97 protein-coding genes and 1 pseudogene (2 of these 98 running past the window's edge) are annotated in these 115,343 nt (G+C 56.7%); 52 read left to right on the top strand and 46 right to left on the bottom strand.

Translation table 11 applies throughout. The annotated features are described in order from the left end of the window. The 7 genes from CQ018_RS05310 to CQ018_RS05280 all read right to left on the bottom strand — a co-directional run. Positions 1–440 carry the start of a cytochrome P450 gene (locus CQ018_RS05310; RefSeq protein ID WP_105548943.1) on the bottom strand. Its footprint begins 781 nt before the window's first position, so 440 of the gene's 1,221 nt are visible here — the first part of the coding sequence; its start codon is at positions 438–440; the stop codon falls past the left edge of the window. Positions 441–454: 14 nt separating this feature from the next. Further along, on the bottom strand, positions 455–1,471 hold the full coding sequence (locus CQ018_RS05305; RefSeq protein WP_105548942.1) for a PDR/VanB family oxidoreductase: 1,017 nt from the start codon (positions 1,469–1,471) through the stop codon (positions 455–457). A 328-nt stretch (positions 1,472–1,799) separates the two neighbouring features. Next, the gene (locus tag CQ018_RS05300; RefSeq protein WP_105548941.1) at positions 1,800–2,846 is read right to left on the bottom strand and encodes an NAD(P)-dependent alcohol dehydrogenase; all 1,047 of its coding nucleotides are present in this window, start codon (positions 2,844–2,846) and stop codon (positions 1,800–1,802) included. Between the two features lie 209 nt (positions 2,847–3,055). Further along, the gene (locus CQ018_RS05295; protein WP_105548940.1) at positions 3,056–3,805 is read right to left on the bottom strand and encodes an SDR family NAD(P)-dependent oxidoreductase; all 750 of its coding nucleotides are present in this window, start codon (positions 3,803–3,805) and stop codon (positions 3,056–3,058) included. 75 nt (positions 3,806–3,880) lie between these two features. Next, entirely contained in the window at positions 3,881–5,191 is a 1,311-nt protein-coding gene (locus CQ018_RS05290; RefSeq protein ID WP_181149745.1) for an MFS transporter, read from the bottom strand. Between the two features lie 102 nt (positions 5,192–5,293). Beyond that, a complete protein-coding gene (locus CQ018_RS05285; protein WP_105548938.1) occupies positions 5,294–6,901 on the bottom strand; it encodes an NAD(P)/FAD-dependent oxidoreductase in 1,608 nt (535 codons plus the stop codon). Positions 6,902–6,903: 2 nt separating this feature from the next. Then, on the bottom strand, positions 6,904–7,851 hold the full coding sequence (locus CQ018_RS05280; protein ID WP_181149744.1) for an alpha/beta hydrolase: 948 nt from the start codon (positions 7,849–7,851) through the stop codon (positions 6,904–6,906). Between the two features lie 201 nt (positions 7,852–8,052). Here CQ018_RS05280 and CQ018_RS05275 point away from each other — a divergent pair, with 201 nt between their 5' ends. The 3 genes from CQ018_RS05275 to CQ018_RS05265 all read left to right on the top strand — a co-directional run bounded on the left by CQ018_RS05275 (position 8,053) and on the right by CQ018_RS05265 (position 11,354). Then, the gene (locus tag CQ018_RS05275) at positions 8,053–8,727 is read left to right on the top strand and encodes a GntR family transcriptional regulator (protein WP_105548936.1); all 675 of its coding nucleotides are present in this window, start codon (positions 8,053–8,055) and stop codon (positions 8,725–8,727) included. Between the two features lie 121 nt (positions 8,728–8,848). Next, on the top strand, positions 8,849–9,913 hold the full coding sequence (locus tag CQ018_RS05270) for an alcohol dehydrogenase (RefSeq protein WP_258142408.1): 1,065 nt from the start codon (positions 8,849–8,851) through the stop codon (positions 9,911–9,913). Between the two features lie 73 nt (positions 9,914–9,986). Continuing rightward, positions 9,987–11,354: an NAD-dependent succinate-semialdehyde dehydrogenase gene (locus tag CQ018_RS05265; protein WP_105548935.1), complete on the top strand. Its 1,368-nt coding sequence runs from the start codon at positions 9,987–9,989 to the stop codon at positions 11,352–11,354. Between the two features lie 318 nt (positions 11,355–11,672). Here CQ018_RS05265 and CQ018_RS05260 read toward each other — a convergent pair whose 3' ends face one another. The 12 genes from CQ018_RS05260 to CQ018_RS05205 all read right to left on the bottom strand — a co-directional run bounded on the left by CQ018_RS05260 (position 11,673) and on the right by CQ018_RS05205 (position 25,817). Then, complete coding sequence (locus tag CQ018_RS05260) at positions 11,673–12,929, bottom strand: acyl-CoA dehydrogenase family protein (RefSeq protein WP_105548934.1); 1,257 nt, start codon at positions 12,927–12,929, stop codon at positions 11,673–11,675. Continuing rightward, positions 12,930–14,003, bottom strand: a complete 1,074-nt coding sequence (locus tag CQ018_RS05255; RefSeq protein WP_105548933.1) for a phosphotransferase family protein — start codon at positions 14,001–14,003, stop codon at positions 12,930–12,932. Between the two features lie 15 nt (positions 14,004–14,018). Then, the gene (locus CQ018_RS05250; protein ID WP_105548932.1) at positions 14,019–15,131 is read right to left on the bottom strand and encodes an ABC transporter substrate-binding protein; all 1,113 of its coding nucleotides are present in this window, start codon (positions 15,129–15,131) and stop codon (positions 14,019–14,021) included. A gap of 155 nt (positions 15,132–15,286) precedes the next feature. Next, positions 15,287–16,321 (bottom strand): NADPH:quinone oxidoreductase family protein, encoded by a 1,035-nt coding sequence (locus tag CQ018_RS05245; protein ID WP_105548931.1) that lies wholly within the window; start codon positions 16,319–16,321, stop codon positions 15,287–15,289. A gap of 7 nt (positions 16,322–16,328) precedes the next feature. Beyond that, positions 16,329–16,550, bottom strand: a complete 222-nt coding sequence (locus tag CQ018_RS05240) for a biotin/lipoyl-binding carrier protein (RefSeq protein WP_105548930.1) — start codon at positions 16,548–16,550, stop codon at positions 16,329–16,331. Between the two features lie 3 nt (positions 16,551–16,553). After that, positions 16,554–17,939: an acetyl/propionyl/methylcrotonyl-CoA carboxylase subunit alpha gene (locus tag CQ018_RS05235; protein ID WP_105548929.1), complete on the bottom strand. Its 1,386-nt coding sequence runs from the start codon at positions 17,937–17,939 to the stop codon at positions 16,554–16,556. A gap of 10 nt (positions 17,940–17,949) precedes the next feature. After that, a complete protein-coding gene (locus CQ018_RS05230; RefSeq protein WP_105548928.1) occupies positions 17,950–19,515 on the bottom strand; it encodes an acyl-CoA carboxylase subunit beta in 1,566 nt (521 codons plus the stop codon). 4 nt (positions 19,516–19,519) lie between these two features. Further along, the gene (locus CQ018_RS05225; RefSeq protein ID WP_105548927.1) at positions 19,520–21,730 is read right to left on the bottom strand and encodes an acetate--CoA ligase family protein; all 2,211 of its coding nucleotides are present in this window, start codon (positions 21,728–21,730) and stop codon (positions 19,520–19,522) included. Positions 21,731–22,053: 323 nt separating this feature from the next. Next, positions 22,054–22,971, bottom strand: coding sequence for a LysR family transcriptional regulator (locus tag CQ018_RS05220; RefSeq protein WP_105548926.1), 918 nt, complete (start codon positions 22,969–22,971; stop codon positions 22,054–22,056). Between the two features lie 135 nt (positions 22,972–23,106). Beyond that, complete coding sequence (locus CQ018_RS05215; protein ID WP_105548925.1) at positions 23,107–23,967, bottom strand: SDR family NAD(P)-dependent oxidoreductase; 861 nt, start codon at positions 23,965–23,967, stop codon at positions 23,107–23,109. A 119-nt stretch (positions 23,968–24,086) separates the two neighbouring features. Next, positions 24,087–24,938, bottom strand: coding sequence for an ABC transporter permease (locus CQ018_RS05210; RefSeq protein ID WP_105548924.1), 852 nt, complete (start codon positions 24,936–24,938; stop codon positions 24,087–24,089). A gap of 42 nt (positions 24,939–24,980) precedes the next feature. Next, positions 24,981–25,817: an SDR family NAD(P)-dependent oxidoreductase gene (locus CQ018_RS05205; RefSeq protein WP_105548923.1), complete on the bottom strand. Its 837-nt coding sequence runs from the start codon at positions 25,815–25,817 to the stop codon at positions 24,981–24,983. A 386-nt stretch (positions 25,818–26,203) separates the two neighbouring features. Between CQ018_RS05205 and CQ018_RS05200 the strand changes: the two genes are divergently transcribed. The 5 genes from CQ018_RS05200 to CQ018_RS05180 are packed head-to-tail and all read left to right on the top strand — an operon-like array spanning position 26,204 to position 31,510. Further along, positions 26,204–27,052: an ABC transporter ATP-binding protein gene (locus CQ018_RS05200; protein WP_181149743.1), complete on the top strand. Its 849-nt coding sequence runs from the start codon at positions 26,204–26,206 to the stop codon at positions 27,050–27,052. A gap of 43 nt (positions 27,053–27,095) precedes the next feature. Beyond that, the gene (locus CQ018_RS05195) at positions 27,096–27,911 is read left to right on the top strand and encodes an alpha/beta fold hydrolase (protein ID WP_105548921.1); all 816 of its coding nucleotides are present in this window, start codon (positions 27,096–27,098) and stop codon (positions 27,909–27,911) included. A 57-nt stretch (positions 27,912–27,968) separates the two neighbouring features. Continuing rightward, entirely contained in the window at positions 27,969–29,885 is a 1,917-nt protein-coding gene (locus tag CQ018_RS05190) for an NAD(P)/FAD-dependent oxidoreductase (RefSeq protein WP_105548920.1), read from the top strand. A 51-nt stretch (positions 29,886–29,936) separates the two neighbouring features. Then, positions 29,937–30,815 (top strand): alpha/beta fold hydrolase, encoded by an 879-nt coding sequence (locus CQ018_RS05185; RefSeq protein ID WP_105548919.1) that lies wholly within the window; start codon positions 29,937–29,939, stop codon positions 30,813–30,815. Beyond that, positions 30,812–31,510: an SDR family NAD(P)-dependent oxidoreductase gene (locus CQ018_RS05180; RefSeq protein WP_105548918.1), complete on the top strand. Its 699-nt coding sequence runs from the start codon at positions 30,812–30,814 to the stop codon at positions 31,508–31,510. Before CQ018_RS05185 ends, CQ018_RS05180 begins: the two co-directional genes overlap by 4 nt. Before the next feature lie 91 nt (positions 31,511–31,601). Here the strand turns inward: CQ018_RS05180 and CQ018_RS05175 are convergent, their stop codons facing one another. The 3 genes from CQ018_RS05175 to CQ018_RS05165 all read right to left on the bottom strand — a co-directional run bounded on the left by CQ018_RS05175 (position 31,602) and on the right by CQ018_RS05165 (position 33,746). Beyond that, positions 31,602–32,447: a Fic family protein gene (locus CQ018_RS05175; RefSeq protein WP_258142435.1), complete on the bottom strand. Its 846-nt coding sequence runs from the start codon at positions 32,445–32,447 to the stop codon at positions 31,602–31,604. Positions 32,448–32,449: 2 nt separating this feature from the next. Further along, complete coding sequence (locus CQ018_RS05170; protein WP_105548917.1) at positions 32,450–33,187, bottom strand: helix-turn-helix transcriptional regulator; 738 nt, start codon at positions 33,185–33,187, stop codon at positions 32,450–32,452. 178 nt (positions 33,188–33,365) lie between these two features. Beyond that, complete coding sequence (locus CQ018_RS05165; protein WP_105548916.1) at positions 33,366–33,746, bottom strand: SgcJ/EcaC family oxidoreductase; 381 nt, start codon at positions 33,744–33,746, stop codon at positions 33,366–33,368. 889 nt (positions 33,747–34,635) lie between these two features. Here CQ018_RS05165 and CQ018_RS05160 point away from each other — a divergent pair. Both CQ018_RS05160 and betC read left to right on the top strand, forming a co-directional pair. After that, entirely contained in the window at positions 34,636–36,648 is a 2,013-nt protein-coding gene (locus CQ018_RS05160) for a BCCT family transporter (protein WP_105548915.1), read from the top strand. A gap of 239 nt (positions 36,649–36,887) precedes the next feature. After that, positions 36,888–38,423, top strand: a complete 1,536-nt coding sequence (betC, locus tag CQ018_RS05155; RefSeq protein ID WP_105548914.1) for a choline-sulfatase — start codon at positions 36,888–36,890, stop codon at positions 38,421–38,423. A gap of 577 nt (positions 38,424–39,000) precedes the next feature. Here betC and CQ018_RS05150 read toward each other — a convergent pair. Next, entirely contained in the window at positions 39,001–40,074 is a 1,074-nt protein-coding gene (locus CQ018_RS05150; protein WP_105548913.1) for a YeiH family protein, read from the bottom strand. 71 nt (positions 40,075–40,145) lie between these two features. On the opposite strand from CQ018_RS05150, the gene CQ018_RS05145 reads away from it, so the two are divergent. From CQ018_RS05145 to CQ018_RS05110, 8 genes are all read left to right on the top strand, one after another. Further along, positions 40,146–41,069, top strand: coding sequence for a LysR family transcriptional regulator (locus CQ018_RS05145; protein WP_105548912.1), 924 nt, complete (start codon positions 40,146–40,148; stop codon positions 41,067–41,069). A 988-nt stretch (positions 41,070–42,057) separates the two neighbouring features. Next, positions 42,058–45,072 (top strand): hypothetical protein, encoded by a 3,015-nt coding sequence (locus CQ018_RS05140; RefSeq protein WP_105548911.1) that lies wholly within the window; start codon positions 42,058–42,060, stop codon positions 45,070–45,072. Between the two features lie 89 nt (positions 45,073–45,161). Further along, positions 45,162–46,721 (top strand): SpaH/EbpB family LPXTG-anchored major pilin, encoded by a 1,560-nt coding sequence (locus CQ018_RS05135; protein ID WP_105548910.1) that lies wholly within the window; start codon positions 45,162–45,164, stop codon positions 46,719–46,721. A gap of 150 nt (positions 46,722–46,871) precedes the next feature. Next, a complete protein-coding gene (locus tag CQ018_RS05130; protein ID WP_258142407.1) occupies positions 46,872–47,822 on the top strand; it encodes a class C sortase in 951 nt (316 codons plus the stop codon). 315 nt (positions 47,823–48,137) lie between these two features. Continuing rightward, positions 48,138–48,833, top strand: a complete 696-nt coding sequence (locus tag CQ018_RS05125) for a fasciclin domain-containing protein (protein ID WP_105548909.1) — start codon at positions 48,138–48,140, stop codon at positions 48,831–48,833. A gap of 197 nt (positions 48,834–49,030) precedes the next feature. Further along, the gene (gene sigK / locus CQ018_RS05120; protein WP_105548908.1) at positions 49,031–49,612 is read left to right on the top strand and encodes an ECF RNA polymerase sigma factor SigK; all 582 of its coding nucleotides are present in this window, start codon (positions 49,031–49,033) and stop codon (positions 49,610–49,612) included. Next, positions 49,609–50,430, top strand: a complete 822-nt coding sequence (locus CQ018_RS05115) for an anti-sigma factor (RefSeq protein ID WP_258142406.1) — start codon at positions 49,609–49,611, stop codon at positions 50,428–50,430. Before sigK ends, CQ018_RS05115 begins: the two co-directional genes overlap by 4 nt. 119 nt (positions 50,431–50,549) lie before the next feature. Further along, complete coding sequence (locus tag CQ018_RS05110; RefSeq protein WP_105548907.1) at positions 50,550–52,121, top strand: molybdopterin-dependent oxidoreductase; 1,572 nt, start codon at positions 50,550–50,552, stop codon at positions 52,119–52,121. Positions 52,122–52,180: 59 nt separating this feature from the next. Here the strand turns inward: CQ018_RS05110 and CQ018_RS05105 are convergent, their stop codons facing one another. Next, positions 52,181–52,969, bottom strand: coding sequence for an IclR family transcriptional regulator (locus CQ018_RS05105; protein ID WP_105549327.1), 789 nt, complete (start codon positions 52,967–52,969; stop codon positions 52,181–52,183). 151 nt (positions 52,970–53,120) lie between these two features. Between CQ018_RS05105 and CQ018_RS05100 the strand changes: the two genes are divergently transcribed. The 6 genes from CQ018_RS05100 to CQ018_RS05070 all read left to right on the top strand — a co-directional run bounded on the left by CQ018_RS05100 (position 53,121) and on the right by CQ018_RS05070 (position 60,432). Then, on the top strand, positions 53,121–53,825 hold the full coding sequence (locus tag CQ018_RS05100) for a CoA transferase subunit A (RefSeq protein ID WP_105548906.1): 705 nt from the start codon (positions 53,121–53,123) through the stop codon (positions 53,823–53,825). 2 nt (positions 53,826–53,827) lie between these two features. Then, on the top strand, positions 53,828–54,472 hold the full coding sequence (locus CQ018_RS05095) for a CoA transferase subunit B (RefSeq protein WP_105548905.1): 645 nt from the start codon (positions 53,828–53,830) through the stop codon (positions 54,470–54,472). Between the two features lie 5 nt (positions 54,473–54,477). After that, positions 54,478–55,647, top strand: a complete 1,170-nt coding sequence (locus tag CQ018_RS05090) for an acetyl-CoA C-acyltransferase (protein ID WP_105548904.1) — start codon at positions 54,478–54,480, stop codon at positions 55,645–55,647. A 1,042-nt stretch (positions 55,648–56,689) separates the two neighbouring features. Beyond that, on the top strand, positions 56,690–57,808 hold the full coding sequence (locus CQ018_RS05080) for an ABC transporter substrate-binding protein (RefSeq protein ID WP_105548902.1): 1,119 nt from the start codon (positions 56,690–56,692) through the stop codon (positions 57,806–57,808). A gap of 48 nt (positions 57,809–57,856) precedes the next feature. Continuing rightward, positions 57,857–59,365 carry a sugar ABC transporter ATP-binding protein gene (locus tag CQ018_RS05075; protein ID WP_105548901.1) on the top strand — a complete coding sequence of 503 codons (1,509 nt, stop codon included), beginning with the start codon at positions 57,857–57,859 and terminating at the stop codon, positions 59,363–59,365. A gap of 56 nt (positions 59,366–59,421) precedes the next feature. Beyond that, positions 59,422–60,432 carry an ABC transporter permease gene (locus CQ018_RS05070; RefSeq protein ID WP_146111819.1) on the top strand — a complete coding sequence of 337 codons (1,011 nt, stop codon included), beginning with the start codon at positions 59,422–59,424 and terminating at the stop codon, positions 60,430–60,432. On the opposite strand, the gene CQ018_RS05065 is transcribed toward CQ018_RS05070, so the two are convergent. Next, positions 60,429–61,229, bottom strand: coding sequence for a helix-turn-helix domain-containing protein (locus tag CQ018_RS05065; RefSeq protein ID WP_105548899.1), 801 nt, complete (start codon positions 61,227–61,229; stop codon positions 60,429–60,431). The two genes, CQ018_RS05070 and CQ018_RS05065, sit on opposite strands and share 4 nt — an antisense overlap. Positions 61,230–61,380: 151 nt before the next feature. Here CQ018_RS05065 and CQ018_RS05060 point away from each other — a divergent pair, with 151 nt between their 5' ends. The 5 genes and pseudogenes from CQ018_RS05060 to CQ018_RS05040 all read left to right on the top strand — a co-directional run. Continuing rightward, complete coding sequence (locus CQ018_RS05060; RefSeq protein WP_105548898.1) at positions 61,381–62,601, top strand: Gfo/Idh/MocA family protein; 1,221 nt, start codon at positions 61,381–61,383, stop codon at positions 62,599–62,601. Beyond that, positions 62,594–63,454, top strand: coding sequence for a sugar phosphate isomerase/epimerase (locus CQ018_RS05055; protein ID WP_105549326.1), 861 nt, complete (start codon positions 62,594–62,596; stop codon positions 63,452–63,454). Before CQ018_RS05060 ends, CQ018_RS05055 begins: the two co-directional genes overlap by 8 nt. Beyond that, positions 63,451–64,449, top strand: a complete 999-nt coding sequence (locus tag CQ018_RS05050; RefSeq protein WP_181149739.1) for an ABC transporter permease — start codon at positions 63,451–63,453, stop codon at positions 64,447–64,449. Before CQ018_RS05055 ends, CQ018_RS05050 begins: the two co-directional genes overlap by 4 nt. Positions 64,450–64,651: 202 nt before the next feature. Then, positions 64,652–64,924, top strand: coding sequence for a hypothetical protein (locus CQ018_RS20005; protein WP_181149779.1), 273 nt, complete (start codon positions 64,652–64,654; stop codon positions 64,922–64,924). A gap of 59 nt (positions 64,925–64,983) precedes the next feature. Then, positions 64,984–65,277, top strand: a pseudogene (locus CQ018_RS05040) (transposase); the annotation flags it as partial. Between the two features lie 592 nt (positions 65,278–65,869). On the opposite strand, the gene CQ018_RS05035 reads toward CQ018_RS05040, so the two are convergent. After that, entirely contained in the window at positions 65,870–68,095 is a 2,226-nt protein-coding gene (locus tag CQ018_RS05035; protein WP_181149738.1) for an arylsulfatase, read from the bottom strand. Between the two features lie 220 nt (positions 68,096–68,315). Further along, complete coding sequence (locus CQ018_RS05030) at positions 68,316–69,350, bottom strand: LacI family DNA-binding transcriptional regulator (protein WP_105548894.1); 1,035 nt, start codon at positions 69,348–69,350, stop codon at positions 68,316–68,318. A gap of 288 nt (positions 69,351–69,638) precedes the next feature. Here CQ018_RS05030 and hisD point away from each other — a divergent pair, with 288 nt between their 5' ends. The 4 genes from hisD to CQ018_RS05010 all read left to right on the top strand — a co-directional run bounded on the left by hisD (position 69,639) and on the right by CQ018_RS05010 (position 75,005). After that, positions 69,639–70,970, top strand: a complete 1,332-nt coding sequence (gene hisD, locus CQ018_RS05025) for a histidinol dehydrogenase (protein ID WP_105548893.1) — start codon at positions 69,639–69,641, stop codon at positions 70,968–70,970. Positions 70,971–71,360: 390 nt separating this feature from the next. After that, positions 71,361–71,714 (top strand): antibiotic biosynthesis monooxygenase family protein, encoded by a 354-nt coding sequence (locus CQ018_RS20770; protein WP_181149736.1) that lies wholly within the window; start codon positions 71,361–71,363, stop codon positions 71,712–71,714. Positions 71,715–71,843: 129 nt separating this feature from the next. Then, positions 71,844–73,283: an SLC13 family permease gene (locus tag CQ018_RS05015; protein ID WP_105548891.1), complete on the top strand. Its 1,440-nt coding sequence runs from the start codon at positions 71,844–71,846 to the stop codon at positions 73,281–73,283. A 786-nt stretch (positions 73,284–74,069) separates the two neighbouring features. Then, entirely contained in the window at positions 74,070–75,005 is a 936-nt protein-coding gene (locus tag CQ018_RS05010) for a formylglycine-generating enzyme family protein (protein ID WP_105548890.1), read from the top strand. A gap of 291 nt (positions 75,006–75,296) precedes the next feature. Here the strand turns inward: CQ018_RS05010 and CQ018_RS20230 are convergent, their stop codons facing one another. Then, positions 75,297–75,455: a hypothetical protein gene (locus tag CQ018_RS20230; protein WP_219843996.1), complete on the bottom strand. Its 159-nt coding sequence runs from the start codon at positions 75,453–75,455 to the stop codon at positions 75,297–75,299. A 745-nt stretch (positions 75,456–76,200) separates the two neighbouring features. On the opposite strand from CQ018_RS20230, the gene CQ018_RS05005 reads away from it, so the two are divergent. From CQ018_RS05005 to CQ018_RS04960, 9 genes are all read left to right on the top strand, one after another. Beyond that, complete coding sequence (locus CQ018_RS05005) at positions 76,201–76,854, top strand: TetR/AcrR family transcriptional regulator (protein WP_105548889.1); 654 nt, start codon at positions 76,201–76,203, stop codon at positions 76,852–76,854. A gap of 60 nt (positions 76,855–76,914) precedes the next feature. Beyond that, positions 76,915–78,525, top strand: a complete 1,611-nt coding sequence (locus CQ018_RS05000; RefSeq protein ID WP_105548888.1) for a carboxyl transferase domain-containing protein — start codon at positions 76,915–76,917, stop codon at positions 78,523–78,525. Between the two features lie 55 nt (positions 78,526–78,580). Then, positions 78,581–80,608, top strand: a complete 2,028-nt coding sequence (locus tag CQ018_RS04995; protein ID WP_105548887.1) for a biotin carboxylase N-terminal domain-containing protein — start codon at positions 78,581–78,583, stop codon at positions 80,606–80,608. Positions 80,609–80,610: 2 nt separating this feature from the next. Then, entirely contained in the window at positions 80,611–81,429 is an 819-nt protein-coding gene (locus CQ018_RS04990) for a CoA ester lyase (protein ID WP_105548886.1), read from the top strand. Positions 81,430–81,953: 524 nt separating this feature from the next. After that, positions 81,954–83,093 carry a type III polyketide synthase gene (locus CQ018_RS04980; protein ID WP_105548885.1) on the top strand — a complete coding sequence of 380 codons (1,140 nt, stop codon included), beginning with the start codon at positions 81,954–81,956 and terminating at the stop codon, positions 83,091–83,093. A gap of 8 nt (positions 83,094–83,101) precedes the next feature. Continuing rightward, a complete protein-coding gene (locus CQ018_RS04975; RefSeq protein ID WP_105548884.1) occupies positions 83,102–83,812 on the top strand; it encodes a methyltransferase domain-containing protein in 711 nt (236 codons plus the stop codon). Further along, positions 83,718–84,950, top strand: coding sequence for an NAD(P)/FAD-dependent oxidoreductase (locus CQ018_RS04970; RefSeq protein ID WP_105548883.1), 1,233 nt, complete (start codon positions 83,718–83,720; stop codon positions 84,948–84,950). Before CQ018_RS04975 ends, CQ018_RS04970 begins: the two co-directional genes overlap by 95 nt. Before the next feature lie 409 nt (positions 84,951–85,359). Next, on the top strand, positions 85,360–87,138 hold the full coding sequence (locus CQ018_RS04965; protein WP_105548882.1) for an RNA-binding domain-containing protein: 1,779 nt from the start codon (positions 85,360–85,362) through the stop codon (positions 87,136–87,138). 429 nt (positions 87,139–87,567) lie between these two features. Further along, a complete protein-coding gene (locus tag CQ018_RS04960) occupies positions 87,568–88,923 on the top strand; it encodes a D-serine ammonia-lyase (RefSeq protein ID WP_105548881.1) in 1,356 nt (451 codons plus the stop codon). A 117-nt stretch (positions 88,924–89,040) separates the two neighbouring features. On the opposite strand, the gene CQ018_RS04955 is transcribed toward CQ018_RS04960, so the two are convergent. From CQ018_RS04955 to CQ018_RS04940, 4 genes are all read right to left on the bottom strand, one after another. Continuing rightward, positions 89,041–89,646, bottom strand: coding sequence for an IclR family transcriptional regulator (locus CQ018_RS04955; protein WP_105548880.1), 606 nt, complete (start codon positions 89,644–89,646; stop codon positions 89,041–89,043). A gap of 637 nt (positions 89,647–90,283) precedes the next feature. After that, positions 90,284–90,961, bottom strand: coding sequence for a GAP family protein (locus tag CQ018_RS04950; RefSeq protein ID WP_105548879.1), 678 nt, complete (start codon positions 90,959–90,961; stop codon positions 90,284–90,286). A gap of 199 nt (positions 90,962–91,160) precedes the next feature. Next, positions 91,161–91,931, bottom strand: a complete 771-nt coding sequence (locus CQ018_RS04945) for an enoyl-CoA hydratase/isomerase family protein (protein WP_105549325.1) — start codon at positions 91,929–91,931, stop codon at positions 91,161–91,163. Positions 91,932–92,010: 79 nt separating this feature from the next. Further along, positions 92,011–93,093 (bottom strand): nitronate monooxygenase family protein, encoded by a 1,083-nt coding sequence (locus tag CQ018_RS04940; protein WP_258142434.1) that lies wholly within the window; start codon positions 93,091–93,093, stop codon positions 92,011–92,013. A gap of 150 nt (positions 93,094–93,243) precedes the next feature. Between CQ018_RS04940 and CQ018_RS04935 the strand changes: the two genes are divergently transcribed. Beyond that, positions 93,244–94,425: an FAD-dependent oxidoreductase gene (locus CQ018_RS04935; protein WP_105548877.1), complete on the top strand. Its 1,182-nt coding sequence runs from the start codon at positions 93,244–93,246 to the stop codon at positions 94,423–94,425. Between the two features lie 121 nt (positions 94,426–94,546). On the opposite strand, the gene CQ018_RS04930 is transcribed toward CQ018_RS04935, so the two are convergent. The 6 genes from CQ018_RS04930 to CQ018_RS04905 form a co-directional block, all read right to left on the bottom strand. Further along, complete coding sequence (locus CQ018_RS04930; protein WP_105549324.1) at positions 94,547–94,963, bottom strand: DoxX family protein; 417 nt, start codon at positions 94,961–94,963, stop codon at positions 94,547–94,549. A gap of 362 nt (positions 94,964–95,325) precedes the next feature. After that, complete coding sequence (locus CQ018_RS04925) at positions 95,326–96,123, bottom strand: IclR family transcriptional regulator C-terminal domain-containing protein (protein ID WP_105548876.1); 798 nt, start codon at positions 96,121–96,123, stop codon at positions 95,326–95,328. Positions 96,124–96,218: 95 nt separating this feature from the next. After that, positions 96,219–96,875 carry a CoA-transferase gene (locus tag CQ018_RS04920; protein WP_105548875.1) on the bottom strand — a complete coding sequence of 219 codons (657 nt, stop codon included), beginning with the start codon at positions 96,873–96,875 and terminating at the stop codon, positions 96,219–96,221. Continuing rightward, positions 96,872–97,546 carry a 3-oxoacid CoA-transferase subunit A gene (locus CQ018_RS04915; protein ID WP_105548874.1) on the bottom strand — a complete coding sequence of 225 codons (675 nt, stop codon included), beginning with the start codon at positions 97,544–97,546 and terminating at the stop codon, positions 96,872–96,874. Before CQ018_RS04915 ends, CQ018_RS04920 begins: the two co-directional genes overlap by 4 nt. A 75-nt stretch (positions 97,547–97,621) precedes the next feature. Further along, the gene (locus CQ018_RS04910; protein ID WP_105548873.1) at positions 97,622–98,833 is read right to left on the bottom strand and encodes a thiolase family protein; all 1,212 of its coding nucleotides are present in this window, start codon (positions 98,831–98,833) and stop codon (positions 97,622–97,624) included. 140 nt (positions 98,834–98,973) lie between these two features. Further along, complete coding sequence (locus CQ018_RS04905) at positions 98,974–99,183, bottom strand: hypothetical protein (protein WP_105548872.1); 210 nt, start codon at positions 99,181–99,183, stop codon at positions 98,974–98,976. A gap of 26 nt (positions 99,184–99,209) precedes the next feature. On the opposite strand from CQ018_RS04905, the gene CQ018_RS04900 reads away from it, so the two are divergent. Together CQ018_RS04900 and CQ018_RS04895 are read left to right on the top strand one after the other, a co-directional pair. Beyond that, positions 99,210–99,749: a CGNR zinc finger domain-containing protein gene (locus CQ018_RS04900; protein WP_105548871.1), complete on the top strand. Its 540-nt coding sequence runs from the start codon at positions 99,210–99,212 to the stop codon at positions 99,747–99,749. 4 nt (positions 99,750–99,753) lie between these two features. Further along, the gene (locus CQ018_RS04895; RefSeq protein ID WP_105548870.1) at positions 99,754–100,491 is read left to right on the top strand and encodes an IclR family transcriptional regulator; all 738 of its coding nucleotides are present in this window, start codon (positions 99,754–99,756) and stop codon (positions 100,489–100,491) included. A gap of 16 nt (positions 100,492–100,507) precedes the next feature. Here the strand turns inward: CQ018_RS04895 and CQ018_RS04890 are convergent, their stop codons facing one another. From CQ018_RS04890 to CQ018_RS04870, 5 genes are all read right to left on the bottom strand, one after another. Beyond that, positions 100,508–102,028, bottom strand: coding sequence for a long-chain fatty acid--CoA ligase (locus CQ018_RS04890; RefSeq protein ID WP_105548869.1), 1,521 nt, complete (start codon positions 102,026–102,028; stop codon positions 100,508–100,510). A gap of 261 nt (positions 102,029–102,289) precedes the next feature. Continuing rightward, entirely contained in the window at positions 102,290–102,745 is a 456-nt protein-coding gene (locus tag CQ018_RS04885; RefSeq protein WP_105548868.1) for a MaoC family dehydratase, read from the bottom strand. Between the two features lie 73 nt (positions 102,746–102,818). Next, positions 102,819–104,000 (bottom strand): acyl-CoA dehydrogenase family protein, encoded by a 1,182-nt coding sequence (locus CQ018_RS04880; protein ID WP_105548867.1) that lies wholly within the window; start codon positions 103,998–104,000, stop codon positions 102,819–102,821. Then, positions 103,997–104,890: an amidohydrolase family protein gene (locus CQ018_RS04875; RefSeq protein ID WP_105548866.1), complete on the bottom strand. Its 894-nt coding sequence runs from the start codon at positions 104,888–104,890 to the stop codon at positions 103,997–103,999. Before CQ018_RS04875 ends, CQ018_RS04880 begins: the two co-directional genes overlap by 4 nt. 38 nt (positions 104,891–104,928) lie before the next feature. Next, positions 104,929–105,861: an SDR family NAD(P)-dependent oxidoreductase gene (locus tag CQ018_RS04870; protein WP_105548865.1), complete on the bottom strand. Its 933-nt coding sequence runs from the start codon at positions 105,859–105,861 to the stop codon at positions 104,929–104,931. Positions 105,862–105,990: 129 nt separating this feature from the next. On the opposite strand from CQ018_RS04870, the gene CQ018_RS04865 reads away from it, so the two are divergent. Then, entirely contained in the window at positions 105,991–106,461 is a 471-nt protein-coding gene (locus CQ018_RS04865) for a MarR family winged helix-turn-helix transcriptional regulator (protein ID WP_105548864.1), read from the top strand. Between the two features lie 57 nt (positions 106,462–106,518). On the opposite strand, the gene CQ018_RS04860 is transcribed toward CQ018_RS04865, so the two are convergent. After that, a complete protein-coding gene (locus CQ018_RS04860; protein WP_181149735.1) occupies positions 106,519–107,007 on the bottom strand; it encodes a DUF3237 domain-containing protein in 489 nt (162 codons plus the stop codon). Between the two features lie 450 nt (positions 107,008–107,457). On the opposite strand from CQ018_RS04860, the gene CQ018_RS04855 reads away from it, so the two are divergent. The 6 genes from CQ018_RS04855 to pcaC all read left to right on the top strand — a co-directional run bounded on the left by CQ018_RS04855 (position 107,458) and on the right by pcaC (position 112,948). Beyond that, complete coding sequence (locus CQ018_RS04855) at positions 107,458–108,654, top strand: 4-hydroxybenzoate 3-monooxygenase (protein ID WP_105548862.1); 1,197 nt, start codon at positions 107,458–107,460, stop codon at positions 108,652–108,654. Between the two features lie 54 nt (positions 108,655–108,708). Further along, positions 108,709–109,527, top strand: a complete 819-nt coding sequence (gene pcaH / locus CQ018_RS04850; RefSeq protein WP_105548861.1) for a protocatechuate 3,4-dioxygenase subunit beta — start codon at positions 108,709–108,711, stop codon at positions 109,525–109,527. Beyond that, positions 109,527–110,120 carry a protocatechuate 3,4-dioxygenase subunit alpha gene (gene pcaG, locus CQ018_RS04845; RefSeq protein ID WP_105548860.1) on the top strand — a complete coding sequence of 198 codons (594 nt, stop codon included), beginning with the start codon at positions 109,527–109,529 and terminating at the stop codon, positions 110,118–110,120. The genes pcaH and pcaG overlap by 1 nt, the downstream gene beginning before the upstream one ends. A 166-nt stretch (positions 110,121–110,286) precedes the next feature. Beyond that, on the top strand, positions 110,287–111,705 hold the full coding sequence (locus CQ018_RS04840; RefSeq protein ID WP_105548859.1) for a lyase family protein: 1,419 nt from the start codon (positions 110,287–110,289) through the stop codon (positions 111,703–111,705). Positions 111,706–111,710: 5 nt separating this feature from the next. Beyond that, positions 111,711–112,505: an alpha/beta fold hydrolase gene (locus tag CQ018_RS04835; RefSeq protein ID WP_105548858.1), complete on the top strand. Its 795-nt coding sequence runs from the start codon at positions 111,711–111,713 to the stop codon at positions 112,503–112,505. 38 nt (positions 112,506–112,543) lie between these two features. Continuing rightward, entirely contained in the window at positions 112,544–112,948 is a 405-nt protein-coding gene (gene pcaC / locus CQ018_RS04830; protein ID WP_105548857.1) for a 4-carboxymuconolactone decarboxylase, read from the top strand. Positions 112,949–113,030: 82 nt separating this feature from the next. Here pcaC and CQ018_RS04825 read toward each other — a convergent pair whose 3' ends face one another. Both CQ018_RS04825 and CQ018_RS04820 read right to left on the bottom strand, forming a co-directional pair. Further along, on the bottom strand, positions 113,031–114,674 hold the full coding sequence (locus CQ018_RS04825) for a chitobiase/beta-hexosaminidase C-terminal domain-containing protein (protein ID WP_105548856.1): 1,644 nt from the start codon (positions 114,672–114,674) through the stop codon (positions 113,031–113,033). A 336-nt stretch (positions 114,675–115,010) separates the two neighbouring features. Further along, positions 115,011–115,343 carry the final stretch of a sodium/glutamate symporter gene (locus tag CQ018_RS04820; RefSeq protein WP_105548855.1) on the bottom strand. Its footprint extends 945 nt past the window's final position, so only the last 333 of its 1,278 coding nucleotides appear in the window; its start codon lies beyond the right edge, outside the window — the gene reads right to left on this strand; the stop codon is at positions 115,011–115,013.

Genomic DNA, 115,343 nt, shown 5'->3' with positions numbered 1-115,343 from the left:
ATCTGTTTGTGAGCATCAACTTCAACCTGCCCACCGGGTTCGGTTCCTTCAAGGAGTTCATCAATCAGGGTGCGTGCACGGTCCACGCAGTTATCCTTCATGGAACGCAGCACACGGGCCGAGAGAATTTCTTGGAGTACTTCGCGTGGGGCATCGTGTTCCGGAGGATCCATCTGCAGCAGGCCACGGGCACGCCATGGTTCGTTCAGGCCAACACCTGAACCCGAGGAAAGTCCCTGCCAGTCGCTGACGGCGGCAGACATCTCGTCGTAGCCGCCAATGGCGTAGGCATTGTATTTGGACAGGTAAGCTACCGGCCCTGCTTCACGCAGACGAGTCTGGAAGGGAATCGGGTCTTCGAGGACTTCCGGGGCGAATGGATCATCATCCAACACGGGGATCGTGCCGTGGTTTATCGGGCACTTGGAGGTGGCAGTCATAAGGGGTATATCTCCTAAAGATCCAGGACGAGTTTGTCGGTGATAGAACGAGAAACACAGACAAACATCCGGTCGTTCTTTTCGCGTTCGCCGTCGTTGAGCAACGAGTCACGGTGTTCCGGGGTGCCGCGGAGGACAGATACTTCACAGGTGCCGCAAATGCCTTCCATACAGGAGGCAAGCACCGGAACTCCGGCATTGCTCAGGGCCGAAAGTACGGTTTCGTCGGTACCTACGGTGACCGATTTGTTAGAACGCGTCAGTTCTAATTCGAAGGGTTCGGTGCGTACCGGTGGCGGCTGGGTTGCTGGCACGAAGCGTTCAAAGCGCACTGCCCACTTGGGCCAGGCCTCGGCGGCACCGGCAACGGCGTTTAGCAGTGGTTCGGGGCCGCAGCAGTACACGCGGCCGCCTTCAACCGGTTCATTGAGGTAGGTAAGGTTCAGGTGGCCCTTTTCATCCTGCGGCCAAATGACGACCTTATCCCCATACTGAGCAAGTTCATCCAAGAATGCCATGGAGTCGCGGCTACGCCCACCGTAGTGCAGACGCCAGTCAACGCCCAGCTGCTCGGCAGCTGCAATCATTGTCATGATCGGTGTGATGCCGATGCCACCGGCAATGAATTCAATGCGCTTGGCCTGGGTGAGGTGGAAGTTGTTACGTGGGGTGCCAATGGTGATCATGTCACCAACGGCAAGCTCGTCGTGAACGAAGTGTGATCCGCCGCGTGAGTTTGGTTCGCGCAATACTGCTACTTCGTAGGCGTGGGCATCCCAGCGGTCCCCACACAGCGAGTAGTGACGCGAGAGCACGCCGTGTTCCTTGGTGGGAAGTACTAGTTCAATATGTGAACCAGGGGTCCAGTCCGGGACACGGGCGTTGTGTGGTTCCTCGAGCCGCAGACGAATAACCCCTTCGGCAAGAACATCCTTCCGTGCCACCCGGAGGGACTGAATTCCTGGGCGGCCAACAGCGGGTTTGGAGGCCGAGGATTCATCGACCGTGAGTGAGGTGGCATGTGTAGGCATACATCGATCATCCGCGCTCGACCCTTAAGTAATCAATCTCACATGACTTATCGAGGTGATAGCCGCGTAGTGATCAGTGATTACTTGACAACAGTTTGCAACGATTTCCGGGCAGAACTATGTCTCCCTTGGTATTTCTGTCTCGAGTGACAGAAACACCAAGGGAGACACCGTTGTGCAACCGAATCTAGTCTTCGATTGTTAAGTATTCGCTTGTTGTTTGCACCCACCTACAGCTCGGCACAAGCCAGGGGGTTTCTTGGTGCTGCTGATGTGTTGCGTAGAGATTGTGACTGACGGAGTCTTGTTTCCGGCGTACGTGAGATCCCTAGGGAACGATTACTGCGCGCCCGCGGATCAAACCTGCGGAGAGGTCTTTATAGGCTTGCGGAGCATTCTCCAGAGTATAAGTTTGGACTTCAACCGCAATCTTTCCCGCTCGCGCAAGGTCGATCACTTCAAGGAATTCCCCACGCGATCCCCAATATGGAATGCGAACCGCAGCATTAAAGGCAATATTTCCAAAGCTCAGCGACATCGATCCGCCACCTATGCCAATGATTGCCACCTCGGAGTCAAGTGCCGCAACGCGCTGTGCCAGGGCGACAGTGGGGTTGGCCCCCACAAAGTCGAAGACGGCGTTGGCGCCGAGACCGCCGGTGAGGTCCCTGATCTTTTGCGCCGCGTCGGCATCGCTGAGCAGGACGTGGTCGGCACCCATCTGGCGTGCAAGTTCAAGTTTTTCTTCATTGAGATCAAGGGCGATTACCGTGGCTCCGGCGAGCGCCTTGAGGATTTGGATGCCCACGTGGCCCAGTCCTCCCACGCCAATGACCACGGCAAAGGTCCCGGCACCAAGTTTTGGCAATGATTTTTTGATTGCGTGATAGGGCGTGAGCCCCGCGTCGGTGAGGGACACATGCTTGACCGGGTCTAGGTCCCCGAGGGCTACCAGGTGCCGAGCATCGTCAACCACCATGTATTCGGCCATCGCGCCCTGGCTGCCGAGTCCCGGGGGTCGGATGCCTTCGGCTGCGGCATTCGTACAGTAGTTTTCCATGCCCATGCTGCAGTGCTTGCAGCGTCCGCAGCCCCACGGTCCATAGACTGCCACCGAGTCTCCGACCTTGAAAGAGGTGTTAACGCCGTGGCCGATTTCGTGCACAATCCCTGTAGCTTCATGCCCCAGCGTTAGGGGAAATGGGTACCTTCTTTCCAGATACTCTTTTTCCGGCATGTTCATGACGGCTTCATCGGAGTGACAGACCCCGGCTGCCGTGATCTTCAGTAGCACCTGCCCCGGGCCGGGGACAGGTTTTTCGATCTCAACGATTTCAGGGGCTTGGCCGTGTGCAAGATACCTGAGAGCTTTCATCCTGAGGATTCCTTCACGTTGTAGTTATGCGTCGATTCTGCGGGGAGCAGATGAGCCATGACTGGCTGTGTGTACAGGGGGGGGAAAGATGGCCTGCAGGAGTCGGCGACATCGCTGCAGGCATGTTTTCTCTGGGGGGTGCCTTGAAGCTTGTGTATTTGCTCGGGCTGCGGGTGACCCTTTGCGATCTCAGGGATTTTAGATCGCGGTCAAACAGATGAGTAGCCGCCGTCAACCAGATGATAGCTACCTGTAATGAAGGAGGCTTCGCCGGAGAGTAAAAAGAGTACCAAATTGACGACTTCGTCCGGGTTTCCCAGCCTGCCCAGCGGGTGGCGGCTGACCAAGTCTTGGATGACATGGTCATTGATCTCTGCGAGCAAGGGAGTTTCAATGTACCCCGGGCCCACAGCATTGACCCTCACACCCTGTTGTGCATAGTCCAGGGCCGCGACCTTTGTTAGTCCAATGACCGCGTGCTTTGAGGCAACGTATGCGGGATTGCCCGGACGGGCAAGGGTTCCGAACACCGAAGACATATTTACCACGGCGCCTCCCCCGGAGGAAGCAATGGCCGGTAGTTGCGTGCGTAACCCATAGAAGACACCATTGAGGTTAATATCCATCCCGCGGTGCCATTCATCGAGTGGGTACCCGCCCAGGGGGGAAATTGCCGAGGTGACACCCGCGTTATTGACGGCAAGATGCAGTGCGCCGAATTCCGCCAGGGCGGCATCCACTACGTGCTGTGCCTCATCGGGATCGGAGGTGTCCTGCCGCAGTGCCAGGACGTTTCCTCCCGTCCGGCTGATTTCTTCGGCTGCGTCCTTGGCCTTTGCCTCATCAATGTCGGTGAGCACTACGTTTGCGCCTTGGGCGGCAAGAGCGCGTGCGGTACTCCTGCCGATACCGCTTCCGGCGCCGGTGACTAGTGCTGTCTTGTGAGCGAATCGCTGCATTTTTGTCCTTCTCCGAACTAGTGTGGATAGCCCCCCACGCACCGGGGACTGGGAGATAACTTGTAGGGTTACTTGCTAATGAGTGGAGGCGCCCGCGGATACCGGGACGTCGACCGGCTCCGAACTGGCTACCTTTAATGTTTGTTTCTTCCCCCAATGGCGGCCAACCAGCAGCAACACCATGCCCAGGGTTCCGAGTACGGAAGCCGCATACAACGCCGGGGTGAAGTCTCCGGTGAGGTCATAGAGCAGTCCCCACATTGGTGTCGAGATGGCAAGGCCCAGCGAACCGATCATCATCGTCTTACCAAACACATTTGAGAAGTGTTCCGGGGCCACAGCATCGGAGACAATCAGCGGGACCATCACCGTATAGGTGGTCAGGGCCAGAGATATCAGCGGAATGATGATGTAATAGCTGTTCTCCGAGGTGGTCAGGGCCAACCATGGGAACCCAATCATAAAGGCGATCCAGGCGGCGAAGGAGGCTCCGCGCGGGCCAAACCTGTCGTAGATGAAACCAAAGAGCGGTTTTGTTACGATGCCACCGACCGCGTAGAGCGATACAAAGACACCGGCCTTCACCGGGTCTATTCCCCGGTCCGCAAATAGCGTGGGTAGTATCTGGACCGATCCCCCTTCGAGGGCCAAGGCAAATGCTCCAATGACCAACAACGCGACGGCGAACCTCAGGCCGCTCGCGCGCAGGGATGGGAGCCTTGATGTTGTCAGTGCCGTTTGGTCCTGTTGGGTGGTTCTCACCGGTGGGTTTTTAATAAGCAAGACCCCGGGTAGCACCATCATGGCTAGGGCGCAGATGGCCAATAACTGCATCCCTCCGGACCAGCCATACATTTGCACAACAGTAGGCATGACTAATCCCCACAGCACGCCGCCCACCGCGTTGCCGGCAAGCACCGCGCCTAGGACAGATCCGCGGCGTTGATGCAGATGCCATCCGTTGATGATGATCGTTGCGGCAACCAGGGTGCAGCTCGACCAGCCCACGCCGCTCAGAACGGCAAAGAAGTAAAAGAGGTAAAGGTTAGTGGTCAGGGACATCGCAAAAATGCTGATGGTCGTGATCGATCCGCCAATAATGACTAACCGGCGGATTCCCACTCGTGGTACGAGTTTGCCCACGAGCCCAAAGCACAATCCACTCACGGCTGCCAGCAACGTGTAGTGGACCAGGTAGGCGCTGACCCCCACCCCAAAATGTTTAGTGCCCGAGGGCACCAGTAGACCGAAGGCCACAACAAATGAGACACAGAAGGTCAGACAGGTTGCCCCAAGGGTAGAACGCAACCGGTCCCGGCGGACCCGTGGGTGAAGTGGCACTGCATCAAGCGAAAATTGCTCCAAAACATCACTTTTTTCTTTCATGAGGATACTTCCGGGTCGACTCGGGCAGCGAAAGAACATGGGACAGGTGCTTGCTGTGTAGTGGGATTCCCCCGCCACACAGCAAGCACCCACCATGCAGGGCTATTTCAAGACGAACCCCTCATAATCGCGGGAAGCGATGTCGGTGCAATGGGCACGGTATCTTCCAACGCCACCTATATAAGGCATAAATACCCGTGGCTTGCCCGGAACGTTGGCACCTAGGTACCAGGAATTAGCGCTGGGGAATAGCGTCTTTTCGGAAAGTTCCCGCACATGATCAACCCATTCATCCTCCGCGACGGTTGCCGCCTCGGAACTCGTGTAACCTCCTTCACGCAGGTGGACCAGGTGGTCGCTGATCCACTCCACGTGCTGCTCAATGGAGGTGAGCATGTTGCTCAGCACGCTGGGGCTGCCGGGCCCTGCAATGGTAAACATATTGGGGAATCCGGCGACGGCGAGCCCTAGGTAGGTGCGGGCTCCGGCTTCCCAGTGCTCGCGCAGCGATGCTCCCCCGCGGCCGCGAATATCCATGTGCAGCATTGCCCCGGTCATGGCATCAAATCCGGTGGCCACCACGATGGTGTCAAGCTCAAAGAAATGGTCCTCGGTCTGGATACCGTGCGCAGTGATTTCCTGGATGGGGTCACTCTTCACATCGATGAGCTCAACGTTGTCCCGGTTATAGGTTGCGTAGTAGTTTGTATCAACGCAGATGCGTTTTCCGGTGACCGGGTGATCGTAGGGCTTGAGTAACTGAGCAATCTTGGGGTCATGAACCATCTGATCGATCTTGTTTCTGACAAATGAGGCCAAGGAATCATTGGATTCTTGGTTACGCATCAGATCGTTGAAGCAGGAAGAAATCCTGAACCCACCCTTGGGCCAGTGTTCCTCAAAGACTTGCTCGCGTTCTTCCTCGCTGATGTCGATGGCCGCTTGGTCGCGCCGCTGGAAGGGAATTCCCATGGTGGTGTGGCGGGAACGTTCCCGTAGTTCGGGGTAGTTTTCTTTGATCTCTCGGTACCACTGTTGATCGATGGGGCCGTTGAAGGCCGGGACCGAGAAATTCGGGGTGCGCTGGAAGACCTGTAGGTTCTGGGCCTGTTCGGCAATGACCGGGATTGCTTGGATGCCGGAGGAACCGGTGCCAATGACGCCCACGCGTTGGCCGGTAAAATCGATTTCTTCGTGCGGCCACATGCCGGTGTGCAGTAGCTGGCCCTGAAATGATTCAAGTCCGGGGATATTTGGCATGCGCGCCGAGGAAAGGCAGCCGGTTGCCATAATGCAGTACCTGGCGCGGGTGACGTGGCCACCTTCTGGCCCGATGCTTGTGACGGTCCAGAGGTTTTCCGACTCGTCGAACACGGCCGAAACTGCCGTTGTTTCTAGGAAGATATCCTTGCGTAGCTCAAAACGGTCTGCCACATGATTGATGTATTTGAGCAGTTCGGGCTGTGCCGGGTAGCGTTCGGTCCATTCCCATTCCTGCTCCAGGTCCGCATCAAACGAATATGAATAGTATGGGCTTTCAACATCGCACCGCGCTCCGGGGTAGCGGTTCCAGTACCAGGTTCCGCCAACGCCGTCGCCCTTTTCCAGGGCCACGGCGCTAAGGCCTAGGCCTCGTAGCTTGTGCAGCATGTACAGTCCGGAGAACCCGGCACCAACCACTAATACATCTACGTCGTTTGGCAGAGCCATCTTTAGGCCTCGCTTTCAAGTTGTTCATTTTCGCTGATATGACGGGCAATCAATCGGGTTACTTCCAAACTTGCCGGAAGGATTCCCACCATTTGGATAAATCCGTGCATTTGCCCGAGCCATCTGTGATGCTCCACGTGGACTCCTGCCTCGGTCAGCGCCAGTGCATAGTGTTCACCCTCATCGCGCAGCACGTCATGCTCGGCGGTGATAATAAGTGCGTTGGGGAGCGCTGAAAGATCCGTGCAGTGCAGGGGCGAGGCATCTTGGTGTTTTCGGTCTTGGGCGTCCGGTGCATAGTGTCCCCAGAAGTACTCCATGGCTGCTTTCGGCAGCAGGGTCTGGTTTTCACGCTCGAGGTAACTGGTCCGGCTCAAATCGTGATCCACCACGGGGTAAATGAGGATCTGGCTGGCTAGATTGCCCACCGCTGCATCACGGGCACGGCGGGCGATCACCGCGGCAAGGTTTCCTCCGGCGCTGTCTCCGGCAATGTGTAGCTTCGCATCCAGGGAGGCAAGCTGCTCGAGGTTTTCCACGACCCAGCAATACGCCGCCCAGGCGTCCTCAACGGGAATCGGGAAGGGAAATTCCGGGGCCTTGCGATATTCGGCAAGCACGACCGTTGCCCCGGATTCGTGGGCAAGATTTTTGGCCAAAGAATCATAGGTGTCAAGATCTCCAATGACCCAGCCACCGCCGTGGAGGTAGAGAAGAACCGAAGTGGGGGTGGTCGTTGGTGTATGAATCCGCATCCGGATGTTTGAGTTTCCCGAGACGGGCAACAGAAAGTTGGTGGTGTCTAAGATTTCGGGTCCCGGGGCATATGCCGTTGCACGGGAGGAGCTCAAGGCGCGGGCCTGGACCGGGGTCAGCGAGGCAAGCGGTACGGCGTCCGGCGCCGCTGCTAGGGTGCGCAGTAGTTGCTGCGTTGCTTCATCGAGAGCCACTAATCGTTCCTTTGATTTCGGAGCTTGCTGTGGGTGAACCGGCAACCCCGGAGTGGGGCGGGTCACATCAGCATAGAATGCATAATGCATTCTTTCTAGTCCCTAGAGGAAAGTTTCTGCCAGCTATTTGCGGACCTTCCGCTTTTCGCCCATATGCTCTAGGGTGAACAGCTTCACCGGATCCACGCAGGAGAAACGCCAATGACGACCGGGCCAAACAACTTCATCGCTCCCACGACACGGGCCGAAGCGGTCGCCACGCAGCTGCGCGCGGAAATCTCCAGCGGCTTCCTGGCACCCGGCGCACCGATCCGAGATGCGGAAATTGCCGCACGCCTGGGCGTGAGCATCACTCCGGTGCGTGAATCTATCGCGGTACTGATCTCCGAAGGGTTCATCGATGTGCTGCCCAATAAGCGACGCATGGTCATGACCCTGACGCAGCATCAGGCCGAAGAGCTCATGGATGCGCTCGGGGCACTACTGAGCCTGGGCATCGCACGGATCGACGGCACCACCCAGGATACCAAGGCGTTGCGTAAGATCATGCTTCAAATCGGGCCCGGCATTGAACATCCCGAGACTCGCAAGCCCGAGGGCGGCCCGGTTTCCCTGCTTGTAAACGAGGTCTTCAACATGGCGGGAAACTCCGAACTCAAGGCCCTTGCCACACAGCTGTCCACGCGGATCAGTGGACGCATCTCGATGTACCCGTACCAACATTTTGCCCCGCTATGGGATGCGGCGTTCACCGAGATTGCCGAGATTTTGCCCGATACGGCCACCGCCGCCACCAAGATCACCGAGTTTTTTGAGCGCCTCGTAACCGCCATGGCCCAGGAGCGAAACCCCCATCAGGTGCTCACCGGAAACTAAGTCGCGCGACCACCGATGCCTGCCTCGGTTACCGACTCCCCCCTCTAGACAGAACCGCGAACTTCATGTCATGGTCTTCTTGCGTGACATGAATCACGCAACTACCCCCAAGGAGTCACCATTGAGGTCATTTACTGCGTTCGCTGCCGACCGGACCATCCGGGAAATTGATTCAGAAACTCCGGTTCCCACGGGCAAAGAAGTCCTGCTCAGAACCACACACAGCGGCGTTTGCCATTCCGACATCCACGCACGCGATGGATATTTTGATCTCGGAAGCCGCGGAAAACTCTCCCTTGCCTCGCGAGGAATGGGCGAAAGTTTTGTCATGGGTCACGAGGTCGTAGGCGAGGTTCTTGCCGTTGGCGCCGAGGTCACGGACCGGAAAATCGGTGATCGGGTACTGCTCTACCCATGGCTTGGCTGCACGGAGTGTGTGCAATGTGTAAACGGCGCCGAAAACGCCTGCGGAGCACCGCGCTCCATTGGGATTCAGCTGCCCGGCGGATACGCAGACCACGTACTGGTTCCCCACGAAAAGTACCTTCTAGACATTGAAGGTTTGGATCCCGCATGGGCAGCAACCCTTGCCTGCTCAGGGGTCACGTCATTCTCGGCCATCAACAAGATCCTCCCGTTGCCACCGGAGGCACCGGTTGCGATTATCGGCGCCGGCGGGGTCGGGCTGAGCGCGGTGGCAATCCTCAAGGCGCTGGGCCACAAGAACATTATTGCCATCGACTTGAACCCAGCAAACCTTGCGCTGGCCACCGACGCCGGTGCCACCCAGACCCTGCAGATCGATGCGGAAAGCTCGGCGGCAACCATTGGCAAATCACTCAACGCCCGCCCCGCGGGGATCATCGACTTCGTCAACAATTCACAGACCGCGGCCATCGGGTTCGATTGGCTCAACAAGGGCGGGATCATGGTTCAGGTGGGGCTCTTTGGCGGAGAACTTGTCATACCCACCGCAATGATTTCCATGAAAATGATCACCATCCAAGGTAGCTTCGTGGGCAACCTCGGTGAGTTGCACCAGCTTGTCGAGCTGGCCAAGTCGGGGCAGATCCCCCGCTCTACACCTCATTCGGGTTCATTATCCGCCGACGGAGTCCGAGATGCCCTCGATGCCCTCGAAAACCGCCTGATCTCTGGCCGCGTCGTTTTGGAATCAAGTAATTAACCAAAAGAATGCATTGTGCATTTAGTTTATTTCACTCACGAACAAGATCACCGCAGACAGGAGAGCCCCGCTCATGTACCGCTCAACCAATCCAGCCACCGGCATCGTCGAGGCTGAATTCCCCACGCTGTCCCGCGAAGAGATCGTCGGCGCAGCAGAAAAATCGGCGCTCGCCTACCGTTCTTGGCAACGGGTTTCACTTCAGGACCGCGCCCAAACACTGCTCAGGGCAGCTGCCGCATTTGAGGAAAGAGCCGACGAATTTGCCGAAATTATCACGCGAGAAATGGGAAAACCAATTTCCCAATCCAAGGGTGAGCTTTTCCTTGTTGCATCCATTTGTCGCTATTACGGCGAGAACGCTCACGAACTCTTGGCCGATGAAAAACTGAACCCAGCAAGTGGCGACACCGCGTTGGTGCGCACCAGCCCGATTGGACCGGTTCTGGGCATCATGCCTTGGAATTTCCCTTTCTATCAGGTGGCCAGATTCGCAATCCCCAACCTACTTCTCGGAAACACCATCCTGCTGAAGCATGCGAGCAATTGCCCACAGTCCGCCTTGGCATTCGAGCAGGTCCTACACGCTGCGGGCGTTCCCACTGATGCTTACATCAACCTGCTGGCATCCTCACGCGACATTGCTGCCCTGATTGCGTCCCCACATGTCCAGGGGGTCTCACTGACGGGTTCGGAAAAGGCAGGTGCAGCGGTTGCTGAGGAAGCCGGGAAGCACCTGAAAAAGGTTGTGCTCGAGCTCGGTGGCTCGGACCCGCTATTGGTGTTGGACGGCGAAAATCTTGCCAGAACGGTCAAGTCGGCCCTGCGGGGTCGTTTTGCCAATGCGGGCCAGGCTTGCATCGCTTCCAAGCGTATTATTGTCTTGGATGAGACCTACGAGGAATTCTCCGAGTCGTTCGCCCAGGCTGTCTCCTCGATGACATATGGGGATCCCCTGGATCCGACAACCTTCCTGGGCCCGCTATATTCTGCCGACGCCAAGACAGAAATACTCGAGGTAGTCCAGGACGCGCTAAACCAAGGCGCAGAATTGCTCGTTGGCCAGCATTCGGTGCAGGATCCCCACGCCTTCATGGCTCCCATGGTTCTTGTCGGTGTCACACCGGGTATGCGTGCGTTCCGCGAAGAGATCTTTGGCCCGGTGGCGGTGCTCCTGCGCGCAGAAGATACCGAACATGCCATCGAGTTGGCCAACGACTCCGACTACGGACTGGGGGCCGCGGTGTTTAGCTCAGATACCGAGCAGGCAAATGCCGTTGCTGATCGTCTCGAGGCAGGCATGGTCGTCATCAACGGAGTTGCCGGAAGCCAGGCAGATTTGCCCTTCGGTGGCACCAAACGTTCGGGGTTCGGTCGAGAACTTGGCGCCTACGGAATCGATGAATTCTCAAACAAGAAGCTCATTCGTATTCCGGCCTAGTTATTGGCCCACTCTTTGTCCCGGTCAAGCCCAAGCCCCCTAACATTCTTGAGGGCTTGGGCTTGACCTCTGCTGCCATGGCTTCGGCCTTACCCGAGGCGCCGAGCAGGCCCTCCCAGCACAAGACTTCATCAACTGAGCACAACCAGTAGTTGCACCTTGCCATGCATGGGAAGCACAGCAACCCATTGGAGCTCTACGCACAAGTCCTCGGCTCATGAAGATCCGCATAGACAGTTATTTTTGGGCAAGCCTGTGTCCCCCTTCCTGCCGTGCGTAGCTGAAAGGGGGACACAGGTGTCTATAGGGAGAGGCTAGTTAGCCCTTGTTTGCTGCGGCGGCGGCGCGAGCCTCACGGCGGGCGCGCTGACGCTTGAGCTCATTGCGAGCCATCGAGTTCTTGTGAACCTCATCCGGGCCATCGGCGAACCGAATGGTGCGTGCGTAGGCGAAGGATGAAGCCAGGAAGAAGTCCTGCGAGAGGCCAGCGGCACCGTGTACCTGAATGGCCTTATCAAGGATCCACTCGACGGCTTCCGGGGTAGCAATCTTAATGGCCTGGATCTCGGTGTGAGCTGCCTTGTTGCCCACGGTATCCATCAACCATGCGGTCTTCAGGACCATCAGGCGCAGCTGCTCGATCTTCACACGCGACTCGGCGATCCAGGTGCGTACAACGCCCTGCTCGGAGAGCGGCTTGCCGAACGGGGTGCGGGTATCTGCACGTTCACACATCATCGAGATGGCACGCTCGGCCATACCAATGGCACGCATGCAGTGGTGGATACGTCCGGGGCCCAGACGAGCCTGAGCGATGGCGAAGCCCTCGCCCTCCGCTCCGATGAGGTTGGAGACCGGGACGCGCACGTCCTTGAACTCCAGCTCCGCGTGTCCACCGTTGTAGTGGTCCTCGTAGCCGAAGATGGTCATGCCGCGCGTGACGGTCAGCCCCGGGGTGTTGCGCGGAACCAAGATCTGGGACTGCTGCTTGTGACGATCCGCGGTCGGATCGGTCTTGCCCATCACGATAAAGATTTCCGCGTTGGGGTTCATGGCACCGGTAATGAACCACTTGGTGCCGTTGATGACGTACTCGTCGCCATCACGCACGATCGAGGTCTCAATGTTTGTTGCATCCGAGGAAGCAACCTTCGGCTCGGTCATCGCGAAGGCCGAACGGATCTCGCCGTTCAACAGCGGCTTGAGCCACTTTTCCTTCTGCTCTTCGGTACCGAACTCGGCAAGCAGCTCCATGTTTCCGGTATCCGGTGCAGCACAGTTCAGTGCGGCAGGTGCCAGCGTGCGGGCACGGCCGGTGATTTCGGACAACGCGGCGTACTGGACGTTTGTCAGTCCCGCACCGCCCTCACCCGGAAGGAACAGGTTCCACAGACCACGGCTGCGAGCCTCGGCACGCAGCTCGTTCAGAATCTTGGACTCTGACCAGGCGTAGGGGTTCTCCATTCCCGCAATTTCGTCGGCGAAGGCCTGCTCGTTGGGGTAGACGTGCGAATACATGAAATCGACGAGCTCTTTTTTGAGCAGCTCGGTCTTTTCGTCAATTGAGAATTCCATTTACTTGTACTCCTTAAGAGCTTCTAGGCCGAGTTCTAACAGCAATGGCACTGAATTTCCGCTGTCCTCGAAGCCTTCGCCAACTGTCTGGCGGTTAATGTGCCTAAATCTAACACCTTCGGAAATGCCCGCAAGCTTGAATGCTGCAAGCCCCAAATAGAAACCAAATCCACTTAAATCGGTACCAGTTTTCTTGGCGTAAAGATCCATGATCTCTTCCTCGGAAAGGTATCCGGGCGCCAGCGTCACATCGATGGTTGCCTGGTCGGTGGTTTCCCACGTGGAGACGATCCGTGCGCGCTTCTGGTAGGTCAGCATCAGGGCAAGATCCAGTAGTGGATCACCCAGTGTTGCCATTTCCCAGTCGATCACCGCGGCCGGCTTGTCATCCGGGCTCATCAAGACGTTATCTAGACGGAAGTCACCGTGCACGATTCCGGCCGGCGAGTTTTCCGGTACCAGACGAGCAAGCTTGGTATGAAGCTCATCGGCACCGACTAGTTCGCGGGTCTTAGACGCGTCAAGCTGGGTCTTCCAACGTTTAACCTGACGCTGCACAAAGCCCTGCGGGCGACCAAAGTTGCCCAAACCTATCGCGTCGGCATCGACCTGGTGCAGCTTGGCCAGTGTGTGGACCAGCTCGGTGGAAATTGCACGCGTGCGCTCTTCACCCAGTGGAACCAGCTCGTCGCGGTAACGGTAGGGAACACCGTCAATGAGTTCCATGATGTAGAACTCCGCGCCAACAATGTCCTTGTCGGCTCCGTAGGCCAGCATCTTGGGGACCGGAACATTGGTGGCACCTAAGGCATGGGCCATATCGTATTCACGGCGCATGTCATGGGCGGTTGCCATGATATTTCCCAGTGGTGGACGGCGAATGATCCATTCGCTGCTACCGTCGGTGAGCTTGTAGGTCAGGTTCGATTTACCACCGGTAATCAGGGATGCCGAAAGCTCACCCGCAACCAAGCCCGGGTGCTGTGCATCCAACCACGTTTTCAGGCGTGGCAGATCAAGTCCGGTCGGTGATTCTGTCTGTGTTTTCACTTCAACATTTTCTGTGGTGCTCATCGTTCAAAGCTTTCTTTATGCCCGGGCAAATTCCGGAACGAGGGATTCAAAGGTGATATCCCCCTTCTTTACGCTTCCAAAGCGCAAGGCAAGCTCCGCCATGTGATCAACGGTTGCCTTATCTGCCTTGAACATTGGCTTGAGGTTCGGGGCAATGTCATTGATGTAGTGCTCAACATAGTTGTTGGCAATTTCCAGGCCGTTGCCGCCCAACCCCGTCTTGTTCAACAGCGCCGCAGCCTTGTCCTTATTTTCAACGATCCAGGTATTGGCATCGTTCTGTGCGGCAAGCCAGTTCTTGGCCATATCCGGGTTCTTCTCAATGGTTTCTTCGCGCATTCCAATGGCCACTACTGCCTGGTTACGCATCAGATCCGGCACGTTCTTCTCGGCAAAGTCGATCAGTACCGTGCCACCGGATTCCTGGGCAACAAAGCGGGTTGAGGTCCACTGCACGGTGACGTACGCATCGATGCGGTCGGCCTTCAGGTTGGGAATTGCCTGGGCCGTTGGACCAACGGCAAGGGCCGTAACATCCCCGTACTTCATGCCGGCAAGTTCCAAGGCGAGCTTCAGCTGCAAATCGCCACCGGCGCCAACGCTTGTCACACCAATGCGTTTGCCCTTCAACGAGGCAATCTTCTCTTCGAAGCTCGCATCGGCCGAAGGCCAGGTGTGCTTCGAAGATCCAACAATGCCGTAGGTGGTCTCCACGTTGCGGAAGCCAATGAGCATGGGACGCTTGCCCTTGGAGGAGTTTGCGTGTGTTGCCATGAGCAACAGGGTATCTGCGGCGTAGCCGTCAATGGCGCCGGCGACCAACAGCTGGAATGCCTGAACACCGGACTGCGGGTTCAGGTGCTTATCCACCTTCAGTCCGTGATTTGCGTAGTCCTTGTTTTCCAAGTTAATGGTGTCAAGGAAGTACGCATCCCCGGGGAATGCAGCAACAGCAAAGTCCTGCAAAGCACCGGCACCGGCTGCGTTACCGCCACCGCCACAGGCAGCCAGCAATGAGGCCGAACCCAGCGCGGCCCCGCCTATGCCAACGTACTTCAATAGTGATCGACGTGAGAGAGCAAGTTTTCCTGCTCCTGCCGGTGTTACCAAACCATTCTGCGTGTGCATCGTGACTGCTCCTTTGCGGTGGCCGTGTGTGTGACGGCGAAAAGATGCCTAACTAAGGGAGTGTTGCTGCGCCGCTGCAGAAAACTGGTTCTCTGCAGCGGCATGTGGTGCATGTGTGCTGCCCGGGGCTGCACTGTCTTGTTAGTGCGCCGTTGTTACTGTGCTGCGTGCTCCATGACCACGCGGCCCACTGTCTTGCCGTCTGCCAAGCGCTGTAATCCTGCCGGAACTCCGTCAATGGTGAATCGTTCGCTGACGAACGGGTCAATCTTTCCGGCGTTGGCAAGCTTGGTCAGCTCCGCGTGGCAGTCATCTACTGCCTGTGGGTTCTTGGTGTTGTACAGGCCCCAGTGGATACCGAGGATTGCGTAGTTCTTCACCAGTGCGTGGTTCAGCTTGGCGGTCTGAATCTCCCCACCGGCAAAACCAACAACGACGATGCGTCCCTCAAAGGCAATGCACTTGGTTGACTTGTTGTAGACCTCGCCGCCGACCGGATCATAAATAACATCCGCTCCGCGACCGTTGGTGTACTCGTTAACAACTGCTACAAAGTCTTCCTTGCGGCGGTCAATGACAAGATCGGCACCGAGGCTGCGAGCGTACTCGGCCTTGGCCTCGCCTCCCACAACACCAATCACCGTGGCACCGGCGGCCTTACCCAGCTGGATGGCTGCCGAGCCCACGCCGCCTGCGGCGGCGTGGACCAGTAGAACTTCTCCGGGCTGGATGCGAGCCAAGCGGTGCAATCCAAACCAACCGGTCTGATATCCAATGAATAGGCAGGAGGCCTGTGCATCGTCGAGCTTCTCGGGTGCTTGGTGGACTACTCCCTGTTCCATCAGTGCGTAGTCGGCAAAGCCACCGTAGGGAAGCGTGGTCAGACCCAGTACTCGGTCTCCCACCGTGGCGCGGGTGACACCCTCACCGGTGGCAATCACCTCGGCGCATACCTCGCGTCCCGGGGTGAAGGGCAGTTCCGGCTTGACCTGGTAGACGCCGCGGCACATCAACACGTCAGGGAAGTTAGCAGCTGAGGCCAACACCTTGACAAGCACCTGTCCCGGGCCCGGAGTGGGCACCTGAATTTCAGCGAACTTCAGGGCATCGATTGGTTCACCGAGTTCGGTGACCGACCAAGCTTTGAGTGTTGTTGGAAGCGTTACTTCCGTGGTTGCAGGGGTAGTCATTGCGGGTTTACTCCGATTCGAAGGAGAACAGCGGCTGTCCCGGTGCTACAGATTCACCTTCGGCAACCAGGATTTCTAAGACCTTGCCGCCATCTTCGGCGGTCACCGGAATTTCCATCTTCATAGCTTCAAGGATCAGCAAGGTGTCGTCTTCTTCAACAACATCTCCCGGGGAGACCAAGATCTTCCACACGTTTGCTGCCATGTCTGCATTGATGTTCTCTGCCATGATTTACGCACTCCTCTTGGCTAATTTGGCTTCTTCTTTAAGCCGTTTTTGGATTTTTTCGACCACGCCTGTGTCATAGCTACCCGAAGAAAATTCTTCGGAGGCCAGAATCTGGGCAAGGAACGTTTGGTTGGTGGTCAAGCCACCGATTTCCAGATCTTCACAGGCCTGGATAACCCGTAGCAACGCTTCTTCACGGGTCTGGCCGTAGGCACATACCTTGGCCACCAGTGAGTCAAAGTGCTGGGACACCTCGGTGCCTGCCGCATACCCGGAGTCAACGCGGATTCCTTCACCCGTGGGTTCAACAAAGGTGTTGACCGGGCCCGGACGTGGGAAGAACTTCTTGGGATCCTCGGCACAGATACGCAATTCAAAGGCGTGTCCGCGCTGCACCGGATTGAAGTCAGGTGTTGTTTTGCCCGTTGCGGCAATGCTCAACTGCTGTTCAATCAGATCCACACCGTGAGTCATCTCGGTGATCGGGTGCTCTACCTGAATACGGGTATTCATTTCGAGGAACACAAAGTCGCCGCTGACGGTGTCCAGCAGGAACTCAACGGTTCCGGCATTGAGGTACCCGACCGAGGCTGCCGAGTCGATGGCGCACTGAATCAGGCGCTCGCGAATCTTCGGGTCAAGGTTAGGTGCCGGGGATTCTTCGATGAGCTTCTGGTGGCGGCGCTGGGTTGAGCAGTCGCGCTCGCCCAGGGCAACTACCGTGCCATCGGCAAGGCCCAGAATCTGAACCTCAACGTGGCGGGCCGAGGCAACAAAGCGTTCAATGAAGACGCGGTCCGAGTCGAAGCTGCGAGCGGCCATGGACTTGGTATTGGCAAAGGCCTTGGCAAGTTCCTCGGCATTGTGGGCCACCGACATACCGATGCCGCCACCGCCGGCCGAAGCCTTGACCATCACCGGGTAACCAATGATTTCTGCTTCGGCCACTGCTTCTTCGGCACTTTCCAGTGCTGCACCGGCATCCCCACTGATGGGCACGCCTGCGGCCGCCACGGTGCGACGGGACTCAACCTTATCGCCCATCAAATCGATAGCATCGGCGCTCGGGCCGATCCAGGTAACGCCCGCTTCTTCTACTGCGCGGGCGAAGGTGGAACTTTCGGCCAAAAAGCCGTAGCCCGGGTGAATCGAGGCTGCGTTGGTTTCCTTGGCAATGCGGATCAGCTGCTCGGAATCCAGGTAGGACTTCACCGGGATCTCACCTTCCAGGCGTACCGCCTGGGAAGCTTCGAGAACATAGGGAAGGCCCGCGTCTACCTCGTGGTAGACGGCAATGGTGCGTACACCCAAACGGTTTGCGGTCTTGATAATGCGTCTGGCAATTTCGCCACGGTTCGCAATAAGAACCGACTCTGGATATGAACTCATGTCCTTCTCCTTAGTAGCTTGTTGGCCAGGTGCTGAGGTTGTGCTCGCCAATGCCATTGGTGCGTGCGTTGTACTGGTCGGCCAACGCACCGAGGATGAAGTCGCGGGTTTCGGCTGGGTCAATGACCTGCTCGAATCCATAGACGCGTCCCACGTCATAGGCGGTGGTTCCCTTGGCCATTTCGGCAAGGCGCTCGGCGTAGAGTTCCGGTTCTTCCTTCGGATCCACACCGTGTACAACGGCAACAGCGGATGTTGGGTCCATAAAGGAAACCTCGGAGCTCCACCAGCCAGCGGTTGCATCTGCGGTACCGCCACCACCCATGTTGATGAAGGCCTGGCCGTAGTTCTTGCGCATGGTGACCGAGATCTTCGGGACGGTGACCAGTGACAGTGCGTTCATCCAGTTGATGATCTTGCCGGCAACCTTCTGGCGTTCTGCCTCAAGACCAATCAGGAAGCCCGGCTGGTCAACCAGGTGCACGAGCGGGATGTTGTAGGAATCGCAGAGCACCAGGAAGCTGGTTGCCTTGTCACAGGCCGCCGCATCCAGTGCACCACCCTTGAACTTGGGGTTGTTGGCAATGATGCCGACGGTCTGTCCACCAATGCGGGTCAGGCAGGTGACCAAGGACTTGGCGTAGCGTGCCTTGATCGGGAAGACCGAACCGGTATCCGCAACGCGCTCAATGACTTCACGTACGTCATAGGTCTTGGTGCGTGATTCCGGAACAATGTCCTTGATTTCCTCTGCACGATCGCCCGAGCCCGAAGGGATCGGTGCGGTTGGCGGCAATTCACCATTGTGGCTCGGCAGGTAGGAAAGGAAACGACGAGCCAATTCAATGGCTTCCTCATCGGTATCGGCGACTGCATCGGCGTAACCGGTGACATCGGCGTGAACCTTCCAGCCGCCCAATTCCTGAGCATCAACTTCCTGGCCGGTGGCACGGGAAACTAGGCCTGGGCTGGATACCGCAAGGACCGAGCCCTTACGGAAGACGGCGAAGTCTGCGGTGACGGTGTGCCAGGCTGCGGAGCCAAAGCAGTAGCCGAAGGCTGCCGAGACCCAAGGAGCTTCACGCTTGCGCAGGAAACGGGTCTTGGAGTTTGCGCTGCCCATGCCGGTGCCGCCCATGGCGTCCGGCATGCGTACACCCGTGGATTCCGAGAGGTAGATCAACGGGGTGCCGTTGTTCGCGCTCAGGGCCTTGAAGTGAGACATCTTCTTGTTGGAGACCGGTGAAGATGAGGATCCCTTAACCGTGAAGTCGTAGGCAACAACTGCCGCACGGCGACCGTTGATTTCACCGGAGCCGGCAATCTTTCCATCGGCCGGGGTCTTGTCGTGGTCGGCGACCACGGCCGAGGTGATGAACAGGCCGGATTCACGGAATGTCCCCGGGTCCAGCAACAAGGCGACGCGTTCGCGGGCGTTGAGTTCACCCTTGGCGCGGCGGGCATCAAGCTTGCGCGAGCCGCCCATGGCCAGAGCTGCGGTGCGACGCACCTCGTGTTCTTGCTCGCGGGAAAGTTCGACGACTTCTTCTTTTTCCTTAATGGCTTCCTGTGTCATGTTCTTACTTTCCCTTAGCGCTCAAAGTTGGCTGGTGAATTTGGATGCTTTGCTCGAGTACTGCCCGTGTTGCCAGGGCCGCATCTTCAAAGGTTGCGAAGACCGGAATATTGATCTTCCGGGCGCGTGCCGAGTAATCGGTGATCATCGCTTCAGTGTCTTCGCTGCCGTCGGTCTTCAGTACGAGGATCTGGTGGGTGTTGGACTTGGACTTATCCCGTGCCACGGCGATCGAATCGATAATGGTTCCGGTGACGTCCCCATGGGTTGCCCCGAGGTTACGCTGGATGATTCCAACGTTCAGGTGGGTAATCAGTACCGCTGGTTCGGTTCCGCCCAGGACTACACCGAGGATGTCTTCGGCTACCGCGCCCTTCTTCACCGCGAGGGTGCCGGCCGGGACGTCGATCGGGTTGTGGAATCCGTTGCCCGGTGGGACTTCGAGTGATTCAAGTTCGGCAATGATGGCATCCGGCAGTGGGGTGGTGGAGATGCCCTGACGGTCAAGTGCATCTGCACCCAACACGCTGGCTCCGCCGCCGTTGCCGAAGAGCACCGCCTCGTTGCCTGCCGGCTTGACCGACAGATCGAGGGTTGAAAGTGCGTGAAGTGCGCTGGCAAAATCTCCAATGGAATCAACCAGGGTGATTCCCGCCTGGCGGGCGATTGCCGGCCAGAGTCGGTGGTTTCCTGCAAGGGCACCGGTGTGGCTGGTTGCCGCACGCGAGCCGCCTTGGGTGCGTCCACCGGCCAGCAGAACTACCGGCTTGCGGGTAACTGCCGTGGTAAGCACGTCCATCACGTCACGGGCAATGCTCAAGGATTCGAGGTACAGGCCAATGACCTGAACTTCATCATCTTCAAGATGGGCGGCGAGTAGTTCTGCGGCGCTGACGTCCGCGCTGTTGCCAATGGAAACCACCGAGTGGAAGTCAATGCCACTTGCAGCGCCAACGCGCAGAATGTCAACGCTCAAGCCACCACTTTGCGAGATGACCGCCGTGGTGCCCGCGGTCAGTGGTGCCTGCGGCACGAAGGAAAGCTTGCCAGCCGAGGAGTGGGTACCTAGGCAGTTGGGGCCGATCAAACGGATTCCGGCATCCTTGACGGTGCGGATCAGTTCGGCTTCGAGTTCCTTGCCCTCTTCAACCTCACCAAAGCCACTGGAAACTACCTGGGCGAAGCGGACCATGCCCTTGCCCGTACTCAGTGCCTGGGCAACACGGCCGCCCGGCAGGGCCACGAATGCGTAGTCAACCGGTTCGGTCAGCTCGGCGAGTGAACCAATGGCGGGCAGGCCTTCGAGGGTGTCCGCTGTCGGGTTGACCGGGATGATGGTGCCGGCGAAGCCGCCCGCGGTGATGTTCTGAATGAAGCGGTTTGCCATGTTGGGTCGTTTACCGCTGGCACCGAGTACTGCAATGCGGGCCGGGCGGAAGAGCGGGGAGAAGTCGGTGGTGGATGCCGAGCGCGTGGTTGCCGCGGCGTCTTCTTCGACCTTTCCAACCACGAAGCGGGCGTCTACTGCCACTGCGCGGGACTCGGAAACGATGATGGGGTTCAGATCAATTTCCTGCACGTCATCGGGCAGGGCGGCCAGTAGGCCGTGTGGACCAGCGAGCTTGCCGATCAGGTCTACCAGGGCAGGAATGTCTGCCTTGATGCCACCACGGGCGCCGTCAAGAACCTTCATGCCCTTGAGTTCGTTGAGCATGCCCAGGATCTGGGTGTCGTTCAGTGGGGCCAGACCGAAGGCAACGTCTTCGAAGACCTCAACCAGGATGCCGCCGAGGCCGACCATGACGGTCCAGCCCAGGCCCGGTGCACGAACGGCACCCACGATGATCTCGTGTCCGGCGGGGATCATTTCTTCAACCAGCACGCCTTCGAGCTGGTGGCCGGCTGCGGCCAAGGAAGCCTTCATGGCCTCGGTAACTGCTGGGAGTTCGGCGGCGGTGATGCCAACCTTGACTCCACCAGCGTCAGACTTGTGAACTAGTGTCTTGGAGACTGCCTTGACGACCAAGGGCTCACGCAAGTGCTGCGGAACGGGGGCGCCGAGCTCAAGCTCTACGCCCTGTGGGGTATCGATCCCAAAGGACGAAAGCAGGGTCTTACCCTCTGCCTCGGTAAACATTGCGGATTCTCGGGTCTTTGCCTGAGCGATCAGCTCAAGGATAGAGCCTGAGCTCTGCTGGGCGGTTGCGATTGACAACTGTGCACCTCACTGGGATTCGGAACAGCGCGACCAATTTCGCGCCCGGTGTGAGATTAGTCTCGCGATTCTCCGCGGGAATGGGAAGCAATTTTGCTGATGCACGGTGATACCACTGCGCTATCGGCACCCCCTATCGCCCTCTCGTGGGCCACCCATTATCGCCCCACGTCCAGCAGCGGTATAGCGTCCCCCAGCGGGTGGCACCAGGAGGACCTGTTGAGTGTCTCGAGGTTTGGTGCCAACAAAAAAGAGCTCGGTGCGCAGCGGCTGCCTTCGTCGCTGAACACCGAGCTCTTTAATCTGTTAAGTCGGCGGAAAAGTTACTTGCCGTTGGGCACGTAACCCTTGGTTGATTCGCGCAAAAGGCGCAATAGTGCCTGTACTGCCGAGGAGCGCGCTTCGTCCTTACGCACGATCGCCGAGGTCTTCGCATACGCCCAGTCGTAGGGCAGCGGAACCAGTGAGACACCGTTTCCGCTGACCGTTGAATCGAGCAGCGTGTTAGCCATGCAAATGCCAACGCCAGCGCGCACCATGGCCTGGGAAGCCTCGGCGTTCGGGGTTGAGTAAACCACGCGAGCTTCAAGCCCTTCGAACAGTTTCTCAAAGGCGGCACGCAAAATGCTCGACTCGGCGGGGAAGATCATTGGCTCACCTTCGAGGTCGGCGGGATCAAATTCATCCTTTTCCGCCAGCGGGTGTCCCTCGGGAACCGCAAGTACCAGACGCCCGGACAGTAGATCTATATGGTGCAGCAGGGCCCCCTCGGCCGGAGTGAGTTCGATACCTGGCAGGCGGGTCACCAGCCCCACATCGAATTGGCCACTGAGCACACCCCGGGCAACCATCTTCGAGGGACCCTCATCAACGTCGAAGCGCACATTAGGATAATCGGTGAGTAGCCGCTGAACCACCTTGGGCAGGATCGTCTGTGAAGCCGCGGGGACTGTCCCGAGCTTGACGGTACCGAGCTTGAGTCCACTAATGGCGCTAGCTTCCTCACGGAGCATGCGTTCGGCCTGTACGGCCGCGATCACGTGCGGCAAGATCCGCTCGGCGGCATAGGTTGGTTTCACGCCCTTGGCTCCGCGGGTCACTAGCACCACGCCCAAGTCTTCCTCGAGGCGCTGAACCTGGTTGGTAATTGTTGGCTGCGAGATATCCAATTCCTTGGCCGCCTGCCTAAAAGATCCGGTTCGTAGCGCCGCCTCTAGGTAGCGTAACTGTGCGAATCTCATGTTTTTCTCCTTTGTCAGGCCTTCTTGGGGGTCAGGCCTGTGACGTGTAACACCCGCAAGGTTACAGCTTCTTTCTGATTTTCAGTCCACGGGGTCGCAGTATTTCTCCGACTGCCTGACTAACCGTTCGGTTTGTTACTTCATGATGGCATCCACACCGGTTGAATCCCGGGACAGGGCTCCACCTTCGACGGGGATAGTGGTGCCGGTAATGTAGCCGGCCGCCGGGGATAGCAGGAAAGCTACGGCACCGGCGATTTCATAGGGTTGCCCCAATCGTCCCAGCGAGGGGCGTGAGGTAAGTTCTTTCAGCTCCGCTTGGCTGTGGCCGCGCGCCTCGACGCGTGGGGAGAGAAATAGGCCCGGTGCCACCGCATTGACGCGGATACCGCGTGGTCCGTGAACTGCCGCCAACTGCTTCACCCAGACCTCCAAAGCCATTTTTGCTGGCCCATAGCCCGGGGCCATGAGCCCACCTCGGGCTGCAACGGAACTTGAAATATGCACAATTGCTCCGCCATCCATCAGGGGCACCAAATGTTTGGCCGCCAAGAATGCGTGGCCCAAATTTACCGTGAAATCCTTTTCCCAGTCTTCGAGGGAATATTCGGTGATTTCTTTGCGGAACATCTGTCCAATGACATCAACATAGCCGGAGATCACTCCGAACTCGCGACGTGCAGATTCGGCGATTCCAGCCAAACCCAGCTCCGTGGTGATATCTGCAGCAACGTAGGGCATGCCCAGATCCTCGGCCAACGCTTGCACCGCAGCCGCTTCACGATCAACACATAAAACCTTGCCACCTAGGGCAGCGATCGTGCGGGAAATATGTTCGCCAACTCCTCCTCCGGCACCAAGGACTACAAAGCTCTTGCCATCAAAGCGGAAGAGTCCTTCATGTGGGACCTGATGTGCAGGCAACGCCGCATCTGCTTGGATCCGAGCTGGCCATGGCGCGTGGATGGGGGCATTTTTGGTGGTGGAAGTGCTCATGGTTATGGGGTCTCCTCGATAATCTTCGGACAGAAAAACAGATACCGACCTCTCGAGCGGCTTTGCTCGAGGGGTCGGTATCTGTTAGTCATGCTTCATTGAATAAATGCGTATCTTTCCTAGCGGGTCATGTTGGTGACGACTTTTTGCAGCCCCGAAATTGAGGCGTCAAGTGCCATCGAAAGTAAGCCCATGGCCAGCAGAATGGCGAAGGTTTCGGCAACCTGGAAGTTGTTTGTAACAACCACCAGTCGTTGGCCAAGACCCGTGTAGGCGCCGACCATTTCGGAGACCACCGCACCAAGAACGGAGTACACGGCACCCAGTCGCAGACCACCAATGATGGAAGGAAGCGCGGATGGCAGTTCAATCTTGAAGAAACGCTGCGCCTTGCTCATGCCCAGGGACTGAGTCAACTGTTTAATGTCATGATCCAGCGCCTGCAGTGCGCCCATGGTGCTGGTCATCAGCACGAAGAAGACCACCGAGAAGGCAACCAGTGCCTTCGGCCCAAAGCCAAGACCAAACCAAAGAATGAAGATCGGGGCCAACGCCGGGCGTGGCAACGAGTTCATCAGAGTCAGGAACGGCCTGGCGGCAATGTGCAGGACCTCGACGCGAGCGAAGACTACACCGGCAAGAATGCCGAGCACCGCACCGGCGATTAGACCTGCCATCGCACCGGAGAAGGTCGCCAGCACGTCAACCCAGAAGGTGGAATCGGCAAGCTGGGTGACAAACTTTGTGGCAACATCGATGGGGGTGGAAATGAGGGTTTTATCCATCCACCCCTGTTGCACAGCCGTGCCCCACAGAAGCACGAATGCAGCTAGCACTCCAACGCGCAGACCCCACACGGAAAGCGTCTGCTGGACCTTGCGTTTGCGGCGTTCGGCAAGGATTGAACTGTCATCGTACGCGAGCCCATTGGCTAATGCTGCTACGCCCCCAGTGGGAGTTGTGGTTGCCATGTCAGTACCTTTTTCCTTCAGTCTTCGGTGAAGCTTTTTGGATTAGTCTTCGCGTGGTGCGCGCACAAGCTTCGAGTCCAGTGGGGACGAAGTGTGCGGACCACCGGTAACCTGCAGTACGGTGCCGGTAATGAAGCTTGCCGCATCCGAAGACAGGTAAATGCATGCGTCGGCTACCTCTTCGGGCAGGCCAACGCGGCCCAGGGCGAGGAATTCGCCGAAGGACTTTTCAACATCCTCATTAGCAAAACGTGAGGATGGGGTAAGGGTTGCACCGGGCTCCACGCAGTTGGCGCGAATGCCACGATCCGCCCATTCCCAAGACATGGTCTTGGTCAATGAGGCGAGCCCGGCCTTGGCTGCGGCGTAGGCACCACGCATCGGGTGGGCGTAGTTTGCCGAGCCGGAGCCGACGTTGATGATCACACCGCCACCCTGCTTTTCGAATACCGGAAGCACGGCGCAAGCGGTGTAGAAGGCACCGGAAAGGTTGGTTCCGATGGTTGCGTTCCAGGCGTTGACCGAGAGATCTTCGAGGCGTGCAGCAAAGTTTCCACCGGCGTTATTGATCAGTACATCGATGCGGCCAAACTTTTCCATGGCTGCGGCAACCAGTGCCTGAGCGGTTTCTGGTTCCTTAATATTTCCGGTCACCAGCGTTGCCTGAGCACCGAGTTCTTCGACTCGTTCAACGCGTTCCTGCAGGGTTTCTGCCTTACGCCCGTGAAGTACTAGGTTGGCTCCGGCCTCGGCGTACTTTTCCGCCAACGCCGAACCGATCCCGCCGGTGGCGCCGGTGATAATGACTACCTGACCTGAGAAATCAAAGGTAGCTATACCAACCTTTTTGGTGCTGGTCTGGGTTGCGACGTTAGTCATCGTTCTTCCTCCTGAAGAATGGTTGCACGGGATGCGCTGGCTGGATTCAGCCCAAGGCACTTCCCAAGAATGGTGCGTTTGAGAAAGCTTGTCCGCTATCTGGTGCCCGAGCAATAAGAAAAGACCTATCGTTGCGATAGCTCCGTTCTACCCACTTTTACCTTGACTCACTCCTCAAGGTGTTGAACGATTCATGGACTGATGAGTGACGCGCACCACAGGATATGAAGCCAATTTTCCGACGCTTTGAGCACAGCAAGCTAGCCGGATTTTTCCGCGTTACACCTCATGAATTAGACCCCTAGAAATAAGCCAAGTAAGTCCTAGTCGTTTGGAGCGAATTGTTGAACACCACCCTTCGCTCGAGCAATGAGAGTGAGATTCCCGTGAGCCAACTAGCTGGAGCAACCAAACAGGCCAAGACCGCCCAAGGCGTTTCTGTCGAGTTCAAGAACGTGAACCACAGCTTCCTGCACGGAAACCGCCCGGTCCGCGTTCTGAACGATTTCAACCTGCGCATTGAGCCTTCCGAGTTTGTCAGCATCGTCGGCCCTTCGGGTTGCGGCAAGACCACCGCACTTGGAATGGTCGGAAACCTGCTCAAGCCACGTGCCGGCAGCGTAGAAATTGATGGCAAGCCAATCCGCACCGGCAGCAATGAGGCAGCATTCCTTTTTGCCCGTGATGCATTGCTCCCCTGGCGCCGCGTGCGTTCAAACGTGGAACTCGGCATGGAGGTCCGAGGCGTTCCAGCTGACGAACGCAAGGTACGCGCCGAGGAATGGCTACGCAAGGTTCGTCTGCACGAGTTCGCAGAGTCCGATGTCTTGCACCTGTCCCAGGGCATGCGCCAGCGTGTTGCCATTGCCCGCACCTTGGTCCAGAACCCCAAAGTACTGCTCATGGATGAACCGTTCGCAGCACTTGATGCACAGACCCGTGCCATCCAGCAGGAAGAATTTACCGGCCTGTGGGAAGCGGAGCGCCCCACCGTCATCTTTGTGACCCACGACTTAGAAGAAGCTATCCTGCTTTCAGACCGTGTAATCCTGATGGCCAGCCGCCCGGGACGCATGGTTGTGGATATGAAGATTGATCTTGAGCGTCCCCGTCGCCAGGAAATGCGTCGCGACTCGGATGTCTTTAAGAATTACTTCCATGAGATGTCCGATCGCCTGCGCCAGGAAGTTGATCTGGCCGAAGAACGCTTGCGCGAAGAGAACAAGAACTCCTAAGCCCCGCGCCAAGATTTTCAACGAAGAAAAGTAGCGTAAGAAATTGCCTAAGACATTAAAGAACATTCAGGGTGCTGACCAAAGCACAGTCGTGTACCGCCAGTACGGTTCCGGCCCGAAACTCATCACGGTGTTGCACTCCCTTGCCCTCGATGGGTCCTGGTACGAGCCGCTTGCCGCAGCATTGGGCCCGGAATACCGCTTGTTGGCTCCGGACTTTCGCGGACACGGTCAAAGCATCGCCGGCTCAACCCCGATTTCCCTAAAGCTTGTTGCCCAAGATATTGCCGCAATGTGGGATGCCGAAGGTATCGAGTCCTCGGTCATCCTCGGAATCTCTCTGGGCGGTATGGTCGCCCAGGCAGTAACAGGGCTCTACCCGGACCGTGTTGATGCGCAGATCTTGATGGCCACCAGCGGCGGCTACAACGCCACCTCGACTCAGGCTATTTCGGCCCGGGCCGCCGAGGTACGTGCCGAAGGCGGACTTGAAGCCGCCGATGAAACAACCATGTACCGCTGGTTTGGTGAGAAGTCCAAGGATCGCACCGATCCACTCGTGGCACGAGCCAGTGCGCAATTCCGTGGAGCCGGCGGCGAGACCATTGGTGCTTACTTTGAGGCAATGACTAGCGTTGGCGATTTTGCCACAGACACTCCCCCACCGACCTTGGTCATTGGTGGAAGCAATGACAAGAGCACCCCCCAGGCAACCATCGAAGCACTAGCTGCCTCGACTAAGGGCGCACAGTTGCTCTACGCGAACGGAGGTCACCTGGTGGCCTTCGAAAACCCTGAAGAAGTTGCCAAGACCATCCGTCCATTCCTTGACGGGCTAGCTAACTGGGACCGTGCCTAAGCTTCCTCGCATTGAAAAAACTTACGACTCATTAACTTCTTGCTCTTTGGAGAAACCATGAACACCACCATCACCAGCACGTCAGCACCGAGCATTACGCTGGCAGAACTCACCGAACACATTGAATCTGCCCAGATCCCGGCCTTGGTCATGCTCACCGCTCATGTCACCGGGGATACCAGCGTGCTCAAGGACGAATGGCGCCCTACCCTTCCTAAGCTTCCCCTGAGCGGAATCAGTGCCGAGGAAGAATCCAAGGCTCGTGCCCTATGCCTTGAACTATTAGCACCACATCTTGCCAACCAGGCCGAGTGGGCCGAATACCCAAGCGATCAGATGCGTCAGGAACTTGCCATCTGGCTCATGGGCGGCGTCAATGAAGACGCGCTGACCTTGTCAAAGGTTGCCTTTACTTCCAATGAGGGTGACCCACGTGCCCCACAGTGGAACTTGAATGAGGTTGCCCCGGATAGCGGATTAACCGCTACCGTCATTGGCACCGGTTTCTCCGGCCTGCTCGCAGCACTGCGTTTGAAGCAGGCAGGAGTTCCTTTCACCATCATTGAAAAGAGCATGGGCGTTGGTGGCACCTGGTGGGAGAACACCTACCCGGATTGCCGTACCGACGTACGCAGCCACATCTACACCTACTCCTTCCGCCAGTTCAACTGGGAGACCCACTACGGCCGCCAGGATCGCATCCACAACTACCTGCACAACTTCGCCGCGGACAACGGCCTGCTTGAGCACGTAGTCTTCGGCACCGAGGTTACCGCAGCTAAGTGGAATGAGGAGACCAGCACCTGGACGCTGGAAACTAAGGACCTGAACGGCAATGTCGGCTCGGTTTCTTCGCGCACCGTGGTCAGCGCCGTAGGCCAGCTCAACCGCCCCTCGATTCCAAACCTGCCGGGCCTTGATACCTTCACCGGCCCCAAGGTTCACTCGGCCAAGTGGGATCACGATCTTGATTTCACCGGCAAGAAGGTTGCCGTCATTGGCACCGGTGCCTCGGCACTGCAGTTTGCTCCGGCCGTTGCCAAGGTAGCTTCCAAGGTCACCATCTTCCAGCGCAGCGCCCCGTGGCTACGCGATACCCCGGTCTTACGTCAGGAAGTAGCCTCCGGTGAACGCTGGCTCATGGACAAGCTGAACCAGTACCGTGCGTTCTACCGTTTCTCGATCTTCCTTCCACGCTTGATCGGTAACCTTCCGGCGGCAACGGTTGATCTTGACTACCCGCCGACAGAACTTGCCGTCTCGGCGGCAAACGATGCGCTGCGCAAGGATTTGACCTCTTACCTGGAAGCCCAGGCCGGGGATGATCTCGAATTGCGTGACCAGATTGTTCCCAACTACCCACCCGCCGCCAAGCGCATCATCTGTGATGATGGAACTTGGGTTGCCACGCTGAAGCGCGATAACGTGCAGCTGGTTTCCAATGCGGTCCAGAAAATTGACGAATCAGGTGTCTGGGCCGGAGATGAGCACTTTGATGCAGACATCATCCTCTTCGGCACCGGCTTCAAGGCAGCGGACTTCCTGCTCCCGATGAAAGTCGAGGGCATTGGTGGCCAGGACCTGCACGAAAAGTGGGGAATCGATGCAAGCGCCTACCTGGGCACAGCACTTCCGGGCTACCCAAACTTCTTCTGCATGTACGGCCCAAACACCAACACCGTGATCCACGGAAACCTTGTCTTCTTCCTGGAATGCCAGGCAAACTACATCGCCAGTGCCATGCAGCTGCTTGCCGAAACCGGCAACAAGTCAATGAACCTGAAGGATGACGTCTTCGAGGAATACGACAAGCTGATCACCACCGAAAGCTCCAAGCGCACCTGGGGTTGGTCCAAGACCCATTCCTGGTACATGAACGCCGAGGGACGCTCCACCATCATGTGGCCGCTGCCGGCCATCGAATACTACGAGCGCACCTCCAAGGTTCGCCCCGAGCACTACCAGCTGGGCTAGTCCCCTACCGGGGGCATTGCACACCAGATACATCCTCAATAATTCCCAGACATGGAGGGGTTTACCTTGCTAACGCAAACACCAGTCATTACCGAGACCACCGAGGTCATCGCCAATCTTGAAACTCGTTTCCTCACCGGCGGCCCGACCGACGGCGTCCCCGTCGTGTTCCTACACGATGGCGCCTGGGGCGGCGCAGCCGATGTCACCTGGGGCGATCTACTGCCCTTGGCAGCAGAGAAGTTCCGTGTCATCGCACCGGATCTGCTCGGCTACGGCGGATCGGCAAAGTCCATCCGTCTCGATGTTTCGCCGTTCGCTTTCCGCCTGACTCACCTGTTCTCGCTGCTTGATCACCTGGGCATCACCGAGCCGGTTCACCTTGTGGGTAACTCCTTTGGTGGCTCGCTGACCCTACGTGCGTTGACCAATCCGGCATTGCGTGAGCGCATTGCCTCGGTGACGACCATTGCCGGCACCGGTGGCGCCTGGCGTGGAGCCGACCTTGCCAAGATCGGTGACTTTGATGGCACACCGGAACGTTTGGAAGAAATCGTTGATTTCCTCTGCGAATCATTTGACGATAAGTCGGCACAGCTCGAAGCACGCATGCGCTGGGCCACCGCCCCGGGCCACTTCGCTTGCATGAAGGCCCCGCACACCGTGGTCCCGGAAGCCATGAAGGTTGAGCGTCCCGCCGATCCTTACCCTGGCAACCTGACCGGCGTCACCACCCCGGCCCTGCTGATTGAGGGCAAGGATGACACCTTGTTTGAGTCCGGTTGGAGCACCAACCTGCAGGAGTTCTTGCCGCAGGCCAAGGCCGTGGTCATGGATTCCAAGCACAGCCCCAATATCAGCCAGCCGACCCAGACCTGGGACGTTATCAATGAATTCCTCACCGATCTCACCAAGGGTGGCAAGGCATGAGCGCACCGGCACTAGTCATCACCGGCGGTTCCTCCGGAATCGGTGAAGGCCTGGTCAATGACCTACGCAAGGACTGGGATATCACCTCGGTATCCCGCTCACTGCCCAAGAGCCCGTTGGACGGGGTCAACTACGTCGCGGGCGACGTCGCGGGCGACGCGGCAGAGAACGTCCGTGCGGCATTGAAGGAGCAGGGACGGGATTCAATCCACTCGCTGATTCACTGTGCCGGTGTTGGTCTCTTTGGTCAGTTCTTGGATACCCCCAAGGCCGACTGGGAGCGTGCGATTCAGCTGAACCTGATGGGCACCCTGAACTTCATTCAGGGCACCGCGGACCTGGTTGAAGATGGTGGACGTATTGTTCTGTACTCCTCCGGCACCGTGTTCAAGGCTCCGGGTGGCGCTGCCGCCTATGCCGCCTCCAAGGCCGGCATCATCGGCTTTGCCCGCAGCTTTGCCATGGAGATGGGCGCACGCAACATCACGGTTAACGTGATTGCACCGGGCCTTGTCATGACCCCGCTCGCTACCGATCTGGCGGGTGGCGAGGCTAAGAACATCGAGACCCGCGCCATCAAGCGTGCCTCGATCGTTGAGGACTACGTGGGACCAACGCGCTTCTTCCTCTCAGAAGGTTCGGGCTTTGTTACCGGCCAGACCCTAGTGGTTGATGGCGGCTCGATCCGCCGCTAAGCGCCAGGAGCTCGATAGGTAATTAGGAGTAACCCGTGAGGGGCTTTCACACGAAATGTGAAAGCCCCTCACGGCGTTTAACGCCGGAAGCTTATGCTTTGCTACAACTTGTAAGAAATGCCATGAGAGGCGTTCCATCAGCCGTATCGAACAGTGTGTCCAAGGAAATATTGAACTCCAATTTTCGGGCAAAGGGGACATCGACGGCATCATACCCATGCTTCAGCAGTTCACCAGTCATCATGAGCCTGGCGGTCCTTTTGTTGCCATCAAAGTAAAACTGGCGTCTGGTGGCAGCGGCAAAATAGGCAAGAGCTCGTTCACGAGGTTCAGCAATACTTTCCAAATATTCTAGAAGCGCATCCATCTCCTCAAGTAGCTTTGCGCCACCCTCACTAGATTCTGTTGGAGAATAAAGGCCTCCATGCGACAGCCGGACATGGCCACCGCCCGTCACCGCTCCTTCGCCCCTAAAATGACCACTCTCGATTGCCTCGTGACGAGCCACCAATCCATGAAGTCGGTCAGAGGTCTGTTTGGTCAGCGTGAACTGATCGTCGCGCACTAGCTCATCAATCAGCGAGTAACCCTCGCTGAGAGCCAAGATTTGTTCCGCTTCTTCAAGGGATTTGCCACCCACGGTGACTCCGTCAAGCAATGTTTTTACTTCGGGCAGGGTGAAGTTATTGCCTTCCAGTGCGGCAGCATTCCAGATTAGATCTGGCATCGATGCACGGAACCGAGCCCGGGCCTTGTCGATTCCCACATGGCGGATGCGTGAGATGTCTATGTCTGCTGATTCCCACGTGAAACCGCAAAGTTCGAGCCTAGCGCCAGCTACTGTCGACGGTATCTGGGCAGAGTTAGGTGTCGTTTTCTCAGACGACTTTTTAACATACGCACTGGCTCCGACGGCCCACTTCCGTTGATCTCCCATATTCACCATTCCTTTGCGATTGACTCGGCAACCTTGGCAAGGTTATTGCCTAATGAGAATCCATCAATGAGCGCCTGAATCGGCGCAACATATCTAATTCCTTCATGCATGAAGGATCCTTGAAACAAGGCGGGCGTGGCTGCCGCTACGATGACAGAAGCAGTATGAGATGAACGAGCAACCGGCAAAGTGTCGGCCAGAAGAGAAGCAGCTAGTAAAGGCTTTTCGGTCCACAGTACCTTCACACCGCTGATTGGTTCTCCAGCGCCTAACTGCAGATGAGGTTGGCCAGACAGTGCCCATTGCGCGCCGGTGGCATCACCGGCAGAAGCCAGCCGCAGGTCATCGACGTTACCCCGAAGGTAGGCGCTAGGGGCTCCCAGCGCAAGGAGCCCAGACGATCGACCGGCGTAGTCGAGGATGGCAATAGGGTCTTGGAGACCCAGTCGTTCAAATCGACGCACCCATTGGACAACCTCGCTTGGACGGTCAGGCTCAAGTCCCTGCTCCAGGAGGGATCTGGCGGCCTGGGCCGCAGCTGGATCGCTCAGTGGGCGTATCTGAATGTCCAAATCGAAACCACATGCGATCGCCAGCTCTCGCAAGGTACCCAGTGAAGGATCGGCATCACCATTTTCAATACGATGGATGGAAGACCTAGACACACCCGAGGCAAGTGAGACATACGATTTGCTTAGCCCTGCTCGTTGAATCCACTCGCCCAATCGCACCTGTTCCATATACGGAACAGTATCACCAGGTGTTCCATATACGGAACAACCCTCAGGGCTTCACCAGCTCTGGAAAGCTGGATGAGGCGCATGTCGATCAGCGCGCCAGTGCGTTTAACCCAGCCCACTCAGTAGCACCGAGCCAGAAAGCTCCGGACCACTTTTAGTGCGGATTCAGCTTGGTGCGTTACTTATAGCTTTCCGAGCGCAAGGTTCCGTTGGCTGAAACATATATTTGGGCTCCGGAAACGATATCGGTATTGTGCGCGTCTGCGGGCATCCCCGCAGGGGTAATCTGCCCGGTCATCGAACACTCAACGTGCACCACCGAGTAGTCCGCCCCCAGCGCCCTGCTGGTGACCTTCTTCAATATCATCACGCTGTTCGGGAACATGTGTTTGAACCCGTAGGCATGGCCGTCACGGATTTGTTCGCGGGTAGTCCACCAGATCCCCACGACGTTCACAAAGCCTGCATCTGGGACAAAGAGTGATGCAATGCCATCGGCGTTTGCGGAGCTCCAGGCGTTGGCAAATTCGCTTGCACTGTCTTCTCGTTTACCTAGCATGGAGCATTCCTTACCGCTGGTGATCGGGTTCCCTGTTAGGTTCAGCCCTCGTGGACAGAGAAAAATTCCCCCTGCACCATTCGACCGATACAAGGGGAATTTCAAACTTAATCTATATACCTTTAGCCAGCAGGCAGGGAAAGCACGGTCCCGGCAACGGCAACACCCAAAACGATCAGTGCGGATAACGCGGCAAGTACCAACGAGCTGCTACCCGAACACATGATTCCCTTGATATGTACGCCAAGACCTAGCCCAAATATTGATTCTTACAAGAAAATTCACATGGGTGAGAAGGGAAAAGGATACTCTATCTTCGCTAGCCAAGTATCTTTTGGCGGGAATTGCCCAGACATCAATACAAGTCGTTGACAGCATTAGAGACTCCGACTAGGGTCATCATTTATGACGAACCTCACTTCACTGGAGTTCTTCCGCCGCAAGCGCGAAGATGCTTCTAGAGTCGAGGCTTCAACCATCCTCCGCATTCTGACGCGGTCTTTTACCTCGTTCCCAACCGCGGGATACGCGAATGATTCTTGGTCACCAGCCGCAATCGGCTGGTGGGGCGGCGAGCCTTAAACTCGATACCTAAATTGCTGGATCGATTCAAAGAACCTGACCAAGCTTGTCGAATAAATCAACGGCTTAACGTTTCCCTCTTTTGGAGAATCTCGGCAGGTACTTTCCCGCATCTTTTGCGATACCGCGTTTACGCGGGGCCACAATACTGCAGCAAATTATAGGCATGTGCCTGCGGTGCAAATATTCGCCGCGAATAAACCTTCTTCTGACTTCTAAATAGCAACTGGGCTCGTTGCTGTGCGCCTTCCGCTACAACTTCCTAAGCCGTGCCTCGTCATGAGGATCCAGAGAGGACCCTATTTCGATGTCTCAAAAAAATTCTACTCCCAGTCAAGAACAACCAGATTCTCTCCCAAAATCGCAGAAGAATTCGCAAACCAAGCGCCTAAACCACCGGTTCCTAGCATATCCACACAACAGGCACCCAGTTCTGGTCCCGGGCATTGCCATCGATGAGCAACGCAAGCGTTACAAAATCGACAAACTCATCTTTCTGATCGCTGGGTCTTTAACTTCGGCGTTCGTTATCTGGGGAATCATTTCTCCCGCGAGTGTCGCGTCGGTCGCTGCCACATCATTCAACTGGTCAACCGAAAACCTCGGTTGGATGTTCAACACCGTGGCCATAGTCGTGTTGATTGCCTTGGTGGGCATGGCGCTTTCCCCCTATGGAAAGATCCTTCTGGGCAAGGATAATGAAAAGCCAGAATTTAGCACTTTTTCCTGGACCGCGATGCTCTTTGCTGCCGGCCTCGGTGTGGCAGTACTTTTCTGGGGACCTGCGGAACCTCTCATGTACTTCACCTCGCCTCCTCCGATGACCAACGATCCAGAGTCGGTCGAAGCCATGCATTATGCTTTTGCTCAGACGTACTATCATTGGGGTTTCCATGCATGGGCTATCTACGCACTCGTGGGTGGAGCCGTCGCCTACGCAGCTTACCGCCGTGGACGTTCTTTGCTCATCTCCTCGATTTTTCGTACTCTTTTTGGTCAGCGGCTCACCGAGGGAATTGCCGGCAGGTTAGTCGACGTTTTTGCCATCGTTGCCACACTCTTTGGCACCGCTGCCGCCCTAGGTATTGCTGCTATGCAGATCGGCACCGGTGTCAGTATTATCTCCGGCGCGAGCAAAGCCACGAACACCACACTCGTGGTGATCATAGCGATTCTCACGATAGGGTTCGTCGTTTCGGCGGTATCGGGCGTCTCGCGCGGCATCCGCTACCTATCAACTATCAATATTGTCTTGACCATCGCTCTCATGCTGATCGTGCTTGTCCTAGGGCCAACACTATTTCTGATGAACCTGCTGCCCTCTGCCATCATGGAATATCTCGGCTCCATGTTCGAGTTGATGGGCAGATCTCTCTCGTGGGGATCTGCAACACAAGATTTTCAATCGGCGTGGACCGTTTACTACTGGGCTTGGTGGATTTCGTGGTCACCATTCGTGGGTATCTTCATCGCTCGCATCTCACGGGGTCGAAGCATCCGACAGTTCGTGCTCGGAACCATATTGATTCCTTCATCATTGATTTTTGCCGCCTACGGCGTCATGGGCGGTACCTCAATTTGGATGTATCGAGAGGGAAAACCGGGGTTCTCTGCTGATTTGGCTGCTCCAGAAGTACTCTTCGCACTGATTGACAACCTGCCGTACGTCGAATGGTTACCCTACGTCGTGCTGGTGGTGCTCGCAATCTTCTTTATTACCGCTGCCGATTCAGCGTCGGTTGTCATGGGCATTCTTACCACCCAGGGCGATCAAAATCCGCGCCGCTGGGTGATCGTGTTCTGGGGACTGGTCATGAGCGGAATCGCCGTGGTGATGTTGCTACTTGGCGACGCTATGGCACTAACCGGGCTACAACAACTCGTGATTGTCACGGCTGTCCCATTCTCCCTGATCCTGATCCTGATCTTATTTGCCTGGTTCAAAGAACTTCGCACTGACCCCCAGGCACTACGCCTCCAATACACCGAAAGAGCACTGAACAATGCTGTGACGGATGGAGTCGAACGTTTCGGCGATGATTTCGCCTTCAAGGTCGGTGAGGCTAAGGGCAACGGAGGTGCGGGCGCAGAAATGGATTCGCACAATGAGGCATACACCCAGTGGTATCAGCGTACCAATGAAGACGGGGAACCGGTCGGATTCGATTTCGAAACCGGTGAGTGGGCTGATGGATACGACCCAGAGACCGGTGAAATTACGCTGGTCACCCCCGACCAGGTGCTAGCTCCTGATGCGGAAGAAACTGTTGAAACACTTCCACCGCGTTTCGAGCAGCATGAACCGGATCAAGTGCACTAACGCCTCTGCAACATGGCTCCGTCAGGTTGGTGAGCTCACAGTCAGTGGGGCAGCCACTTTATTCAGCAGACGTGGTCTTGTGTTCGCTGACATTCCAGCCGATGAGAAAGCATGACACCGGGCTAGGACGTGGCACGTGCTGCGGAGCTGACACGGTGTCGGATCGTGCAACACCGTCCGATCTATCAAGGCCGATTGCCTTTTGCCCATTTTACATACTTCTAGCGAGAGGAAATATCATGACCCAAAAACGACCAAACATCGTGGTCATCCAGGCCGACCAGATGGCTGCTCAAGCGTTGGGCGCTTACGGTGACCTGGCCGCTAAAACCCCAAATATCGATTTCTTGGCCGAAGAAGGCGCGGTATTTGACCGGGCTTACTGCAACACCCCGCTATGTGCGCCCTCACGGGCTTCGATGATGTCGGGAAAGCTCCCCTCTGAAATCGATTGCTACGACAATGGGGCTGACTTCGCGGCCTCCGTGCCAACCTTCGCCCATCGCCTACGCGCCGTCGGCTACCACACCGCTTTGATTGGCCGCATGCATTTCATCGGCCCTGACCAGGAACACGGATTCGAGGAACGGTTGACTACCGACGTCTATCCGGCGGATCTTGACATGGTGCCGGACTGGACCCGGCCTCTTGACCAACGCATGCAGTGGTACCACGATGCAGATGCCGTTTTCACCGCTGGGGTCTCAAAAGCCACGGTACAGCAAGACTTTGACGATGAGGTCGGCTTCCGTACCATCCGACACCTCAATGACCGGGTTCGAGCAAACCAAGCCGCTGGCGAGGACATCCCATTTCTCATGGTTACCTCCTTCATCCACCCGCATGATCCGTACGAACCACCGCGTGAACACTGGGACCGATTCGAGGGAGAAAACATCCCGGATCCCAAGCACCCGGCGGTACCCTCCATTGATCAAGATCCGCATACCCATCGACTACGGGCCATGAGCGGGTTCGACAAACGCGATCCAAATATCAATCAGGTACGTAGGGCCCGCCGCGCGTACTACGCGGCAGTCAGCTACATTGATGATCACATTGGTCGGATCCAGCAGCGACTCCGGGAATTGGGCTTGGCGGAGAATACCGTCATCATCATTACCAGCGACCACGGAGACATGCTCGGTGAGAAAGGGCTCTGGTTCAAGATGTCACCGTACGAGCAGTCCTCCCGGGTGCCACTGATCATCCATGGCGCGGAAAAATTGGTGCCGCGGGGACGCTTCACAAACCCGGTGTGCCTCCTTGATCTCATGCCGACGCTCGTTGAGCTTTCCGGTGCCTCAGAGGCACAGTCGACAGGCATTTCCTTGCTGGAATCCGCCCGTCGCGAGCTCTCCGGCAAGGTCACTGACGAGGATCGAGACATCGTAATCGAATATCTGGCCGAGGGCACGTATCGGCCCCAGATAACCCTCGTTCGTGGCCGGTATAAGTACGTTGTTTGCCCTGGGGATCCGGATCAGCTGTTTGATCTGAACATCGATCCAGACGAATTGCAGAACCATGCAACTGACCCAGAATACGTGGGTGTTCTCGCGCAGCTGCGCGCGGCGATCGAAAGCCGCTACGACCTTTCCACACTGGAGGCAGGAATTTTGGCTAGTCAGTCCAACCGGCAGTTGGTGGCCGAGGCATTGCAGCAAGGGCGGACACATCCCTGGGACTTCGAGCCCCGACCCGAGCAACGCTACGTCCGCGGAGATTTTTGGAATGCCCTCGGCTACGGAACAATTTCAGATCCTTCGGTCTGATCCGAAAAAGCCTCCTCCGATTCGTCCTGCTTGATCACCGGCGCTGAGCGGTGCCAATGTCGAGAACTACTACAAGCGATCGTCATAGCAATGGTGGCGTTAATGCCCGAACGAATCAGCAGTACGCTACGCGTTCCGGCTTCCATAAGATCAAGCCAACGCCTGTGAGCCCCGTTCCCTAGAAGTGAGCTTTCGAAGCTCGATGCGAGTACGGGGCTTCATAGCCGCCCACTAATAATTTCAACTTTTTAAGGAGGAAGCATGAACTTTCCGCAGAATACCAGTCCACTGTTACACGTAGTACCCCCTATTCATCGACGGTAACTTTCGTTTCGCTGCTTCGGGGAGGGCACACCCCAGTCGTATAACCATCTTCAAAAGGGTAGTAGCGGATGAAACGGCGCTGGTCTCTTTTGGTGGCGGCTTCTCGGCTCGTCATCCACGTTACGACCGACAATAATGCCCGCGTGAGCATTCAGTTTTCTTCACTTATCTAGGTTCAGCGCAACACTGTCAGATCCTTGGATCGGACGGTGCTGCGCTGAACCTGACGTTGTGCAGTCTCATTTAGAGTTTCTTAGCCAGCCGGCGGGAAAAGCATGGTCCCGGCAACTGCAACACCCAAAATGATCAGTGTGGAGAGCGCGGCAAGAACCAGCGAGCGACTACCCGAACGCATCAAACTCTTGATATGTACGCCAAGGCCTAGTCCAAACATTGCTGCGGCTAGTAAGAAGGTCTGGGCGAGCTTTGCGAATTCAAGCACCGAATCGGGAAGAATTCCCGTGGTACGCACCAGCATCATGGCAATGAATCCAAGTACAAAGAGTGGGACAATTGGGGGCTTCTTGGCACCCTCAACCGCGTGTTTTTTGTTCATGTACATGCTGACACCGGCAATCATGGGAGCCAGCGTTACAACGCGTGCAAGCTTGACCGTCACGGCCACGGCCAAGGCGCTGGAACTCACCGCGCCGCCCGCGGCGACCACCTGGGCCACCTCATGGGTCGAGGCACCGATCAGCATGCCAATTGCGTCATCTTCCATGCCCAGCAGCGCACCCAGTGCCGGCACGATCGGGATCATCAACGTACCAAAGAGCACCACCAAGCCGATGGCAGTGGCAACTTGATCCTGCTTGGCCTTGGTTGCGCCTTCGGTTGCGGCAACCGCTGCGGCGCCACAGATGGAAAAGCCGGCGGCAATCAGCAGTCGCTGTGGCAGATCAATGCCAAGCCAACCACCGATCAGCAGCGTGAGACCAAAGGTAATGCCGACACAGAGCACAACTACCAGCAGAACACCGGGGCCAAGGGCCAGTATCTGCGACAGGGCAAGCTGCAGACCCAGAAGCACAATGCCTGTACGCAAAAGCTTCTTGGATGAGACTGCAACGCCGGGCAAGATCATATCCGGGACCGGCAACAAGTTCCGCCAAATGGCACCGAGCAAGATCGCAATCAGCAATGCGCTCATGCCGGGAATCAGCTTGGCAAGACCCATGGCAACGACACCACCAATAATGCAAGCCAATAATCCAGGTGCCATGCCCCGGAGTTTGGAGCCAGCGCCGGGTTTAGGGCTTGTGGGAGTCAGTACTGAAGCCGGGCTGGCTTGCTGCGACTCGATGGAAGTGTCATTTTTGCTCATACTAAGACGCTGTCACGTTCCGTGTCTCCCGGGTAGACACCATCTAGCTATCACGGGCATATGCTGTTGATATGGATAGTTCACCTATGCGTGCCCAAGGCATTGAACAATGGATTCAAATGTCTTCACTTGCCCTTCTGGTTGGCATCGCCGATCACGGGAGCTTGAGCGCCGGTGCGCGCTCGGTCGGCATGGCTCAATCGAATGCGACAAGAGCCATCAAGACCTTAGAACGTCGCTTGGGATATGCGCTTCTCACCCGCGCAACTAGCGGTTCAAAGCTCACTCCCGAAGGCGCGCTGACAGTTGAATGGGCACGCGATTCCCTGCAGAGCCTCAATACCTTGTGGACTGGAGCTCAGGCACTCGCTGCACCCGAAGATCGAGAGTTCACCTTTGCCGCGAGCATGACCGTAGCCGAACATCTGGCTCCGATATGGATCGGACGCTTGCACGAGACCGATTCGCACATCAAAACCAAAATGCGGGTCATGAATTCTCGCGAAGTCATTAATGCTGTTCAAAATAAAGACGTTGAGCTCGGATTCGTAGAGACCCCGGATATCCCTCCAGCGCTGTCCAGCCGAATAGTCTGGAGCGACGAATTGGTACTCATTGCACCGACTGTGCATCCTTGGGCGCAACGCTCAAAACCTGTCACGCTGATAGAAATTGCGCAGACAGCTTTGGTGGAGCGTGAAGCCGGATCCGGCACACGAGCCTTTCTTGATGGAAGTATTGAGGGTGCGCGCAAAGCACCGATCGTAGAGTTCAACAGCAATTCAGCCATCTGTCAGGCCGTTTCCGCAGGCATGGGCCCAGCGATTCTGAGCCGGTTGGCCGTTGAAAGTTCGCTGCGCATAGGAACCTTCTCATTAGTAGCTCTACAGCGCGGCAATCTCACCCGAAATCTGCGCGCTATCTGGCGTGGGCAGGAACCCGCCCAAGGACCAGCTGCCCAACTCCTAGAAATATGTGTAACTGCAAACACCTAGCAGCAAGTGTCTAACGCTCGGCTAGTCAGCACTGGCCAGCCCGCTAGATGCCAACTCCGCACTCGGCGCGTCGAAGCGCGGCGTCGTGGGAAGCGCCACACGCAGGCCGGGGTGACACAATTCACCCACGCATCAGCTAACGAACTTCAGGCGGCCCCTCACGCGCCTGCACCTCCCAAAGATAGATCATCTTCGGTTGATGAATTATTGTCACTCAGCCCCGAGAACGCGGCAAAGTTCGAGACATCTGGCGCGAAATAAACTCACTCAACTGCCATTCAACGGGCAATACTGAGAGCAATAATTTCGATCAAATCAATCCCAAAGTTCTTTGGACTTCCTTGAGGTTCGATGAAAGCATTCAGGATGTCGCCGCGCAGTGACTGGTATTCCACTCTGGGGGGAGAAGAATGCAGAAATCAGCGGGACATCATCTGGTTGGTTGAAGTTGAGATGGGGATCTGTGACAAAGGTGTACTCGCGCCAAAGAATCGAACGCTCACAACGGCGACGGACCGCACTGATAGGGATAGCTGTCAGCTTCGCTCTGCTAGCTGGTGGGGCAGGCTCATTCGCGGCTACTCCAGCGTCACCCGAAAGCGAGACGAGAGTCGATGATCTAACAATCACCACGGGACTTGACGAAAGACCTCTAGAGTCCACAGAACCTGAAATTGTTCCCGTAGAATCCCCCCTCGATTCCGCATCTACCGAGCCGATCGAAGATTCACAGCATGCCGAATCGACTGAGCCTTCGGCGCCGGAAAGCCCCTCACAAGTCGTGGAGTCTACGGAATCCAGTAGCGTCAGCCCTGTTCCAGAGGTACAGAGTAGCGACGATCCTGAATCACCACTCGACACCAATATTGCACCCTATGCAGACAGCAAGTCTTTTGCGACAGAGAACCTGGACCGCTACTTTTCATTGGTGGCTCCGAACCTTATTGGAGCCCCAAATCAGTGGAAAGCGCATATCCGTTACATCCATATGAATGGGGAAAGCAATGCTTTTCCCGTTTCGCAGAACTCTCCTGAATGGTTAGTCAAGGATCTAGCTATTCCTCCGGGCAGGATTCCACCTGCCTTCACGGGAGGGACCACCCAGCGAAATCCGAATGCCCTTGGTGTCACAGAAGATGGAGTTTTTTACTTCACCAATCAGTACCAGCAGGCATTGTTAACGGCGAACGGCAAAAGACACGAATTCATCGACGTGTGGAGATACGAGTCGGATCAGCCAATTGCGGAATCCACTAATCCTCGTCGCATCATTTCTGGCATGGATCTGGGCGAGACACTAAATACTGAAAACCCTCAGCAGATTGTTGCTGGCGCATTCAATCCTTTCGACGAAGCGTTTTATTTCGGTATGTATCAGCCCGAGGGCATCGCCGCTGATAGGAAAATTCAACTCAAAGTGTTCAAGGCTGCCATATCTGGAAATGACTGGAGTGCGGGTTTAATTGGCACCGCTTTGACACCGAAAGGCTCGTTCCTTTCCGCTACGAATGGCGACTTCGACTTTGACTCGGCGGGTAACCTCACTTTTCTAGTTTCAAGCCAAGGCACCGTCGCGGATGCATATCTAGGGACAATCAACAGCGAAGACATCCAAGCGGCAAGCACCACGACACCAGCCACGTTCGAAGACTTCACAATTTCGCAGAAGCTGACCTTTAGCACTGGAACCAGTGGCGGACAAGCGAACGGAATGGTTTTTGCCCGCTCGGGCCAGCTGGTTGTCCAGGCCTCTGATTATCAGCGGATGTTGAATCCGAATACGTTCAGTGAAACCGCAAGCATAAACCCGTTTCCCCCCACCGGGCCCAGCGACCGAATCCTCACGACAGACCTCGCATCGTTTGCAAGTCCTCCCACCGTCCGAGTGGATAAGGATGTTATTGCCCGCATTGACCCGACAGACCAGTTTGCATTGAGGTTAGGCGACGGGGCCAAATATCAGAGTATCCACACCAATGGGGTCGGCGGTGAGCTGGATGCTTCCGGCCTTCAGGACCGGAAGCTCGGTCCGGTCGGTGTTTATACCGGCGATACTGTCACTATCGGTGAAACAATGGCACCCGATAGCCCGACGCTTGATACAACTCTGTATTCACCGATCTTTAGATGTGTTAACACAGAACTACCGATCACCGATCCCAACTACGAAGTGGACCTTAGCGACCTCGGCACCGGCTTTGAACGGTCCTTGGAAGTTCCGGCTACGCTTCCTGGCAGCTGGAAGGGACCACAGGTCGTTTGCACCATCACCAATGAAGGACAAATTCCGGCGCTCACCGTTTCAAAGACTTCCGATCCAGAAACTGGCGTGGCGGTAACGGAAGAGCAAGACGTAAAATACACGCTTTCCTTCGATAACACCGCAGGAACTGGTGCGGCTCTGGAAGTTGATTACACCGACCATTTGAAGGACGTGCTCGACGACGCCGAGTTGGATCTTTCTTCATTAGCGGTACTCGATGTCACCGATCCGGACACCCCCCTCGAGGTCACCGATGGCTTCTTCGCGGTGTACGACGCTGACGCGCAGACGATTAAAATCGCCGGAGCCAAGGATGGAACTGGCACAGCAACCGTTCCCGCAAAGACGAAGTACACACTCAGCTATACCGTCTCGGTGAAGCCAAACATCGGTACAGAGGGTAAACCTAGGGAAGATAGCGACAATGCTACTGCCTACAAGATGACGAATTTCCTCGTCGAAGGCAACGACGAAGTTCCGGAAAAGTGTACGGCTCCTGGTCAGGACGAAGATCCGGTGTGCACCGATCACCTGGTGAAGACTTGGACCATCTCTAAGGATTCAAAGCCCAGCAATGGTGCCCAGCTGCACCATGGCGGCAATATTTATTACAACCTTGAGGTGCAGAAAACCGACCCAAGTTACCAGATCGATGGAATCGTTGTGACCGATGATCTGAGCGAGGTGCTGCGTGTAGCAGAGTGGGATGCTTCGGCTCCCGTCCTGGATGGAACACAAGCGCGCGGAATTCACATGATGGATGAACGTGGAAACGTGGTCCGAAGCCTTGAAGCGAGCTACGTTCCGGCTCCGGTTTATAACGGAACCGATCGATGGACTCTTACAACCGTTGCCTTCAGCTTGCTTCCTGGTGAGGTAAGCGCCCAGATCTGGTTCGCGGTCAAGGTCGGCACACCGCCACAGGTTGCCCCTCATTGGCTGCCCGAGTCCCCTAGCCCCGGCACACACTTCACCAACCGCGTCAGCGCGGCAGCTGGTGCCCAAGAGCCAGAAGCAAACCAATGCCGAACCGGGATCACCGAAGGTGAGATCGGTGGCGCGGTAGCTGCCTGTACCGTCAGCCATGCCGTTGGAGCAGATTACTTCACCGTGCGTAAGGACGGCCGTGGAACCCTCGCAACCGGTGAGACGCTCAATCTCCAAAACCTCCTTGGTCACGAGTTCGAATTGCGTTCGGACAACGACGGCAGCATGGGTGCGGTACCGGGTTTCATGTGTGAATCTTCAAGTACTCCCCCGGCACTGGACAGCACCGAATCATGTGCCCGGTTCTACCCAATTCCTACCGGCCAACAAGCTGGTCGCTGGCGGGCCGAACGAGTGCCGGCAGGCACCTATTGGTTGCTCGAGACCAAGGCACCGACGGCTCAACGAGTCAGTGCCACGGAGACCCGAAAGGTGACCGGAGTACAGCTACTCGCCGAACCCATCAAATTTATTGTCGGCGAGGAAGCGAAATTCGGTCAGCTAGATATCTTCACCCCCGGAACTGTTCTCTTCGAGGAGCGTTGCGATCCGGTCAATTCACCAACTTTTATCGCGTGTGTGAACCCCAGCGGCTATCTCATGATCGTTAGGGATCCGGGCCTATTACCGCTTCCTGTATCCGGTGGAAACGGAGTTTCCGCCCTTACCTTCGGTGCGCTGGTACTCATTGGTGGTGGCCTTGGAGCCGGGTATCTATGGCGTCGCAACCGTTATGGACAACCCACGCCATAAATAGGCCCTATCCAACTTTTTTCAATCACTCAGTAACAACTTAAACCACGGTGCGGGGTACTTCTACGCGCCAAAATGAAAGGAAATCCGTGAAAAACCAGTCATTCAAGCGCGGTCTCCGCGCTGGAATTGCTGCAGTTGCCACCACGGCACTGCTGCTTCTCAGCGGAGGCACTGCAGCACAGGCGGCCCCTGCAATTCCCACCGAGGGAAGCATAACCTTCCACAAATTTGAACAACCTGCTCAAAACGGGGCCGATAATAACGGGCTCGTTTTGCCGGAGGGTGCTACCGACAACTGGACCGCACTTGCCGGTGCCGAATTCACCGCCACGAAGGTTCCCGGCATTGAGCTGAGCACCAATGAGGGCTGGCTCGCCGCACAGGACCTCACCGTCGACGAAGCAGGCAAGCTCGTAGCAGGAGTAAGCGGCTCAAAGTCGGGGCTGACCGATGACAAGGGCCTGGCAACTATTACTAAGTTGCCCATTGGCCTCTACTTCGTTGACGAGACCACCACCCCAACGGGCCACATTGGCGCGGCACCATTCCTGGTAGCCATCCCGATGACGCACCCGACGGAACTGGACAAGTGGATCACCAACGTTCACGTCTACCCGAAGAACGCATTGGTTGGCTCCAAGACTGTTGAAGACAAGGACGCCATCAAGCTTGGCGACGAAGTCGTCTGGACCATCAAGGGCGCCGTTCAGGCACCTGCCTCGGGGCAGAGCATTACCGGTTACGCGATCGCCGATAAGCTCGATGGCAAGCTCACCTACAGCGCCGCAGAGCCGGCAGTTGCAAGCATCAAACAGGACGAAGACGTCATTCCACTGGACGTCGATACCGATTACATCGTGAAGCACTTCCCTACGACGAACACCGTTGCCGCGGTACTTACCGCGACCGGCCTCACCAAGCTCACTTCCGCAAAGCTAGCTAACCCCACCACTCAGGTGCAGCTTGTTGTTCCCACCACGGTAAACGCGATCGGTACAATCAAGAATGAGGGTCTAATCTTCCCGAACGGTGAGAGCGTAGATCAGTTCTTCGGTGACGATCCGACAGATCCGACCGACCCGACCTTGCCGCCGTGTGAGGAAAACTGCTACGTCACCCCGGGCACGGACACCAAGTGGGGCGATATCAACTTCACCAAGGTGAAGGGTGATAAGACGGCAACCGGCCTGGTCGGGGCAGAATTCCAGATTTACGCAGTTGACCCGGCAACCCCGGGCGCTACTCCGCTGACACTCGATGTTGCAGGAAACTCAACCGACAAGTTCACCTCGGTGGCAGGTGGCAAGGTTTCAATTCCGGGCCTGCGCTACTCAAACTGGGCCAACGGCGCTGAAATCGCTGATGATCATGCAGACTTCCAGCCATACTGGATCGTTGAAACCAAGGCACCAGCAGGCTACGAACTGCTCGCAAAGCCCATCAAGGTGAAGGTCAACGAGACCGTTGAGGTCCTCGACGGCGCAGCCTCCGGCGACCTCATCAACGTGGTCAACGTCAAAAAGAACGCTGGCTTCACGCTTCCACTGACCGGTAGCTCAGGGACCCTGATCCTGACCGCCGGCGGCATACTACTTCTGGTAGTTGGCGGAGCCTTGGCGATCCGTCGCAAGAAGAACGCGGCCTAGGCTTACGCCCTGGTCATCCACCTAGATAGTGAGAAAACATTTCTCACTATCTAGGCTTTCCCTGGCCCGAGTTGCGATCCCCAAGTAGCAACTCGGGCCACCCTAATTTTCAGTCGATGAATTCTTTACGCACAAGGCAAGGGAGCACAGATGGATAAGACATCTGATCCGTCAGTCTCTCCTACACCAGCTAAGAAGCGAGTCGACTACACCGGCATGGCAATTTTCGCCATCATTGTGCTCGGCATTGGGATGCTGCTCTACACTCAGGCAGCCGATTGGTTCTCCACCAGAAACCACAACGAGCAGGTCTCGGGCTACATCGATTCCGTCGATGATTTGGATGACGAAGCACGCCAACACGCACTTGACCTTGCCAACGAATACAACAAACGGATGCCGCAAGGCCCCCTGCGAGATCCATATACGGCCAGTTCAGATCCCCAAGGTGATGCTGAAGCCACCGAAGCCTATAAACAGTTACTCAGTGTCAGTGATGATGGAGTGATTGGACAGGTCCTCTACCCGCGGCTGGATATTTCACTACCGGTGTACCACGGCACCGCCGATGAGGTGCTGCGCAAGGGGGTTGGCCATATTTTTGGCTCGTCTCTTCCCGTTGGAGGTCCCTCAACACGCTCGGTGCTTACCTCACACTCCGGGCTCGTTAACGCAAGCCTATTTACTCCGCTGCTCAAGGCCGAAATCGGCGATATCTTCACGGTCCAAGTACTCGGCGACAAGCATTGGTACCAGGTCAACAAGATCGACACCGTCTTGCCAGAAGATACTTCTTCACTGGCCATTGTCGACAATCAGGATTACGTCACGCTGATTACCTGTTCCCCACTGGGGATCAATACGCACCGATTACTAGTTCACGGGGTTCGCATTTCACCGCCGGATACCGCGGAGTTTAACAATGTCATCGACGGTGATGGCAAGACCGAAGGTTTCCCTTGGTGGGTTGCGTTATTCCTCGGTGGAGCCGCGGCCGTGGGCTGGATTCTCTTTGCCCCGCCACGCAAACAAATCTTGGACTCTGAGGAAGTAGACGAAACACCAGTCGATTCCGATCAGGAATCGGTTTCAAAGCGGTAGCAAAGTCTGACGATATGGCGCCGATGTTGTGTGTACCTTTCAGCAATGCCGTAGCTGCACCCGTCGTGGCGATTATCGGCTGGTTCCCTAGTTCATTAAGGTCGACCCTAAACCCACTCACGTTCAGCAGTTCCACGGCGGTGGGCAAAAAGCAAGCTCAGAAAAGCTGCGTTGAATGGGTAGCAAAAAGTTTTACAAAAATATTGGTTCTTATCCAATCCGTCTCACGCACGGCACCGAATACCTCTTGACAGCCCCTCCCGACCGGGAGGGAAAAATACGGCGATCCAATCGCCGTCTGGCAAGGAGAATGACATGAAGCGCATGAACCGAAAGTTTGCGGCAACCGTGGGAACGCTCGCAGTCGCCATGATCGGCTTGACCGCCTGTTCCACGGGAAACGACTCCACCAGCAGCGTGTCGGCTGCACCGTCCTCATCGGCAACAGCTACGAGCGCACCGGCTTCACCAAGCAGCTCGGCAATGGCCAGCGAATCTGCCAGCGATCCCGCCGCAAATCTGGTGGGCTCGGGCTGTGCGGATTATGCCAAGGCCGTTCCCAGCGGCAAGGGATCTGTAGCAGGAATGGCCATGGACCCGGTTGCCGTTGCTGCCTCCAACAACCCACTGCTCACGACACTGACGGCTGCGGTTTCCGGCAAGCTGAACCCCAAAGTCGATCTGGTCGATACCCTCAACGGTGGAGAATTCACCGTCTTCGCACCCGTTGATGAGGCGTTTGGAGCAATTCCCGCCGATGATCTCAAGGGCGTCGTCGCCAATGCTGACACCCTGAGCAGCATCTTGACCTACCATGTGATCTCGGGCCAGATCGCACCGAGCGACATCGATGGGACCCACCAGACCGTCGAAGGCCAAGACCTCAAAGTCACCGGTAGCGGAGATGACATTATGGTCAATGATGCGAAGGTAATTTGCGGTGGCGTGCAGACCGCAAATGCAACCGTTTACCTCGTCGACAAGGTGCTCATGCCACCTGCCAAGAAGTAGTTTTAGCCCATGGCGTGAGAGCAGAATAGCGATTCTGCGCAGAGGCCGCTTGATGAGCCTGGCTCCTCAAGCGGCCTCTGCCCTTATCCTCGAGGGCTAATCGCTTCCGCCTTTGAACCCCGCTTCGTTCATGTTCCGGCTCGACGCGCCAGATCATAAGGCAGGAGAGAAAGTAATCGCATGAGACGCTTAGGCGTATGAGTTCCCAACAGCCAGGAGTTTCGGAACCCGGGATTGGGCCGCGGCTCGAGGAGTTGTTGCTTCAGACCGCCGGGGGTGACGAGCATGCCTTCGAAACGCTTTACGACGTTGTATCCCCACGGGTCTTTGGCTTAGTGCGTCGCATCGTGAAAGACACTTCGCAAAGTGAGGAAGTAACTCAGGAAGTCTTCGTAGAGGCCTGGCAACTGGCGGCCCGCTTCGATCCGGCACGCGGTACCGCTATGACGTGGTTATTGACCTTGGCTCACCGACGAGCCGTCGACAGGGTTCGAGCCAGTCAAGCGAGCAAAGACCGGGACCTTCGCGAAGGAATCAAAGATTTCCAAGCAAGCTATGACAACGTTGAAGACACAGCAATACTCCACGACGAAGCCCACCGGGTCCGAACCGCGTTGGACGGGCTGAGCGAAATGCATCGAGAGGCCATCCGACTTGCATACTTCGGAGGATATACCCACCACGAAGTGGCAGCATTGCTCAAGATTCCGGTGGGTACCGCAAAAACACGGATACGTGACGGCATGAGTAAACTTCGAGATCTAATGGGGGTGGCATGATGGAAAAGCACGAAAATGACTTGACGGGCAGCTATGCCCTCAATGCTCTCGGAGATTCAGAACGTGAAGAATTACTTCGCCATGCGGAGGAATCGAGAGCTGTTCGCCAAGAACTTCAAGCATTCCAAGAAACTGCCGCGTTATTGGGTCTGTCCACGGATCCGGTGGCTCCTCCGGCTCGGGTCAAAGCCAACATTATGGCGGCAATCAAGAACACGCCACAACTTCCCGCGGCAGAAAAAGTACAAGATTCCGCCCAAGAATCGTCTGATTCTCCACGCGCCTTGGACTTTGCAGATAATTCCGAAACACGGCAAAACTCGGAACCAGCCTCGGGCACGAAGAAGAATGAACGCATGTTTGCCCTGGCAGCAGGAGTCCTGCTTATCGCAGCAAGCGCCCTGACCGGTGTCGTAGTGAATCAGAATTCCCAGCAGCAACAGCTCAGCGAACAGCTATCCGCACTGAGCCAGCGTGAAGCGCAGCTTACCGAGATACTCTCCGCTGCCGACTCTCGATCAAAAACTATGACCATGGATGATGGGGCTCGGGTCAGCATTGCTTACTCAGCGGCTCAGGGGTTGATGGCTGTGACCACCAAGGGTTTGCCCGCCCTTCCAGAAGACAAAGCCTACGAGTTGTGGCTCATTTCCAGTGACGGAGCAACCCCTGTCGGCATGGTCGATGGACCCCGAAGCGATGGAACTCTGTTGGTCAGCGGAGCAATGGAAGGAGTGACTCACTTTGGCATTACCGTTGAGCCTGCCACAGGTTCACCGGCACCGACCACCGCTCCAATCGTGCTCCAGAGTCTCTAAAACCAAAACTAAAACGGCTATTTGCCAATCCGACGGTGGTAGCGCTCCGAATACGAAGTGACAGGTTCCTCTGAGATCGCTAGTGGAACAAACGACACAACGTTTGGGGCGTAGAACTCATGAAAATTAAATCCTTTTCTCGTCGCCAGGGATTGTTTGACTTTGGCTTAGCAGGGGTTTCCTCCGCGGCAGTGCTCTTTGGCGTGGCCCACTTAGTTTCAGTGTTTTTTGCGACAGCATCGGCACCGTTGGTGGCAATGGGCTCCATTTTTATTGACATGACTCCGCCGTGGCTCAAAGACCTAGCAATCTCGCTCTTCGGAACCAATGACAAGCTCGCGCTGTTTATTTCAATGGGCATCGTGGTATTCCTTGTCTCGGTGTCGATCGGGCTGCTGGCAAAGAAATCACGCGTTTTAGCTTCCGGATGCATAATCCTGCTGGCTATCGTCATTGGGGCGGCAATCCTGTCGCGTCCCGCAACGAGTTTTGCCGACCTGACGCCCTTAACGATTGGAACCTTTACAGGTTTGCTCACGTTGCGTTGGCTCTGCACCTGGGCCGAAAAAAGTCGAGAACAAATCGGTGACTCAACGGCAAAACCAGGGACCTCTCAAGGCTCTACCCGGCGTAAATTCTTGCTTGGCGCCGGACTGTCCCTAATCGGTGCTGCAATTGCAGCCGGTGTTGGGCAGTCCTTGGCAGCAGCTCGAAACATCGCCGAAGCAGCCCGCTCTGCCCTCGGACTACCCATTGCTAAGACACCGGCGGCGGCGTTGCCTTCCGGAGTACAAATAGACCTTAGTGGGATGCCGCCATTTGTTACTCCAAACAAGGATTTCTACCGCATTGATACAGCGCTTTCGGTGCCGAGAATTAACCCCGACGATTGGGAGCTGCGCATTCACGGGATGGTCGAAAACGAGTTTACGGTCAGCTTCAATGATCTTTTGGAGGCCGAACTGGTTGAGAACTACCTGACTTTGACATGTGTCTCAAACCCGGTCGGTGGTCAGCTGGTCGGCAACGCTAAATGGTTAGGCTATCCGATTCGGAAGCTGCTCGAACGTGCCGTGCCCCAAGCAGGCGCAGACATGGTTCTCTCAACGTCCCAGGATGGATTCAGCGCCTCGACTCCGCTCGAAGTGCTGACCGACGACCGCATGTCATTGTTGGCGATCGGCATGAACGACGAGCCGTTGCCCTTGGAACATGGCTTCCCCGTTCGTATGGTCGTACCAGGTCTCTATGGTTTTGTTTCGGCCACCAAATGGGTTGTCGACCTTGAGGTCACTCGATTCGCTGACAAAGTCGCCTACTGGAGCACTCGAGGCTGGTCCGATCACGGACCCATCAAGCTTTCCTCACGTGTTGATGTTCCGCGTTCTTTTGCGAAGGTTTCCGAAGGCCAAGTTGTGATGGGTGGGACCGCGTGGGCACAAACCAAAGGTATCTCGGGGGTTCAGATTCAAATCGATGACGGAGAATGGCTGGATGCCGAGCTCGGTAGCGAAGCCTCCCTCGATACCTGGCGTCAATGGCGTTATGTTTGGGAGGGTGGAACTTCTGGAAATCATACGGTGAGCGTTCGAGCTATTGACGGTCAGGGGAAGCTCCAGACCAGTGATAAGGCAGAGCCTGCCCCGAACGGCGCAAGTGGCTGGCAACGGGTTCAATTCAGTGTGGAGTAAACGCGCCAAAGATCTCGGCGGGTACGCTGCCTAGTTAAGGCTTTCTCTACGTCTGTTGCTCAGCGCACCGGATGGGTATGTTCTCCACGTAGTTTTTGGGTCAATGTATGGGCATGATGCATCAGCAGGTTTCCCATTTCGGCTTGCCGCTCGGGGGTAAACCTAGATTCGATGCCCGTCAAGCTAAGCGCCCAAGCCGGCTGACCCGCCGTGTCGAAGACCGCGGCGCCCATCCCCCAACTACCTTCCACAACTAGTCCCGGATTCACCGCCCAGCCACGTCCCCTAGTCTCGGCAATGCGCTGCCTCAGCTGTTTTACCTCATGATCACTGCCGTGTTCTTCGACCAGATCTTGGCTCTCCATATAGCGGTCAATGAACTTTTCGGGGAGGAATGACAGTATCGCAAGTCCTGCCGAGGCGACTCCCAAGGGAAATCGTTTACCTTCATAGAGCACAAAGGAACGGATCGGGAATGCGCCATCTTGACGCATCAGACAAACTGTCTCCTCACCGCGACGTACTGACAAAAAGGCACTTTCGCCCGTCAGCCCGGCTAGCGCGGAAATATGCTCGCTTGCTATTTCGGTGATGTCGTAGCGTTCGGCGGCAATGGTTCCCATCAGATACATTTCCGGGCCCAGAAGCCAGAAGCCGCTCTTGTTTTCATGATCGCAGAAGCCCTCCGCGGTGAGCGCGGCGAGCAGCCTGTGAACGGTCGGGCGCGCCAACCCGGTGCTGCTCGCTACTTCAGCGGTGGAAATTCCCCGTGGCATTGCGGTGCTGACTGCTCGCAGCACCGCAGCCATCCTGCCTACAACTTGGGCTCCCGGAAAAGACGTATTCATGTCCATATTATGGACATGAACTGGAAGATCAGCCATCCCTCGAACGATTTATGACAAAGTCGTTCGATACATTGACCGGTACCACAACGGGTCAGTACGGTCGATAATAGCAATACACCAGAATCCATATAGTGGACGGTTAAGGATAATCATGGCAACGAAAGTAGTGCATGACGCCGACGTGACAATCCAGGCGGCAATCCGTGATGGCATGATCATTGCCGTGGGCGGTTTCGGGCTCAGCGGCATCCCCACCCGACTTATCACCGCGGTACGTGATTCGGAAGCCACCAACCTGACAATCGTTTCGAACAATATGGGAGTCGACGGCAAGGGGCTTGGCCTGTTGTTGGAGAACAAGCAAGTATCGAAGGTTCTTGCTTCATACGTTGGCGAGAACAAACTCTTTGCCCAGCAATTTCTCAGCGGAGAACTTGAGGTCGAATTCGTTCCGCAGGGAACACTTGCCGAACGACTACGCGCTGGAGGAGCAGGCATCCCGGCTTTCTACACACCAACCGGCGTCGGAACTCCCGTTGCCGAAGGCAAAGAAACCAAAGAATTCAATGGCCGCCCAGCGATCCTAGAACGCGGCATCGTTGCAGATATCTCCCTAGTTCATGCTTACGAGGCCGATCCGGAAGGAAACCTGCGTTACCGGATGACGGCACGAAACTTCAACCCGCTTGCGGCAGCAGCCGGCAAAGTTACCTTTGCCCAGGCCGAGATCATCCACGAGGATTACATTGACCCCTCGTTCGTTGACACTCCGGGCATCTTTGTACAACACGTTGTAGCAAGTGATGGTGTCAAAGACATCGAGCAGCGCACCGTACGTCCCCGTCAGGAGGCCTAAGCATCATGTGGACACGAGATGAAATGGCGGCAATTGCCGCACGTGAACTCACCGACGGCCAATACGTAAATCTTGGAATTGGCATCCCCACGCTGGTGGCCAACAATCTGCCCAAGGGTGTGAACGTAACCTTACAGAGCGAAAATGGGCTACTAGGCATGGGTCCCTTCCCCTATGAGGGTGAAGAAGACCCTGACCTGATCAACGCTGGAAAGCAAACGGTCACGCTACTACCGGGCGGAAGCTACTTTGATTCGGCTACCTCCTTTGGCATGATCCGCGGCGGGCACGTAGCAACGGCAATTCTTGGCGCACTGCAGGTTGCAGCAAATGGGGATCTTGCCAATTGGACAATCCCCGGAAAGCTCGTCAAAGGCATGGGCGGTGCCATGGACCTCGTGGCAGGAACCCCACGCGTTATAGTGATCACCGACCATGTGGCCAAGGACGGGTCCCCGAAAATCGTCGAAACCTGCAACCTTCCACTCACCGGAGTGGGCGTAGTGAATCGGATTATTACCGACCGAGCAGTATTTGACGTCATTGATTCTGCCCTGGTGCTCCGCGCCTTGGCTCCCGGAATCACTGTTGATTCTCTCACCGAGGCCACAGGGGCCTCCTTCACCATCGATCTAGAGGAACTCTGAATAGCATGACCGCTTTGATTGCCGGGTTCGCCCGCACCCCGTTCGTCCGCTTCAATGGAGCATTCGCAAATGTTCCAGCAACCGAGCTTGGCGCCCATGCAGCCAAGGCTGCCCTAGAACGTGCCGGTGTTCCGGCTTCTGAGGTACAGCGAGTCTTCGCCGGACAAGTACTGCAGGGCGGTGCCGGACAGAACCCTGCACGCCAGTCAGCAGTCGGTGCAGGAATTGGTCTCAACGTTCCAGCGCTTACCCTCAACGCCGTATGCCTCTCGGGAACCGAGGCAGTCGTGGCCGCAGCTCGCATGATCAACGCGGGCGAAGCAGATGTAGTGGTTGCCATTGGACAAGAATCCATGTCGCTGGCTCCCCATGTGCAGCGTGCACGTGCCGGAACCAAGTACGGTGCCATTGAATTGATCGACACCCTCGAATATGACGGCCTGACCGATGCCTTTGAAAAGCGCTCCATGGGGTCCTCCACCGAGGACGGTAATAGCTCGCTGAAGATCACCCGCGAAGCACAGGATGCCATCTCGGCTCGTTCCCACCAATTGGCGGCTGCATCCGCAGAGTACCGTGCCGGTGAAATCGCACCATTTACTATCTCCTCGCGCCGCGGCGACACCGTTGTATCGACAGATGATGGAATCCGCGCCGAGACCACCGTTGAATCTCTCGGTAAGCTACGTCCCGCCTTCGCCAAGAACGGAACCATAACCGCAGGCAACGCCTCGCAGATCACCGATGGTGCCGCGGCCCTCGTCCTGGTCAGCCCGGCAGCTGCGAAGCGTCTTGGTCTGACGCCGATTGCGGAAGTTGTTTCGCACGCACTGGTTGCAGGTCCGGATGTCACCCTTCACGATCAGCCGGCCAACGCAATCCTTGCCGCACTTGAAGGTACCGGCATTGCGTCGACTGACCTGAAGGCAGTGGAAATCAATGAGGCATTCGCCGCGGTAGGTGCACGCTCCACCGCCACACTCGGCATTAACCCTGAAATCGTGAACACGCACGGCGGTGCTATCGCGCTAGGTCACCCCATCGGCGCCTCAGGCGCTCGCATCATTGGCACCCTGGCCCGCCAACTGGCCGAGCTCGGCACAGGATCCGTTGGGGCCACGGGCATTTGTGGTGGTGGCGGGCAGGGCAGCGCGGTCATTTTACGCGCGCTCTAGCGAGGTTTCCCGCAGTAGTCACAGCGATCCAGTGAAAATGCGGGCTTTTCGATAAACATTCCCTGAGGGGAGTTCGGACTGCCCGCATTCATCTGTGTGAAACTACGATTTCATTACGTCTCAAATAAACCCCTTCCTCAATGGATTTGGAAGCCGGGAGCTATCCACGTCTACGTAGTAGATACCCGCTACGTGCCGTCACCTGAGGCCTTGTCTACATAAAATGCACGTAGTGCCTACGTACGATTGGACGCTTCATCGTGACTGCTTTGAAGAGGACCACTCATCACAGCATCAGTTTGCCCTACGCGTGGATGTATCCCCAGAACACATGAATATACTCTTCAACGGTGGTTCGCTCACCGTAGATTCAGCAATCAAACTTGAACGCATTGTAGGAACACCCACTGGTTTCTGGCTCCCGGCAGTGGCCAGCTATTGCACATATCTTGTAAGGCTCACCGAATCCGATGCTCAAACCGTGCTTCCTAACTTTCGATTTGCTGGCGTTGGATTCCCTTCTATCTATCTTCCACCGCAAGAGCTTGAGACTTCGCTCAGCTTCATGCTCACTTAGGCCGATGTCTATCTCGCCATGGTTGATGCTCTTATAAGAGCTACCTATTCTGGTGCCATCTGCTGGCCGAATAATCACCCGGCCTTCCAGCCGCCTCCCCCGCTACAACATTCCAAACGCGTTCTGATTCGCTTTGTTTCACGAACTGGGGGGGACGCAACGCTGTGTAAGCAAGGCAGCATTTTCCTAAATCTTATGTCCGAGAAGACTGCTAATGAGCTCGCGGGCAAGCAGTCGAGTTTGCCAACAACATATCGTCCCCCACCATCCGGAGCTGCTGCAACTAGCACCTCCTGCGAGAGTTCCAAAGACACCCCCCGACCCGTCTGGCGTCAAGGTATGCCGGTTTCTCCTCAATTGTGACGGTAATAGCCAAGAGCTGTGTGCAGAATCACAGATACTCTCAATTTAGGATTGAAGCTTCGGAATACCGGAGCTGCTCCAAGTCAACAGGAGGAAACATTCATGCGTAACCAGAATAAGGCTCGGCAAGGATTGGCTGTTTTTGCATTGGCAACAGCTGGAATTGTGTTGCTCGCTGGGTGTGGGGGCGGTGCAGACGCTAATGCTGGCCCCGCAGCTCCCATCGATGAAGCCAGCTTACAGCTGTTCAAGGACATGACTCCGGCGGAAAACAGCAAGGAAGTCGATACTACTAAGTTCAAGACAGGCAAGACAGACTTAAAGATCGGTTTCGCCGATGTGGGGCTAGTCAATAGCTGGCATGTTCAGGCAATGGGCGAGGCCGAGCAAACGGCCAAGAAGCTCGGGGTTGAACTTGTCGTAGCTCAGTCTGATGGAGATGCCACCAAACAAATTTCTGACGTTGAGGACTTGATGGCCCGCGGAGTGGATGCACTCGTTCTGGCACCGAACTCACCAGAATCGATGGTGCCAATCGTGGAACGCGCCAATGAATCCGGGATTCCTGTCATTCTGTGGGGTTCGGATGTGGAGACTGATCAGGTGACCTCCAAAGTTGTTGCCGATGACAAGTTCTTTGGAGAATCAGGGGCAAAAGAACTTGTCGAGGACATGGGCGGCAAGGGAAACATCGTAATGCTCCGCGGTATCGCCGGGAACTCGGTGGAAACCGCCCGATATGACGGCGCCAAAGCAGTCTTCGATGAAGCTGGAATCAAGGTTCTTGCCGAACAGTTTGGTGATTGGGCGCAGGACAAGGGCAAATCACACACTGAAAACTTTTTGACTGCATACCCGAATATCGACGGGATCTGGTCATCGGGTGGAGCCATGACGTTGGGTGCGATCCAGGCCTATGAAGAAGCTGCTGTTCCGCTGGTCCCCATGAGCGGTGAAGGACTGAACGGGTTCCTTAAAGCAGCCATCAAAGCCGATTTGAAAACTAGCGCACCAGCATTCCCGACATGGCAGGGTGCCGAAGGTGTCAAGCTTGCGGTCAAAGCATTGCGAGGGCAACCAATCGAAAGCTTCTACTTGCTACGCGTTCCTGCCCTGGCCGACATCAAGACAGCGGTAGTCCAGGATGCTTCTGACGACTACTGGGTCGAGGACTACATGACCCGCGAGGAAATAGATGAGGTTTTCCCACCCACCAAGTAACCAAGGGCCCAACCCACGCGACAAGCCAGAAATCAACAAGGGAACACAATGAAATCCACACCGGTGCTTGCTTGCGAATCAATCGTCAAGCAATACGGATCCACTAGGGCCGTAAACGATGTTTCGATCTCCGTTCAACGGGGTGAAGTATTGGCCCTACTGGGCGAGAACGGAGCCGGTAAGTCAACTTTGGTCAAGGTCCTCTCCGGGGTGGTCCAGCCCGATTCGGGAACGATCCGACTCTCCGGCGAAGCTACTACGTTTAATAACGCAAGAGATGCCGCTAGGTCGGGGATCCATCTGGTTCATCAGGAGTTGGCGCTACTTCCGGAACGCAACATCACAGAGAACATCTTTCTCGGCCAGGAACTAAAAAATCGATTTGGGCTATTGGATTGGCGCACCATGCGGCGGATGGCACGCACCGCGTTGGATGAACTTGGCGTTGATACACCTGTTGATGCGCGCGTCGCCGGCCTTTCTACTGCTGTTCAGCAAATGGTGGAAATTGCGCGGGCTTCAGTTGGTGAAGCCCGCGTGGTGGTGCTAGACGAGCCCACCGCTGCGCTATCTCCGGCAGATGCGGAACGGCTCTTTGCCGTGGTGGAGAAAATGAAACTGCGCGGTATCTCCTTTATCTATATCAGCCACAGGCTAGATGAGGTCAAGGCCCTGGCCGACCAGATAATTGTCATGAAAGATGGTGGGTTCGTCGCCAAGCACAGCTGCTCAGAGCTAAGCATCGACCAAATGGTAGCGCTGATGGTGGGCCGTGAACTTGCGGAATTTTACCCCGATATCGTCGAGAACCCCCATGCTAGTTCAATCCCAGTTATGGAAGTTCAAGACTTGATTGACCCTCCGTTTATAGAGCAGGCCAGTCTGCGAATCAGCCCGGGGGAGGTAGTTGGGCTATACGGGTTAGAAGGTCACGGCCAGGATGAGCTCCTTGCTTGTCTTGCGGGCGCTCGGAAGCCCTTCTCTGGAAGTCTGTCGGTTGACGGAAAAACCCAAAAGTGGGGTGGCGTCGCCGCGGCCACGGAGGCTGGCTTCGGGTATGTCCCCGAAGATCGAAAAACAGAGGGATTGGTTCTGGAGTTTTCCAGTATCTGGAATATTTCACTGCCGATCCTTCGAAAGAAGCTCTCACGATGGGGACTCTTCTCGCAAAATCAAGAAAATAGCAAGGCAGTAGCCGCCGCCGAAGCCTCCGGTATTCGCGGAGACATCCTGAGACCCTCATCTACGCTTTCCGGTGGAAACCAGCAAAAGGTTGTACTTGCCAAATGGATTGCTGCGGGGACCCGCATCCTGCTGCTAAATCAGCCAACCCGTGGAGTCGATGTGGGAGCTAAGGCAGAAATCTATCGAATGGTCCGTGCCCGATGTTTGGATGAAGGGATCGTTGCGCTAGTAGTTTCTCGTGAGATCTCCGAGCTCCAGGGATTCTGTGACCGCATCCTTGTCATGTCCTATGGCCGTCTTGTGGGAGAACATCCGCGTACTGCCACTGAAGAAGAAATATTGGCTACGGCAGTAGGAGGGAACCGACTGTGAGTTTCTTGTCGAAAAGTACAGCAAAACCAGGGTCAAGCGGCCTAAAATTCAAGCGGATGATGGATCCCATTTCCATTCCCGCCTTAGTCTTCGTATTGGTGTTGGTCGCTTACGGGAGTTTCTCCACAAGTTCGTTCCTCAACGGATTCAATATCTCCAACGTCCTCGTCCAAGTCACTCCACTGTTACTGATTGCGCTTGGCCAGAGCTTCGCGGTGGGAACCGGAGGACTCGATCTCTCCGTCGGTTCTACAGCGAGCCTGACCGCAGTAGTGGCAGCCACGTTGTTCGTGCCTTTGGGCGCGCCATTGGCCTTGCTAGTCGCTATCGGAGCTGCCCTTCTCGTGGGTCTTATCAATGGGCTGTTGGTCGCTTCAGGACTGGAAGCATTCCTAGTGACATTAGCCTCTATGGCTGTAGTCCAAGGGATAGCCTTGCTGATCCAACCGGTTCCCGGCGGCGAGGTCCCTAAGGCGTATGCCAAGCTTGCCGGGCTGTGGGGCAACATCCCCGTTGCTCTGCCATTCGTCCTTGCAGTGGTCGTCTTAGCTGCGCTCCTTCTGCGAAAGACTTCGTTAGGTACCAATATCTTGTCCGTGGGCGGGGACGTACATGTTGCTCGGTTGGTCGGTATCCGGGTTGAACGAACCCTAGTCCAAGCCTATGTTCTATCTGCATTCTTCGCAGGCTTGGCTGGGCTGTTCCTCGCAGCCAGAACGCGTACAGGAGATCCGACCATTGGTGCCTCGTTCACGCTTGACTCACTGGCAGCTGTTGTCGTCGGCGGAACGTTGCTTACCGGAGGACGCATCACGATGGCCGGCACGGTGCTCGGGTCTCTTGCGCTTGGCCTCTTGCCAAACGTCATGAACTTGTCAGGTGTGTCGACGTTCTTCCAAACTACGGCCAAAGGACTGATCCTACTGATCGCTATCCTTTTACCCGTACTCATTTCTCGAAGTATCGCGCGTAGACGCAGAGCTCAGGAGGGGAATATGCTCCGAAGCCGCATACCGACAGGCAAAGAAGAAGATGCCGCACGATCTGGACCGATGATATCGGTTTAGCGATACCGTTTACGGTATTGCAGTGGTGTGTAGCCCATTATCGTCTTCAAATGATGGGCTAGCGCGCTTTGGTCATAGAAACCCGCCTCTAACGCGATTTCGGTGACGCTCATGTCACTATCGCGCAACAACTCGCAGGCACGCTTAACCCTTAACCTGATGCGGAATTGGTGAGGGGAGGTGTTGTAAGCCGCCTGGAATTTAGATTCGAACTGACGGGCAGATAATTTACACATCTGTGCGAGTTCACTGACAGGAGTGTTCTGCGCGAAGGTAGCTCTCAGGTGCGCCACAGCAACATCAACATCGAGCTGTGGATGTTCGAGATCGTCAGCATCCCGGTGGTCTTGGATCGTACCCATGAGACCAACGATTTTCCCATCGGATGACCACAGCGGAAGCTTGTTGGTGGAATACCAGTCCGGGATGCCTTCCGGGCTCAGGAATATCTCCACGATATTCAAAAGGGAATTTCCGGTTTCCATGACGTGGAGGTCATCTTTCCAGAACTTTTCTGCTAAGCGCTTAGGCAGAACGTCGAAGTCCGTTCGTCCCACAAAATCTTCTTCTGTCTCGAAGCCATAGACCCGGGCCAAGCCCTTATTTGCAAAGAGGATATGACCATCCCGGTCTTTAGCGAAGAAATGAATTCCCGAAAGATGATCGAATAGCCGGTTGAAATGGGATCTTGGATCGATGCTTGCAAATAACCTGCGCTGTAGTTCCGCGGTTTCTTCCTGCCCCAATATTGCTCCTTTGAGTACCAGTGTCCTGCCAGCATCTATGCCAAAGTCCATTGCAATCCTACGACACAAGCATCTTGTGACAGGTCGAGCCCGGGATTCACCTTTTTTCCCTCGGGAATGACCAAGCTTCACCTAGACCATCAGAAGTACGTTTTAGACAGTAACCCCATGCACGTCATTTCTAGAGAAGGATGAATCAACGATGAGCACCAAGTCGGTAATCAATGTCGGAGTTGTTGGTCTTGAATTCGGGGCTGAATTCATCCCGATTTACCAACGTCACCCAAACGCCAATATGTATGCCATCTGTCAGAGGACCCAGGAAAAGCTGGATGCAGTGGGGGACCAATTCGGCGTCGAAGTTCGTTACAACGACTATGCAGAGATGCTCAAGGATCCGAACATTGATCTGATTCACATCAACACGCCCTTGCAGCTGCACGCCGACCAAGTCGTAGCTGCCTTGGAAGCCGGCAAACATGTGGGATGCACAATTCCCATGGCCACTAGCGTCGAAGATTGTAAGAGAATCGTTGATGCACAACGGGCCACCGGGCTCGTATACATGATGATGGAAACTGTCGTTTACAGCCGTGAGTTCCTATACATCCAAGAACAATATGAGGCAGGGAACCTAGGTAAATTGCAGTTCCTGCGCTCGTCTCATCATCAGGATATGACCGGATGGCCTTCATATTGGGATGGAATGCCTCCAATGCACAATGCGACCCACGCAGTTTCCCCTGTATTGGCTTTGGGTAATAACCAAGCCGAGTCAGTACAGTGCTTAGGCTCAGGAACCGTTTTCGAAAGAATGAAGGACGCATATGGTTCTCCCTTTGCCATAGAGAGTACCCATATCAAGTTCAAGGACAGCGATATCGGGGCAGAAGTGACTCGAAATCTGTGGACGGTGGCCCGTCAGTATCGTGAAAGTTTCGACGCCTATGGTGCTGTTCGTTCCTTCGAATGGAGCCACGTCGAAGGCGAAAAACACATCATGCACACTGGAGAAGAACCGGTGCGAATCGACGTCCCAGACTACGCCCACCGGCTTCCTGAAGCGATTCAAGCATTCACGACCGGTGGGGTTTACTCCGACGAAGGCGATGAAAAACACCGCTCATTCGTCCAAGGCGGTGGCCACGGAGGATCACATCCGCATTTGGTGCATACTCTTTTGCAGGCAGTTCTCCGAGATGAGCAACCGTATCTGAATGCAGTGCGATCGGCCAACATTACTTGCTCAGGAATCCTGTCCCACGAATCAGCTCAACGCGGCGGGGAGAAAATGATGCTTCCTAAATGGACTCTACTCAACGACAATATACCAATGGTTATTGAGCTGGATGAGAACTGCGAACCACCGTGGGCCGGCCTCGGTGAAGGTGAAAAATTGATTGCAGGTGCCGGTCATGAGTGATGTGAAAGCTGGCCTGAGCTCCTTTATCCTTGCGTCTCCATTTACCGATGAACATCTCTCGATGTTGCCCGAAATCAAAGCCATGGGATACGACCTCCTTGAGATCTGCGTCGAGGACCCAACCTTGCTGACAGGTTCGTTGGTCCGTGAGGCGGCGCTTTCCGCAGGTTTGGAAATCTCGGTTGGTGGAGCATTTGGACCTGATCGTGACATCTCCCACGACACTGCCGAGGGTCGCCGTGCTGGATTTGAGTACCTAGCCTGGCTTGTGCACTTTGCTGCTGAGGTCGGGTCACCGCGAGTGAGCGGGCCGATGTATTCGGCGGTCGGTAAAACCCGAATGCTAACCGACGAGGAACGTACCGTGCAACGGGGCTGGGCGGCAGAAGGTCTTCGTGAGGTGGCTGATTTAGCGGCTGAATACGGCATTGTTCTTGCGCTTGAGCCGCTAAATCGCTTCGAAACTGACCTGGTAAACACGGTAGCGCAGGCACTTGAATTATGCGATCTCATTGGACGCGAGAATGTAGGGATTTGTTTGGACACTTTCCACATGAATATCGAGGAAAAGGACATAGCTGCTGCCATCATGGCTGCCAGCGGCAGGATAGTTAATTTTCAGGTCTCCGAAAATGATCGAGGAACGCCTGGTACTGGCCATATTCCTTGGAAGGATACTGCAAGAGCTCTTCAAGCTAGCGGGTATCGCGGGCCGGTGATAGTCGAGACGTTCCTTCCTGGAGTCGTAGAAATAGCACGAGCGGTCTCCCTATGGAGGCCCGTCGCACCCTCTATGGAAGGTCTGATGGTCGATTCCCTATCGTTCATCCGACGAGAATTTGTATTGTCATGAGTATCCGAGAGGAAGCACTCAGCTCGGGTCTCACCCGTCAGGGTCATCGTGCTGGTTTCGGTAAGCCCAATCTCGCCCAATCGGCGGTCTGGATCACGCTTGTAGGTGTAGTGATCTTGGGTATCATGCTTACGCCCAATTTGATGGCCATAGACCACTGGCCGGTTCTCTTGCGTCAAGCCGCACCATTGGGGTTGTTGGCCATCGGTCAGACAGTACTCGTTTTGGGCCGGGGCTTCGACCTTTCGGTCGGTGGAGTCGTCGGCATGGTCAGTGTGATCGCTGCCGGTTCCTACGCGCAGACTCATGACGTCTGGATGACCATAGCCATTTGCCTCGGGGTAGGTTTATTGACTGGCGTCGTCAATGGAAGCTTAGTGGCTTGGGCCGGTCTCTCACCGCTGATCGTAACTCTAGGTACAGGTTTCGTACTCAGCGGGGCAATGCTGGTTTATACCGGAGGGGCACCCACCGGGAGCGTTCCTGATGGAATACGACTCTTGGCGAGTGGACGGCTCTTTGGTATTTCTTGGGGAACATACGCTTGGTTCCTGATTGCGATCTTAGTGGCGCTTGTTTTAAAGTTCACTTGGATGGGCAGATGGGTCTATGCGCTGGGAAATAGTCCAGAAGCAGCAAGGCTCTCGGGAGTTAAAACGGGGCAGGTAAAGTTCTATTCGCATATCTTCGCTAGTCTATGTGCGGCTGGCGGCGGGCTGCTTCTGGCCGGTTTTGTCGGGGTCGGATCCTTGGGTGCAGGCCAAGACCTGGTGCTCAATTCACTAGCAGCAACGATTGTTGGTGGAACTATGCTCGTTGGCGGCAGAGGTGGGGTTTCAGGAACCGTGGGTGGAGCGATCTTGCTGACCGTGATTACGGCTCTACTCACCGGTGTTGGAATCGGAAAGTCAGGCGAATTGCTCACGCAAGGAATCGTGATTGTTGCCGCAGCAGCCCTATTCCGGAAGCGGGTTGGTTCCACCGCAGACAAATAGGAACGTGCTTCGCACAAAATCCCATGACAACGCAGTAACCGTCTCATACTAAAGCTCCCAAGAGTAGACTCTTGCGGGTGTCTCCACCCTAAGAGAAAAACTAGAGCCATGGGTTATTCAGAAGTCATCATTCGGTGACGAACAAGAGATTTGGCTTCGTCGACACTCATGAATGTCTGCTGAGACTCAGGGAGAAAAACTCATGGAATTCTGGTCATCGTTCTGGAACATTATTTGGTTCTTTGTTTCGGCATTTATCTTTATCGCGTACCCAATTCCTCTATTCAGCATCATCATGGATCTGTTCCGTGACCACGGACTCAGCGTTTTAGGACAAACGGTTCGAACGATCAGATCTCGGTTGAACCAACCGAAGACAATAATCATTGGGATGCTCATGCTCGGTTGCGGCGTACAAGAAGCGCTGGTCGGCCATCGACCGAAAAACCAAGCAAGAGTTCCGGCGCAGCCGTAATCCAACTTGAACCGATATCCAGTAACATCCTTCGCATCAGGACTCCACCGAATAATTTCGAAACAGTCCAAACCATGGTGGGACTGAATCTAGGAAAACGGATCGTGATCGTATGGGATAACGCCTCCTGGCATAAGAACCCACTCATCCGGGACGAACTCACCTAGGGCCATACGTTGCAGGATGTTCACCTGATCTGTTTCCCACCCTACGCGCCGGATCACAATCCAATTGAGCATGTTTGGAACAGCACCAAAAACGCGATCAGCAACGACCAGCGTGATGATTTCGAATCCACCGTCGCAGCGTTCGAAACGCACACTCGCTCATGGATCTTCGACTACAAGATTTGAGTCCTCAGCGACCGGTATTGAAAAATTGGAGCCATAGTAGATGGGGAATACGTACCTATCGATGCCCTTGAGGTGCCAAAGAACTATAATCCAGTCTTGTCCCGTTGGAACCGAACCGCAATATCGCTGGCCCCCAAGAGGATGGTATTCATGCGCCCCGGTTACAACCCCATTTAGCTGCGATATAGCGTCGATTCTTCCTTCGCTGGCCCCTGATGCTGGATTTGAAAGGCTACTTGGCCGGTAACCGTTGAGTGATATCCAAGAGTCTAGGAATATCATCAGTCCGTTGTTGGAGGGACATATTGATGAGCTGCATTCGAGGACCCGCAGCAGCCAGTTGCCAGGGCCCTAAGCACGTAGTGACTCGCGGTTTCATTACCCTTAAGTTCACTGCTCTTACCCCAGACCCAGGCGCTGTTGTTGCCCCGGGCTATGATGTCCGAACTCCTCCCACTGCCCAGCACTGAGCCACCAAATTCATCACACCCGCGCAACAAGAATGTTAGGAGCCTAAACAGCGTAGGGCCCTAACATTCTCACAACTTGCTTCCGCCCTGGCCCCAGCTTTCAGAGCCCCATTTTGGACCGATTATTCTTCGATGAGGGCCCGTTTGATTTCGGTGCTGACATCGTTGCGGGAAGATCCATCGAGTACAAGTGAGACGTGGTGCAGTTTGCCGTTGAAGGCAAAGGGACCGGTGTATGATTCGCTGACTAGTGATGCACCGTCGCGGCCGCAATGCAGTCCTCCGGCCAATCCGGCTACCGGCCAGGTACGTGCAATGTTGACCTGTGCATCAAGTACTCCATTGATGATCAGGTTTGCTGTGCCGCCGCCGTTGCCGTCAGAATCAAAGCGCAATTCCAGAACGGTATTGCTTCCTAGTTCGAGGGTGCTGGCGCTGGTGACCTTAGTTCTTTCCCCGGCGTCGTAGGAGTATTCAAAGACGAGCTTGTCTTCCTGACAGAACAGAACCAAGCCGCCGAAGCGCGATCCAATGGAAAGCAGGACGCCTTCGGTTGCTTCTTGATCGGCTAGATCAGCGACTGCGGTGATTGAGTAGGAGCGGTTGGTGATATCCGGGACGTGGTAGCGGTCCAGTCGAGCCATCCCGGGATAGAAACGGTAGCTGTCCTTAGCCAGCTTTGCGATGGCTGCGGCTGCGCGTTCATATTCCCTGTCATCTAGAGGAAGTACCTGGTTCTCGTGTGCTTCCGCCCACCACAAGTCCACCAGTTCCTTGAGCTTCTCAGGTCGTTCGTCCGCGAGGTTGTGGCATTCCGAGAAGTCTTCGGCGACGTGGTAGAGCTCCCACTCATCATCTTCGAATGGTGCGCCCTTTTCGTGCAAGGCAACAGCCTTCCACCCGTCGAGCCAGATTCCACGGTCTCCGAGCATTTCATAGTACTGGATTTGCTTGCGGGTTGGCGCCGTGGCATCGTCCAAGGTGTAGGCCATGCTGACGCCATGGATGGGCATCTGTTCCTGGCCGCGCCATTGTGTGGGGAACTTTGCTCCAATCAAGTCCATGATGGTTGGTACTACGTCTACGACGTGGTGATATTGCGTGCGAACGGTTCCTTGGTCGGCAATCTGGGCTGGCCAGTGCACGATGAAAGGATCCCGGACACCGCCTCCGTGAACGTCCTTTTTGTACCATTTCAGGGGTGTGTTACTTACTTGTGCCCATCCCTTCGGGTAGTGGTTGTAGGCGCTTTCACTACCAAGCTCATCGATTGCCGCCATCTTGTCCTCGAGCGTCTCGGTTCCGTAGACAAGGTTTTTGCGTGCATTAACGGCACCGTCCGATCCGCCTTCGGGGGAAGCTCCATTGTCGGAGAGCAGGACAATGATGGTGTTATCGAGGTCTTCGATTTTTTCCAAGTAATCCAGCAAACGGCCGATCTGTTCATCGGTGTGGTCAATGAAACCGGCATACACTTCCTGCATCCGGGCGAACAGACGCTTGCGGTCTTTATCTAGATCGTCCCAAGCCTCGACGCCCAGGTTACGTGGAGCCAAATCCGTATTCTGCGGAATAACACCCAGAGCCTTTTGCCGTGCAAGACGCTCATCACGGATTACATCCCAGCCCTTGTCGTAGTTGCCCTTGTACTTGGCGATGTATTCTTCTGCGACCTGGTGAGGCCAATGGGCCGCGCCCAATGCCAAGTACATGAAGAAAGGTCGTTCTGATTCATTGGCTCTGAAGTCACGAATGTAACTGATCGACTGATCAATCAGGTCCTCGGTGAGGTGGTATCCCGGCCTGTCGGGCAGATCGATCGTGTGGTTGTCTTCAAAGAGCTCAGGCGTCCACGAATCCGCGAGTGCACCGTGGAATCCGTACCACCTGTCAAAGCCCTTTTGTAGCGGCCAGTCACTGAAGGGACCCGAGGGTTTGGCTTCGGCCTGAGGCATGACGTGCCACTTTCCGATGGCCATCGTGGCATAGGCATCAGCCTGCAGAACCTCGGCAATATTTGCTGCTCGGGGATCAATACGCCCGGCATAGCCAGGGTCTGACGTTGCCCATTCGGTGATCATGCCCATCCCGACCGCGTGGTGCTGTCGACCAGTGAGCAATGAAGCTCGTGTCGGCGAACACATTGCAGTGGTGTGGAAGTTGGTGTAACGAACGCCGTTTGTAGCCAGTCGATCTATGTTTGGGGTAGAGATTTCAGATCCGTAGCAACCGATATCCGAGTATCCGAGGTCATCAAGAACCACGAAGATGATATTAGGACGCGTGCCGGTTGACGAGAGGGCCTCCGACGACTTGTTACCAGATCGAACGTCTTTTGATACGGACATGATGCTCTCCTTGAAGGGGTGCTTTCGTAAATGGACACCTGCCACAGCGCAAAGTCCGATACAAGCGAACTCCTCAGGGCTGGAACCACAAGCTTCAGTAGTGGTGATGATCACAAAGCTAATCACGTTCCGCATACGTATGCAAGCAAGCGCCCAAAGCCTCATGCCGCAAGCCTTGCGTGCTACGGGCGTGGCATCGCCCAACAAAGGGGATGCTCGTTTAGCCGTCACCCCGTCCACGGCAGGAGCCGCGGATGATTAGCTCACCGGATATGACGACGTGCTGGGGAGCGGCGTCGGGATTTTGGGCAACTGCCTGGAGGATGGAAATGACGGCTTCGACCATTTGGGGTATTGGCTGGGAGTAGGTGGTCAGGTCGTAGCTTAGCCAGGATGCAGGCCCTGAATCATCAAAGCCAACTACCGAAATATCCTGAGGAACCCTCAGTCCATGATGGAAGCGAAGTGCGTCCATGACGGCAAAGGCCATGAAGTCGTTAGCGCAAAAGATTGCATCCGGCACGAAGTTTGATCCGCTGAGTAATTGTGCAATTTCCTGTGCGGAGGTCTTGAAGTCGTAATCTCCAGCAATGCGCTGAAACGCCACACCGTCACGGGCAGCAATCGCGCTCGTGAGGCCGCGTTCACGCTCCAGGTTCGTTGAAGTGGTTTCGGTTCCTGCCACGTAGAGGATTCTCGAGTGTCCGGCATCGATCACGTATTGAGCGAGCATGGTGGCGCCTGCCTCGTTGTCGGTGCTTACCGAAGAACAGCCGTCGGCGCTGGTGGTGCGGTTGACCAGTATTACGGGTATGCCATTGGATTGACAGCTGCTGGCAAGTGAGGATGACAGGCTGACTGATGCCATGATTAAAGCATCGAGCCTGAGGTTGATGACCTGCTGCAACAGTTCATCAGAGTCGGTTTCATCCGTGAGGGTGAAGAGCAGGACATGGTATCCGATTTCCTGCAGCGCGTTTGAGAGCTGCTCGACGATGGCGGCGTAAAACGGATTTGCCAAGCCTCCAACGGCTAGGCCAATAATATTTGTGCGGCGCGTCATGAGTGAACGAGCGATGAGGTTGGGCCGGTAACCGAGCTTGGCCGCGGCTGCTTCAACCCGCGCTCGCGTTTCCGCACCCACGCTCGCGCCCTTAGTATAGGTTCGCGATACCGCGGACTGGGATACTCCTGCCAGCTTTGCAACGTCGATTGAAGTTGCAGGTCCTCGTGTTCCCGCTGCCAATGTGCACATCCCCTTGAAGTAGATACTTTCAGACGTATGCAACTCTAACGGAATCCGATTGAGCGGCGATTTCACGACGCTATTGCGGTGACCGCAGGCGGGGAGGCTGGGCCCATTCGTTAGCACTGCTTGCAGAGAAACCTGCGGTTCCTTCGTGGCGGACCATGGCGCTGCGCAGTGGCGCGAGGTGCGGTGGCTTTTGGCACACAGCTCCGAACGGGCTCTTGCATACGGAAATTAAGGTGATACGCTTCACAGTGTTGCATACGCATGCAAGTGACTTGAAAGGAACAAATTGTGATTACCTATTTGAAGCGCGGCAAGGATGCCGCAGTCCGTGCCCAGGACAATGCTAAGGTCCGCCAGACCGTTGAAGGCATCTTGGCTGACATTGAAAAGAACGGCGACAGTGCCGTTCGCAAGTACAGCCAGAACTTCGATGCATGGGATCCTTCAAGCTTCCGCCTGTCCGAGCAGGAAATTGATGCTGCGGTCAAGAGCCTTTCACGCGGTCAGATTGACGACATCAAATTTGCTCAGAAACAAATCCGTAACTTCGCTCAGATCCAGCGGGCCAGCATGACCGACGTCGAGGTTGAAACCCACCCAGGCGTCATCCTGGGGCACAAGAACATCCCGGTGAACGCCGTTGGCTGTTACATCCCTGGCGGAAAATACCCCTTGCTTGCCGCAGCCCATATGAGCGTGCTGACAGCCAAGGTTGCAGGTGTTCCGCGCGTCGTCGCCACGGCCCCGCCATTCCAAGGTTCTCCGCACCCGGCCATTGTTACCGCGATGCACCTTGCAGGCGCCGATGAAATCCTGGTTCTTGGCGGTGTACAAGCAGTGGCTGCCATGGCACTGGGCACCGAGTCCATCGCAGCCGTGGACATGCTGGTCGGCCCAGGAAACATGTACGTTGCCGAAGCCAAACGACAGCTATTCGGACGCGTGGGCATCGACCTCTTCGCCGGACCAACCGAAACTTTGGTCATCGCCGATGAAAGCGTCGACGCAGAAATTTGTGCGGTAGACCTCCTGGGGCAGGCCGAGCACGGCCCAACTAGCCCCTCGGTCTTGTTGACCAACAGCGAGAAGCTAGCCCGTGAAACCATGGCGGAAATCGAACGTCAGCTCACCATCTTGCCAACTGCCGATGTTGCACGGATTGCCTGGGCCGACTACGGCGAAGTCATCGTGTGCGACACCTACGAAGAAATGCTTGCCGTCGCGGATGAACTCGCTTCCGAACATGTCCAGGTCATGACGAAGGACCCCGACTACTTCCTGAACAATATGAGCAATTTTGGTGCCTTGTTCCTGGGACCACGCACCAACGTCGCCTACGGCGACAAGGTCATCGGCACCAACCACACCCTTCCCACCAACAAGGCTGCCCGCTACACCGGTGGCTTGTGGGTCGGCAAGTTCCTCAAGACTTGCACCTACCAGCGCATCATCACCGATCAAGCCAGCGCAGAAATCGGCGAGTACTGCTCCCGCCTATCCCACATGGAAAGCTTCGTGGGCCACGGCGAACAAGCAAACATCCGCGTACGCCGCTACGGCAACCAGCCGGACCTCCCATGGTACGAACCCGTAGCGCTGGCAAAAGCCGCCGCTAACTAGTCGCGCATCCGTATGAGGGGGCGCCCCCTCATACGGATGAACAACACAGAGCTTATTCCGAGCTTCTGTGTCAGGAATAGCTGAATTCTGATCGATCTAGCTGATCGAGACGCCGCAGCATCAATGAACTATCTACGGCGTTGGTGCTCCGGTCACCTCATAGATTTTTGTGTTGCAAGAACTGCTGTGATGAGCCCCGGTCATCTGTCCGAGGAATCTCGGGAACAATCCTCGCAAGTTTACTCAGTACATATGACAAACACAGTTTAAATCGCTGAAGTTGTGCCCATCGGAAGCCGGTATTCCGGCACCTGAGCATCACGCTAGGCAGCCCTATTCCGTGAGAAAAGCACCTCGGTTTTGCGTCGCCGTAAACAAGAAGAAAGCATCGTGGGTAAATCATTGAAGCAACACCCGTCCAATGCCGGCACACCAATATTCGCCGAAGTCACATTTTGTGTAGTAGCGCGGTACACAGTAAGAAAAGCCGAAATTACTACCGTAATCGAGAATCTTCAAAGATTATCCCAGGCCACCAAGCTGGAACCCGGGAACCTTGAGTATCACTTCTTTCAAAACCTTGAAGAATCCTCCGAGATTCTGGTATTTGAACGATACACGGATGGAGCAGCATTCAAAGCTCACCGTGAGTCGGGGCATTTTCAGCGGTTTGCGATACAGGAAGTAATTCCTCGACTGCTTAGCCGCTCAGTAGAAACTTTCACAGCGCCGCCAAGCGCTTAGTACCCCTCATGGCCGACATGATCGTTACATGTTTCGTTCACAGTCGGTCGTTCTGGAGTCTCTAGAGACCGAAGAATCCATATCACTCCGGTCTGGAGTGTCCCTTCACAACTGATATTGGAAAATCTCATGGATGCCACCAAGATAGAAGTCATGGCCAATACCCCGCCTGCTAGAAAGGCTATTTCCCGAGGCTGGGGAATTGCACTATTCGGCCTTTTGGCAGTGCCCATTTTCATTCGACTCCTACCACTTGTGAACCCTGCTGTCACGGTGGAAGACGTATTGCCAATCCTTTCGATCGTCATCGTCATTGTTGCAATGATTTCTTTCGTACTGGAAAAAATCCCCATCATTATGACGGCACTTGCTGCTGCACTTTTGATGGCTGTGACCGGTGTGCTGAAGTTTGAGGATGTCTACGGTTCCTTTGGTAGCCAGGTCACAGTGTTCTGTGGGGCCATGATGGTGGTCGGAACGGCACTGTTCAACACTGGCTTCGCAGATCTGGTTGCCCGTAAATTCGAAGCTCTCGGGCTGCACCGAAGTGAACGGCTTCTTGTAACTGCCGTCACTTTGGTGACAGGTTGTCTTTCTGCGTTCTTCAGTAATACCGCTACCGTTGCCATCTTTATCCCGCTGATCGCGATCCTAGCTAATCGATCTAACGGACGGATTAAGACGCCGATCGTGCTCATGGGCGCAGGCGTCGGTGCAGCAATTGGCGGCGTCGCCACACTAACGGGTACAACCTCCCAATTGATTACCCAAGGTATCTTGATCGCGACCCCTGGTGCTACACCGATGGGTATGTTCACGCTGTCTGCTATCGGTGTTCCCTTGATCATCATCTCCGTGGTTTACATGGGTACGATCGGATACTCCATTGGTAGCCGAGTACTTAATTTTGAACCACTGGATATGCTCAACACAGGAAATTCCAACGATGAAATTCGTAGTTCCGCTGAGCCCATAGCCAGCTGGAAGCTGCCGTTCTCCATGTTGCTCATGCTTGGAATGATCGTGGCATTCGCCGTCGGACTCTGGGACCTAGCGATAGTGGCCTTGATCGGAGCGTTGGTCTTGGTGATGACCGGGTGCATCACATTGAAGGGTGCGATCAGGGGAATCGATTGGAATACCCTGATTATTGTTTCCGCGGCCATTGCGTTTGGTAAGGGCATGACTAGCGCAGGTGGCGGCCAGCTACTTGCTGACTCGCTCGTGGATTCCTTGGGTATGGACACCAGCCCATGGCTGGTGCTCGGTGTTCTCGTTGTAGTGTGCATGGTGATGACCAACTTCGCGTCCAATACAGCATTAGTTGCAATGTTCGTCCCAATCGCGATGACAATTGCCGTGGCATTCGATGCAAATCCGACCAGCTGGGCCATCGTTATTACTATCGCCGCCAATATTGCCATTGCAACTCCTGTTGGCACGCCATCGATGACGCAGACACTCGTGGTCGGCTTCCGGTATATGGACTTTGTCAAGATCTGTGGACCGCTGGCTTTGATTCTCACTGCATGTCTCATCCTTCTGGCACCGTTCGCCTACCCCTTCTAGCGAAGTTCCTTCGGATATAATGCCTAGGAGACTAGGCCCGTTTGAATATTGAGTTGCTTTCTAGTGGGCCGTACAAATTGCTTGACCGGGATATCTGGCCAAGCAATTTGTACGGCAGGCTATTGGGCTTCTGAAAGATAGGCCCAAGAAGCCTGGACTGAGTCTGATATACATCGCTGCGTTGAAGCCCTTGGATACATCGGCGAGGGCGAAGAAACCGCCGACTGAAGTTTATTTGTGGAATCTTCTGCGCTACGCCAAATCGGGGCGGTCTGCAGCTCATGTTTAGCCGTTAATCATATCCCGGACGCTCGGGCACAAACATGGTTCACGCGGGAATGCCTGAAAATATGTATCTCCTTATAAAGACGCAACGGGGTGTCCCTACTTCGTTGGTTGGATCCCATGCCATCGTGTAACTACCATTTGCGTTAGGGCGAGGGCAGTTCCCGAGGCAAGGACAAGGTCTTTTGCTTCGAGCCGGGAGACTAATATGGGGGGTGTGCACACCGTCAGTAGCGTGGTTGAACGCGGTGCAGACGGAAGACTGAGCGATGGTGGCGATGGCACAGTTTGTACTTGTCGACCTTTAGCTTACGTAACGGAAGCAGCATGCTCCGGGAACCTCAGTTGTAGGGTTTGGTGCCGTGGAATACACAAATTCAGGCTAGTTTGGGCCGAGAAGCATCGCAATTGTTCATGACAAATGAGCGCTTTACTCTTCGCTCGATAAAATCGTTCGCCACCCGTCGATTAAGAATATCTGAGTCTAGGAAGGTTCACCCGATGACCGAATCGAAGTGCTGTGCGGGGGCCACTCGCGATGGCGCCCTTGCCCCAGCGCCCGCTGTCCTGCGTTCGTCTCGCAATACAAAGGGGCAATTACTGTTGCCCGGCGGGAGCTTTACTATGGGGGATCACTTCGACGAGGGTTACCCGGCCGACGGCGAAACGCCTGTGCACCCCGTCGAACTTGCGCCATTCCACATTGATACCACCGCCGTCACTAACAGCGAATTTGCCAAATTCATCAAGGATACCGGATACCTCACCGACTCCGAACGTTACGGCAGCTCCGCGGTCTTCCACCTCGCTGTGGCCGCTAGACGAGCAGATGTGCTCAACCAGCTGCATAGCACTCCTTGGTGGCTTACAATTCGCGGAGCGGACTGGAAACACCCTGAAGGCCCACTCTCCAGCATCGGCGATAAGCCGAATCACCCCGTCACCCACGTGTCCTGGGCCGACGCCCAAGCCTACGCAGCCTGGGCAGGTAAACGCCTCCCAACCGAGGCCGAGTGGGAATTTGCTGCACGTGGTGGTCTTAGCGGCGCACGCTACGCCTGGGGCAATGAGCTAACCCCAAGAGGTCATTGGCGCTGCAATATTTGGCAAGGCCAATTCCCCGCCCAAAACACCGAGGCTGACGGCTATCTGACTACTGCTCCGGTCAAATCCTATCGACCCAATGGGTTTGGCCTCTACAACACAGCAGGTAATGTCTGGGAATGGTGCGTGGATCGCTTTGATCCCAGGTACTATCAGCACTCACCGGTCCAGAACCCCCAAGGTCCTAAAGAGGGTGAAAGCCGTGTCATGCGTGGTGGATCCTTTCTCTGCCATGATTCATACTGCAATCGCTATCGGGTAGCCGCGCGTTCGTCGAATACCCCGGACTCAGCCTCGGCGAATGTCGGTTTCCGTTGCGCCAACGATGCCTAGTAGCCGCCCTGTATCGTGCGCTCTGGTCAGGCTATATCAAACGCGGATGATACCGGTGGAACCGATGATGACCGATTGCGCCGGGCGTAGCGACTGTAGCAAGGATTATTGCTGACCGCAGAGTCGGAGATACCTAACGATGCGCTGCAGCACCACAGTAGTGCGATGGAACTTCGGTAAGAAAAGGGGCGCTTCTCCTAATCGGCCTCACCCACCGTTGGAATCTTGCTCACCAGACATCACTTCGCTGCCGGTGGCAACGAGGCTGCCAGCAGGTTATGGTCCGTAATCTCAGCCAGCCAGGTTGCGTCGTTCACGCGTCGGTTTTCCGGCCAAGGATGTTTCGTGCCCGTTTGGCGTTGACGAGGATGACAGGTAGCGGCTCTTCCTCCAGAGGGAAGAAAACGGTTTACTGTAGTCGCTGGTGGCTTCCATGAGGATGACGCTCACGTTTACAGCGTTCAGATAACTGATGAGCTGGCGGATTTGAGTGGTGGTGGCCCCGAAGGTCTTGACTTCAGTGTTTTAGGTTCCACGGCTCTGTCCTGGTTTCCTTACGGCAACGTTGGCGTCTCGTTTGGAGATGTCGATCCCCGCGGCAGGCTCATGCACGATCTCCATCGTGGCTAACTTCCTTCCAAAACGATGTTGTCTGATGATGCTGGAGGCAGCTGCGGGATAAGGAGCAAAACGTTGAAATCTAGTACACGTACTCGAAGCACCAGGGGCGACCCGGCATATCGGCACCACCAACAACCTCAGGATGCGCTTGACACTGCGCCACGGCGAGACCGGTGCGTAAGAACTTAACCAGTGCGGCAGTTCTCAACGATCCCCGGCGTTGGCGAAGCCTGCCGGGAAGCTTCTATGAATCAAGGCCAGAAGGGTCGGTAGCGTTCTGAAGAGTTGGCGGACTCCTCATCATGATGCGCTTCCTTTGCCTAGTGAGGTCGAAACGATGCTAGCGGAAGACCGGCCGAGAACTTTCGACTACAACACAAAGTGAATTCCGTATCATTACGCGATACACCGCTTCACCAGCCCCCGCCGCACCTACGCAATAAGGTGCCATACCCGGAACTTTCGAACAATTCCCAATCAAACGATTGACAGTGGGCCGAATCGCAGTGTTTGCTGATGGTAGAAGTTCGATCAACTGATTGGCTCGAGTTCCACACTCAACCATGGAGTTCTCATGAATCTCGGCAAACTGCAGCAGGCTGCGGTACTGCTCTTTGCCCAGCAGGGATTTGCGGCCACGGGGATTCGCGAGCTTGGAGCAGCAGCCGGAATCAACTCTGCAACGCTCTATCATTACGTAGGCAGCAAGGAAGAGTTACTGGTCAGCGTCATGAAAGATTGCCTCAATGAGATGATCCGCTCAGGGTCAGAAGCACTACGCAAAAGCTCCGAACCGGCGCTCCAACTTGCGGGCCTCATCTCATCGCATGTGGGCTTCACCGGCACTAATCAACTCACTTCCCGAGTCGCAGAGTACGAGATGCGTGCCCTTTCCGAGACTAACCGCCCTGCCATGCAGGGGTTGCGTGACGAGTATGAATCCCTCTTCGCCCAAGTTTTGGAACGGGGTACCCGAGTTGGTGTATTCAGCACCGATGACCTCACCATGGCCAGACTGGCCATCATGGAAATGGGCACCGGCGTAGCCCACTGGTTCCGCCCCAACGGGCGCCTTGAACTTCACGAGGTCCAACAAAACTTCGTAAACATGGCCTACCGGGTGCTTGCGGCAGACCCCACACTCCTCACAGGAGTCGACTTCATGGTTGCCCCACGCCAGCTGGCGAGCGAACCAGATTCCCTATCAGCACCGGAAACAGTCCCCTAGTTCGCACTGTTTTGTTCGGCTTTCCCCAGAATCAAGGATTTACTCAACGAAAGAGACACCGTGGATACCCTGGCTAGCAGCGTTGACACCGCTTCCCCCACCTTTACGCAGAATGCCGAAGAGCAATCCTCGCTCGTTGAGGAACTTCGCAGCAGACTCGCGCGCGCAGCATTAGGCGGCTCCGAGAAATCACGTCAACGCCATCTTGACCGCGGCAAAATCTTGCCCCGCGAACGCGTGAATAGGCTACTGGATGAGGGTTCACCCTTCCTGGAGATCGCACCGCTGGCAGCCGAAGACATGTATGGCGGGCAGTGCCCGGGGGCCGGAATGATTGCCGGAATCGGTCTGGTCCACGGACGCCACGTACTGGTCATCTCCAACGATGCAACGGTTAAGGGCGGCACCTATTTCCCCATGACTGTGAAAAAGCATCTGCGCGCCCAGGAAATCGCTCTCGAAAACGGTTTGCCGTGTGTCTATCTTGTCGATTCGGGTGGCGCGTTTTTGCCCATGCAAGATGAGGTCTTCCCGGACCGCGACCACTTTGGACGTATCTTCTACAACCAGGCAAATCTTTCGGCGGCCAAGATCCCACAAATCGCGGCCGTCCTAGGTTCTTGCACCGCTGGTGGCGCCTATGTACCTGCCATGAGCGATGAGACAGTCATTGTCCGCAACCAAGGCACCATCTTTTTGGGTGGTCCCCCACTGGTGAAAGCCGCAATCGGCGAGATCGTCACGGCAGAAGAGCTCGGCGGTGGCGACCTGCATGCCAAGACCTCCGGGGTGGTGGATCATTTGGCAGAAAATGATGCTCATGCCCTGCACATAGTGCGCAGTATTATCGAAACCCTGCCGCCAAGCCCTGCACCAGCCTGGGATATTGCAGAACAGGTAGCCGAACCCCTGGAAGACCCAACCGAACTGTACGGCGCGGTGCCCACCGATGTGAACAAGTCCTACGATGTTCGCGAGGTCATTTCCCGGGTGGTCGATGGCAGTCAATTCCATGAATTCAAGGCAAACTATGGCACCACGCTTGTCACCGGATTTGCCCGCATTCACGGCCACAAGGTTGGAATTATTGCCAACAACGGTGTGCTCTTCTCCGAGTCCGCGCTCAAGGGAGCACACTTCATCCAACTCTGCGATCAGCGCGGTATCCCGCTGGTGTTCTTGCAAAACCTTGCTGGTTTCATGGTGGGACGCGACTATGAGGCCGATGGAATCGCCAAGCATGGCGCCAAGATGGTCACCGCCGTGGCAACGACCCGCGTCCCCAAATTCACTGTGATCATTGGAGGTTCTTTTGGTGCCGGCAACTACTCAATGTGCGGACGCGCCTACTCTCCCCGTTTCTTGTGGATGTGGCCGGCGGCCCGCATCTCGGTTATGGGCGGCGCCCAGGCTTCCTCCGTGCTGGCCACAGTCAAACGCGACGCATTCGAAGCGGCCGGTGACACGTGGAGCGCCGAGGAAGAAGAGAGCTTTAAGGCCCCTCTCAAGGACCAGTACGAGTCCCAAGGTAGCCCCTATTATTCAACCGCGCGGCTCTGGGATGACGGAGTCATTGACCCTGCGGATACCCGCCGAGTACTGGGCATGGCACTAGACGTTGCCTCCCGTCAGCCATTACCGGAAACCAAGTTCGGTGTCTTCCGTATGTAATCCGTATCCTCACGCATCCGCGCAATGACCTCCAGACCCCAGATAAGGACCCATCGTGACCAGCAAACTTTTTGACACGGTACTAGTGGCCAACCGCGGAGAAATTGCGGTGCGCGTGATCCGCAGCCTCAAGGCGCTAGGCATCCGCTCGGTAGCCGTCTACTCGGACGCGGACGCTGGCGCTCTGCACGTCGCACAGGCCGATCTGGCAATACGCATCGGCCCGGGTCCCGCCACCGAAAGCTACCTCAACACCGAAGCAATTCTCGAGGCCTGCCAACGATCCGGTGCCCAGGCGGTGCACCCGGGGTATGGTTTCCTCTCGGAAAATGTTGGCTTTGCAAGGGCCTGCCAGGACGCGGGAATCACGTTCATGGGGCCGGATGTTCATGCCCTACTGCTCATGGGAGATAAGATCCGCTCCAAGAATCACGTGGCGGCTCATGGTGTCCCAGTCACCCCCGGGATCTCCGAACCCGATCTGAGTGATGAGGAACTTAGTGATGCTGCGGTTGAGATTGGTTTCCCCGTGCTCATCAAGCCCTCGGCAGGCGGTGGCGGCAAGGGCATGGTTGCCGTGTATTCCGCGGCCGAGTTACCCGAAGCTCTGGCCAGCGCCAGGCGCACCGCGCTGAGCTCCTTTGGTGATGACACACTGTTTCTTGAACGACTGGTGAGCACACCGCGGCATATCGAGGTACAGATCCTCGCCGATACCCACGGAAATACCGTGTACTTGGGAGAACGTGAATGCTCACTGCAACGCAGACACCAAAAGGTCATCGAGGAATCCCCCTCGCCGCTGTTGGAACATCATTCCGACGGCGCGCGCATCCGCGCCGAACTCGGTGCCGCCGCGGTAGCCGCCGCACAATCGGTGAATTACGTAGGGGCAGGTACCGTCGAATTCCTTGTCTCCGATGAGGCTCCCGGCGAGTTCTTTTTTATGGAGATGAATACCCGGCTTCAGGTTGAGCACCCGGTCACCGAGGAAGTTGTACGCGTTGATGGCCAACGCCTTGATTTGGTTCAGTGGCAGGTGCGCATTGCCGCCGGCGAGGCATTAGATTTCACTCAGGATCACGTTCAGCTACACGGCCATGCCATCGAGGCCCGCGTCTATGCCGAGGATCCGGCTCACAATTTCATGCCTTCGACGGGAATAATTCTCGCGCTGACGGAAGCAACCGGTGAGCATATTCGAGTGGATTCCTCGTTGCACGTTGGTGTTGAGATTCCTTCGTTCTATGATCCAATGCTGTCCAAGGTCATTACTTGGGGAACCAACCGCGCCGAATCGTTGACTCGGCTTGATGCTGCGTTGGCTTCCACGGTGGTCTTGGGTGTGCTGACCAATGTTGAGTATCTGCGATTGCTCATTGCAGATACTGCGGTTGTTGCGGGAAACCTTGATACGGACCTGATAGCCCGCATCATGCCGGGAATGAAGTTCCGTGCACTCAGTGATGCCGAGTTGGCCCTTGCCGCTCACCTGTCCCGGACTGACACCGCAAGTACCCAGGGACCGTGGGCGCTCGGGGATGGTTGGCGTCTGGGCGCAAGCGTTGGCACAGAAATCGTCTTTGAAATGGATCTTGGAAGCAGGTCGGTAACCTTCCGCAAGACCGAGAACGGTTCGCTGAGCATTATCAACGGCACCAAGTTTGTGGTGGAGTCTACCGACTCTGGCAGCTACGCCGTCAACGGTGTCATTCACAAGGTTTCGCTAGCCACCAGCCCCGATGACATCGTATGGATGAGTCACAGCGGGTGGACTGCCGGAGTTCGTCCCGTGTTACGTGCCGAGTCGCTCGCCCGTGAGCTTGCAACATTGGATCAAGGTTCCGGGGCAAGCTCTCCGCTGGTCCGCTCCCCCATGCCCGGAACGGTCATTGCCGTACAGGTCAGCGACGGGGAATCAGTAGTTTTAGGGCAGGTACTAGCAACCGTTGAGGCAATGAAAATGGAACATCATTTGCTCTCTCCCAGTGATGGAGTGGTGCGCATGAACCATCTGAAGCCCGGCGATCTAGTCAAAGCCAGTCAAATTATTGCCACCGTTGAATCAGAAACCAAGGAGTAGCCATGAAATCTTTCACCATGGGTCCCGCCATCCTTTTCTGTCCCGCCGATCGGCCCGATCGATATACCAAGGCACTTGAGCGTGCAGATGCCGTGATCATTGATCTAGAAGATGCAGTGGCACCTCATGACAAGCCGGCTGCTCGCCGGGCATTGTTAGCTCATCGATTGGATCCGGTGCGCACCATCGTGCGGGTCAACCCGGTGGGCACCGAAGATTTCGTGGCCGACATGGCGGCGATCGAGCAGACCGCTTACCGAACCATCATGCTGGCCAAGACCGAAACCCTCGATGACCTGGCAGCCGTTGCCGACTACAACGTGGTGGCCCTGTGCGAAACCGCGCTGGGGATCCTCAACGCCGGCCAGATTGCCGCATCGGGCAATGTCGTGGCGTTAATGTGGGGAGCCGAGGATCTTGTCGCTTCATTGGGCGGGACATCCTCCCGGAGGGAATCTGGAACCTACCGTGAAGTCGCCCTGCAGGCCCGGTCCTACGTGTTGCTGGCGGCTGGCGCGTACCGCAAGGTTGCCATCGACTCTGTCTACATCGATATCCCCGACCATCCGGGGCTGCTGGGAGAGTCCGCTGATGCTGCTGCGTCTGGATTTGGGGCCAAAGCCTCGATCCACCCGGGGCAAATACCATTCATCCGACAGGCATTCTCACCTTCGGCAGAGCAGGTCGAACGGGCCACCCGCATTCTTGCCGCCGCCCAGAGCAATGCCGGTGTCTTTGCCTTTGAGGGCCAGATGGTTGATGAGCCGTTGTTGCGCCATGCACGATCGATACTTGCGCGTAGTACCAAGAGCGGTACCTAGCGCCCCCTCCGATTTCTGGTTTTCAATACTCTGCTCTGCCGACCAGTGAACTGCTAAGAATGATAGGACCAACTTCCATTCTTCGGTGCTCAGCAGCTCATCAGGCAGAGTATTTGCTGCGGCATCAATTCATCTCGTAAACCCGACTAGGCGTGATGGCGATTCCCTCATGTTGGTTTCCAAAAGGGCAAACAACGCTCCTCGAACGTGCCACCCCACCAATCGCCGTTCTCACCAACACCGCAGGAACTGCACAAATGAGATCCTGAATGCTGCGTGCGCTTCCTTTACCAGCAACCAACCGCACCTAGCAGTTACCGAGCTAAACGCTAGGTAAGAGACTGCCACTGCAATCACTGCGGGTCTGGGGAACAAGCCCGTTGAATGGCTGGACGAGACCAACTGCAGTAGGAACGTGTTTGCCAGCCGGCAAAGTTCGCCTGGAAGTTCAACCGCCCCGAACACCAGATAAGTACCAAAAAATTTCTCTTTACATGTTCTGTCCTGAGCCATAGGCTCGGCTCATGCCCGTGATGATGAGAACCATCCAAACAGCGCTTCCACCCACCATCCTCCATCAGGGCCCTGCCCGAGACGTCTTTGCCGCCCAACCCAATCTCACCAGACTGGGACAACGGCTCATCGCCACGTCTTTCAACTCGGCAGAAATTTCCACCCGACGCACCGCACTCTCCGAACTCACCCTCGATTCACGAGCCGAAGATCCGGTGTTCTTTGATTCGGCCACGGGCCTGCTCCTGAGCCCCAGCACCAAAGTCCGCAATGAGATTTTCGCGGCCGAGGCCAGCAAATTGTTCATTGAGTCCGCACGCAAGGCCCTCGAAGCCTGCCCCGATCTGGGCGCCGCGGATATCACCCATGTCATCACCGTTTCCTGTACCGGGTTCTACAATCCTGGTCCCGACTACCAACTGGTCAGGGCACTGGGGCTGCACCCTTCGACACAGCGCTACCACCTAGGATTCATGGGCTGCTATGCCGCCTTCCCGGGGCTTCGTGCTGCCAAGAGCTTTTGCGAGGCAGACCCTAATGCTGTGGTGTTAGTAGTCTGCGTTGAGTTGTGTTCCTTGCATGTGCGCAGTTCGAATAACCCCGATACCATCATGGGTTCGGCCATCTTCGCAGATGGCGGAGCCGCTGCAATTGTCACGGCCCGTCCCTACCAGGGTGCCGGTCTGCGGCTTGATCATTTTGAAACAGTCCTCACCCCGGTGGGCGAGGAATCCATGGCCTGGAACATTGGAGACGAGGGGTTCGAGATGGTGCTGGGCACCTACGTCCCACACATCATCGATGACCACATTATCGGTGCCCTCGAACCGCTCCTTGCGCATGATCCTTCACTGGCCGAGACGTATGCGGATATCCCGCATTGGGGAATTCATCCCGGGGGCCGAGCCATCCTGGACCGAGTCCAGAAGCGGCTGGAATTATCCGATGAACAACTGGTTCCGGCACGTCGGGTGTTGAACGAGTTTGGGAACATGTCCAGTGCCACCGTCATGTTTGTTCTCAAGGACATCATGGACAAGGCAGTTCCCGAAGCGGCCCCCGAAGGTGAGCGCGTATGTGCCATGGCCTTTGGTCCGGGGCTTACCGTGGAGACCTCGTTGATGACTGTGTTGCCCGAGCGTCCCAACTAGGCGCATCCATGGAACGAGCCGCCAACGCGCGTGAGGAAATGGATCGTACGGACTGCGACCCGCTGCTGCTGGAACGTACCTACAAACAATTCCCGTTGGTGAACTGGTTCGTCTCCGGGTGGCGTGGGATCTATAAAACACTGATTCGCCCTGCGCTCCCCCGCGACAGAAAAGCCACAATTTTGGATATTGGTTGCGGAGGCGGGGACATCACAATTAATTTGGCACGTTGGGCAACTAAGGATGGTTTTGATGTGCGGGTGCAGGGTATCGACCCCGATGCCCGGGCGCATGATTTTGCCGTGCGTGCCGCTGACGCTTCGGGGCTCGGGCGTTCCCGGGTGCTTTTTCGTCGCGCACTGAGCTCGGAGCTGGTTGCCGAGGGCCAAATGTTCGATGTTGTGGTTTCAAACCATCTGCTTCATCATCTTTCGCCCGCAGAACTGGCGGGGCTGCTTGCCGATTCCTCAAGGCTGAGTTCGTCCCTCTCCATCCACAACGATATTCGCCGCAGCCGTACCGCCCTTTTCCTTTTTGGTGCTGCCACGCTGCCGTTGGCCAGGACCTCGCTAACCCGCAGGGATGGGCTGACCTCCATCCGACGCAGCTACCTACCGGAGGAACTTGAGCAACTTCTTCCCCCTCGGTGGAAGGCCCAACCCGCAGGACTATTTAGGCTCCAAGCGCTTTATAGATCAGGGAACCAGCCCGGTGCTTGATGTTGTTATTGTCGGCGGCGGGCCTTCCGGGCTGACCCTAGCTATACTGCTGATCGAGTCGGGATTACGTGTCCGCGTCTTGGAAAAGCGGCACCATATTGGGGATCATTCCCGGGCCATTGGTATCCATCCACCGGCGTTGGAGGTTCTTGACCGAGCAGGAGTGGGAGCCAAGATCCTCGAGCGTGGCGTTCGCATCAGGGACGGGGTGGGGATATCGCGCGGAAAGTTGATTGCCTCGCTGGACTTTCGGGCACTACCTGGCCCACACCGCTACGTCTTGTCCCTGCCGCAAAGCGAAACCGTCGCCATTCTTCGCGCCCGTTTAGACCTGCTGGATCCGGAGGCCTTTATCGGTACCACCGAGTTCGCTGGCTTCACCCAGTTACCGGGAGACGCTGGGCTAAGTGTTCGAGCACATCACCATTCCAATGCTGCAACTACCTGTGAGTACGAACTAGCAACCCGCTATCTGGTGGGCGCTGATGGCACACAGTCCTCGGTACGCACCACGGCGGGCCGAAAGTTCACCGGTGAGCCCTACCCGGATCACTACGTCATGGGCGACTACCCGGACACCACAGAATTCGGTTCAACCGCCGCACTTTTTCTGCATCATCAAGGCATTATCGAATCCTTTCCCATGCCCGGGGGCCTGCGGCGTTGGGTGGCGTGGATATCTCCCACCGAAGACCGAGCACTTGGCGATTTGGTTTCTCTGCGCACCGGATACATCTTGGATGAAAGTACGCGCACCATGCTCAGCAGGTTCCGTGCTGCGCGGCACAGTGTCCCACAGCTGGCCATGGGCCGCGTCATTCTGATTGGAGATGCTGCCCATGAGGTCAGCCCCATCGGTGGTCAAGGGATGGCACTGGGATTGTTGGATGCCGCGGCTCTGGCACCGATCCTTGCCACAGGTGGGGACAACCGGGCCTTGCTCAAACAGTTCAGCAGGGAAAGACTCTCCGCGGTCAGGGTTGCCAGCCGTCAAGCGCACCTGAATATGGTTCTTGGTCGTCCCAGCCCAGAACGTCTCATCGATTTTCGGGATCGAGCTTTCGGTGCTCTCACGGCAATTCCCATGATAAGAACCGCGGTGGCCAAGAAGTTCACCATGGATTGGACTCGCGGGTAGATGTTCCCAGCTACTTCGGTCTCCTGCTCCGTTTCTGCTTCTTGAGGTAGTGAGTTCATTCTCAGAATCGGAGCCAGCACGCTCATTGCCTTGGCTTTAGCGGCCGCGTTATTTTTCCTCGCTAAAGACAGTTAGTGCCTCTCCACCTCATGAAACCGCTAGGCAAGTCGTGCCACCAATATCTAAACATTAATTTCTAGCGTATATCAGGTGAGATTCACACGCCGCAAACATTAATGTTTAATATTTGCGACTTTTTTGCGGGCAGTTGGTTCTGCCGCCCAACCATTTCACTACCATAGAGTGCGTTCTGACTAGGGAGTTTATGTGCGTAAAGTGCTCCACGTCTAACTATGAATAGCGTAACTTACATATTGGACATTTAGACATTACTGCCTAAGCTAAGGGAATGGCATGGACCCCCGAGCGCCTTCAGCTCCTTCTGACACAGCTTCGCTCAACCGCTGTTGACTTCACTCATCTCGAAGTCCGCGAAGCATCTAAAGGCTGTCCCGACCTCAAAGAAACATTGAGTGCTTTCGGCAACGCACCCGAGGGTGGAACCATCATCTTGGGCATTAACCACATCGATGGATTCCGCGTTACCGGCGTCGAAGACCCCGCTTCCCTAGAAGCTCTCGTGACGTCACAGGCTCGAACTTCTGTAACGCCCAAAGTTCAAGTGGCGTGCGAGCAGTTAAGTCTTGACGAAAAGGCAGTGCTCATCGTCAAGGTTGAGGGGCTAGCACCCACTGCTCGTCCCTGCCGAACGACCCAAGGGCAACTTGCCTACCTGCGACAAAGCGATGGTCAGTACCGAATCTCGGAACCTGAGACCCAGCAACTGGTGAATTCAGTTGACCGACCGCGGCAAGATACCCGTCCCGTTGATGAAACTTCAATCGCTGACTTGGACGCACAGCTAAGTGCTGCTTTCGTTGCTGCCGCACGTGCAACATCACGCCGCCTGAGCGAGGTCTCCGACGAGGAGGTGCTCCGCTTCAAGCGCGTTCTGGAACCACAGGGAGGCCGGTTAACGTTGGCCGGCCTCTACGCGCTGGGCCGGTATCCACAACAGTTCGAACCGCACCTGTCGATCACAGCTGTCCTAGAACCAGCAGGCAATGGTGTACCGGTTCGAGTCGAATTCGATGGCCCGCTGCCTGACCTGCTGGACAGCGCTCTTGAATGGATCCAGCACAACATCCGTGCCGGAATCCCCTCGGGATCTCCTGAACCATCCCCTCTTGAAACCGAAGCATCACAAACCGCGGTGCGGGAACTCATCACTAACGCGTTAGTCCATCGTGATCTTAGCCCGCATACCAACGGCAAAAACGTCGAAATGCGCTTGGCAGCGGGCCGACTCACAGTTTCAAGTCCCGGCGGTATCTGGGGACTGAGCAAAGACCAGCTTGGCTGGCCTGGTGCTAAAGCTTCGGTCAATGAGTTCCTCTATGAAATCTGTAAGTTCACCGGGGCGGAGTCGGCGGAACGGGTCGTCGATGGCGAAAGCTGCGGGCTGTGTGAAGTCAGGCGTGTACTCGACAATGCAGGGCTTCGCCGCCCGGAGTTTACTGACAATGGAGTCCGGTTCACCGCCTCGATTCCGCTTGGCAGCTCACTCACCGCTGAGGATCGCCAATGGCTCGGTGGGTTGCGTGTCGGGGCACAACTTTCAGAAATTCAGAAACAACTCTTAGTCTCAATGCGCCAAGGCCAAGCCTGGACTGCCACACTAGCCCAGAGCGAATTCGGCCTCTTCGATTCCGCAGAGGCACAAGAGGTTTTGCAGGGTTTGGTAACTGCCGGCTTGGCTCATGCTCCTGGCAAGGGAAACACCTATGTCATTACTGCTCTGTCGAGCGCAGCTTCTCCAGCGATTGGGCCAGTTCCAGCGGGGAACTCCCCCGCTCTTGTTGGCTCGGCACCAGATACTGGCTCAACACGATTGCTCACTGCTACCCCAATTCGTATTCCCGAACCTATAAAGACCTCAAAGAACGCCGCTGCCATCTTGCGTGAGTTGGGTTCAGAGCCCTTGGAAGTTACTGATATCTCCGAAAAGACTGGTTTGACCGCAAACCAGATTCGCTACGCGCTATCCCCGTTGCTGACTTCGGGAGTCGTCGTTCGTGAAGGAGGCCAAGGGCACAAGATTACAACGTACAGCCGTGCGGACTTCTAAACTTCATTTGCGTTCTAAAAAACTGCTTGGACCTGCCGCACATGGGTTATGTCGGTGGGGGCACTGCCAGAATTCATGATTTCGCACGTCCAAAAACTACATCTCGTTGCGTCGAGGGTAGCGCTAACTTGCCCGAAATCTAAAGCATTTTTCTTCAACTCGTTGAAACGCTGAACCCAAGTCGTTGAAACGCTTCTGCCTTTTGATGCAGAAAGTCACCAGCTATGGATCAACAGCGGGGGTCCCGAAGGCCTAGGCGCAAGGTTCCAGGCTAAGAATCATGGCGCGTGAAGAAACCGCACTTCGAATAGTTCTGAGCAAAGCCACAAATAGCCAGCCAAAGTGTATAGGGGCCCAACTCGCCGGTAATCATTAGGTGCCCTACATTAGTTACAGAAACACTCATCAATTTTGAAAAGAGTAGCAGCGATGACCCAGCTTCCCGACCTCGAGCAACTGCTCGGTGACCCCGTAGTTGCGGCCCTTGCCCGTGCCGAGGAAAACGCATGGTTCGCTGCATCCCCCACCGAAGCAACTGCGGGAATTAAGGATTCTGGTATCGATCCTGCCATCGTTGCCGATGCCCAGGCACGCTTCCGTCGCTTTGCTCCGTGGTTTGCCGAACGTTTCGGAGATACCCGCGCTACTCACGGCATCCTCGAATCCCCGTTGGTTGGGATCCCGGATATGCAGGCGGAGCTCTCGGCACGCTTCGGTACCGAACTACCTGGCAAGCTCTGGCTTAAGCGCGATGATTCACTGCCGGTCAGCGGATCGATCAAGGCACGTGGCGGCATCCACGAAGTCCTGCAGGTTGCCGAACGCATCGCCACGGACGCCGGGTTGATGAAGCCCGAAGACGATGCTCGCGTACTAATGACTCCAGAGGTACAAGCCGTGCTGACCCAACACGGTATCGCCGTGGGTTCCACCGGCAACCTCGGTCTGTCCATCGGTATTGTCGCCTCCGAGCTTGGCTTCAAAACAACAGTTCATATGTCAATGGACGCCCGCGCCTGGAAAAAGGATCTGCTCCGTTCCCGCGGCGTTGAAGTTGTAGAACACGCGGGGAACTTCTCCGACGCTGTTGAAGCGGGACGCAAGACCGCCGAAGAAGATCCAAGTGTATGGTTCGTTGATGATGAGGCATCGTTGATGCTCTTTGCTGGTTACTCCGCTGCGGCTTCCCGCTTGGCCGGACAGCTCAAGGCCATGGAAATCACCGTCGATGAACAGCACCCATTGATCGTGTACTTGCCCTGTGGCGTGGGTGGCGGTCCGGGTGGCGTGACGTTCGGGCTCAAGCTGGAGTTTGGCGATGCCGTGCACTGCGTCTTCGCAGAACCAACCCACTCCCCGTGCATGTCCCTCGGGGTGCGCACCGGCCTGCATGATGCAATCAGCGTGCAGGACATTGGCCTCGACGGCAAAACGGCAGCCGACGGCCTTGCCGTTGGACGTCCCTCACGCCTAGTGGGTGAACATCTACAGCAGATGATCGATGGATTTATCACCATCACCGATGAACGAATGAAGGCCTTCCAAGGCCTACTGCATGACACCGAAGGCATCGATATTGAGCCGTCCGCGGCTGCCGGATTCGCCGGACCGTGGCGAATTCTGGAAAACCATGACTACCTCAACGCATTTGGCCTTACCCCGCAGGTGTTGGCCAACGCTACCCATATCGTCTGGGCTACAGGCGGTTCTATGGTTCCAGCCGCAGAAATGGCCGGCTATGTAGCCGAGGGCCAGGCGCTGGTCGACAACGTTATCTGGGGCTAAACAGCACGAAAAATACACGGCCATGGTGATGCGCCTACTTCAGGCGCCACCATGGCCGTGGCAGCTTAATTCTTGAGTGCGCGACTCTTAGTGCTTTATGTCAAGGCCAGCCAGGAATTACGGCATTGGAGACGTTTGCGATTCAAGTAAACGTGAGGCTTCAGCGGCCACGCCGGTTAATGCGTTGGCAAGTTCTTTTTCACTCATATCGTTGTAATGAGCGCCGGGAATTGCGAGCGTGATTCCACCGAGTGGGAACCCATCTGGGCCAGTGATAGCTGCCCCAAGACCCATAATATTGCCTTCGGTTTCACCAATAGACCGAGCGTAACCACGGTTTCGGACCTCTTCAAGCTCTGCTTCAAGCTGAGCTAAGGTCTCTATTTTCGAAAACGGCCACGGCGGCACCCCATGTGCGTAGATGCCTCGAACCACCGGGGGCGGCAATATGGCAAGTTGCGCCTTACCCCCCGAAGAACAATGAGACGGCATGCTGCTGCCAGTTAATGAATGAGCCCGGAACGGAAGCGGCGATTCACAGCTATCAACATAACGTACCTGAGTGTTTTCTAGGACGACTAAGTGCGTGGTTTCCCCGGTTACCCGGGTGAGTTCGATGAGCAATGGTGCAAAGATAATTGCCGATTCCGGGCCAAGGCCTACTCCACCGGCCAGTCCTAGGATGGTGACAATCACCATTCCAGGAACCACGGAAGTCTTCATGGGAGGTGCAACTAATTCAACGGTTGCCGAGTCTCATCCGCCATGCCCGGAAACAAAGGTGACGATCAGGCCAATGGCGATACCGATAAGGCTCAAAACCCCGAAGATCCACCACCGCGAATCCTCGGGAACGTTCAATGCTTATGGCAGGTAAACCCATAAGAATTCTTGAACATAGTGGGCAGCTTTATCCACTAGGAACAAGCCGATCGCACAGACTACGCCAATAGTGATTGCCGGTACTGATAGCTGCAACAGTAACCGCACGGAGGGAGGATCTTTTTCGAGCATGGTGTCAATCGTCCACATGCCACCGGAGGGAACCTCAGCATTTCTTCTAGTCATTGCAGGTTAGAGAGACATCTTTTCTGCATTCACAACCAAAAATATTTAGAAGTTACCCAATCCCTTGCCCAGTAGTTGGGCGCTTAGTACCAGCAAGACAACCATCATGAAGGTCGCATTAATTCGGAGCCGGTCTAATGGCGATAGTGATCGCAAATGGAAACGTTTCACCTAGCACCGGTTTGCCAAGCACAACGGTACGTTCAGTGCTCTGTTCCTGGGCCTTGTCGGATTCAGGCAAATCCAAAAGTCGGAAGGAAATAATCGTGGATACTCTTGGAAACGATTCAGCCTAGAAGCTGTCGATTCCCTGTCCAATAATCTGGGTACCAAGTACCGTGAGCACAACCATCACAATGGTATTGCTGTTGCTCATGAGCCATTCCATGATGCTCTCCAGCACTCCGAGAATTTTCACCGGTGCTAATAAATACAGCACTACCGGCACCAAAACGCTGAGCCCGGCAAGAACCGTAAACGTTGTCACGGCACCAACTACCGTACCGATTCCAGCATGAGCGCCTCCGAAAACCACACCTGCGGCCATGGCCATCATCAAATTTTTAGGGTTCAGGGCGGCAAGCAGGAAACCAAACCCCGGAGCAGCATTCGGGCCCATCGTATTGATTCTGTTTAGCCATTCAGGGAGTTCTTGCACTTCCCCACGCTTAGGCCGGGAACGGAACTTCTTCACGGCCAAAAATAGTAGCGCGATCCCGAGCACCAGCCGGGCAATGCCAGCAACAGGTTGGGACCCATCACCCGAGTCAGCTGAGTCGGGAATCACCGAGGCTACCGCCGTCATGACTGTTGCCGCCACCGCGATCCCAGCGATCCAACCCGCCAGAAAGCCAAGGCCCATCATCTTGGGGCGCGAGGATCTGAGCATGAGGATCACCGCGATGACCGGTACCGGGCTAATTGAGATGGTCGCGGCGTAAATCAGCGTCTCGCCCAGTAAATGGTTCATGCGTCCTCTGCTGCTCGTTCCTGGGTGAATACTCGTACACCACAAGTTACTCTCCGGCGAGCGTAACAGCTGAGGCGCTCCCCTGTGCTAAGAACCGCTTGCGCTTCCCATTTCTTTTCGCATTGGCGCTAATTTTTGCACAAGGGCCGATCGAAGCCCGACGACCCGTTACACCTTGTAGTGCCGGAGCAGAATTGGCCTACCGGTCCTTGCGCTGGAACCTGCCGAAGGCTTCCTGGGCTTCAGCACTTGCCAGACGTTCGGAAAACACCTCGTATTCAACGCGCAAGGCCTCGCGTACCTCTGCGCCACGGTGTTGGCGCAGCAACGACTTGGTTGCTTCGATCGAAGCGGCCGGAAGCATCGCAAGAGCGGAGGCACGCTCGAGGGTCTGCGTCAAGGCGGTTCCGTGGTCGACGACCCGGTTGATGATCCCCGCATCCGCGGCCTCAGCTGCGTCAAACCACTCCCCGAGCATCAGCAATTCCGCAGCTCGTTTATCCCCTGCAAGACGCGGTAACAGGTAGGAGGAGGCGCCCTCGGGGCTCAACCCTAGGGCGATGAATGGCATCCTGAAGCGCGTACCGGCACCGGCATAGGCCATATCGCAGTGCAGCAGCATGGTCACCCCAATCCCCACGGCATAACCTTCTATGGCCGCGAGTACCGGTTTACGGGCAGCGAGCAAGGCGTCAAAGAGCAACACTCCGCCGCGTGTTTCGGGTTGCGGTCCCTTTTGGAAGTCTTCTATGTCGTTTCCGCTGGTGAAGGTGCCGCCGGCGCCGGTGATAACAATAACCCGAATATTCGGCGCAGCATCGGCCTCCTGGAGCGCCGCTGCCAGCGCCACATAGGTGGCATGGTCCAGGGCGTTGCGCTGCGCGGGCCGGTCAATGATCAGGACCCGCACGCCTTCACGATCGTCCTGGATGCGAACCGTTTCCGGCGTGGAGGTGGAAGTTGTGTCCATCGCTTGCCCCATCGTTCTTCTCCTTAGGTTGGCTAGCCTTAAGGCGGTAGGTAGTTGTTTAGAAATGAGCGGTACGTGTTTATGCGCCAGCGCCAACGATGCTGGGATTGAATCTGTTTTCTTCGGACCACTGCGCCATCAAGGCCTGGCGGGCCTGATGGTATTGCGTTGCTAGCTCTGCGATAACCTCGGCCGTAGGTTGGATCGAGTCGATTTGTCCCACGCCCTGTCCCGAACCCCAGATGTCCTTCCAAGCCTTGGAACTTCCACCGGCCCAGTTCATGGATCCGGTACTTCTTTCGGCCAGGTTCTCGGGATCCAGTCCGGCGGCCGCAATGCTTGGCTTGAGATAGTTTCCCGGCACGCCGGTGAATGCCGAGGTGTAGATAATATCGGCCACGGCCGAGTCGACAACCATCGATTTGTACGCTTGCGGGGCATTGGCCTCGGTGCTGGCAATGAACCGGGTTCCCACATAGGCAAGATCTGCGCCCATCACCTGGGCGGAGAGGATTGACCGTCCGCTGGCGATTGAGCCCGAGAGGATGATCGGCCCGTCGTAGAAGCTGCGGATCTCTGGGAGCAGCGCCAGTGGGCTTGCGGTTCCGGCGTGCCCACCGGCACCGGCGCAGACCAGGATCAGCCCGTCAACGCCTGCCTCGAGCGCCTTGCGGGCGTGGCGAACCGTCGTGACGTCGTGGAAGACGAGGCCGCCGTAGGCGTGCACCGGAGCAATGACCGGGGTGGGTGCGTACAGCGAGGTGATGATGATGGGAACCCGGTGCCGCACACAGGTTTCGAGGTCCGCTTCAAGGCGGTCGTTGGTGTGGTGAACGATGAGGTTCACCGCGTACGGGGCGATCTTGCGTTCTGGATCTGCGGTTTTTGCTGCAGTGAGCGCCGTGTCGATCCGGGTCAACCAGGAATCGAGTGCTTCCTGCGGCCGGGCGTTTAGCGCGGGGAATGATCCCACGATGCCGTTGCTGCATTGTTCGATCACCAGCTCGGGATTCGAGATGATAAACATCGGGGCAGCGATCACCGGTAGCGCCAGCTGGGCCTTGAGCTCATCGAAAGTTGTCATGACTGCCGGCTTTCTCCTCATCTCTTCACGGATACACGTTGCTTGCAGGCGACCGTTGACCCGAAATACGTGATCCACGTCGCTCAAGTGCCGAGTCTACTATCCGGCGCATCCATCAGGAGCTGGCAGCCCGATAGACACCTTCGAATTGTGTTGGGCCGGTCATGAACTCCGGGTTAGGACAGGAGCCCGCCTAGACTCATCATGGGTCTTCGGGAAGGAAACATCATGGTCACACGGCTGGATATTGTCGTTATTGGTGGCGGAGCCATGGGTTCTGCAACGGCTTGGCAGCTTGCCACCCGTGGCCGTGAGGTTACCTTGCTTGAACAGTTCGCGCCTGGGCATACAAATGGGGCCTCGCATGGAACTACCCGCAACCTCAACCTCGGGTATGCCGATCCAACCTATGTGGGAATGCTCGCCGAATCACTCATGCTTTGGGAAACACTTGGCGCGCAGAGTGGTTCCGAACAGATCACCCGCACCGGAACCGTCAATCACGGCGACCCGGTCTCGCAGGCGGACACTCTTGCGGCGCTGACGGCGGTGGGTATTCGCGCCGAAGAACTCAGCGCGGCCGAGGCCACCGAACGGTGGAACGGAATTCGATTTGCCACCCCCGCCCTGCACATGCCAGATGGTGGACAACTGAATCCCGATCTTGCCCTGCCAAGTTTTCAGCGTGTGGCCACCGAACATGGTGCCACTATTAGGCATGGGGTTCGCGTTGTTGAAATGACGGTCCTTGGCGAAAACCAGGTTCACATGGTTCTTGAAACTCCATCCGGAACAGAAATTCTTGAAGCACGAAGCGTGGTGGTTACCGCCGGCGCCTGGACCAGCTACCTGATTCCCGACTCGGTGCGGCTTCCGCAGCTACGCGTCACCCAGGAACAACCCCTACATTTTGCTCCACGCGATGCGCAGACCGGGTGGCCGGGCTTCAACCACAACATCGTCCCCGGCTCCCCCGGTTTTGAAAACGCTTATTCACCGGTCTACGGAATGCTGACCCCGGGTGAGGGAATCAAGGCCGGGTGGCACGGAACCGGGGCACAGACCCACCCCGATCAACGCAGCTTCGCCTCCGAACCCAAACAATTACACGCACTGCGGGATTACGCTCGCGTATGGCTTCCGGGCGTCAATGCAGATATCTTCACCGAGATCAGCTGCACCTACACAAATACCCCGGATGAGGATTTCATTCTGGATCGGATCGGCCCCATCACCATGGGTGCGGGTTTCTCCGGCCACGGCTTCAAATTCACCCCAACCATTGGCCGGATTCTTGCCGATCTTGCCACGGGTAGCGGTCCTGCTCCCGCAAAATTTAGCGCCGGACGCAGGGCCATCGATCCCACAGCACTATCGGCAGGCAGTAGAAGCGCACACGGCCCTTTCTAAGGAACGCCCCGCCGCCAAATTGGTTGCCGATTCCCTCCAGGTAACCGGCGGCAACGCTTAGAGCTCGTATCCAGCCGAGGGGTTCCGCTGGATACGAGCTCTAAGGTAAAGGTGCTCATTTTTATGCTGCGATCCGCGCCAGCAAGAATCGGTCCGCCGAGATTCGTCCCGGTCCCAGTAATGCGATGGCTAGAGCGCCAGCGGCTAGAGCCAAGACGAGTTCATAACCTCCGGCATCGACAAAGATTCCGGCCGGTGCGTGAACCAGGAACATTGCGCCGAGCGCGTTCAGTGCAAGCAGCGCCGCAAAGACGCGAGTCAATACGCCAAGAATCAACGCAATACCGCCAACGATTTCCAGCGTGGCAACCACCGGTGCTATGAGCGTTGGTGCTGGAACACCCATCTGACCGAATGCAGCTACGGTTCCATCCAGGGTGTACTGGAAGTATTTTTGCCAACCGTGAGCGGCAAACAGGAAACCGATCACCACTCGCAGCATGATCTGCGCGCTTGTCACAAGCGCCTGGTTGTTCATTGAGGTTTTCATCTTGAAAATCCTTTGGTCGCGTTCATGGAGCCATCCACCGGGACGGCAAATGGCCAAGGCGGGTCGAGTTCTTCGGCCCGCCTTGCGCACTAAACACTTCCATCCAATTACTTGAAGCTTCAAGTTAAGTGATATTTCTCGCGAGGTTCACGACGAAGTGTTACCGCGGGCTGATCGCAGACTGCTTTCTTCCTGCGAACTTCTAGAAAGTAGCTAAAGTTTCCTGCTAAATGCTCAGGGTTCGGGTATACGCAGCCCTGAATACGAGATCACTGGCGCGAAGGTTCCACCTTCTCGCCACATCAAGTGCGGACCTGCCGGGATATTCACTGACATCCCGTTGCCCGCCATTAACGACTGGCTGCCAGCGCGTCCTGAACTTTTTGCGCAGCTGCCTGCAGCGCCGGAAGCACGTCTTGTGCCGCCTGTTGCGCCCCCATCTGGGATTGCGGGCCCACGCTCATTGAAACGTTCATGGCTGCGGCAATACTGCCGTCCTTGTTGAATACCGGCACGGCAACCGAACGCAGGCCAACTTCGAGCTCCTGGTCTACCAGCGCGTAGCCCTGCTCTCGAATGCTGGTGAGCTCTTCCTGCAGCTGTTCAATTGTGGTGATCCCCAAGCCGGTACGTGATTCAAAGCCCTGAGCAAGCAAGGTGTTGAGAACGCCCGGCGCTTGGTAGGCCAGCAGAACCCTGCCCATTGAGGTGTTGGCGGCGGGGAAGCGAGTTCCTACCGAGATTCCCACGCGCATGATGGAGCGGGTGTGCACGCGAGCAATGTAAAGAATTTCGCTGCCCTCAAGCACCGAGGCCGAGGCCGATTCATGCACTTGGGAGGAGAGATCTTCAAGCACCGGCTCCATAAGCTGTGGCAGCGTGGCACTTGCCAGGTAGGAGTACCCAAGTTGCAGGACCTTGGAAGTCAGCTCGAAGAATTTTCCATCCCCTCGCACGTAGCCAAGTTCCTGCAGTGTGAGTAAGAAGCGCCGGGCCGTGGCCCGGGAAAGATCGGTGCGCTTGGCAACATCGCTGAGCGTCATTGAGGGATGTTCGGCATCAAAAGAACGAATAACCTCGAGCCCACGCGCCAACGACTGTACCGAGGTGGAACCGCCGGTACTCGCGGTGCCGTTATCCTGGCTCATCGTGTGTGGCTCCCTCGAAGACTAAAAAGAAAAATTTGTGGGGGTGTGATTGCCGCAAACGGCGCTGACACCCCCACAAATCTACCCGCTCTTGCCTAGGCCTTGTGCAGGTCCACGGGCAGGCGGGCTACAAGCTCATCAAAGGAGATGCCGTGCGTGGAACGAACAGTGACCTTGTTATCGGCAAGATCGAAGATTGCCGATTCGGTGTAGATGCGTGAAACGCAACCCAGGCCGGTGACCGGATAGCTCAGTGTCTCAACCAGTTTGGACTCCCCTGCCTTGGTGAACAGCCCCATCATGACCCAGGTGGATTTGGCACCAATGGCCAGATCCATCGCGCCGCCCACGGCCGGGATCGCTCCGGGGGCACCTGTATGCCAGTTGGCAAGATCGCCACCACCGGAGACCTGGAAGGCACCGAGCACGCAGACATCGAGGTGGCCGCCGCGCATCATGGCAAAGGAATCCGCTTGGTGGAAGTAGCTGGCACCGGGAAGTTCTGTCACCGGGATCTTGCCGGCGTTGATCAAATCTCCGTCAATCTCATCCCCGGTGGCTACCGGACCCATGCCCAGCATGCCGTTTTCGGTGTGCAGGGTGACACCCTGCTCCGAAGTCAGGAAGTTCGAGACATTTGTCGGCTGGCCGATACCTAGGTTGACGAACGCTCCTGCAGGAATGTCCACGGCAACGATCTTGGCCATCTCATCGCGGGTCAGCGCGGCGTCGGTGGTGGTAAAGGTGCTCATGAGTTGGTGTCTCCGATGGTGACCAGGGTATCAATGAAGATACCGGGGGTGATGACGTTTTCCGGATCCAGCGAGCCGGGGGCAACGATCTCGTCAACCTGCACGATTGACTGCTTGGCCGCTGTAGCCATGATGGGACCGAAGTTTCGTGCGGTCTTACGGTAGACAAGGTTTCCCAGGGTGTCGGCACGTAGTGCCTTGATCAGTGCAAACTCGGCATGTATCGGGGTTTCGAGCACATAGCCGCGCCCGTCGATCATGCGGGTTTCTTTGCCCTCGGCCAGCATGGTGCCGTAGCCGGTGGGGGTAAAGAACCCACCGATGCCGGCGCCTGCTGCGCGGATGCGTTCGGCCAAGTTGCCCTGCGGGACCAACTCGAGCTCGAGCTCCCCGGCGCGGTAGGCCTCATCGAAGTGCCAGGAATCCGACTGGCGTGGGAAGGAGCAGATGACCTTCGAAACGCGGCGTTCCTTGATGAGCAGTGCCAGGCCGGCGTCTGCCTGTCCGGCGTTGTTGTTCACGACCGTGAGGTTGCTGGCGCCGCAGTCAAGCAGTGCGTCAATCAGTTCCATCGGCTGGCCGGCGTTGCCGAAGCCGCCGATCATGACGGTTGCCCCGTCGTGGATGTTTGCCACTGCTTCTGCAGCTGTGGCGGCGATGCGTGGTGCCATGGTGGATAATCTCCTTGTGGTTCCTGAAAATCTTGTTGTTGCCGCAGATGGGGAGTTCAATTCTCCCGTTCTGTATTAGGCAGTTGCGTTCGGGTTTTCCAGCACGACTGCCAGGCCCTGACCCACGCCGATGCAGATCGCGGCAACGCCCCAGCGCTGGTTGTTTTCCTGCAGGCGGCGGGCGAGGGTACCGAGGATGCGCAGGCCGGAAGCGCCCAGTGGGTGACCGATCGAGATGGCACCGCCCCAGGCGTTGACGATGGCCGGGTCAATATCCCAGGCACGCATGCAGGCCAGCGATTGGGCGGCAAAGGCCTCATTGAGTTCAACCGCTGCCACCTCGCTCCAGGAGATGCCGGCCTTGGCCAGTGCCTTGTTGGCGGCTTCTACCGGAGCGAAGCCGAAGTACTGCGGATCCAGGGCCGAGGATGCACGTGATGCAATGCGGGCAATCGGTGCAGCGCCGAGCAGTTCGCCACCGCGTTCGGAACCAATGAATGCCGCCGAGGCACCATCGGACATCGGGGAGGCATTGCCTGCGGTAACGGTTCCGGTGGCGGCGTTACGGAAGACGGTACGCAATCCACCCAGGGTTTCCGCGGTGGAGTCGGCGCGAATGGTTTCATCGCGGGTAACTTCGGTGCCACGCTTGCTTGCCGCAGGAACCGCGACGACCAGATTATTGTACTTACCGTTGTCCCATGCCTTGGCCGCCAGCTGGTGTGAGAGTGCGGAGAATTCATCTTGGTCTGCGCGGGTGATCTCATACTTTTCGCGCAGCTGTTCGGTGGCCTCACCGAGCGAGACCGTCCATTGGCTGGGCATGGCCGGGTTGATCAGGCGCCAGCCCAAGGTGGTGTTTGCAAGTTCCAGGTTCGCCATCGGGAACGGACGATCGGTCTTGGGCAATACCCAAGGAGCGCGACTCATGGATTCAACGCCACCAACCAAGACGAGGTCGGCGTCTTCGGTATTGATCTGACGTGAGGCGGCAATTGCCGCATCCAGTGAGGATCCGCAGAGGCGGTTCATGGTGGTGCCCGGCAGGCTGGTCGGCAACCCCGCGAGCAGGGTTGCCATGCGTGCCACGTTGCGGTTTTCTTCGCCCGCGCCGTTGGCGTTGCCAAAGATCGATTCGTCAATGGAGGTTGGGTCGAGTTCTGGCGCGCGCGCCACGAGCTCGCGGACCACGTGCGCAGCTAAATCGTCGGGACGGTGACCCGAGAGGCTTCCGCCGATCTTGCCGAAGGGGGTGCGGATTGCGTCGTAGAGATACGCCTGCTGCATGATGTGTGGCCTGACTTCCTGATCATAATGTTCGCAATGCGAACCTGTGTTCACTAAATGAACTTTATCATTATGCGGGCAGGCCAACAAGGGGGGGTGAGTCGTCGATTCCCCGCCGCCCTGGGGTGGGCATTCACGCGCTAGCGGCCCACCACCTTGCTCAAGGCGACCCCCGGGACCGTGGCGGCACCTCGAAGATCAATGCGGCGGGCCGCGCAACCCGAAACGCAGCGCACATAGGCCACCTGCCCTTCGGAGGTATGGTGCGCGGATTCAACCACCCAGGCGTGCTGGTGCGCGGGCTGCTTACGGGTGCGTGAAACGTTTTCTGCGGTAACTATATCCATCATGTACACAACTGTGCTGTAATGCCCTTATGCACCTCAACCCTTACGGAGAATATGCTGTCCTGCTCGCCGCCTCACTGGCCAATGACCCGCCCGCAGACAGAGAGCAGATCATCGGCCGAGCCCGCGACTTCGGCATGACCATGGACTTCACTCCCGCCCCGGAAGATCACGCCCGAACGCTCAAGGTCATCGAGGCCTGGCTACACGTTGTGGATGCCGCAGACCCCCAAGAGCGGGCGGACATACTCAACGATCAGATGGCTGCCGCCGCGGCATACCCGCGTCTCGTTGATCACCACGGAGAAGGCTGGCATCTGCACTACCGCGACGCGAATCAGGTCCTGCCCGACGTACTGCGTGCCGTCTTCAGCGTGGGAACCTCGTTGCATCTTTCCACCCGCGGCATGCATCGTTTGGGGCGCTGCGCCGCGGGTGAAGCACCCGGTGATCCCTGCACCAGGGTGGTGGTTGATGTGACGCGCAATGGCCGCCAGCGCTATTGTTCGGTGCGTTGCGCCAACCGGGCGGCGGTGCGCAGGCACCGTGCGCGACTGCCTTACAGTTAGAACCATGGCCAATTCACCGAGCGGGGACTCGATGCTCGACCGCTTGGTGCGGATCCTTGATGCTTTTGACGCACAAAACCCTACCTTGACGGTCAACGCCCTTTCGAGGCGCGCCGATGTTCCTCGGGCCACCACCTACCGACTACTCGATGAAATGGTTTCACACGGGCTTCTGGCACGCGATGCCGACGGCCAGGTGCGCTTGGGGTTGCGCTTGTGGGAACTTGCCAACCGCAGTGCCTCGACGCTTGACCTGCGCCAGGCAGCGCTTCCATTCATGGAGGACATCAACCAGCTGGTTGGGCAGAACACCCAGTTGGCGGTGCTGCACGAGGACGACGTGTTGGTCATTGAGCGACTCTCCCGTCCAGGTTCGGTGGTGAACCAGGCCAACGTGGCAGGACGCATGCCAGTGCACCTCACATCCATGGGCATGGCATTGCTAGCTTTTTCCCCCACCCATGTCCTGGAAGGGTATCTTCAACGACACGGCAAAATTATGCATACGCACCATCCCCGGTTGCGTCATGAGCTGGCCGATATCCGACGTACCGGTTTTGCCACCTTCGACGGGTTCATCGATGAAGAAACCACCGGTGCCGCGGTTCCGATTCTTGACACGCAGGGCTATGCACTCGCGGTGCTTTCAGTGGTTGTGCCACGGGGATCGGACACGCTACCGGCCGCGGCGATGGCGCTAAGGACCGCAGCGCGCGGAATCTCCCGTGCACTGGGCAACTGAAAGGTCTATGTGTGTTTTATTTACCGAAAACCTTACGTAGATCTGCCTTGCGGATTTTTCCACTGGCGGTACGCGGTAATTCATCGGCCAGCACCACTGTGCGTGGGATCTTGTAGCGGGCAAGCTTGCCATCCAGGTGAGCCAAGATTTTCTCGGCATCCACGCTGTGGCCTTCACGCACTACAACGACCGCGCGAGGGATTTCGCCCCATGTGGCATCCGGGACACCAATCACCGCAACTGCAGCAACCGAGTCCAATTCCATGATCGCCTGCTCGACTTCTGCGGGATAAATATTTTCTCCGCCGGAGATGATCATGTCTTTAAGCCGGTCCGAGATGAAGAGGAAACCTTCGGAGTCCAGATAGCCCATGTCGCCCGAACGGAACCAGTTGCCATCGGCAAAGGATTCGGCGGAGGCCTCGGGACGGTTCCAGTATTCGGGTATGACGTTGGGTCCGGAAATCAGGATTTCTCCGACTTCGCCGGCCGGCAATGTGTTGCCCATCGGGTCGCCAATGCGCACGTCGGTGAAGAAGTGCGCCAGCCCGGCAGAGCCTATCTTGGTGCGCGAGTGCTCGGCGGGCAGGGCGGTGGCACCGGGTGCGGTTTCGGTCATGCCGTAGCCGCCGGAGAAGCCAAGCCCGCGCGCCTCATAGGCTTCGAGCACGCGCAGCGGTACCGCGGAGCCGCCACAGGTGAGCATGCGTAGAGAAGAAATATCCACGTTATCCCAGTCCGGGTGTTCGGCCAGCAGCTGGAAGGTGGTGGGCACCCCGGACAGGGACGTAATTCCATGCTTCTCGATGGCGGCCAAGACGGCAGAGGGCTCAAATCGATCTTGTAGCACCAACGTGCCACCCTTGAGCAGCGTGGGCAGCACGCCCATACCCAGCGAGGCGGCATGGAACATTGGTGCGATCATCAGGGCCCGCGCATCCGAGGTCACGTCGTAATCGACAATGACGTTGAAAGAATTCCAGGTCATATTCCCGTGCGTGAGCACCGCCCCCTTGGGCTGCCCGGTGGTGCCCGAGGTGTAAAGAATAATGGCCGGGTCTTCCAAGGCAACCGCGAGATCATGATGCTCGGAGCTGGCATCTGCCAGTGCGCGTTCATAATCCGATGGCGTGCCAGAAATATCCGCAACCTGAAGACGTTTGTAGACCGGGCTACCCGGAAGCGCCGCGTCAGCCAACTTTTCCAAGGATTTGGGGTTAATAAGCACCGTAGCGCCGGAATCCTCTAGAGCATAGTTTAGTTCGCGTGCGGCAAGCCTGGTATTTAGTGGCACAAAAATGGCGCCAAGGCTGCCGCACGCAAAGAGGGTTTCTAGGAACGCCGGATGATTATTTCCCAAGTAGGCAACGCGGGCACCCTGAGAAACGCCCATGCCTGCCAGAACGTTGGCCAACGCATCGATTCGCGTAGCCAAGTCCGCATAGCTCAGCCAAACGTCCCCATCGATAACCGCAACGTGGTCACGAGACTTTACGCTCCGTTTGTGAACCCAACTTCCAAGTCCTTGGTTCAGCATTGGTGCCTTTCTATTGTGCAGGCCGCCGAGAGCGGCAACATACACCCTGTGGATTTACTTGTAGGTGTTTACTATTTGGCCGTCATTACATGGAGGCCGGAGCATCTTTCGACATCTCTCAGGCATACTTTTCAAAAATTCGCCTCATCGACCGGTCTTTCTCGAAAGGCATGGCCCTCACGACAGTACAAGCCTCTCTTGGCGCAAAGCCCGACGCTCCACGCCAAGAGACCTGGCTTATCCCCCGCCGAAGCGTTGTGCTTAGGCGTAGAAGCGGTAAATGCCGCGAGAAACAACCGACGGCTTGGCTGCACCTTCAACCTCGATGACCTGGTCAACGAAGATCTGGTAGCCGCCCTTAACTTCTTCAACCTCGGCGATGACTGCCTTCATGCGGATCTTGGCGCCCACCGGAACTGGCGCTGGGAAGCGAACCTTTTCAAGGCCGTAGTTCACACGCGTTGAAACGCCGGTGACATCGAAGAGCTCGGACCAGAAGGCGATCTGCAGGCTCAGTGAGAGGTAACCGTGAGCGATCGGGCCGCCGAACGGACCATCTTTGGCTTTCTCCGGGTCGGTGTGGATCCACTGGTGATCATCGGTTGCGTCGGCAAAGGTGTTGACCTGCTCCTGGGTAACAACGCGGTATTCGCTGTAACCGAGGTCGGTGCCGGCTGCGTCTGCGAGCTGTTCGTAGGAAAGAACTGTCTGGCCCATGTTGGGTTCTCCTTGGGGTAGTAAGGGTTGAAAAATAGTTGTTGAAAGATGCAATCAAGGGTTTGGCGCATTCCTAGCGGAAGGCACCAATACCGGTGATCGAACGCCCAATGATCAAGGCGTTGATCTCATCGGTTCCCTCATAGGAATAAATGGCTTCGGCATCGGCGTGGAAACGCGCAACGTCGTAGTCGAGCACGATGCCGTTGCCGCCACAGATTTCACGTGCCAGCGCCGCGGTTTCCCGCAGCATCCGGGCCGTGAACATCTTGGCCATTGCCGAGTTTTCATCCTTATAGATCCCCGCATCCTGCGCCTGTGATAGTGCGGTGACCATGGCTAGGGAAGCGGTGACGTTCGAAAGCATTGTTGCCAGCTTGGCTTGAATCAGCTGGAAGGATGCCAACGGTTTGCCAAATTGCTTGCGTTCGGTGACATATTTCAGCGCCGCCTCATAGGCTCCCGCCGCGGCACCGGTGGCAATCCAGGCAACATCCGAGCGCATATTGCGTAGGCATGCAGCAACGTCGGCAAACGAGTTAATGTTTGCCAGGCGTGCCGAATCCGGCACCACGACGTTCTCCAGCGCTATGTCTGCGTTCTGCATAATGCGCAGGGAGGTCTTGCGTTCAATCTTGGTGAGGCTCACGCCTACCGAATCGGTGGGCACCAAGAAGCATTTGACCTGCTTATCGGTCGTATCGCGAGCAAAGACCGCCAGCACATCGGATTGCGCGGCTCCGCCAATCCAGCGCTTGGCTCCATTGATACCCCACGTGTTGTTTGACGCATCGAAGGTTGCCGAGGTTTCAAGTCCCCCGGCAATATCCGATCCGTGCTCGGGTTCGGTCAGCGCGAAGACACCCTTATAGGTGTATGCGGTGATTTGTGGGTCAAGCTCGGCTACCTGTGCATCGCTGCCACCGAGGTTGACGGTGGTGCGGAAGAGGCCCGATTGTGCGTTGTAAAACGTGACGATCGAGGCATCGACGCGGGCGAGTTCAAAGTTGCGGAAGCCCGCGTAGAGACCGCGGACCTTTTCGCCGGCGGCAAGAACCTCTGCCGGGTTCATCAGATCTTCTGCGATCAATGGTGCGATGACCTGGGTAGGAAATTCTCCACGTTCCCAGTACTCATTAACTACCGGACGAACATGCTCATCAAGCACACCGCGCAGACGCAGCAAGGCTGCACGCTCGGCATCGCTCAGGAGGCTGGCGAACCCATATTGATCGCTGGGGTAGAACGCGCTCATGCCTGTTCCAGCCCGAGGACGCGCACGGCGTTGTGCTTGAGGATCAGCGGACGCACCTCATCCTTCAAGGGCAACTCGGCAAACGCGCCAAGCCACTTTTCCGGGGTGATCAGCGGGAAATCTGTGCCAAAGAGAACCTTGGTGGACAGCACGTTATTGCTCATCTTGACCAAAGAAGCCGGGAAGTACTTAGGGCTCCAGCCCGAAAGATCAATGAAAACGTTTGCCTTGTGCGTGGCGATCGAGTTCGCCTCGTCCTGCCACGGCACCGAGGGGTGAGCCATGATGATTGTCAGGCGCGGGAAGTCTGCCGCAACGTCATCGAGCAGTAGCGGGTTTGAGTAGCGCAGCTTGATGCCGCGGCCACCGGGAAGCCCGGCACCCATTCCGTTCTGACCGGTATGGAAAACACAGGGCAACCCGAGTTCTTCAAGCGCACTCCACAGCGGGTAGTACTGCTCGTCGGAGGGGTCGAATCCCTGCAGTGAGGGGTGGAATTTGAAGCCCTTGACGCCAAGGTCATTGGCCTGACGGCGGGCTTCGGTGATTGCATCTTCCCCGGTGCGCGGATCAACCGAGCCAAAGGGAATCAGTACATCGTTGTTGCGCGCCGCGCCCGCCACTAGGTCATCAATCGAGTTTGGCTCGTGACCTAGTGCGGTGCGGGCGTCAACGGTAAAGAGCACCGCAGCCATGTTCGCCTCGCGGTAAACCTGCGCAATCTTATCCACCGACGGGGTGCGATCGGTGGACTTGAAGTACGCTGCCGAGGCCTCGAAGAGGTCCTCAGGCATTGCCTTGTGTCCACACTCGTCGACCTCAAGGTGCACGTGCATGTCGATAGCCGCGATGGCATCTAGATTGATCGCTGATTCATAACGAACGCTCATTTAGGTGCGCTGCTCTCTATGTTTTGCTGCTGCGGGTGTTACTTGGCGGCCGGTGCTGGCTGCAGTTCTGCGGGCAACTCTGGGAAACGCTCGCCGACCGACTGGAACTTCTCGCCAAAGAGGTTCTGGAAGTTCTCGTTCAGAGTTGCGTAGTCCCAGCCGCCATCGTGGAATTCGGTGGCTACTGCTTCCGGGTGGCTCCAGAGCTGCAAGCGGTCTCCACCTGCGCCGATGACCTGGCCGTTGATGTTGCCTGCGGCGTCGGAGGCGAGGAAGACGATGAGGCCTGCAACGTCATCCGCGGTGCCGAAGCCCAGGGTCTTGCGGAAGAACTCTGGCATTGCTTCGCCGGCTTCATCGGCTTCGACTGCCTTGGCGAAGTATGGGACGGTCTTGGTCATGGCGGTTGCAGCCACCGGAACCACGGTGTTCACGGTGACGCCTGCGCGCTTCATTTCCTGTGCCCAGGTGCGCACCATGCCCACGATGCCGGCCTTGGCGGCAGCGTAGTTGGTCTGGCCGAAGGTGCCGCGCTGGCCGGTTGGCGAACCGATGGTGATGATGCGGCCCGCGACGTTGTTTTCCTTGAAGTAGGCGTAGGTTTCGCGGACGCAGGTGAAGGTGCCACGCAGGTGCACGTTGATGACCAGGTCAAAGTCTTCGTCGGTCATCTTCAGGATCGATTTATCGCGCAGTACGCCGGCGTTGGTGACAAGGATATCCAGGCCGCCGAAGTTTTCGACTGCCGCGGCGACCAGCGCCTTGGCGGTTTCGGTGGAGCCGACCGGAGCAACAAGTGCAATTGCCTTGCCGCCGGCTTCGGTGATCGAGGCTACCGCTGCGTTGGCAATATCTGCATCAACATCGTTGATAACTACTGCTGCGCCCTGGCGAGCGAGTTCCTGTGCGTAGCTCAGTCCGAGGCCGCGGCCACTGCCGGTGACGATTGCTACTTTTCCAGCCAATGACATGCTGACTCCTTCTAAGCTTTTTGTTGCCCCACCGCTTATCGCGTGGGAACCTTGTATGGATACATGACAACGTAAATACTTGAAAATGTCAATCATTAAGTTTCTTATCGACACCCGAGGAGTGCCGCCATGGCAACCAAACAGGCAGTAACAGCCAACGCCACCGACCGCTTCTTGAATAGCGACCTAGCTACAGATATTGAGTTCTTGACCGCCCGCACCCGCGCGCTCGGTTCGGCGCGGGCCAACAAATTGCTAACTCCACTCGGACTCAAGGTGCGCTCCTACTCGGTGCTTTCACTTGCCTGCAGCGGGCTTGCACCCACGCAACGTGAGCTCGCGGAATTTCTCTCACTGGACCCCAGCCAGATCGTTCCGCTGGTTGACGGACTCGAACAAGCCGGCCTGGTTGAGCGCACGGCGGACCCCGCCGACCGCCGATCCAAGGTCATTACCGGAACAGCCGCCGGGGCCCGGCTCTACAAGAAGGCTCGCGCCGCCACGGCAGAAGGTGAAACCGTCACCATGTCAAAGCTCAGCGAATCCGAGCAGGAAACACTGCGCGACTTGCTCTCCCGCGTCGCGTTCTGCGCTGAATAGACGCACGCTTGAGCTCCGCCGGGTCCCGGTAACCGCACGGGCCGAAGGCCGTCCACCCTACCGAGGGAAGACGACCTCGAAAACATCGATACGCGTAAGGCCCTCGAGCACTTCTGCCTGCCCCACAAACACCGATCGGTTCAACCACTCAAGGCCGGGCTCGACGCTACGGAACACCGGATTGGTCATGAAATATGGCGCACCCTCCCCGGCTCTGGCGGCGAACCGCGATTCGTCGAGCATTCCGATATTGTGGACATCAACGTAGCCACCGCCCTCGAGGCGCAGGCCGTATCTGGCCTCCACGCGGTAGGTCGTCGGATCTTTACTCAGGCACCAGTCGCCTCCCGGTGTCACGACGCCGTTCAAGACACCTTCCACGGTGCCGCCGGTAATGGGAATAAATTCCAACTCCCCGGTGGCCCGATCATCAATGGGGATTTCCGGGTCCACATACGCATCGATGCGGAATCGGAATTCCAATACTGGTGCGGTCGGCGAGCGGAGCTGCTCAAGAGGTGTCATCTGGGTCATGGTTAGCATCATGGCCGCTGCTCCCCACATTAGTCAACAGCGTTGACGCTCGCTGGCTCGCTGCCACCAAGGCGCCAGTTCACCATCGCCCCCAGACCCGCCCGGCGCCGAACCCCACAGCCAGCTGCGCGAACCTCATGAACGAAATGAATTCGGCATCCATACAAGCCAAGTCGAGGCATTGCTCGTGGCAATGAGGCCCCGATTTTCGCGGCCGCACGCTTTCTTGCGAATCGGTGACGTCACTGCCCCTTGGCCTGCGCCTACCCTCACACCCAGAGAGTGGAATCATTTCTCATTCAATGAGAATGACACTGTCTTTGTGAACCCAAGCTCTCCACACTTAGGAACAGATACTTCACCACCCGAGGTTAAGATCCGCACGCCCACTTAACGCACAAAGTCGTGCAGGGGATACCGGAAGCCAGATCTCCACACAGCACAAAGGAACGCGATCCCAGCATGGCTACAGCTCGCACAATCATCAAGACTCAGGTCGGCATCGTCGGCGGCGGGCCGGCCGGGCTCATGCTCTCGCACCTGCTTTCCAAGCAGGGGATCGAAAACCTCGTCGTCGAATCCCGCGACCACGAAACCATCCGCAATACCCACCGCGCCGGTATCCTCGAAGCCCAAGCGGTCAAGCTACTCGTCGACTCCGGTGTTGATGGCCGCGTACTCACCGTGGGTGACGAGCACGAAGGCATTGACCTGCGCTTCAACGGCGAATCCCACCCACTGGATTTCACCGAGCTCGTAGATGCAACAGTCACCCTCTACGCGCAGAACGAAATCTTCGTTGACCTCGCTGCCGCGCGGGAACGCGATGGCGGAGATGTGCGCTTCTCCTCAACCGTCACGCAGCTGATGGATCTGGAAACCGAGACCCCCAAGTTCGTCTTCACCGATGAATCGGGCACCGAATTTGAGGTTCACTGCGACATCTTGGTTGGCGCCGATGGTTCACGTTCCTTCTGCCGCCGGCAGATCCCGGAAACCAACCGCAAGGATTTCAAGGTTGAATACCCCTTCGCTTGGTTCGGCATCCTCACCGAAGCACCCAAGTCTTCAAAGGAACTGATCTACGCCAACTCTCCACACGGCTTTGCACTGATCTCCCAGCGCAGCGAGAGCGTCCAGCGCATGTACTTCCAGTGCGACCCGAACGAAAACACCGATAACTGGAGTGAGGACCGCATTTGGTCCGAGCTGCAGCGTCGCGTCGATGGCCCGGATAATTTCCAGCTCAAGACCGGTCCGATCTTCGATAAGACAGTGCTGAAGTTCCGCTCATTTGTTCGCGAACCACTCTCGCACGGCCGACTGTTTTTGATCGGCGACGCCGGGCACACGGTGCCGCCGACCGGTGCCAAGGGCCTGAACCTCGCATTTGCAGACGTCAAGGTGCTCTTCGAGGCTCTCGACTCGTTCTACACCAGCAAGAATGACACGCTGCTGCACGGCTACTCGGATAAGGCTCTCAAGCGCGTGTGGAAGGCACAGAACTTCTCCTACTGGATGACCTCAATGCTGCACACACCGGTCAACGCCGATCCGTTCATGGCCAATCGCGCACTGGGCGAGCTCGATACCGTCACCTCCTCGCGCTACGGACAGCAGTACCTGGCCGAGTCCTACACCGGTTGGCCACACGGCTAAGCCCGCGCACATCTTTCTTCCACGCATCATTCACCTCATCGAAAGGAGCCGGCCATGAGCACCGAAAATGCCATACAAGCCGCTGCCCTAGACCCGGCGGCCACCGCCGACTCGCAGGAGACCATCAACGCCGAGATTACCGATCTGCACGCCGCCTACCGGCAGACGGTACTCGATGGTGCGGCTGTTGAAACCCAGCCGCGCATCAATTTCGCGCCCTACCGTTCTTCTCTCTTGCGTCACCCGACCAAGGATCTGCACCACACCGACCCGGAGACCATCGAGCTTTACGCTCCTGCCTTCGGCGAGCGCGATGTGCACGCCCTGGAATCGGATCTGACCATCCAGCACAATGGCGAGCCCATCGGCGAGCGCATTGTGGTTGCCGGACGTGTCCTTGATGGCGATGGCCGTCCGGTGGCAGGTCAGCTGATCGAGGTCTGGCAGGCAAATGCTGCCGGACGCTACATCCACAAACGTGACCAGCACCCGGCCCCCATCGACCCGAACTTTACTGGCGTGGGACGTGCCATCACCGGCCCGAATGGCGAATACAAGTTCACCACCATCAAGCCGGCCCCCTACCCGTGGAAGAACCACCACAATGCTTGGCGCCCGGCACACATCCACTTCTCGCTCTTCGGCACCGACTTTACCCAGCGCATGATCACCCAGATGTACTTCCCGGGCGACCCGCTGTTCAGTCTTGACCCGATCTACCAGGCCATCACGGATGCCGACGCCCGCGACCGCCTAGTTGCTACTTACGACCATTCGATCACATCCCACGAATGGGCCACCGGATACAACTGGGACATCGTACTCACCGGGTCCAACCAGACCTGGATGGAAGACGAAGAGGGAGAGAACTAATGACCACGTCATCAAACACCACAGCACCGGCCCTGAAGCTCACCCCCACCCCGGGGCAGACCATCGGTCCGTTCTACGGTTACGCGCTTCCCTTCGAAAAGGGCGGCGAACTTGTCAACCAAGCTCACCTGTCCGCGGTGCGCCTGCACGGAGTGATCACCGATGGTAACGGTGCACCCATCCCTGACGCACTGCTAGAAATTTGGCAGGCGGATGAGCACGGAAACGTTGTTTCGCGTGATGGTTCGCTGGTCCGCGATGGCTACACCTTCACCGGTTTTGGCCGCGTGCCGGTGGACAATGTTGGGCACTACACCTTCACCACGGTAAACCCCGGCGCGACCGAGGCCGACAAGGCACCGTTCATCATGCTGACGGTCTTTGCCCGTGGCCTGCTCAACCGCCTATTCACCCGCATTTATCTGCCGGAGGACACCGAAGCACTTGCCAACGACCCACTCTTGGCTTCGCTGGATGAGGATCGTCGCTCCACGTTGATTGCCACCCGTGAAGAAGACGGTTCGCTGCTCTTCAATATCAGTTTGCAGGGGCAGGACGAGACAGTTTTCCTTTCCTACCCCCGCGAATCCTAAGCAACTGAGCTTTCCCCCTTCTGACAGCTACCTACCCTACGCACTGCTTTTCCTCCGGCGACAGCCGCGGGAGAGGTAGCGTGGGTAGTGCGCCGGAAGGGGGTTTGGCAGTTAATGCTTCTGACCCACTTTTCTTACACATCACTAGCAAAGGGCACAGCACACAATGTCCCAGCCAGATTTATCCTTACAAGATTTTGGTCTCCTGAACCCCGCATGGGCTGCAACTCCCGCGGCCGTCACCGCCTCCGATGCCGCCTTCGCCCAGGCAATGCTCGATGTCGAGGCAGCCTGGGCGCGCGTTCAGGCCGATGCTGGGCTGGCCAGTGCGCGGGATGCCGAAGCAATTACCGCTATCGCCCGCGTTGAGCTCTACGACCTTTCCCTGCTGGCATCCCGTGGGCCGGATGGCGCCAATGCACTCATCCCCCTAGTAGGCATGATGCGCGCGCAACTTGTGTCATCCGGTGCCCCGGCATCGGCCTCGGTGGTGTTGCACCGCGGGGCGACCAGCCAGGACATTATCGATACCGCTTTGCAGCTCATGGCATCCCGCACCCGTACAACAATCCTGACCGATCTGCGTCTGGCCGGAACCGCACTTGCAGCACTTGCCAGCGCCCATGCCAACACCCCGGCCGTCGCACGTTCACTCACCCAACACGCACTACCCACAACCTTTGGGCTGCGCACCGCAAACTGGCTTGCCGGACTCACCGATGCCGCGCGTCGACTTGAGTCGCTAGCCCTTCCCTTGCAGTGGGGTGGGGCGGTAGGAACCTTGGCCTCGCTGAAGCAAAAGCTACGCGAAACCATGCCAGAGGCGCCCGGGATCGAACTCGATGAAACCATCAACCGGCTCTCCGCGGCGCTCGCCACCGAATTGGTGCTGAGCAACCCGGTGGCCCCGTGGCACACAAACCGCACCCCGGTCATGGAACTCAGTGCCACGCTCGCCTCGGTCATCGCGACACTCGGTGTCATGGGCTCCGACGTGCTCACCGCCTCCCGTCCGGAAATCGGAGAGGTTTCCGAACCCCGCGAGGAGGGCAAGGGCGGATCCTCTGCCATGCCGCAAAAACAAAATCCGGTGCACTCGGTGCTGCTGCGCAATGCTGCGCTCGCTGCCCCCGCACACCTGTCTTCGATCTTTATTGCTGCCGGCACCGCAGTTGATGAACGGCCCGATGGAGGCTGGCACGTTGAGTGGGCAGCACTACGTGAGCTCATGCGTCTTGCCGGCGGTGCCGCTTCCCACGGCGCAACACTTGCCACCGGGCTTGTCGTTCATCCTCAAGCACTCGCCAAGAATATGGCCCTCTCCGGAGATCTGCTGGTTTCGGAAAAGATCTCCTCGGTCCTGGCTCCCCTGCTATCGGGAGGCAAAACGGAAGTCCAAGCCATCATTCGTTCATCGCTGAGCACCGGAGAAGAACTGCGCCCACTACTGCGCGCGGCCATCCCGGCCAGCGACTTTTCCGATGCCCAACTTGCTTCGCTACTTGATCCAAGTGAATATCTTGGCACCACACGCAATCTCATCACCCGTATTTGTGCCGATTTCTCGGCCTGGAAGGAATCCTAAGCACCATGAGCATCCCTACCCTCACCCCATCACTTTTTTACCGTGCAGATAACCTGCCAACGCTGATTTTGGGCCCCTCACTTGGCACCGGTTCACTTGCCCTGTGGGGACCTGCTGTTCCATTTTTGAAGGATCATTTCCAGCTGGTGGCTTGGGATTTGCCCGGCCACGGCGAATCGGCACCCAGCACCGAAGAATTCTCCATGAGTGAGCTCGCCGCAGCTGTCATGAAGATGATCGACGCGCTGGGCATTGACGGCGTGATCACCGCACAGAATGCCCTCTACTATGCGGGTGTCTCCATTGGTGGCGCCATCGCACTACAGCTTGCCAATGACTTCCCCGGTGCCTTCGCGGGCCTATCGGTGATCTGCTCCGCGGCGAAGATCGGCACCCCCGAGGGTTGGGCCGAGCGCGCCGAGCTGGTAGCCAAGGCCGGAACACCGGTGGTTCTCACCGGTTCCGCAGAACGCTGGTTCGCACCCGGATTCATCGAGGCCAACCCGGTTCCCTCCACCGATCTTTTGCACAATCTGCAGGACGCCGACAGGTTCTCCTATGCGCACGCCTGTGGCGCGCTGGGCGGCTTCGACCTGCGCGAGGCATTGCCACACCTCAAGGATCCAATTTTTGCCATCGCCGGCGCCCACGACGTTGTCTGTCCACCAACCGATGCCCAGTTCATCGCCGATCACGCACCGAACGCACGCGCGGCAACCATCGACACCGTTGCGCATTTGGCCCCGGCCGAAGACCCGGCCGCCACAGCGGCGCTGCTTATCGAATTCTTCAACGCCTAATCAGTTCTACAGCACCACCAATTTTCAGGAGCACCATCATGAGCGAGTCAACCCGCCTGCCCGGAGACACCTACGACGCCGGGCTCAGCGTCCGCAAGGAAGTCTTGGGCACCGAGCACGTAAAACGTGCCACCGTGAACTCCACCAATTTCACCGACGAGTTCCAGGAAATGATCACCCGCTACGCCTGGGGCACCATCTGGACCCGCGACGGGCTGCCGCGCACCACACGCAGCGCCATTACGCTGACCGCGCTGATCGCTGGCGGCTACTGGGAAGAGCTGGAAATGCATGTGCACGCCGCACTGCGCAACGGCATGACCGCCGATGAAATCAAGGAGGTCTTCCTGCAGTCGGCCATCTACTGCTCGGTCCCGGCTGCCAACACCGCGTTCAAGATCGGCAAGGACGTCTTGGCACAGTACGAGGCCGAAGCCAAATAGTTCTCAACGTAAAAAACTGTGGCTTTCTTGCGCACCTGAGCGGAGCGCAAGAAAGCCACAGTTTTTATAGTGGTGGAGTTGCCTAGCGGATATCGGTGGCGAAGGTCTTTGAGGTGTTGCCCTGCGCATCCACGGCGGTGACCTGCACCAGGTAGGTTTTGCCGTCTCGCGGCACCGGAACCGGGACCTGGACCGAGGTCGGCGCCGGGACCACATCAAACCGGTTGGCCAGTTTGGTACTCAGCACCACCTCGTCGGTGTCCTTTTCGGCAACGACAACACGGTAGTGATGGACCATTTCATCGTCCTTGGCCTGCGCGATCTTCAGCCCCAACCGTCCGTCTGACAGGTCCACGCCCTGAACCGGATTCTTCACTTCCCAGAATGGAGCGGTCTTGTTGCGGTTGGCATCTGTATGGACAAATGCTTCACGAACCTGATCGTCATTGCCCGCGGTCGAAACGTTCCAGCTAGATCCGGCTAAAGTGCCGCTGCTGAAGAACGGTGGTTTGAAGTTTGCCGACCATGTGCCGTTGGTATAGATGTCGTGCCAATCGGCGTTCAAGTTCACTCGTTTGATCACCGTGCGCCCTTCGTAGACTTCAACCGCAACACCTTGTGCAGTCGGAGTTTCGAATCGGTTGGCAAGTTCACCGGCAGCATCGAGCATTTGGTATCCGTGGTCGATCTCAATGTAAGACGAAGACCCCTCATTGACCGCGGTAAAGTTCTTCTGGTGGATGGAACGTGGATCATTCAGGTTCAGGTGCGAATGCCCCGAAAAATAAATGGCGCGCGGGAACTTTGCAAGATCCTGCCCCAACTTTGCATTGCTTGACTGCTGCCCGTCCATGACGGTTCCGGAGATTGGGCGGTGCCCCTGAACAATGACCGGCAGATCATCGTATGTGGCATTGGCTCCGATCTCGGTGAGCTGTTCGGTGAGCCACGTGCTCTGCGCGCTCGAGTAGTTCTCGGTGTTCACGGTGATGGTTGGAACTCCCTGAACTTCCGCGCGGTAGTAGCCGCCACCGGTATCCGGGAACCATCCCTGAGGGTACCCCTCACGCAACTCTGCAAGGGTTGCGTCATGGTTGCCGTAGGAAAGAAACACCTCGGTGTCATCCATACCCTTGCGTTTCATATTCTCTTGGAATATCCGGGAGGTGATCTGGTGGTCCTTGCCCTTTCCATTCCAATTGTCATTGATCATGTCACCATTGGATAAAATCGCATCCGGTGCGCCGAGCACCTCACCGATGGTGTCGAAGTAACCGGCCCAGTTGAGTTTGTCCGAGTCATAGTTGCCGATGTGCACATCGGACATGATCATGAACGAGGCCTTCGGTTGCTCCTTGGAGTCGATGAAGTAACCCACCGAACGTGGTACCCCGGGTTGGTTACCCTTAAAAGCAATGGCCGTAAGGTTGGTGTCCGCAGAGATCAGGATCGAGCTGTTTCCGGAGGCCTTGCTCGATTTGCTGGGAATGGTGCCATCGGTGGTGTAGCGGACGGTCTCTCCCTGTGCGGCCCGCAATTTGACCCGAATAGGCCCGTCATAACTACCGCCAGGAACACTGAAGGTTGGTGCTGCGGGGGTTTCTTGAACCTTGTTGGCTGTTGGCGGCTGGCTTGAGGCCAAGGCCGGAGCGGCTAGCGTACCTGCGGCAATCATTGAGCAGGTGGCAACGGCTAGGGCCCGGTAACTTAGACGAGAAGTTCTCATGAGGTGGGTACGACTCCAGGTGCAGCGCCCAGAAAGTAACTTCCGGGACGGTAACGGTGATTTGTCGCTCTCCAGCATCGTTTGGATGGGTGTACGGTTCCCAAACCCCATTCGAACAAACGACGTTTCTTCAATGAAACGTTGTTCAGACAAGATGCTGTCTCCTAGACCCCCGACAGGGGACCGATAGATTAAATCTAGCTAGACGCTCCACGCCCATGGGGTGCGCCCTTGTTTACACATGTTCACGGTCCTTGAAACAGACAGCAAAAGGCTCCAGTGTCATTGAGTATCTCAACGGCACTGGAGCCTTTACATCGGATTGATGTAGATGGGTTAGCCCACCAAGTTCATACACCAAACGATCCAGGGCAGCGCCACCAGATCAACCAGCACTGCACCGGCCAGCGGCACAATCAGGAAGGCACGTTCGGAGCGGACACCAAACTTGGCGTTGAACGCATCCATATTGGCCAGCGCGTTGGGTGCAGCACCCATGCCGTGGCCGATAAATCCTGCAACCATGGTTGCCGCATCGTAGTTTTTGCCCAGCATGCGGAAGACAACAACTACCGCGAAGATCAAGATGAAGGCCAGCTGGACCACCAGGATGATCACCAACGGGCCGGCCAGCGTGGCAAGCTCCCACATCTTCAGGCTCATCATCGC

Origin of the sequence: Arthrobacter sp. MYb227 (assembly GCF_002975435.1) — a bacterium.
In the GTDB taxonomy this organism is placed as follows: domain Bacteria; phylum Actinomycetota; class Actinomycetes; order Actinomycetales; family Micrococcaceae; genus Paeniglutamicibacter.
The sequence above is the reverse complement of the archived record's forward strand: the minus strand, read 5'-3'. Positions and strand labels throughout refer to the sequence as shown.

What these genes read in the sequence shown, in the direction of transcription:
- CQ018_RS05305 (WP_105548942.1), bottom strand. Translation starts at nt 1,471, where the DNA reads ATGCCTACACATGCCACCTCACTCACGGTCGATGAATCCTCGGCCTCC.
- CQ018_RS05300 (WP_105548941.1), bottom strand. Translation starts at nt 2,846, where the DNA reads ATGAAAGCTCTCAGGTATCTTGCACACGGCCAAGCCCCTGAAATCGTT.
- CQ018_RS05295 (WP_105548940.1), bottom strand. Translation starts at nt 3,805, where the DNA reads ATGCAGCGATTCGCTCACAAGACAGCACTAGTCACCGGCGCCGGAAGC.
- CQ018_RS05290 (WP_181149745.1), bottom strand. Translation starts at nt 5,191, where the DNA reads ATGAAAGAAAAAAGTGATGTTTTGGAGCAATTTTCGCTTGATGCAGTG.
- CQ018_RS05285 (WP_105548938.1), bottom strand. Translation starts at nt 6,901, where the DNA reads ATGGCTCTGCCAAACGACGTAGATGTATTAGTGGTTGGTGCCGGGTTC.
- CQ018_RS05275 (WP_105548936.1), top strand. Translation starts at nt 8,053, where the DNA reads ATGACGACCGGGCCAAACAACTTCATCGCTCCCACGACACGGGCCGAA.
- CQ018_RS05265 (WP_105548935.1), top strand. Translation starts at nt 9,987, where the DNA reads ATGTACCGCTCAACCAATCCAGCCACCGGCATCGTCGAGGCTGAATTC.
- CQ018_RS05260 (WP_105548934.1), bottom strand. Translation starts at nt 12,929, where the DNA reads ATGGAATTCTCAATTGACGAAAAGACCGAGCTGCTCAAAAAAGAGCTC.
- CQ018_RS05255 (WP_105548933.1), bottom strand. Translation starts at nt 14,003, where the DNA reads ATGAGCACCACAGAAAATGTTGAAGTGAAAACACAGACAGAATCACCG.
- CQ018_RS05250 (WP_105548932.1), bottom strand. Translation starts at nt 15,131, where the DNA reads ATGCACACGCAGAATGGTTTGGTAACACCGGCAGGAGCAGGAAAACTT.
- CQ018_RS05245 (WP_105548931.1), bottom strand. Translation starts at nt 16,321, where the DNA reads ATGACTACCCCTGCAACCACGGAAGTAACGCTTCCAACAACACTCAAA.
- CQ018_RS05240 (WP_105548930.1), bottom strand. Translation starts at nt 16,550, where the DNA reads ATGGCAGAGAACATCAATGCAGACATGGCAGCAAACGTGTGGAAGATC.
- CQ018_RS05235 (WP_105548929.1), bottom strand. Translation starts at nt 17,939, where the DNA reads ATGAGTTCATATCCAGAGTCGGTTCTTATTGCGAACCGTGGCGAAATT.
- CQ018_RS05230 (WP_105548928.1), bottom strand. Translation starts at nt 19,515, where the DNA reads ATGACACAGGAAGCCATTAAGGAAAAAGAAGAAGTCGTCGAACTTTCC.
- CQ018_RS05220 (WP_105548926.1), bottom strand. Translation starts at nt 22,971, where the DNA reads ATGAGATTCGCACAGTTACGCTACCTAGAGGCGGCGCTACGAACCGGA.
- CQ018_RS05215 (WP_105548925.1), bottom strand. Translation starts at nt 23,967, where the DNA reads ATGAGCACTTCCACCACCAAAAATGCCCCCATCCACGCGCCATGGCCA.
- CQ018_RS05210 (WP_105548924.1), bottom strand. Translation starts at nt 24,938, where the DNA reads ATGGCAACCACAACTCCCACTGGGGGCGTAGCAGCATTAGCCAATGGG.
- CQ018_RS05205 (WP_105548923.1), bottom strand. Translation starts at nt 25,817, where the DNA reads ATGACTAACGTCGCAACCCAGACCAGCACCAAAAAGGTTGGTATAGCT.
- CQ018_RS05190 (WP_105548920.1), top strand. Translation starts at nt 27,969, where the DNA reads ATGAACACCACCATCACCAGCACGTCAGCACCGAGCATTACGCTGGCA.
- CQ018_RS05185 (WP_105548919.1), top strand. Translation starts at nt 29,937, where the DNA reads ATGGAGGGGTTTACCTTGCTAACGCAAACACCAGTCATTACCGAGACC.
- CQ018_RS05180 (WP_105548918.1), top strand. Translation starts at nt 30,812, where the DNA reads ATGAGCGCACCGGCACTAGTCATCACCGGCGGTTCCTCCGGAATCGGT.
- CQ018_RS05175 (WP_258142435.1), bottom strand. Translation starts at nt 32,447, where the DNA reads ATGGGAGATCAACGGAAGTGGGCCGTCGGAGCCAGTGCGTATGTTAAA.
- CQ018_RS05170 (WP_105548917.1), bottom strand. Translation starts at nt 33,187, where the DNA reads ATGGAACAGGTGCGATTGGGCGAGTGGATTCAACGAGCAGGGCTAAGC.
- CQ018_RS05165 (WP_105548916.1), bottom strand. Translation starts at nt 33,746, where the DNA reads ATGCTAGGTAAACGAGAAGACAGTGCAAGCGAATTTGCCAACGCCTGG.
- CQ018_RS05160 (WP_105548915.1), top strand. Translation starts at nt 34,636, where the DNA reads ATGTCTCAAAAAAATTCTACTCCCAGTCAAGAACAACCAGATTCTCTC.
- betC (WP_105548914.1), top strand. Translation starts at nt 36,888, where the DNA reads ATGACCCAAAAACGACCAAACATCGTGGTCATCCAGGCCGACCAGATG.
- CQ018_RS05150 (WP_105548913.1), bottom strand. Translation starts at nt 40,074, where the DNA reads ATGAGCAAAAATGACACTTCCATCGAGTCGCAGCAAGCCAGCCCGGCT.
- CQ018_RS05145 (WP_105548912.1), top strand. Translation starts at nt 40,146, where the DNA reads ATGGATAGTTCACCTATGCGTGCCCAAGGCATTGAACAATGGATTCAA.
- CQ018_RS05140 (WP_105548911.1), top strand. Translation starts at nt 42,058, where the DNA reads ATGAATGGGGAAAGCAATGCTTTTCCCGTTTCGCAGAACTCTCCTGAA.
- CQ018_RS05130 (WP_258142407.1), top strand. Translation starts at nt 46,872, where the DNA reads ATGGATAAGACATCTGATCCGTCAGTCTCTCCTACACCAGCTAAGAAG.
- CQ018_RS05125 (WP_105548909.1), top strand. Translation starts at nt 48,138, where the DNA reads ATGAAGCGCATGAACCGAAAGTTTGCGGCAACCGTGGGAACGCTCGCA.
- sigK (WP_105548908.1), top strand. Translation starts at nt 49,031, where the DNA reads ATGAGTTCCCAACAGCCAGGAGTTTCGGAACCCGGGATTGGGCCGCGG.
- CQ018_RS05115 (WP_258142406.1), top strand. Translation starts at nt 49,609, where the DNA reads ATGATGGAAAAGCACGAAAATGACTTGACGGGCAGCTATGCCCTCAAT.
- CQ018_RS05110 (WP_105548907.1), top strand. Translation starts at nt 50,550, where the DNA reads ATGAAAATTAAATCCTTTTCTCGTCGCCAGGGATTGTTTGACTTTGGC.
- CQ018_RS05105 (WP_105549327.1), bottom strand. Translation starts at nt 52,969, where the DNA reads ATGAATACGTCTTTTCCGGGAGCCCAAGTTGTAGGCAGGATGGCTGCG.
- CQ018_RS05100 (WP_105548906.1), top strand. Translation starts at nt 53,121, where the DNA reads ATGGCAACGAAAGTAGTGCATGACGCCGACGTGACAATCCAGGCGGCA.
- CQ018_RS05090 (WP_105548904.1), top strand. Translation starts at nt 54,478, where the DNA reads ATGACCGCTTTGATTGCCGGGTTCGCCCGCACCCCGTTCGTCCGCTTC.
- CQ018_RS05080 (WP_105548902.1), top strand. Translation starts at nt 56,690, where the DNA reads ATGCGTAACCAGAATAAGGCTCGGCAAGGATTGGCTGTTTTTGCATTG.
- CQ018_RS05075 (WP_105548901.1), top strand. Translation starts at nt 57,857, where the DNA reads ATGAAATCCACACCGGTGCTTGCTTGCGAATCAATCGTCAAGCAATAC.
- CQ018_RS05070 (WP_146111819.1), top strand. Translation starts at nt 59,422, where the DNA reads ATGATGGATCCCATTTCCATTCCCGCCTTAGTCTTCGTATTGGTGTTG.
- CQ018_RS05065 (WP_105548899.1), bottom strand. Translation starts at nt 61,229, where the DNA reads ATGGACTTTGGCATAGATGCTGGCAGGACACTGGTACTCAAAGGAGCA.
- CQ018_RS05060 (WP_105548898.1), top strand. Translation starts at nt 61,381, where the DNA reads ATGAGCACCAAGTCGGTAATCAATGTCGGAGTTGTTGGTCTTGAATTC.
- CQ018_RS05055 (WP_105549326.1), top strand. Translation starts at nt 62,594, where the DNA reads ATGAGTGATGTGAAAGCTGGCCTGAGCTCCTTTATCCTTGCGTCTCCA.
- CQ018_RS05050 (WP_181149739.1), top strand. Translation starts at nt 63,451, where the DNA reads ATGAGTATCCGAGAGGAAGCACTCAGCTCGGGTCTCACCCGTCAGGGT.
- CQ018_RS20005 (WP_181149779.1), top strand. Translation starts at nt 64,652, where the DNA reads ATGGAATTCTGGTCATCGTTCTGGAACATTATTTGGTTCTTTGTTTCG.
- CQ018_RS05035 (WP_181149738.1), bottom strand. Translation starts at nt 68,095, where the DNA reads ATGTCCGTATCAAAAGACGTTCGATCTGGTAACAAGTCGTCGGAGGCC.
- CQ018_RS05030 (WP_105548894.1), bottom strand. Translation starts at nt 69,350, where the DNA reads ATGTGCACATTGGCAGCGGGAACACGAGGACCTGCAACTTCAATCGAC.
- CQ018_RS05015 (WP_105548891.1), top strand. Translation starts at nt 71,844, where the DNA reads ATGGATGCCACCAAGATAGAAGTCATGGCCAATACCCCGCCTGCTAGA.
- CQ018_RS05010 (WP_105548890.1), top strand. Translation starts at nt 74,070, where the DNA reads ATGACCGAATCGAAGTGCTGTGCGGGGGCCACTCGCGATGGCGCCCTT.
- CQ018_RS05005 (WP_105548889.1), top strand. Translation starts at nt 76,201, where the DNA reads ATGAATCTCGGCAAACTGCAGCAGGCTGCGGTACTGCTCTTTGCCCAG.
- CQ018_RS04990 (WP_105548886.1), top strand. Translation starts at nt 80,611, where the DNA reads ATGAAATCTTTCACCATGGGTCCCGCCATCCTTTTCTGTCCCGCCGAT.
- CQ018_RS04980 (WP_105548885.1), top strand. Translation starts at nt 81,954, where the DNA reads ATGCCCGTGATGATGAGAACCATCCAAACAGCGCTTCCACCCACCATC.
- CQ018_RS04975 (WP_105548884.1), top strand. Translation starts at nt 83,102, where the DNA reads ATGGAACGAGCCGCCAACGCGCGTGAGGAAATGGATCGTACGGACTGC.
- CQ018_RS04965 (WP_105548882.1), top strand. Translation starts at nt 85,360, where the DNA reads ATGGCATGGACCCCCGAGCGCCTTCAGCTCCTTCTGACACAGCTTCGC.
- CQ018_RS04960 (WP_105548881.1), top strand. Translation starts at nt 87,568, where the DNA reads ATGACCCAGCTTCCCGACCTCGAGCAACTGCTCGGTGACCCCGTAGTT.
- CQ018_RS04955 (WP_105548880.1), bottom strand. Translation starts at nt 89,646, where the DNA reads ATGAAGACTTCCGTGGTTCCTGGAATGGTGATTGTCACCATCCTAGGA.
- CQ018_RS04950 (WP_105548879.1), bottom strand. Translation starts at nt 90,961, where the DNA reads ATGAACCATTTACTGGGCGAGACGCTGATTTACGCCGCGACCATCTCA.
- CQ018_RS04945 (WP_105549325.1), bottom strand. Translation starts at nt 91,931, where the DNA reads ATGGACACAACTTCCACCTCCACGCCGGAAACGGTTCGCATCCAGGAC.
- CQ018_RS04935 (WP_105548877.1), top strand. Translation starts at nt 93,244, where the DNA reads ATGGTCACACGGCTGGATATTGTCGTTATTGGTGGCGGAGCCATGGGT.
- CQ018_RS04930 (WP_105549324.1), bottom strand. Translation starts at nt 94,963, where the DNA reads ATGAACAACCAGGCGCTTGTGACAAGCGCGCAGATCATGCTGCGAGTG.
- CQ018_RS04925 (WP_105548876.1), bottom strand. Translation starts at nt 96,123, where the DNA reads ATGAGCCAGGATAACGGCACCGCGAGTACCGGCGGTTCCACCTCGGTA.
- CQ018_RS04920 (WP_105548875.1), bottom strand. Translation starts at nt 96,875, where the DNA reads ATGAGCACCTTTACCACCACCGACGCCGCGCTGACCCGCGATGAGATG.
- CQ018_RS04915 (WP_105548874.1), bottom strand. Translation starts at nt 97,546, where the DNA reads ATGGCACCACGCATCGCCGCCACAGCTGCAGAAGCAGTGGCAAACATC.
- CQ018_RS04910 (WP_105548873.1), bottom strand. Translation starts at nt 98,833, where the DNA reads ATGCAGCAGGCGTATCTCTACGACGCAATCCGCACCCCCTTCGGCAAG.
- CQ018_RS04905 (WP_105548872.1), bottom strand. Translation starts at nt 99,183, where the DNA reads ATGATGGATATAGTTACCGCAGAAAACGTTTCACGCACCCGTAAGCAG.
- CQ018_RS04900 (WP_105548871.1), top strand. Translation starts at nt 99,210, where the DNA reads ATGCACCTCAACCCTTACGGAGAATATGCTGTCCTGCTCGCCGCCTCA.
- CQ018_RS04895 (WP_105548870.1), top strand. Translation starts at nt 99,754, where the DNA reads ATGGCCAATTCACCGAGCGGGGACTCGATGCTCGACCGCTTGGTGCGG.
- CQ018_RS04890 (WP_105548869.1), bottom strand. Translation starts at nt 102,028, where the DNA reads ATGCTGAACCAAGGACTTGGAAGTTGGGTTCACAAACGGAGCGTAAAG.
- CQ018_RS04885 (WP_105548868.1), bottom strand. Translation starts at nt 102,745, where the DNA reads ATGGGCCAGACAGTTCTTTCCTACGAACAGCTCGCAGACGCAGCCGGC.
- CQ018_RS04880 (WP_105548867.1), bottom strand. Translation starts at nt 104,000, where the DNA reads ATGAGCGCGTTCTACCCCAGCGATCAATATGGGTTCGCCAGCCTCCTG.
- CQ018_RS04875 (WP_105548866.1), bottom strand. Translation starts at nt 104,890, where the DNA reads ATGAGCGTTCGTTATGAATCAGCGATCAATCTAGATGCCATCGCGGCT.
- CQ018_RS04870 (WP_105548865.1), bottom strand. Translation starts at nt 105,861, where the DNA reads ATGTCATTGGCTGGAAAAGTAGCAATCGTCACCGGCAGTGGCCGCGGC.
- CQ018_RS04865 (WP_105548864.1), top strand. Translation starts at nt 105,991, where the DNA reads ATGGCAACCAAACAGGCAGTAACAGCCAACGCCACCGACCGCTTCTTG.
- CQ018_RS04860 (WP_181149735.1), bottom strand. Translation starts at nt 107,007, where the DNA reads ATGATGCTAACCATGACCCAGATGACACCTCTTGAGCAGCTCCGCTCG.
- CQ018_RS04855 (WP_105548862.1), top strand. Translation starts at nt 107,458, where the DNA reads ATGGCTACAGCTCGCACAATCATCAAGACTCAGGTCGGCATCGTCGGC.
- pcaH (WP_105548861.1), top strand. Translation starts at nt 108,709, where the DNA reads ATGAGCACCGAAAATGCCATACAAGCCGCTGCCCTAGACCCGGCGGCC.
- pcaG (WP_105548860.1), top strand. Translation starts at nt 109,527, where the DNA reads ATGACCACGTCATCAAACACCACAGCACCGGCCCTGAAGCTCACCCCC.
- CQ018_RS04840 (WP_105548859.1), top strand. Translation starts at nt 110,287, where the DNA reads ATGTCCCAGCCAGATTTATCCTTACAAGATTTTGGTCTCCTGAACCCC.
- CQ018_RS04835 (WP_105548858.1), top strand. Translation starts at nt 111,711, where the DNA reads ATGAGCATCCCTACCCTCACCCCATCACTTTTTTACCGTGCAGATAAC.
- pcaC (WP_105548857.1), top strand. Translation starts at nt 112,544, where the DNA reads ATGAGCGAGTCAACCCGCCTGCCCGGAGACACCTACGACGCCGGGCTC.
- CQ018_RS04825 (WP_105548856.1), bottom strand. Translation starts at nt 114,674, where the DNA reads ATGAGAACTTCTCGTCTAAGTTACCGGGCCCTAGCCGTTGCCACCTGC.